Origin of the sequence: Paraburkholderia sp. RL18-085-BIA-A, assembly GCF_046027075.1 — a bacterium.
Lineage (GTDB): Bacteria > Pseudomonadota > Gammaproteobacteria > Burkholderiales > Burkholderiaceae > Paraburkholderia.
In genome coordinates this window covers 57,672-141,136 of the sequence record NZ_JARESU010000015.1, presented here as the reverse complement: position 1 = coordinate 141,136, position 83,465 = coordinate 57,672, and the positions used below count along the sequence as shown (strand labels likewise).

General features: G+C 64.9%; 79 protein-coding genes, 1 pseudogene and 1 riboswitch (1 of these 81 only partly in view). Of the genes and pseudogenes, 46 read left to right on the top strand and 34 right to left on the bottom strand.

Annotated elements, in window-relative coordinates:
• The first annotated feature begins 197 nt into the window (after nucleotides 1-197).
• The 5 genes from flhB to P0D89_RS13700 all read left to right on the top strand — a co-directional run bounded on the left by flhB (nucleotide 198) and on the right by P0D89_RS13700 (nucleotide 7,463).
• Nucleotides 198-1,418, top strand: coding sequence for a flagellar biosynthesis protein FlhB (gene flhB, locus P0D89_RS13720; RefSeq protein WP_408363680.1), 1,221 nt, complete (start codon nucleotides 198-200; stop codon nucleotides 1,416-1,418).
• Nucleotides 1,415-3,517, top strand: a complete 2,103-nt coding sequence (gene flhA / locus P0D89_RS13715; protein WP_408363682.1) for a flagellar biosynthesis protein FlhA — start codon at nucleotides 1,415-1,417, stop codon at nucleotides 3,515-3,517. Before flhB ends, flhA begins: the two co-directional genes overlap by 4 nt.
• Before the next feature lie 370 nt (nucleotides 3,518-3,887).
• On the top strand, nucleotides 3,888-5,837 hold the full coding sequence (gene flhF / locus P0D89_RS13710; protein ID WP_408363684.1) for a flagellar biosynthesis GTPase FlhF: 1,950 nt from the start codon (nucleotides 3,888-3,890) through the stop codon (nucleotides 5,835-5,837).
• Complete coding sequence (locus P0D89_RS13705) at nucleotides 5,830-6,699, top strand: MinD/ParA family ATP-binding protein (RefSeq protein ID WP_408363686.1); 870 nt, start codon at nucleotides 5,830-5,832, stop codon at nucleotides 6,697-6,699. Before flhF ends, P0D89_RS13705 begins: the two co-directional genes overlap by 8 nt.
• A 29-nt stretch (nucleotides 6,700-6,728) precedes the next feature.
• Nucleotides 6,729-7,463, top strand: coding sequence for an RNA polymerase sigma factor FliA (locus P0D89_RS13700; protein WP_149669952.1), 735 nt, complete (start codon nucleotides 6,729-6,731; stop codon nucleotides 7,461-7,463).
• Between the two features lie 48 nt (nucleotides 7,464-7,511).
• On the opposite strand, the gene P0D89_RS13695 is transcribed toward P0D89_RS13700, so the two are convergent.
• The 5 genes from P0D89_RS13695 to flgA all read right to left on the bottom strand — a co-directional run bounded on the left by P0D89_RS13695 (nucleotide 7,512) and on the right by flgA (nucleotide 10,949).
• Complete coding sequence (locus tag P0D89_RS13695; protein ID WP_408363689.1) at nucleotides 7,512-7,922, bottom strand: type II toxin-antitoxin system HicB family antitoxin; 411 nt, start codon at nucleotides 7,920-7,922, stop codon at nucleotides 7,512-7,514.
• Complete coding sequence (locus P0D89_RS13690; protein WP_408363691.1) at nucleotides 7,919-8,101, bottom strand: type II toxin-antitoxin system HicA family toxin; 183 nt, start codon at nucleotides 8,099-8,101, stop codon at nucleotides 7,919-7,921. The genes P0D89_RS13695 and P0D89_RS13690 overlap by 4 nt, the downstream gene beginning before the upstream one ends.
• 310 nt (nucleotides 8,102-8,411) lie before the next feature.
• Entirely contained in the window at nucleotides 8,412-8,858 is a 447-nt protein-coding gene (locus tag P0D89_RS13685; protein ID WP_408363693.1) for a flagella synthesis protein FlgN, read from the bottom strand.
• A 93-nt stretch (nucleotides 8,859-8,951) separates the two neighbouring features.
• Complete coding sequence (flgM, locus tag P0D89_RS13680; protein ID WP_408363695.1) at nucleotides 8,952-9,305, bottom strand: flagellar biosynthesis anti-sigma factor FlgM; 354 nt, start codon at nucleotides 9,303-9,305, stop codon at nucleotides 8,952-8,954.
• A gap of 174 nt (nucleotides 9,306-9,479) precedes the next feature.
• Nucleotides 9,480-10,949: a flagellar basal body P-ring formation chaperone FlgA gene (flgA, locus tag P0D89_RS13675; RefSeq protein WP_408363697.1), complete on the bottom strand. Its 1,470-nt coding sequence runs from the start codon at nucleotides 10,947-10,949 to the stop codon at nucleotides 9,480-9,482.
• A gap of 217 nt (nucleotides 10,950-11,166) precedes the next feature.
• Here flgA and flgB point away from each other — a divergent pair, with 217 nt between their 5' ends.
• The 10 genes from flgB to P0D89_RS13625 all read left to right on the top strand — a co-directional run bounded on the left by flgB (nucleotide 11,167) and on the right by P0D89_RS13625 (nucleotide 20,561).
• Nucleotides 11,167-11,664 (top strand): flagellar basal body rod protein FlgB, encoded by a 498-nt coding sequence (flgB, locus tag P0D89_RS13670; RefSeq protein WP_408363699.1) that lies wholly within the window; start codon nucleotides 11,167-11,169, stop codon nucleotides 11,662-11,664.
• A 117-nt stretch (nucleotides 11,665-11,781) separates the two neighbouring features.
• Nucleotides 11,782-12,207, top strand: a complete 426-nt coding sequence (gene flgC, locus P0D89_RS13665) for a flagellar basal body rod protein FlgC (RefSeq protein WP_408363701.1) — start codon at nucleotides 11,782-11,784, stop codon at nucleotides 12,205-12,207.
• Between the two features lie 10 nt (nucleotides 12,208-12,217).
• Nucleotides 12,218-12,931, top strand: coding sequence for a flagellar hook assembly protein FlgD (locus P0D89_RS13660; protein WP_408363703.1), 714 nt, complete (start codon nucleotides 12,218-12,220; stop codon nucleotides 12,929-12,931).
• Nucleotides 12,932-12,974: 43 nt separating this feature from the next.
• On the top strand, nucleotides 12,975-14,483 hold the full coding sequence (locus tag P0D89_RS13655) for a flagellar hook protein FlgE (RefSeq protein ID WP_408363705.1): 1,509 nt from the start codon (nucleotides 12,975-12,977) through the stop codon (nucleotides 14,481-14,483).
• A gap of 17 nt (nucleotides 14,484-14,500) precedes the next feature.
• Nucleotides 14,501-15,259, top strand: coding sequence for a flagellar basal-body rod protein FlgF (gene flgF, locus P0D89_RS13650; protein ID WP_408363707.1), 759 nt, complete (start codon nucleotides 14,501-14,503; stop codon nucleotides 15,257-15,259).
• 390 nt (nucleotides 15,260-15,649) lie between these two features.
• On the top strand, nucleotides 15,650-16,438 hold the full coding sequence (gene flgG, locus P0D89_RS13645; protein WP_408363709.1) for a flagellar basal-body rod protein FlgG: 789 nt from the start codon (nucleotides 15,650-15,652) through the stop codon (nucleotides 16,436-16,438).
• A 29-nt stretch (nucleotides 16,439-16,467) separates the two neighbouring features.
• Nucleotides 16,468-17,166 carry a flagellar basal body L-ring protein FlgH gene (gene flgH / locus P0D89_RS13640; protein WP_408363711.1) on the top strand — a complete coding sequence of 233 codons (699 nt, stop codon included), beginning with the start codon at nucleotides 16,468-16,470 and terminating at the stop codon, nucleotides 17,164-17,166.
• A 2-nt stretch (nucleotides 17,167-17,168) separates the two neighbouring features.
• Entirely contained in the window at nucleotides 17,169-18,389 is a 1,221-nt protein-coding gene (locus tag P0D89_RS13635; RefSeq protein WP_408363713.1) for a flagellar basal body P-ring protein FlgI, read from the top strand.
• A 12-nt stretch (nucleotides 18,390-18,401) separates the two neighbouring features.
• On the top strand, nucleotides 18,402-19,400 hold the full coding sequence (gene flgJ / locus P0D89_RS13630) for a flagellar assembly peptidoglycan hydrolase FlgJ (protein WP_408363715.1): 999 nt from the start codon (nucleotides 18,402-18,404) through the stop codon (nucleotides 19,398-19,400).
• A gap of 393 nt (nucleotides 19,401-19,793) precedes the next feature.
• Complete coding sequence (locus P0D89_RS13625) at nucleotides 19,794-20,561, top strand: flagellar regulator YcgR PilZN domain-containing protein (protein WP_494478167.1); 768 nt, start codon at nucleotides 19,794-19,796, stop codon at nucleotides 20,559-20,561.
• Between the two features lie 63 nt (nucleotides 20,562-20,624).
• On the opposite strand, the gene P0D89_RS13620 is transcribed toward P0D89_RS13625, so the two are convergent.
• Nucleotides 20,625-20,807, bottom strand: coding sequence for a hypothetical protein (locus P0D89_RS13620; RefSeq protein ID WP_408363719.1), 183 nt, complete (start codon nucleotides 20,805-20,807; stop codon nucleotides 20,625-20,627).
• A gap of 44 nt (nucleotides 20,808-20,851) precedes the next feature.
• On the opposite strand from P0D89_RS13620, the gene flgK reads away from it, so the two are divergent.
• Together flgK and flgL are read left to right on the top strand one after the other, a co-directional pair.
• The gene (gene flgK / locus P0D89_RS13615; RefSeq protein WP_408363721.1) at nucleotides 20,852-22,843 is read left to right on the top strand and encodes a flagellar hook-associated protein FlgK; all 1,992 of its coding nucleotides are present in this window, start codon (nucleotides 20,852-20,854) and stop codon (nucleotides 22,841-22,843) included.
• Nucleotides 22,844-22,854: 11 nt separating this feature from the next.
• Nucleotides 22,855-24,081 (top strand): flagellar hook-associated protein FlgL, encoded by a 1,227-nt coding sequence (gene flgL / locus P0D89_RS13610; protein WP_408363723.1) that lies wholly within the window; start codon nucleotides 22,855-22,857, stop codon nucleotides 24,079-24,081.
• Between the two features lie 124 nt (nucleotides 24,082-24,205).
• Here the strand turns inward: flgL and fliR are convergent, their stop codons facing one another.
• The 13 genes from fliR to fliF all read right to left on the bottom strand — a co-directional run bounded on the left by fliR (nucleotide 24,206) and on the right by fliF (nucleotide 36,472).
• Entirely contained in the window at nucleotides 24,206-24,988 is a 783-nt protein-coding gene (gene fliR / locus P0D89_RS13605) for a flagellar biosynthetic protein FliR (RefSeq protein ID WP_408363725.1), read from the bottom strand.
• 28 nt (nucleotides 24,989-25,016) lie between these two features.
• Nucleotides 25,017-25,286, bottom strand: coding sequence for a flagellar biosynthesis protein FliQ (gene fliQ, locus P0D89_RS13600; RefSeq protein ID WP_408363727.1), 270 nt, complete (start codon nucleotides 25,284-25,286; stop codon nucleotides 25,017-25,019).
• Nucleotides 25,287-25,331: 45 nt separating this feature from the next.
• The gene (fliP, locus tag P0D89_RS13595) at nucleotides 25,332-26,165 is read right to left on the bottom strand and encodes a flagellar type III secretion system pore protein FliP (protein ID WP_408363729.1); all 834 of its coding nucleotides are present in this window, start codon (nucleotides 26,163-26,165) and stop codon (nucleotides 25,332-25,334) included.
• Between the two features lie 14 nt (nucleotides 26,166-26,179).
• The gene (fliO, locus tag P0D89_RS13590; RefSeq protein WP_408363731.1) at nucleotides 26,180-26,776 is read right to left on the bottom strand and encodes a flagellar biosynthetic protein FliO; all 597 of its coding nucleotides are present in this window, start codon (nucleotides 26,774-26,776) and stop codon (nucleotides 26,180-26,182) included.
• Nucleotides 26,773-27,237, bottom strand: a complete 465-nt coding sequence (fliN, locus tag P0D89_RS13585) for a flagellar motor switch protein FliN (RefSeq protein ID WP_408363733.1) — start codon at nucleotides 27,235-27,237, stop codon at nucleotides 26,773-26,775. Before fliN ends, fliO begins: the two co-directional genes overlap by 4 nt.
• The gene (gene fliM / locus P0D89_RS13580) at nucleotides 27,230-28,228 is read right to left on the bottom strand and encodes a flagellar motor switch protein FliM (protein WP_408363735.1); all 999 of its coding nucleotides are present in this window, start codon (nucleotides 28,226-28,228) and stop codon (nucleotides 27,230-27,232) included. The genes fliN and fliM overlap by 8 nt, the downstream gene beginning before the upstream one ends.
• Nucleotides 28,229-28,281: 53 nt before the next feature.
• Complete coding sequence (fliL, locus tag P0D89_RS13575; protein WP_408363737.1) at nucleotides 28,282-28,782, bottom strand: flagellar basal body-associated protein FliL; 501 nt, start codon at nucleotides 28,780-28,782, stop codon at nucleotides 28,282-28,284.
• A 573-nt stretch (nucleotides 28,783-29,355) separates the two neighbouring features.
• Nucleotides 29,356-30,846: a flagellar hook-length control protein FliK gene (locus P0D89_RS13570; protein ID WP_408363739.1), complete on the bottom strand. Its 1,491-nt coding sequence runs from the start codon at nucleotides 30,844-30,846 to the stop codon at nucleotides 29,356-29,358.
• A gap of 61 nt (nucleotides 30,847-30,907) precedes the next feature.
• Nucleotides 30,908-31,357: a flagellar export protein FliJ gene (gene fliJ / locus P0D89_RS13565; protein ID WP_408363741.1), complete on the bottom strand. Its 450-nt coding sequence runs from the start codon at nucleotides 31,355-31,357 to the stop codon at nucleotides 30,908-30,910.
• 11 nt (nucleotides 31,358-31,368) lie between these two features.
• Complete coding sequence (gene fliI / locus P0D89_RS13560; protein ID WP_408363743.1) at nucleotides 31,369-33,033, bottom strand: flagellar protein export ATPase FliI; 1,665 nt, start codon at nucleotides 33,031-33,033, stop codon at nucleotides 31,369-31,371.
• Entirely contained in the window at nucleotides 33,027-33,713 is a 687-nt protein-coding gene (gene fliH / locus P0D89_RS13555; RefSeq protein WP_408363745.1) for a flagellar assembly protein FliH, read from the bottom strand. Before fliH ends, fliI begins: the two co-directional genes overlap by 7 nt.
• Nucleotides 33,700-34,695: a flagellar motor switch protein FliG gene (gene fliG, locus P0D89_RS13550; protein WP_408363747.1), complete on the bottom strand. Its 996-nt coding sequence runs from the start codon at nucleotides 34,693-34,695 to the stop codon at nucleotides 33,700-33,702. The genes fliH and fliG overlap by 14 nt, the downstream gene beginning before the upstream one ends.
• Complete coding sequence (gene fliF, locus P0D89_RS13545) at nucleotides 34,685-36,472, bottom strand: flagellar basal-body MS-ring/collar protein FliF (protein WP_408363749.1); 1,788 nt, start codon at nucleotides 36,470-36,472, stop codon at nucleotides 34,685-34,687. Before fliF ends, fliG begins: the two co-directional genes overlap by 11 nt.
• Nucleotides 36,473-36,722: 250 nt before the next feature.
• On the opposite strand from fliF, the gene fliE reads away from it, so the two are divergent.
• From fliE to P0D89_RS13520, 5 genes are all read left to right on the top strand, one after another.
• Complete coding sequence (gene fliE, locus P0D89_RS13540; protein ID WP_408363751.1) at nucleotides 36,723-37,061, top strand: flagellar hook-basal body complex protein FliE; 339 nt, start codon at nucleotides 36,723-36,725, stop codon at nucleotides 37,059-37,061.
• 325 nt (nucleotides 37,062-37,386) lie between these two features.
• The gene (gene fliS / locus P0D89_RS13535) at nucleotides 37,387-37,821 is read left to right on the top strand and encodes a flagellar export chaperone FliS (RefSeq protein ID WP_408363753.1); all 435 of its coding nucleotides are present in this window, start codon (nucleotides 37,387-37,389) and stop codon (nucleotides 37,819-37,821) included.
• Nucleotides 37,818-38,144 (top strand): flagellar protein FliT, encoded by a 327-nt coding sequence (locus tag P0D89_RS13530; protein ID WP_408363755.1) that lies wholly within the window; start codon nucleotides 37,818-37,820, stop codon nucleotides 38,142-38,144. Before fliS ends, P0D89_RS13530 begins: the two co-directional genes overlap by 4 nt.
• Nucleotides 38,145-38,266: 122 nt before the next feature.
• Nucleotides 38,267-39,739 (top strand): flagellar hook-length control protein FliK, encoded by a 1,473-nt coding sequence (fliK, locus tag P0D89_RS13525; protein WP_408376778.1) that lies wholly within the window; start codon nucleotides 38,267-38,269, stop codon nucleotides 39,737-39,739.
• Nucleotides 39,739-40,098, top strand: a complete 360-nt coding sequence (locus P0D89_RS13520; protein ID WP_408361116.1) for an EscU/YscU/HrcU family type III secretion system export apparatus switch protein — start codon at nucleotides 39,739-39,741, stop codon at nucleotides 40,096-40,098. Before fliK ends, P0D89_RS13520 begins: the two co-directional genes overlap by 1 nt.
• Nucleotides 40,099-40,140: 42 nt before the next feature.
• Here the strand turns inward: P0D89_RS13520 and P0D89_RS13515 are convergent, their stop codons facing one another.
• Together P0D89_RS13515 and P0D89_RS13510 are read right to left on the bottom strand one after the other, a co-directional pair.
• On the bottom strand, nucleotides 40,141-41,559 hold the full coding sequence (locus P0D89_RS13515; protein WP_408361114.1) for a coniferyl aldehyde dehydrogenase: 1,419 nt from the start codon (nucleotides 41,557-41,559) through the stop codon (nucleotides 40,141-40,143).
• 100 nt (nucleotides 41,560-41,659) lie between these two features.
• Nucleotides 41,660-43,354: an isovaleryl-CoA dehydrogenase gene (locus P0D89_RS13510; RefSeq protein WP_408361112.1), complete on the bottom strand. Its 1,695-nt coding sequence runs from the start codon at nucleotides 43,352-43,354 to the stop codon at nucleotides 41,660-41,662.
• A 318-nt stretch (nucleotides 43,355-43,672) separates the two neighbouring features.
• On the opposite strand from P0D89_RS13510, the gene P0D89_RS13505 reads away from it, so the two are divergent.
• Nucleotides 43,673-45,346, top strand: a complete 1,674-nt coding sequence (locus P0D89_RS13505) for a GMC family oxidoreductase (protein WP_408361110.1) — start codon at nucleotides 43,673-43,675, stop codon at nucleotides 45,344-45,346.
• Between the two features lie 30 nt (nucleotides 45,347-45,376).
• Here the strand turns inward: P0D89_RS13505 and P0D89_RS13500 are convergent, their stop codons facing one another.
• On the bottom strand, nucleotides 45,377-46,372 hold the full coding sequence (locus P0D89_RS13500; protein WP_408361108.1) for a LysR family transcriptional regulator: 996 nt from the start codon (nucleotides 46,370-46,372) through the stop codon (nucleotides 45,377-45,379).
• A 113-nt stretch (nucleotides 46,373-46,485) separates the two neighbouring features.
• Here P0D89_RS13500 and P0D89_RS13495 point away from each other — a divergent pair, with 113 nt between their 5' ends.
• The 6 genes from P0D89_RS13495 (at nucleotide 46,486) to metF (ending at nucleotide 51,639) form a co-directional block, all read left to right on the top strand.
• A complete protein-coding gene (locus P0D89_RS13495) occupies nucleotides 46,486-46,944 on the top strand; it encodes a CidA/LrgA family protein (protein ID WP_408361119.1) in 459 nt (152 codons plus the stop codon).
• Between the two features lie 41 nt (nucleotides 46,945-46,985).
• Nucleotides 46,986-47,708 carry an LrgB family protein gene (locus P0D89_RS13490; protein WP_408361106.1) on the top strand — a complete coding sequence of 241 codons (723 nt, stop codon included), beginning with the start codon at nucleotides 46,986-46,988 and terminating at the stop codon, nucleotides 47,706-47,708.
• Nucleotides 47,709-47,855: 147 nt separating this feature from the next.
• Complete coding sequence (locus P0D89_RS13485; RefSeq protein ID WP_408361104.1) at nucleotides 47,856-48,620, top strand: glycosyltransferase family 2 protein; 765 nt, start codon at nucleotides 47,856-47,858, stop codon at nucleotides 48,618-48,620.
• Nucleotides 48,621-48,712: 92 nt separating this feature from the next.
• Nucleotides 48,713-48,849: riboswitch (S-adenosyl-L-homocysteine riboswitch) on the top strand.
• Between the two features lie 33 nt (nucleotides 48,850-48,882).
• Nucleotides 48,883-50,304, top strand: coding sequence for an adenosylhomocysteinase (gene ahcY / locus P0D89_RS13480; protein ID WP_408361102.1), 1,422 nt, complete (start codon nucleotides 48,883-48,885; stop codon nucleotides 50,302-50,304).
• Between the two features lie 139 nt (nucleotides 50,305-50,443).
• Nucleotides 50,444-50,797, top strand: coding sequence for a phage holin family protein (locus P0D89_RS13475; protein WP_054040830.1), 354 nt, complete (start codon nucleotides 50,444-50,446; stop codon nucleotides 50,795-50,797).
• Nucleotides 50,798-50,808: 11 nt separating this feature from the next.
• Nucleotides 50,809-51,639, top strand: a complete 831-nt coding sequence (gene metF, locus P0D89_RS13470) for a methylenetetrahydrofolate reductase [NAD(P)H] (protein WP_408361100.1) — start codon at nucleotides 50,809-50,811, stop codon at nucleotides 51,637-51,639.
• 75 nt (nucleotides 51,640-51,714) lie between these two features.
• On the opposite strand, the gene P0D89_RS13465 is transcribed toward metF, so the two are convergent.
• Complete coding sequence (locus tag P0D89_RS13465; RefSeq protein WP_408361098.1) at nucleotides 51,715-52,347, bottom strand: class I SAM-dependent methyltransferase; 633 nt, start codon at nucleotides 52,345-52,347, stop codon at nucleotides 51,715-51,717.
• A 175-nt stretch (nucleotides 52,348-52,522) separates the two neighbouring features.
• On the opposite strand from P0D89_RS13465, the gene P0D89_RS13460 reads away from it, so the two are divergent.
• From P0D89_RS13460 to P0D89_RS13430, 7 genes are all read left to right on the top strand, one after another.
• Complete coding sequence (locus tag P0D89_RS13460; protein ID WP_408361095.1) at nucleotides 52,523-54,166, top strand: ABC transporter substrate-binding protein; 1,644 nt, start codon at nucleotides 52,523-52,525, stop codon at nucleotides 54,164-54,166.
• Between the two features lie 196 nt (nucleotides 54,167-54,362).
• Nucleotides 54,363-55,991: an ABC transporter substrate-binding protein gene (locus P0D89_RS13455; RefSeq protein ID WP_408361093.1), complete on the top strand. Its 1,629-nt coding sequence runs from the start codon at nucleotides 54,363-54,365 to the stop codon at nucleotides 55,989-55,991.
• 138 nt (nucleotides 55,992-56,129) lie between these two features.
• Complete coding sequence (locus tag P0D89_RS13450; protein ID WP_408361090.1) at nucleotides 56,130-57,140, top strand: ABC transporter permease subunit; 1,011 nt, start codon at nucleotides 56,130-56,132, stop codon at nucleotides 57,138-57,140.
• Nucleotides 57,141-57,147: 7 nt separating this feature from the next.
• Nucleotides 57,148-58,065 (top strand): ABC transporter permease subunit, encoded by a 918-nt coding sequence (locus P0D89_RS13445; protein WP_408361088.1) that lies wholly within the window; start codon nucleotides 57,148-57,150, stop codon nucleotides 58,063-58,065.
• 1 nt (nucleotide 58,066) lies between these two features.
• The gene (locus tag P0D89_RS13440) at nucleotides 58,067-59,074 is read left to right on the top strand and encodes an ABC transporter ATP-binding protein (protein ID WP_408361086.1); all 1,008 of its coding nucleotides are present in this window, start codon (nucleotides 58,067-58,069) and stop codon (nucleotides 59,072-59,074) included.
• Nucleotides 59,071-60,090 carry a peptide ABC transporter ATP-binding protein gene (locus tag P0D89_RS13435; protein WP_408361084.1) on the top strand — a complete coding sequence of 340 codons (1,020 nt, stop codon included), beginning with the start codon at nucleotides 59,071-59,073 and terminating at the stop codon, nucleotides 60,088-60,090. Before P0D89_RS13440 ends, P0D89_RS13435 begins: the two co-directional genes overlap by 4 nt.
• Nucleotides 60,083-61,234, top strand: a complete 1,152-nt coding sequence (locus P0D89_RS13430) for a TraB/GumN family protein (protein ID WP_408361082.1) — start codon at nucleotides 60,083-60,085, stop codon at nucleotides 61,232-61,234. Before P0D89_RS13435 ends, P0D89_RS13430 begins: the two co-directional genes overlap by 8 nt.
• Nucleotides 61,235-61,236: 2 nt before the next feature.
• Here P0D89_RS13430 and P0D89_RS13425 read toward each other — a convergent pair whose 3' ends face one another.
• The 6 genes from P0D89_RS13425 to pxpB form a co-directional block, all read right to left on the bottom strand.
• A complete protein-coding gene (locus P0D89_RS13425) occupies nucleotides 61,237-63,039 on the bottom strand; it encodes a tetratricopeptide repeat protein (protein WP_408361080.1) in 1,803 nt (600 codons plus the stop codon).
• A 214-nt stretch (nucleotides 63,040-63,253) separates the two neighbouring features.
• Nucleotides 63,254-64,210, bottom strand: coding sequence for a DUF979 domain-containing protein (locus P0D89_RS13420; RefSeq protein WP_408361078.1), 957 nt, complete (start codon nucleotides 64,208-64,210; stop codon nucleotides 63,254-63,256).
• Nucleotides 64,207-64,941, bottom strand: a complete 735-nt coding sequence (locus tag P0D89_RS13415; RefSeq protein WP_408361076.1) for a DUF969 domain-containing protein — start codon at nucleotides 64,939-64,941, stop codon at nucleotides 64,207-64,209. Before P0D89_RS13415 ends, P0D89_RS13420 begins: the two co-directional genes overlap by 4 nt.
• Nucleotides 64,942-65,251: 310 nt before the next feature.
• Nucleotides 65,252-66,004 (bottom strand): 5-oxoprolinase subunit PxpA, encoded by a 753-nt coding sequence (gene pxpA, locus P0D89_RS13410; protein WP_408237418.1) that lies wholly within the window; start codon nucleotides 66,002-66,004, stop codon nucleotides 65,252-65,254.
• 19 nt (nucleotides 66,005-66,023) lie between these two features.
• On the bottom strand, nucleotides 66,024-67,076 hold the full coding sequence (locus tag P0D89_RS13405; RefSeq protein WP_408361074.1) for a 5-oxoprolinase subunit C family protein: 1,053 nt from the start codon (nucleotides 67,074-67,076) through the stop codon (nucleotides 66,024-66,026).
• On the bottom strand, nucleotides 67,073-67,726 hold the full coding sequence (gene pxpB / locus P0D89_RS13400; protein WP_408361072.1) for a 5-oxoprolinase subunit PxpB: 654 nt from the start codon (nucleotides 67,724-67,726) through the stop codon (nucleotides 67,073-67,075). The genes P0D89_RS13405 and pxpB overlap by 4 nt, the downstream gene beginning before the upstream one ends.
• Nucleotides 67,727-67,941: 215 nt before the next feature.
• On the opposite strand from pxpB, the gene P0D89_RS13395 reads away from it, so the two are divergent.
• Nucleotides 67,942-68,454, top strand: a complete 513-nt coding sequence (locus P0D89_RS13395; protein WP_149669897.1) for a winged helix DNA-binding protein — start codon at nucleotides 67,942-67,944, stop codon at nucleotides 68,452-68,454.
• A gap of 59 nt (nucleotides 68,455-68,513) precedes the next feature.
• Here P0D89_RS13395 and P0D89_RS13390 read toward each other — a convergent pair whose 3' ends face one another.
• Nucleotides 68,514-69,056 carry a 5-formyltetrahydrofolate cyclo-ligase gene (locus P0D89_RS13390; RefSeq protein WP_408361070.1) on the bottom strand — a complete coding sequence of 181 codons (543 nt, stop codon included), beginning with the start codon at nucleotides 69,054-69,056 and terminating at the stop codon, nucleotides 68,514-68,516.
• A gap of 77 nt (nucleotides 69,057-69,133) precedes the next feature.
• On the opposite strand from P0D89_RS13390, the gene P0D89_RS13385 reads away from it, so the two are divergent.
• The 4 genes from P0D89_RS13385 to P0D89_RS13370 all read left to right on the top strand — a co-directional run bounded on the left by P0D89_RS13385 (nucleotide 69,134) and on the right by P0D89_RS13370 (nucleotide 74,063).
• Complete coding sequence (locus tag P0D89_RS13385) at nucleotides 69,134-71,101, top strand: lytic transglycosylase domain-containing protein (RefSeq protein ID WP_408361068.1); 1,968 nt, start codon at nucleotides 69,134-69,136, stop codon at nucleotides 71,099-71,101.
• An 82-nt stretch (nucleotides 71,102-71,183) separates the two neighbouring features.
• Entirely contained in the window at nucleotides 71,184-72,137 is a 954-nt protein-coding gene (locus tag P0D89_RS13380) for a complex I NDUFA9 subunit family protein (RefSeq protein WP_408376777.1), read from the top strand.
• A gap of 43 nt (nucleotides 72,138-72,180) precedes the next feature.
• A complete protein-coding gene (locus tag P0D89_RS13375; RefSeq protein ID WP_408361064.1) occupies nucleotides 72,181-72,834 on the top strand; it encodes a glutathione S-transferase family protein in 654 nt (217 codons plus the stop codon).
• Nucleotides 72,831-74,063, top strand: a complete 1,233-nt coding sequence (locus P0D89_RS13370) for a multifunctional CCA addition/repair protein (protein WP_408361063.1) — start codon at nucleotides 72,831-72,833, stop codon at nucleotides 74,061-74,063. The genes P0D89_RS13375 and P0D89_RS13370 overlap by 4 nt, the downstream gene beginning before the upstream one ends.
• A gap of 72 nt (nucleotides 74,064-74,135) precedes the next feature.
• Here the strand turns inward: P0D89_RS13370 and P0D89_RS13365 are convergent, their stop codons facing one another.
• Nucleotides 74,136-74,330, bottom strand: coding sequence for a DUF2905 domain-containing protein (locus tag P0D89_RS13365; protein WP_149669891.1), 195 nt, complete (start codon nucleotides 74,328-74,330; stop codon nucleotides 74,136-74,138).
• Between the two features lie 31 nt (nucleotides 74,331-74,361).
• Nucleotides 74,362-75,552: a class I SAM-dependent methyltransferase gene (locus tag P0D89_RS13360; protein WP_408361061.1), complete on the bottom strand. Its 1,191-nt coding sequence runs from the start codon at nucleotides 75,550-75,552 to the stop codon at nucleotides 74,362-74,364.
• Between the two features lie 13 nt (nucleotides 75,553-75,565).
• On the opposite strand from P0D89_RS13360, the gene P0D89_RS13355 reads away from it, so the two are divergent.
• From P0D89_RS13355 to glmS, 5 genes are all read left to right on the top strand, one after another.
• Nucleotides 75,566-76,384 carry an SDR family oxidoreductase gene (locus P0D89_RS13355; protein ID WP_408361059.1) on the top strand — a complete coding sequence of 273 codons (819 nt, stop codon included), beginning with the start codon at nucleotides 75,566-75,568 and terminating at the stop codon, nucleotides 76,382-76,384.
• A gap of 88 nt (nucleotides 76,385-76,472) precedes the next feature.
• A complete protein-coding gene (locus tag P0D89_RS13350) occupies nucleotides 76,473-76,868 on the top strand; it encodes a dihydroneopterin aldolase (protein ID WP_149669888.1) in 396 nt (131 codons plus the stop codon).
• A 3-nt stretch (nucleotides 76,869-76,871) separates the two neighbouring features.
• Nucleotides 76,872-77,891 (top strand): tRNA 2-thiocytidine(32) synthetase TtcA, encoded by a 1,020-nt coding sequence (gene ttcA, locus P0D89_RS13345; protein ID WP_408361057.1) that lies wholly within the window; start codon nucleotides 76,872-76,874, stop codon nucleotides 77,889-77,891.
• Nucleotides 77,892-78,018: 127 nt separating this feature from the next.
• Nucleotides 78,019-79,380, top strand: a complete 1,362-nt coding sequence (glmU, locus tag P0D89_RS13340; RefSeq protein WP_408361055.1) for a bifunctional UDP-N-acetylglucosamine diphosphorylase/glucosamine-1-phosphate N-acetyltransferase GlmU — start codon at nucleotides 78,019-78,021, stop codon at nucleotides 79,378-79,380.
• 60 nt (nucleotides 79,381-79,440) lie between these two features.
• On the top strand, nucleotides 79,441-81,258 hold the full coding sequence (gene glmS / locus P0D89_RS13335) for a glutamine--fructose-6-phosphate transaminase (isomerizing) (RefSeq protein ID WP_408361053.1): 1,818 nt from the start codon (nucleotides 79,441-79,443) through the stop codon (nucleotides 81,256-81,258).
• Nucleotides 81,259-81,465: 207 nt separating this feature from the next.
• Here the strand turns inward: glmS and alr are convergent.
• A pseudogene (alr, locus tag P0D89_RS13330) lies at nucleotides 81,466-82,461 on the bottom strand (alanine racemase); the annotation flags it as partial.
• 104 nt (nucleotides 82,462-82,565) lie between these two features.
• Nucleotides 82,566-83,465, bottom strand: partial view of a D-amino acid dehydrogenase gene (locus P0D89_RS13325; RefSeq protein WP_408361051.1) — the 3' portion only. It continues 393 nt past the right edge of the window; only the last 900 of its 1,293 coding nucleotides appear in the window; its start codon lies off the right edge, out of view — the gene reads right to left on this strand; it ends in the stop codon at nucleotides 82,566-82,568.

The following is an 83,465-nucleotide window of genomic DNA, read 5'->3' as shown; positions in this document are numbered from 1 at the left end:
GCCCTTCCCGGGGGGGGGCCCCGGGGCCCACCCCCCCCCCCGGGGCCCCGGGGCCAAACCCGGGGGGGCGCCTCGCGCTCATCCGTCGAAATACCCCCCTTTCTCCGCCCTTATCCGCCGATCGCCGCTTGCGTCGAGCGGGAATAATCGCTCTCACTGGAAAGAGGCGCCATGCCTCGCCCGACTGGAGAGCTTGTGTGGCAGAGGACAGCGACCTCGAAAAAACCGAATCAGCCACTCCCCGGCGCCTGCAGAAGGCGCGCGAGGAAGGGCAGATCGTGCGCTCGCGGGAACTGTCGACGTTCGCGCTGCTGGCGGCGGGTTTCTACGGCGCATGGGGGATGTCTAGCAGTATCGGCGAGCATTTGCAGAACATGCTGCGCGCGTCGCTCACGTTCGACCACGCCAGCAGCTTCCAGACCAGCCGCATGCTGATCGGTGCGGGCGCAGCTGGCCGCGAAGGCCTCTACGCGCTGCTGCCGGTGCTCGGCTTCACCGGCTTCGCCGCATTGCTCGCGCCGCTGGCGCTGGGCGGCTGGCAGCTGTCGGCGAAAGGGTTCGAGGCGAAGTTCAGCCGGCTCGATCCGATTGCAGGCTTTGGCCGGATGTTTTCGATCAATGGGCCGATCCAGCTCGGCATGTCGCTCGCGAAGACGCTGGTGGTGGGGATCATCGGCGGCACGTCGATCTGGAATCGCCGCGACGAAATTCTCGCGCTCGCCACCCAGCCGCTGAATCTCGCGCTCGCCAATTCCGTGCATCTGATCGCCGTGTGCTGCGGGATGACGGTGGCCGGCATGTTCGCGGTGGCGGCGCTGGATGTGCCGTACCAACTGTGGCAGTTCCAGAAGAAGCTGCGCATGACGAAGGAAGAAGTGAAGCGCGAGCATCGCGAAAGCGAAGGCGATCCGCACATCAAGGGCAAGATTCGCCAGCAGCAGCGCGCCATTGCGCGTCGCCGGATGATGTCGCAGGTGCCGAAGGCCGACGTGGTGGTGACCAACCCGACGCACTTCGCGGTCGCGCTGCAATACGCCGACGGCGAGATGCGCGCGCCGAAGGTGGTCGCCAAGGGCGTGAACCTGGTGGCCGCGCGGATTCGCGAACTGGCCGCCGAGCACAACGTGCCGCTGCTCGAAGCGCCGCCGCTCGCGCGGGCGCTGTATCACAACGTCGATCTGAACCGCGAGATTCCCGGCCCGCTGTATGGCGCGGTCGCCGAAGTGCTCGCGTGGGTGTACCAGTTGCGACGCTTCAAAACCGAAGGCGGCGTCGTGCCGGTCGCACCGACCGAACTCGACGTGCCGGCGGAACTCGACAAGGGCGGTGTATCGGACGATGAAGCCGATCAGGAAGCCGCCGATACGCTCAACCCCGACAATCCCGCTAACGACGACGCTCCAGGAGCCTCCGCATGAACGCTCGCGCCGGTTTCCTCGCCCGACGGCCGGATGCCTTGAGCAGCACCAATTTGCGCGCCCTCGCCGGGCCGGTGCTGATCTGCATGATTCTCGGCATGATGATTCTGCCGTTGCCGCCGTTCCTGCTGGACCTGCTGTTCACCTTCAACATCGCGCTTTCGGTGATGGTGCTGCTCGTCAGCATGTACACGATGAAGCCGCTCGACTTCGCCGCGTTCCCGAGCGTGCTGCTGTTCTCGACGCTGCTGCGGCTCTCGCTGAACGTGGCGTCCACGCGGGTCGTGCTGCTCGAAGGCCACACCGGTCCGGACGCGGCCGGCCAGGTGATCGAGTCGTTCGGCCACTTCCTCGTGGGCGGCAATTTCGCGGTCGGTATCGTCGTCTTCGTCATTTTGATGGTGATCAACTTTATGGTGATCACCAAGGGCGCGGGACGGATCGCGGAAGTGTCCGCGCGCTTCACGCTCGACGCGATGCCCGGCAAGCAGATGGCGATCGACGCCGATCTGAACGCCGGCCTCATCAACGAGGAGCAGGCGCGCAAGCGCCGCTCGGAAGTCTCGCAGGAAGCCGAGTTCTACGGCTCGATGGACGGCGCGAGCAAGTTCGTGCGCGGCGACGCGATCGCCGGTCTGCTGATCATGGTGATCAACATCGTCGGCGGGCTGATCGTCGGGATGGTTCAGCACAACATGGATTTCGCGGCGGCGGGCAAGAACTACACGCTGTTGACGATCGGCGACGGCCTCGTCGCGCAGATTCCGTCGCTGGTGATTTCGACCGCCGCCGGCGTGATCGTGTCGCGCGTCGCGACCAACGAGGACATCGGCACCCAGCTCACCGGCCAGCTGTTCACGAATCCGCGTGTGCTGGTGATCACGGGCTGCATTCTCGTGCTGATGGGCCTGATCCCTAACATGCCGCACTTCGCGTTTCTGTTGCTCGGCGGCGGTCTGATTCAACTCGGCCGCACGATGAAAAAGCGCGCCGAGGAACGCAGGACCAGCACGGCGCTCGTCGATATTGCGCCGGCCGCGATGACCCCGGTTGAGAACGCCGAGGCGAGCTGGGACGACGTGACGATGATCGACGCGCTCGGCCTCGAAGTCGGCTACCGGCTGATTCCGCTCGTCGACAAGAACTCGGACGGCGAACTGCTCAAGCGGATCAAGAGCATCCGCAAGAAGTTCGCGCAGGAAATCGGCTTCCTGCCGCCCGTCATTCATATCCGCGACAACCTCGAATTGCGGCCGAACGGCTATCGCATCGCGCTCAAGGGCGTCGAAGTGGGCGCAGGCGAAGCGTATCCGGGCCAATGGCTGGCGATCAATCCCGGCCAGGTCTCCGCCTCGCTGCCGGGCACGCCGACGCAAGACCCGGCGTTCGGGCTGCCGGCCATCTGGATCGACACGAATCTGCGCGAACAGGCGCAGGTGTATGGCTACACGGTGGTCGATTCGAGTACGGTGGTCGCGACCCATCTGAATCACCTGGTGGTGACGCACGCGTCGGAACTGCTCGGCCGCCGCGAAGTTCAGGCGCTGCTCGAACGGATGCAGAAAGACACGCCGTCGCTGGTCGACGATCTGGTGCCGAAGACGCTGCCGCTCACCACGTTGCAAAAGGTGCTGCAAAACCTGCTGGAAGAAGGCGTGCCGATCCGCGACCTGCGTACGATTCTCGAAGCGCTGTCCGAGCACACGCCGAAGATCACCGACGCCCACGATCTCACCGCCGCCGTGCGCCTCGCGCTGGGTCGCGCGATTACGCAGCAGTGGTTCCCCGGCACCGGCGACATGCAGGTGATGGGCCTCGACTCGAATCTGGAGCGGGTGTTGTCGCAGGCACTCGCGACCGGCCCGAACCCGGGACTGGAACCGGGCCTCGCGAACACGCTGCTGAACGAAACGCAGAAGGCAATGATGCGTCAGCAGAACCTCGGCCTCGCGCCGGTGCTGCTGGTGCAGCACGCATTGCGGCCGATGCTCGCGCGCTTCCTGCGCCGCAGCCTGCCGCAGTTGAAGGTGCTCTCGTATGCGGAAGTGCCCGACACGCGCAACGTCAAGGTAGTGAATCTGATCGGCGCGCACGGCTGACGCGCGGCATGGGCAGCTGCGGCTTAGAACTCGCAACCCACAACCGACAACCCACAACCCGCAGCCCGCCATTGCAGCTTTTACCGGCGCCCCTTTGGGCGCCGGTTTTCATTCCGACGCCTTACTTTGCATTGGCCCGCGCGGTCCGGCGCATCCGTTCGACGCCGCCGAAAGCGCCGCGCGGCCCCGCTCGGGGCCCCGTTGAAACCCGCGCGCGCGTTGCCTCGGCCGCCGTTCCATCGCGCGAATTGCCTACCTTTAACGGTCTTTATCCATCGATCGTCGCTCGACATCTTTCGCAATAATTGATCTCAATGGGAAGCGGTGTGTTGCCGGTCCGTCAGTCCGAATACCTCATTGGGGGTCCAGCTTGAACATTCGTAAATTTGTCGGTGCCACCAGTCGCGATGCTCTGCGTCTGGTTCGTGAAGCGCTTGGCCCGGATGCGGTCGTGTTGTCCAATCGCACGATGGACGACGGCAGCGTCGAGATCGTCGCACTGGCCGACAGCGATCTCGCAGCCCTCACGCCCAAGGCTCGCAATGGCGTAAGCGCTGCATTGGCCGCGCCGACGGGTTCGAACGCTGGACAGCAGCCCCTTGTCGCACCGCGTGCACTGCCGGCCATGCAGGCGAATCCGTACGCGAGCGGCATGCCCGATGTGTTCTCGTCGGTGTTCGGCGCGAGCCCGGAAGCGGGTGCCGAAACGATGTCAGCGAGCGCGCCAGTGAGCGTGCCTGTGAATGAAGCGCCGACGACCGCGCTGAAATCCGTGGCGTCGAAAGCGAAGCCCCAGGCGACGGCCTTGCGGGGCGCCGCAGTGAATGCCGCGCCGGCTGTCAGCCAACAAGCTCATCAACCGGTTGCGCAACAGATTCCCGCAGGGCCGACCGCCCGCGCAGCGGCGGCTCGTTTGTCGGAGGACATCCGTGCCGACCTCCTTAAAGCCGTCGGCGTGCCCGTCACGCCCGCCGATTCGAAGACCGATGCCGCCGCGCCGCGCACGATGGCCGAATCGAACCCGTGGCTGATCGACCACGCGCGCCGCATCGCCGCCGAACAGCAGCAAGAGCAAGGCGAATACAGCGCACGCCCCGACGCGATGACGCCGGCCGTCGCCGCCGCCAAGGGACTCGGCGCCGCCGTCGAAGTCGCGCGACCCGCCGCGCAACCGGCCGCCGCCGTGCCCGCGACCGACACACCTGAATGGGCCCGCGAAGCCGCGCAAGTCGCCGCGCGCCGCACGGCGCAGAAAAACGCGCCGGCTCAGCCCAGCAACGACGACACCCGCACGCCGGCCTCGGTTGCCGAAGCGATCAAGGCGCGCATGGAGCAGGTCGTCAACGACACCGTGATGAACGAATTGTCGTCGATGCGCGGGATGATGGAAGAACACTTCGCCGGCTTGCTGTGGGGCGAGCGTCAACGCCGCAATCCGGCGCGCGGCGCGCTCACCAAGCATCTGTTCGCCGCGGGCTTTTCCGCTCAGCTGGTGCAGATGATGATCGACAACCTGCCCGACGACATCGACACGATGGACGGCGGCATGGACTGGGTACGCTCGGTCCTCGAATCGAACCTGCCGGTGATGGAAGACGAAGACGCGCTGATGGAGCGCGGCGGTGTGTTTGCGCTGATGGGCCCGACGGGCGTCGGCAAGACGACCACCACCGCGAAGCTCGCCGCGCGCTGCGTGATGCGCTTTGGCGCCAGCAAGGTCGCGCTGCTCACCACCGACAGCTACCGGATCGGCGGCCACGAGCAACTGCGCATTTTTGGCAAGATTCTCGGCGTGTCGGTTCATGCGGTGAAAGACGGCGCCGACCTGCAACTCGCGCTCTCCGAACTGCGCAACAAGCACATCGTGCTGATCGACACGATCGGCATGAGCCAGCGCGACCGCCTCGTGTCCGACCAGATCGCGATGCTGTGCCGCGCCGGTCAGCCGGTGCAGCGCCTGCTGCTGCTCAACGCGACGAGTCACGGCGATACGCTCAACGAAGTCGTGCAGGCCTATCAGCGCGCGCCGGATCAGCAGCCGCTCGCCGGCTGCATCCTGACCAAGCTCGATGAAGCGACCAATCTGGGCGGCGTGCTCGATACGGTGATCCGCTACAAGCTGCCGGTGCACTACGTGTCGACCGGGCAGAAGGTGCCGGAGAACCTGTACGTCGGGACCAGGAAATTCTTGATCAAGAGCGCCTTCTGTATTCCGCGCGACAACTCGCCCTTCGTGCCGCACGACGACGACATCCCGGCCTTGCTGTCGGCACTTTCAGCACGTTCGACCGCCGAGCTGCACGAGGTTCGCTTTGGATAAGCTCGTTTCGGATCAGGCCGAAGGACTGCGGCGGATGCTCGCCCGCAGCGGCGCGCGCGTGATCGCCGTGACGGGCGGACCGGACGGCGTGGGATGCACGACAGTGGTGGTCAATCTCGCCGCCGCGCTCGCGCAGCAGGGCAAGGACGTGCTGGTGATCGACGAATGCGTGGGCGACAGATCGGTGAGCGCGATGCTCGGCGGCTTGCGCGGCGCAGGCAATTTCTCGGCCGTGATGCGCGGCGAGATGACGCTCGACGCCGCCGCCGCACGGCACCCGCTGGGTTTTTCGGTGCTGGCCGCGTCGCGCAACAACCGCGAAGGCCACACGGCCCAGCAGTTCAACGTGCTGCTCGGCGGTTCCACGGACATCGTGCTGATCGACGCGCAACTCGACGAGCAAGGCCACTTGTCGCCATTCGCCAGGCAGGCGCACGACGTGATGATCGTCACGCGCGTGTCGGCCCAGGCGATCACCGACGCGTATGCGTGCATGAAGCGTCTGCACTACGCACACGCTATCGCGCAGTTTCGCGTGCTGACAAATCACGTCCAAAGCCTGAACGACGCGCACACGACGTTTGGCAACCTGGCCGGCGTGGCCGGGCGCTACCTGACGGTGGCGCTGGAAGACGCCGGCTGCGTCGCCGCCGATGCGCGGATGGCGCGAGCCCTGGAGTTGTCGCGTTGTGTCGTCGATGCGTTCCCGTCGACACCGGCTGCGCGCGACTTGCGGCACCTCGCCGCCGAATTGCAGTACTGGCCGATGCGGCCAGCGATGTCGTCGCAAACGCCATGGATGGGGCCAGCGACTGTTACAGCGGCGCAGCACGCCGACCAACCGTCCGCGCAGCACGCCTGAGAGGCGGCATAAGGACAAGGGGAAGCACGATGTATAACGCCCAGGGAAAGATTTCCCAAGCCGAAGTTCTGACGAAGTACGCACCGCTTGTGCGTCGCCTCGGCTTGCAGCTCGTCGCCAAGATGCCGGCGAGCGTCGATCTCGACGATCTTATCCAGGCCGGCATGATCGGGTTGCTGGATGCCGCGGGCCGCTATAAGGAAGATCAGGGCGCGCAGTTCGAGACCTACGCCAGCCAGCGGATTCGCGGCGCGATGCTCGACGAGTTGCGCAGCAACGACTGGTTGCCGCGCAGCTTGCGGCGCACCTCGCGCGAAGTGGAAACGGCGGTGCACAAGGTGGAGCAGAACCTGGGCCGCTCGGCGAGCGAAACAGAGATTGCCGAGCACCTGCAAATGCCGCTCGACGAGTATCAGTCAATGCTGCAAGACCTGCACGGCAGCCAGTTGATCTACTACGAAGACTTCGACCGTTCCGCCGACGACGAGCCGTTTCTCGACCGCTACTGCGTGGACCATTCCGACCCGCTGTCGGCGCTGCTCGACGACAGCCTGCGCTCGGCGCTGGTGGAAGCGATCGACCGGCTGCCGGAACGCGAGAAGCTGCTGATGTCGCTGTATTACGAGCGCGGCATGAACCTGCGCGAAATCGGCGCGGTGATGGAAGTCAGCGAGTCGCGGGTGTGCCAGTTGCACAGCCAGGCCGTTGCGCGCCTGCGCACGCGGCTACGGGAAATGGCCTGGGCAAACGCCGAGGCGAACTGAAACGCCGCGCCGTGTTCGACACGGCGCGGCGCCATGCGCCCGCCTTCTTTACGCGCCGGCCATCTCATGTTCGGCGGCAAGCGCGAGAAATGCCGAGCGCGACATGCCACGCGCCTGCGCATACGCGTCGATCTCCTCTACCAGTACCTCGGGCAGCGAGATGTTGATGCGGATCGCCTTCTTCAACGCCGGAATGTTGCGCGTTGTCACGAAACCCCATGTGAACCCCGCGAAGTCTGGATTGAGCCGATGCTCGTCGAGCGAGCGCCGCTCGGGCAGCGGCATGCCTTCGTCGATCAGTGTCTCGAGATGCGCTTCGATGGCCTCTTTGGCGTTCGCATAGGCTTCTTCCAGCGTGTTGCCCGCGGAGTGGCAGCCCGGAATGTCGGGCACTACCACGCCGAACGCATGCTGCTGGTCTCCAGGCTCGATTGCGATCGGGTAAATCAGGTTCTTCATTTCAGGCCCGCCTGTTTGAGAATGCTGTTCAGGGTGCCGGGCGGCAGATCCTTTTTCGGATGCGGGATGGTCACGAGACCGGGCTTTACCGCGTGCCGGAAATGATGGTGGCTGCCCGATATCCGGACGAGCCGCCAGCCATCGGTTTGGATCAGTTTGGCGGCCTCGGCGCTGTTCATGTCGCACTCCTCTAACTATACACACGATTACACAACCTCGCTAGTGGGCAGAGCTTTTGCCGGTGAGCGCGCCGCAACTCCCCAGTCGCGGCGACGGCGCAAAGCTCGATAGGGGGCTGTCATTTCAACGCGGCGCGGCGTTGTGCGCCAGTTAGCCGGATGGCTAACGTTGAGGTCGTTGGAGCGAGGTGGGCGGGAATGAAACGAGGGAGTTGCGGCGGCAAAAACGCGAAAGGCCCGTCAAAGACGGGCCTTTTGTTCATGTCTCGTGGAAGCGGATCTGGCTGGCAATCAGTAATGAGTAGCGCTTTCAGAGCGCGGAATGAGCCGGAATCCGGCCATCAGGCCCGTAGAACCCGGCCTTGCGCGGCACGTTCACCTGCAGTGCGGCCAGCGCCCGCTGGTTGTAGTCCATGCGTACGCGGATCAGTTCGCCGTTGTTGGTGTTGGCGCGGCGGGCGCGCTCCGCTGCTTTTTGCAGCAGTGTCCATTGAGCGGCGACCCGCGCATCGGTGCTGGCCGCCAGCTCCATGCCGGACCAGCCGGCCGGAAAGCCCAGCTCGGCCAGTTGCGCGTCACGCGCGGTCTCGAGCCTGGCGAGCACGCCGATCAGCTCGGTTTTCTTCTCGACGATCGCGGGCAACTGCTCCAGCGGCGACAAGGCGGTCAGCGCCTTCGATTCGAGCGTCAGAATCGAGGCGAAAGCCTCGACCGTCGAATATTCTTCGATGAGGGTGGCAAGCAGGGCGTCTTTCATCTCAACAACTCGCTAGGCACAGCGGCTCGCGCGTGACTCGCAAGCCGGGTTTGTCGAAGGCCGCCGGCACTCCACCGCGCTTCGATGTGTCGATCAATTGCCGGTCGACGAGGTTTTGTTCTGCAACAGGTCGCGCGCCGTCTGCAAGACGCCGTCGGCGATCTTGCCCGAGTCCATTTGCAGCGTGCCGTCCTTGATGGCCTGCTTGATCGACGCGACGTGTGCCGTGTCGATGTCCGCCGAGCCGGACGCCGCCAGGCTCCGCAAGTGCTGCGACAGTCCCGACAGGCTCACGCTCGCGTCGCCCGAAGCGCTGGCGGCGGCCGGCGTGGCCGTGCTTGCGCTCGGCGCGCTGTTGGCCGCCGGGGTGGCGTCGCTTTGCTGCGAGCGTGACAGGGCGTCTTTCAACGTCGGCAGATTCGAATTGGTTGTGGAATCGACTTTCACGATTGGCTTCCTGAACGATTTGATCCTGATAACGGCAACCGTTGATCAAAACTTTAGCGCAATCGCCCCACATCGGACCTGGCTTTTCAGCGCAATCTGGCCCCATCGACACCACTTCCGCCCAAGCCGCCGCCACGGCCTCTTCCTGCCCGAGGACGCGGCCGGGCAGCCGGTTCACAGCTGAATCTCCACCGTCGCGCCATCCTTGACGATGCCCGAGATGATCTGACCGTTCGCGGTCTTCACTCGCACCTGCTGCCCCGGCGACGCGTTGTTCATCGCGCTGCCTTCGGACGAGATCGAGAATCCGTCACCGGCCGCCACGACCCGCACCGTCTGGCCGATCGCGATCGCCGACGCGCTCTTGAGCATGTCGCGGCGCAGCGGCATGCCGCCCGCGATCCGCGCGAGCGAGACCGAGCCGATCGCCTGCGACGGGTCGGTGACGATCGCCTGCGGCAAGCCGGTCAGATCGCCATCGCGCGCTACGAGGTCGGCGGCGGTGAGCACTTCGCCCGGCGCCATCGCGCGCGCGGCCAGATAGTAGGTGGCGTGCAACGAGACGCGTGCCTGCAGGTAAATGGTCCATGGCCGCTCGCCCGCGCAGCGCACGCCGACGGTCGTGCGGCCCCACAGGCGCGCGCCGGTCGGCATGAACGGTTCCAGCGCGGTGCAGGTGGTAAGGCCGCGCGGAAAGGCCTGCGCGACCGTGATGTCGATCTTGCCGGGCAAGCCGGCGGATTGCTGCTGCAGGAAGGCGAGGGCGGCGGCGTGAATCGCTTCGGGATCCTGCTGGCCGGGCAGCGGAGCAGGCTGCGCGACGACGGCGGCCTGCAGGTTCTTCTGGGCGACCGCGGGCGCCTGCTGGCGCACGGCCGGCGTCGCGGCGATCACGGGACGGCCCGGCAGCGCGGCGGCCGTCGCGACCGGCTTGCCATTCGCGCCGAATTGCGGCGGCTCGCCGCGCGACGCGAGGCTGTCGAAACCACTGCCTTGCGGCGCGCTGGCGGCGACCGGCTGCACGCCGGCGGGGCTCACCGGCGCAGGCGTCACTGCCACCGGCACGACCGCGCGCGTGGCCGGCGCGGCAGTCGCGCGCGCCCCATCCGCCGACACGCCGGCATTGCCCGGCGCGGGAATCGTGACGACGCCGTTGGCGTCCGGTTTGAAGCTGGTGCGGATCATCGCCGGTGCGGCGGCGGGCTCGTTCGCGCCCGCAATCACGATCGCACCGTTCGTCGCGGCGGCACGCGCAAACGGATCAGCGTCGCGTGGCGCGGGCCCGCGTCCGATCGACTGCGCGGTGGCGGCGGCCAGCGACGCGGCTGACGCCGCGCGCTGCGACGGCGTCTGCATTTGCTGTGCGATATCGGCGAGCGCGCCGGGGTTCTTTTCAGCCGGACCCGGAATCACGATCGGGCCGCCGGCTTCCTGCGCCTGGCTCGCGCCCGGCAGCAGCACGATGCCGCCCGCGACCCACAGCGCCACGCTCACCACCAGCCGCGTGAAAAGATGCGACGTGGTGCGCAGCGCGAGGCGCGGAGCCAGCCGCATCGCACGCGCCGGCCGACCGGCGCGCGAGCCCGTACGATGCGCCGCCGCGCGGTTCGCACGCTGCGGCAAATCGGAAGTGGGCTGGTCCATCACGGTTCTCCATGGAATGCATCGGTACGCCTTGCATTCTAGTGAGCGCTCCCATTGCGCAAACGTTGAATAGAAGCCCCCTTTCCCGGTTATTCGTCCGATTGCCACTTGCGTTCGGCCCATAAGATGCACCTCATGCAAAAAGGCCTTCCCGGTCGATGCAGCCCTCGAGCGAGGCAGTCACGGGAAGCCTCGGGAACCGTCTCGGGAGATTTCTATGCTGGACAAACTCGATTCCGAATTCGCGTTCGGCCGCCAGGCGCTGGATGTACGCGCTTATCGGCAGGAGCTGCTGTCGTCGAATATCGCCAATGCCGATACACCGGGCTACAAGGCGCGCGACGTCGATTTCGCGTCGTCGCTGGCCGGCGCGCTGAAGAAGACGGGTGGCAGCACCACCGGCCAGGGCGCATCGAACAGCTCGGCGCTGGCGATGACGCAGCCCGCCGGCGTGACGAGCGGCATGTCGATGACGTCGACCGAGCCGGGCCACATGGCCGGCAAGGCCACGCTCACCGCGACGGGCGGCACGCCCGACGACTACGGCAACCTGGCATACCGGATTCCGACGCAGCCCGCGCTCGACGGCAACACGGTGGATATCGACACCGAGCGGGTCCAGTTCGCCGACAACACCCTGCACTTCGAATCGGGCATGACGGTGTTGTCGAACCAGATCAAAGCGATGCTCGCGGCGATCACGTCGGGCTCGTAACAGGACATGCGGCGCACGCGCCAGCAGATGCAACGGCAGACGCGGCAGCACGCACGAACAAATCGCTACGGGACTTAACTGAAGCCGGCTCATACCGGCAGGAGAGGTCAGGAAACCATGCCATCCCTGATGAATATTTTTAGTGTTGCTGGCTCCGCGATGTCGGCGCAGTCGCAGCGGCTCAACGTGACGGCGTCGAATCTCGCCAACGCGGACAGTACCACTGGCCCGGACGGCCAGCCGTACAAGGCCAAGCAGGTCGTGTTCGCGGTTGACCCGCTCGGCGGCGCTCGCTCGGCGTCGGGCCAGCAGGTCGGCGGCGTGCAGGTCACCGGCGTGGTCGACGACCCTACGCCGATGAAGACGGCCTACGAGCCCGGCAATCCGGCGGCCAACGCGGACGGCTATGTGACGCTGCCCAACGTCGACCCGGTGCAGGAAATGGTCAACATGATTTCGGCTTCGCGTTCCTATCAGGCCAACGTCGAAACGCTGAACACGGCCAAAGCACTAATGCTGAAAACGCTCACGATCGGAACCTGAGGAGAGAGCCTTGACCACCAACACCACGATCGGCAGCAACGGCACGACCGTTTCGCAAACGCTGCTCGACACGATGAACGGCGCGAGCAGCAGCACGAGCTCGACCAGCTCGACGAGCGGCACGTCGGCCACCGACCTGCAGAACACGTTCCTGCAATTGCTCGTCGCGCAGTTGAAGAATCAGGACCCGACCAACCCGATGGACAGCTCGCAGATGACCTCGCAGCTCGCGCAGATCAGCACGGTGCAGGGCATCAGCCAGCTGAACACGTCGCTCAGCTCCCTGTCGACGCAGCTCGCCGCAGGCCAGCAGTCGCAGGCCGCGCTGCTGATCGGCTCGACCGTGCTCGCGCCGGGCAACTCGGTCGCGGTGGCGAGCGGCAAAGCCGGCGCGTTCGGCGTGCAGTTGACGAGCGCTGTGAGCGACCTGCAGGTCGTCGTGAAGAACTCGGCCGGCACGATCGTCAACACGATCGACCTCGGCAAGCAGTCTGCCGGCACGATTCCGGTGGGCTGGACGCCGACCGACACGGCGGGCAACACGCTGCCCGACGGCACCTACACGATCACCGCAACCGGCACGATCAACGGACAGGAGGCTACCGCCACCACGCTGACCGGCGCGACGGTGGAAAGCGTCGTCACGCAGAGCTCGGGCACAGCGGGCCTCGTCCTGTCGAATGGTTCGACGGTCGGGTTGACCAGCGTCGCCGCGATCCTCTGATTCAGATTAATTCAGTTACGACTTTCCAGACACGGAGAACGTCATGGGTTACCAACAAGGTTTGAGCGGCTTGTCGGCGTCGTCGACCGATCTCGACGTGATCGGCAACAACATCGCCAACGCCAACACCGTCGGCTTCAAGAGCGGCACCGCCGAATTCGCCGACATGTACGCCAATTCGGTGGCGACGGCAGTGAGCCAGCAGGTCGGCATCGGCACGAAGCTCTCCGAAGTTCAGCAGCAGTTCTCGCAAGGCACGATCACCACGACCGACCAGGCGCTGAACGTTGCAATCAACGGCAACGGCTTCTACCAGATGAACAACAACGGCACGCTGACCTATTCGCGCAACGGCGTGTTCCAGCTCGACAAGAACGGCTTCATCACCAACGCGCAGGGCCTGCAACTGATGGGCTACGCGGCGAGCAACGGTGGCGTGATCAACACCGCGCAAACCGTACCGCTGCAGGTGCCGACCGCGAACATCGCGCCGTCGCCGACCACCACGATCGCCGCCGGCCTGAACCTGAACGCGCAGGACAACCTCATGCTGGGCACGCCGACGGTGACGCCCGGCACCATCGCCGGTACGCAGAGCACGCCTACTGTGGCGACCACCAACGCCGCCTCAGGCACGAACGCCGACGGCTACACGATCACCTTCGACGGCGCGGGTGGTTACACGGTCAAGGACACCACGCTCAACACCACCACTACGGGCACCTACACCGCAGGAACGGCGATCCCGCTCGGCAACGGCCAGACCGTGACGTTCGCCTCCGGCACGCCGGCGGCCAACGACAGTTACACCATCACGCCGACGCCGGTCGCGTTCAACCAGAACAGCTCGTCGACGTACAACTACTCGACCAGCACGACGGTCTACGACTCGCTCGGCGGTTCGCAGCAGGTCAACATGTACTTCGCGAAGACGTCAGCCGGCACGTGGAACGTCTACGCGGGCACCTCGACCGGCACGGCGACGCTGGTCGGCCAGGCGAACTTCAACTCGTCGGGCACGCTGATCGGCACGACCAATGCGAACGGCACCACCACTGCCACGCCGTTCACGTTCAACGTCTCGATCCCGACCACCGACGGTTCGTCGACGCCGCAGAACATCACGCTGAACATCTCCGGCACCACGCAATTCGGCGGCAAGGACGGCGTGAACAGCCTGCAGCCCGACGGCTTCGCGGCGGGCACGCTGACCGGCTTCACGGTCGCGAGCGACGGCACGCTGACCGGCAACTATTCGAACGGCCAGACTTCGGCGCTCGGGCAGATCGTGCTGGCGAACTTCGCGAACCAGAACGGCCTCGTCGATCTCGGCAACAACGAGTATGGCGCGACTTCGGCCTCTGGCGTCGCGCAGATCTCCACGCCGGGCTCGACCAACCACGGCGTGCTGCAAGGCGGCGCGGTGGAAAACTCGAACGTCGATCTGACGAGCGAGCTGGTGAACCTGATCACCGCGCAACGCAACTATCAGGCGAACGCGCAGACGATCAAGACTCAGCAGACCGTCGACCAGACCCTGATCAACCTGTAAGCGACCGGGACCCCACCATGGATCGGCTGATCTACACCGCGATGTCGGGCAGCGCCCAGGCGCTCGAACAGCAGGCGATCGTCGCGAATAACCTCGCGAACGCATCGACCACCGGCTTTCGCGCGCAGTTGGAGACTTACCGTGCCGTGCCGATGTCGTTCGGCGACGGCAGCTCGATCAACGACAACACCACCCGCACCTTCGTGCTGTCGTCGACGCCGGGCGCCGACTACACGCCCGGGCCGATCCAGCAGACGGGCAACCCGCTCGACGTGGCGATCCAGGGTCCGGGCTGGCTGTCGGTGCAGGCCGCCGACGGCACCGAGGCTTATACGCGCGCCGGCAATCTGCATGTCGACGAGAACGGCCAACTGGTGAACGCCACCAATCAGGTGGTGCTCGGCAACGGCGGGCCGGTGTCGGTGCCGCCGGGCGCGGAGATCACGATCGGCAAGGACGGCACGGTGTCCGCATTGACGCCGGGCGATCCGCCGACCGCCGTGGTGACGGTCGATCAACTGAAGCTGGTGAATCCGGACCCGCAAGCCATGACGCGCGGCGACGACGGCCTGTTCCGCACCGCCGACGGCAACCCCGCCGACGCCGATCCGGCTGTCACGCTGGCGCCGGCGTCGCTGGAAGGCAGCAACGTGAATCCGGTCAGCGCGATGGTCTCGATGATCACCAACGCGCGCCAGTTCCAGATGCAGACCAAGCTGCTGGAAAACGCGGACAAGAACGATCAGTCGGCCAACCAGCTGCTCACCTTTAGCTAACGGGTTGCCGCGGGGGTGCCCCGACATGGCGACCGTCTTGTATGGGATTGGGGTAGGTGCTGAAGCGCTAACTTCGATCGACCGCTTTACATGGGACCGGAGTAAGCGCTGATGCGCCAACTCCAGTCGACCGCGTTGCATGGGACCGGAGTAAGCGCTGATGCGCCAACTCCAGTCGACCGCGTTGCATGGGATCGGAGTAAGCGCTAAAGCGCCAACTCCGATCGACCGCGTTGCATGGGACCGGAGTAAGCGCTGAAGCGCCAACTCCGGTCGACCGCGTTGCATGGGACCGGAGTAAGCGCTAAAGCGCCAACTCCGGTCGACCGCGTTGCATGGGACCGGAGTAAGCGCTAAAGCGCCAACTCCGGTCGACACAGGAGAAGAATTGTGAATCGCTCGCTCTACATCGCCGCTACCGGCATGAATGCGCAACAGGCGCAGATGGACGTGATCTCGAACAACCTCGCGAACGTCAGCACCAACGGCTTCAAGGGCTCGCGCGCGGTGTTCGAGGACCTGCTGTATCAGACCATCCGCCAGCCAGGCGCGAACTCGACGCAGCAAACCGAACTGCCGTCCGGCATCCAGCTCGGCACCGGCGTGCAACAGGTCGCGACCGAGCGTCTGTACACCCAGGGCAACCTGCAGCAAACCGGCAACTCGAAGGACATCGCGATCAACGGCGCGGGCTTCTTCCAGGTGCAGATGCCCGACGGCACGACCGCCTACACCCGCGACGGCTCGTTCCAGACCAACGCCCAAGGGCAGCTCGTCACGTCGAGCGGCTATCAGGTGATTCCGGCCATCACGATCCCGACCAACGCGACCTCGCTGACGATCGGCAGCGACGGCGTGGTGTCGATCACCGTCGCCGGCTCAACCAATACCCAGCAGCTCGGCTCGATGCAGGTCGCCACCTTCATCAACCCGGCCGGCCTGGATGCAAAGGGCGAGAACCTGTTCTCGGAGACGGCTTCGTCGGGCGCGCCGAACATTGCGCAGCCCGGTCTGAACGGCGCCGGCACGCTCAATCAAGGCTATGTGGAAGCGTCGAACGTGAACGTGGTGCAGGAACTGGTGAACATGATCCAGACACAGCGCGCGTACGAAATCAACAGCAAGGCCGTGACCACCTCCGACCAGATGCTGCAGACCCTCAGCCAGATGCAGGTTTGAGGGACTGGGAACTGAAGAAGGTAATCACGATGTCGTACTTCACTCGCACTCCGGTTCATTCGCGCACCGCTCAGGCGCTCGCTCAGCTTACGCTGCTCGCGGCCCTGGGTGGCTGTGGCCTCGTGCCCAAGCAGCCGATCACCCAGCAGCCGATGACGGCATTGCCGCCGATTCCGCCGCAAGCGCAGGCGCCGGGCTCGATCTACAACCCGGGCTACGCGGGCCGGCCACTGTTCGAAGACCAGCGGCCGCGCAATGTCGGCGACATCATCACGATCGTGATTGCCGAAAACATCAACGCGACCAAGTCGTCGGGCGCCAATGCCAATCGCAACGGCAGCACGAATTTCAGCGTGCCGACCGCGGGCTTTCTCGGCGGTCTGTTCGCCAAGACCAATCTGAGCGCGAACGGCGCGAACGTGTTTTCCGGCACCGGCGGCGCCAACGCGTCGAATACGTTCAACGGCACGATCACTGTCACCGTGACGGCCGTGCAGGCCAACGGCAACCTGGTCGTCAGCGGCGAAAAGCAGATGCTGATCAATCAGGGCAACGAATTCGTGCGCTTCTCCGGCGTGGTGAATCCGAACACGATTTCGAGCCTGAACGCTGTGTATTCCACCCAGGTGGGCGACGCGAAAATCGAGTATTCCGCCAAGGGCTATCTCGATGAGGCCGAGAACATGGGCTGGCTGCAACGCTTCTTCCTCAACGTGTCGCCGTGGTGATCATGCGTACCGTCTCCCCGCGCCGCGCGGCTGGCGCCGTCATCACCGCTGGTTTTGCGGCTGCATTCGCTACGGCCTCGCGCGCCGGCCGTGCGCTCGCGTTCATCGCGCTCGCCTGCGCGGCGCTGCCGGCCGCCACGCCCGCGCATGCCGAACGGCTGAAAGACCTCGCCCAGATCCAGGGCGTGCGCGACAACCCGCTGATCGGCTACGGCCTCGTGGTCGGCCTCGACGGTACGGGCGACCAGACCACCCAGACGCCGTTCACCACGCAGACGCTCGCCAACATGCTGGCGAACCTCGGTATCTCGATCAATAACCAGGCGGCGGGGTCGAGCAACTCGCAGTCGACGCTGTCGAACATCCAGTTGAAGAACGTCGCCGCGGTGATGGTGACGGCGGTGCTGCCGCCGTTCGCGCGTCCCGGCGAAGCGATCGACGTGACGGTCTCGTCGCTCGGCAATGCGAGGAGCCTGCGCGGCGGCACGCTGCTGCTCACGCCGCTCAAGGGCGCCGACGGCCAGGTGTACGCGCTCGGCCAGGGCAACCTGGCGGTCGGCGGCGCCGGCGCGAGCGCCAACGGCAGCAGGGTGCAGGTCAACACGCTGGCCGCCGGCCGCATCGCAAGCGGTGCAATCGTCGAACGCGCGGTGCCGACCTCGGTGTCGCAAGCGGGCACCATGCAGCTCGACCTGAACGACATGGACTACGACACCACGCAGCGCGTCGTCGCGGCGGTCAACAATGCGTTCGGCAGCGGCACCGCCACGGCGCTCGACGGCCGCACCATCCAGTTGCGCGCGCCGGCGGATCCGCAGCAGCAGGTCTCGTTCATGGCGCAATTGCAGAACCTCGACGTCAGGCCGGCGCAGGCCGCCGCGAAGGTGATCCTGAACGCGCGCACCGGCTCGATCGTGATGAATCAGATGGTCACGCTGCAGAACTGCGCGGTCGCGCACGGCAATCTGTCGGTGGTGATCAACACGCAGCCGGTCGTGAGCCAGCCCGGCGCGTTCTCGAACGGACGGACCGTGGTCGCGCAGCAATCGCAGATTCAGATGAAGCAGGACAACGGCGCGCTGAAGCTGGTGAACGCCGGCGCGAACCTCGCCGATGTGGTGAAGGCGCTCAACGCACTGGGCGCGACGCCGGCGGATCTGATGTCGATCCTGCAGGCCATGAAGGCGGCGGGCGCTTTGCGCGCCGACCTGGAAATCATCTAAGGAAGACGCCAGATGAATTCGGATACGACCAATACCGCAAACGACCTGACCCAGCGGTTCGCGCTCGACGTGCAGGGTTTCGCCGGTCTGAGCGCGCAAGCCAAGGCTTCGCCGCAAGCCGGCATGAAGATGGCCGCGCAGCAGTTCGACGCCGTGTTCACGCAGATGATGTTGAAGAGCATGCGGGACGCGACGCCGCAGGACGGCCCATTCGATTCGCACGACAGCGCCACCTTTACGTCGATGATGGATCAGCAGATGTCGCAGCAGTTGTCGAAGAAGGGCATCGGCGTGGCGGACGCGATGCTCAAGCAGCTGATGCGCAATCAGGGCATGCAGGTGAGCAATGGCGCGGGCGGCGCGGGTGGCGCGGGCGGCCTCGCCGGTATGGCGAACGCGCTGGGCGGCGGCAGCGGTGGCGATGAGGGCCAGACGGCCGCGCTCAACGCGCTCGCGAAAGCCTACGGTAACGCGCAGGCCAACGGCCAGCTGGCGATGGGCAAGGGCTACTCGGCGAACAGCGCCTTGACGCCGCCGCTGCGCGGCGACGGCAGCTCGCCGAAGGTCGACGCATTCGTCGACAAGCTGGCCGCGCCGGCCCAGGCCGCGAGCGCCGCGACCGGCATTCCGGCGCGTTTCATCATCGGCCAGGCCGCGCTCGAATCGGGCTGGGGCAAGAGCGAGATCAGGAAAGCGGACGGCTCGACCAGCCACAACGTGTTCGGCATCAAGGCGACCAAGGACTGGACCGGCAAGACCGTGTCGACCGTCACGACCGAGTATGTGAACGGCAGGCCGCAGCGCACGGTCGAGAAATTCCGTGCGTACGATTCGTATCAGGAAGCGATGACCGACTACGCTAGCCTGCTCAAGGGCAACCCGCGCTACGCGCAGGTGATCAATTCATCGCACGACGTGAACGGCTTTGCCAACGGCATGCAGCGCGCGGGTTATGCCACTGACCCGCACTATGCGCGCAAGCTGATGTCGATCATGCAGAAGATGGGCTGATCTGCCGTTAATACAGCAGTGAGTTGACAGCGGTAGTCAGGCAGCGGTGACGATGCAGCCGGACCAGGTTCGACGCAAGCTGATCGACCTGGTTCAAAACCATCCACGCGACCAGGCCAGGTGCATAACAGGACGGAAGGGGCCAGCCGCCCGCGGGCGGCTGGTCCACCCGCGACAGGGCGGATCGCGTTTTAACGTTTGCGGCAAATATTTCATTCCGAGCCCCTAAATTTTGGCTGGAAGCTGCCGCTAAAGAGTTAGACCCGATACCGGAAAGCGACGTAACGTCCGGTTGAATGCACGTGCCGCGGCTTCGACGAAGGCCTCGCGAAAGCCCCGCCAGAGCTAAGGCACGCGCCCGCAAGAACAAAGCATACCGGCAAGCCCATGGATATGAACCAGTCGAACGGCCACACCGACACACTCGGTCAGCCGCACGCCCCGCAAGACGAAAGCGCGCCCGATTTCGGCCGCCGCAATCCGCTGGAGATCGGCGTCCAGTTGCGCAATCTCGTCAATCGCGGCGATTTCCTCACCGTCGAATTTGCGGGCGGCCAGCTCGTGACGCGCCTGCTCGACGTCGACGTACGCGAGCGCACTTTCACTTTCGATTGGGGCGCGCTCGCCGAGCAGAACCAAGGCCTGCTGGCCGCGCCGCGCTGCCAGTTCCACGCCTCGCCGGACGGCGTGCGCGTCGAGTTCGCCACCAGGACGCCGCACGAGACCCGCTTCGAAGGAATGCCCGCGTTCGAGTCGGACTTCCCCGAGGTGCTGTTTTACGTCCAGCGCCGCGAGTATTTCCGCGTCAACGCGCCGATTCTCGATCCGTACGTGTGCAGCGGCCGGCTGCCCCAAGGCGACACGTTCCGCTTCGAAGTGCACGACCTGTCGCTCGGCGGCGTCGGCATGCGCACCACCGACGAACGCGTGGCCGAATTGCCGATGGGCACGCGTCTGATGGATTGCGAGTTGTCATTCGGCTCGCTCGGCCGGCTCTCGCTCGATCTGCAACTCGTGTCGCACCGCTCGACGTCGCTGCCCAACGGCACGCAGCGCTATCAGCTCGGCTTCCGTTTCATGACGCTGCCGGGCAGCGCTGAAAACACGCTGCAACGGCTGATCACGCAGCTCGAGATGAAGCGCCGGTCGCTGGTGCGTTGACTGGATGCTGGATGGGCGGGGCGCAAAATGTTGACTGCGCTTCGCCTCGCTTGACGATCATGGTCAGGCCGCCGGCTCATGGCGGTTCGCCCGCATGACGGACAGGCCCGCGCGGGCCACCTGATACAGCAAGGCGAGCACAGAACGCGTGCGCAGCGAGCCTGCGCGGCTCGCCTCGCAAACGTCGCACATGCATGGAATGGCCCTCAATTTTTCTTGCCGCGGGCCGATAAACAGGATGTTCAAGTAACGTGGCGGCATGACTGCGGTGTCGCCCTTCAGGATGACGCATGTCCAGCAATCTCTTAAACATCGGTCTCAGCGGACTCAATGCAGCCCAGTGGGGTTTGACGACCACGGGCGAGAACATCAGCAACGTGTCGACGCCCGGCTATTCGATCGAGACGCCTGTCTATTCGGAAACCGGCGGCACCTACACGGGTTCCGGCTATCTGCCGATGGGCGTGTCCACGACCACCGTGCAGCGCCAGTACAGCCAGTATCTGGCGACCCAGCTGAACAACGCCCAATCGTCGAGTAGCGCGCTGTCCGCCTACAACGCGATGATCTCGCAGCTGAACAACCTGGTCGGCAGCCCGACGTCGGGGATCGCGAGCGCCATCACCGGTTATTTCACGGGCCTGCAGAACGTCGCCAACGACGCGTCCAGTGTCTCGACGCGCCAGACCGCGATCAGCGACGCGCAGACCCTCGCGAACCAGATCAACGCGGCCGGCGAGCAGTACGACCAGTTGCGCGCGAGCGTCAACACGCAATTGAGCGATGCGGTCACGAACATCAACACCTATACCGCGCAGATTGCGTCGCTGAACACGCAGATCACCGCGGCCTCCGCCCAGGGCCAGACGCCGAACCAGCTGCTCGACCAGCGCGACCAGGCCGTCGCGAACCTGTCGCAACTTGTCGGCGTGTCGGTGGTGCAGAACAACGGCGGCTACAGCGTGTTCATGGCCAACGGCCAGCCGCTCGTGTCCGCCGGCAACAGTTTCAATCTCGGCACGGCGACCTCGTCCACCGATCCGACCGAGCTGTCGGTCCAGTATCTCGGCCAGGCCGGCGCGAAGCCGACCCCGACGCCACAAACCCTGTCCGACACCAGCGTGTCCGGCGGCACGCTCGGCGGCCTGCTGCAATTCCGTTCGCAGACGCTCGACCCGGCGGAAGCGCAACTCGGCGCCATCGCTACCAGCTTCGCCGCGCAGGTGAACGCGCAGAACGAACTCGGCATCACGCTGAACGGCACCGCGGGCGGCGCGCTGTTCACGGTCGGCTCGCCGACCGTGTACGCGAACGCGCAGAACACCGGCAACGCATCGCTGAGCGCGACGTTTTCCGACGCAACGCAACCGACCACCGGCGACTATACGCTGTCGTACAACGGCACCGCGTACACGCTGACCGACAATTCGACCGGCAGCATCGTGGGCTCGGCCACGAGCCTCACCAACCCGATCGGCGGCCTGCAATTCTCGGCCACCGGCACGATGAAACCGGGCGACTCGTTTTCGGTCGAGCCGACGCGCGGCGCGCTGAACGGCTTCGCGCTGACCACCACGTCGCCGTCGGCGATCGCGGCCGCGTCGCCGGTGCTGGCTTCGGCCAGCGCATCGAATACCGGCAGCGGGACGATCACGCAGGGTACCGTGGCGGCCGGCTATAGCGCGCCGACCACGGCGTCGACGATCACCTATACCGCCGGCACGGGCCTCACCGGTTTCCCGCTGAATTCGGTGGTCACGGTGGCCGGCACGCCGCCGACCTCGATCACGATCACCTCGGCGACCACCGCCGTGCCGTACTCGCCCGGCTCGGGCGCGACGCTGACGATCAACAACCCGACCAACTCGACCAGCGCCGGCAGCATGAATGGCGTGACGGTCACGATCAGCGGCACGCCGTCGGACGGCGACTCGTTCTCGATCGGACCCAACACCGGCGCGACCAACGACGGGCGCAACGCGCAACTGCTGTCGAATCTGACCACCGCGCAGGTGCTGTCGGGCGGCACGTCGACGTTGACGACCGCGTACGCGACCTACGTGAACCAGATCGGCAACCAGGCGACCCAGGTCCAGACGTCGAGCACCGCGCAAAGCGCGCTCGTCACGCAGATCACGTCCGCGCAGCAGTCCGTTTCCGGCGTCAATCTCAATGAGGAAGCAGCGAACCTGCTTCAGTATCAGCAGCTCTATCAGGCCAACAGCAAGGTCATCCAGACCGCGCAGACCCTGTTCCAGACGTTGCTCGGCATCTTCCAGTAAGGCGTTGAACCATGCGTATCTCCAGCTCGCAGTACTTCAGCATGAACGTCGAGACAATGAGCAATCAGCAGGCTCAGTTGTCGCAGATCTACCAGGAAATTTCGAGCGGCGTCAGCCTCAGCACCGCCGCCGACAACCCGCTCGGTGCGGCCCAGGCCGTGCAGTTGAGTTCCACGGCGACGGCGCTGTCGCAGTACACCAGCAACCAGGGCGCCGCGCTGTCGTCGCTGCAGGCCGAGGATTCGACCCTCAGCGGCGTGCTCAGCACACTGCAAAGCGTGAACACGCAAGCGCTCAGAGCGAGCGACGGCAGCTTGAACGATGCCGACCGCAGCGCCATTGCGACTCAGCTGACGAGCTTGCGCGACCAGTTGCTGACCTATGCCAATGCAACTGACAGCTCGGGCAATTCGCTGTTCTCGGGGTTCCAGAACGCCACCCAGTCGTTCACCACCAACGCAAGCGGCGCTGTCGTCTATTCGGGCGACACCGGCACGCGCACCGTGCAGGTCACCGACAGCAACCAGGTGGCGACGGGCGACAACGGCATCGCCGTGTTCATGAGTGTCGGCGCGATCAATGCGCAGCCGGTCGCCACCGGCAGCTCGGGCAACCAGGGCACGGGCGTGATCGGTGCGGTGACGGTCAACGATCCGACCAACGCGGCGAACGCGGATTCGTATCAGATCCAGTTCAGCGGCAGCGGCTCGTCGCTGACGTATCAGATCAACGACACCACCACCGGCGTCGCCGGCACGCCGCAAGCCTATACGGCAGGCGCCAACATCACGATTGCCGGCCAGACCGTAGCGATCACCGGCACGCCGTCCGCCAACGACACCTTCACGGTCCAGCCGGCCAAACAGGCGGGCACGGACGTGTTCGCCAACCTGAACGCGATGATCTCCGCGTTGCAACAACCGGTGGCGGGTAACGCGGCGGCGGCGGCGAACTTGCAGAACGCCATGAACACCGGCCTCACGCAACTGGCCAACACGATGAGCAACGTGACGGCGGTGCAGGCGTCGGTCGGCGGACGCGAACAGGAAGTGAAGGCGCTGCAAACCGTGACGGAGACCAACTCGCTGCAAACTCAGAGCAACCTGTCGGATCTGACCTCGACCGACATGGTGACGACGATCAGCAAATACACGATGCAGCAGGCGGCATTGCAGGCTTCGCAGCAGGCCTTCGTGCAGGTGCAGAACATGTCGCTGTTCCAGTACATCAACAACTGATGGATTGACGCGGCCCGAATAAAAAAAACGGCGCAATTGAACTCCACCCCAAGAGTTGGACACCCGTCCAACGATTTGGGGTGTTTTTTTATGAGCAAGTACAGCGCGCAAGTGTGGAAGTGCTTTAGCGAAGCTCCGCCGCGACCCGTCCCATCTCGTCGATGCCGCTGTCGAACAGCCGCATGAAGAAGGGAATCATGTTCGGCAGCATCAGCTGTACCAGCAGCAGGCCGACCAGCATCGTGAGCGGAAAGCCGATCTGGAACACGCCGATCTGCGGCGCCGCGCGATTGAGAATGCCGAGCGCGAGGTTGGCGATCAGCAACGCCACCACCACCGGCAGCGACAGCAGCAAGCCCGCCGAGAAGATCGAGCCGCCCCAGTTGGCGAGCGTCTGCCAGCCGTGCGGCGCGATCAGGTTGGCCGACACCGGCACCGACTCGAACGTCGTCACCAGAGCGGCCAGCATCTGCAGATGGCCGTCGACCGCGAGAAACACCAGCGTCGCGATCGTCGTCATGTAGCGCGAGATCACCACGCCCGAACCGGTCGCCTGCGAGTCGAAGAAGGTCGCGAAGCCGAGGCCCATGCCCAGGCCGATGAAGTAGCCGGTCGCGTCGATCGCCTGGAAGACGATCTGCATCGTCACGCCGAGCGCGATGCCGATCAGGAACTGGTTGACCAGAATCCACACCCCGGCGGCGGAGAACACCGTGACTTGCGGCAACGCGCCGATGGTCGGCGCGACGATGATCGTGGCGAACGCGGCGAGGCCGATCTTCACGCGCGTGGGCATCGACGCGTTGCTGAACACCGGCGCGGTGGCGATCAGCGCGGCGATGCGCGCAAACGGCCACAGGAACGCGGTCAGCCAGACATTCAGTTGAGCGTAGGTGACCGTGAACATGGCGGCAGAAGAAGCGGCGGCGCGCCGCTCAGTTGACCAGCGTCGGAATGCTGGTGAGCGTGTGACGCAGGTAGTCGAGCATCGTCGTCAGCATCCATGGGCCGGCGATCACGAGCGTGACCGCGATGGCCAGCAGCTTCGGAATGAAGGAGAGCGTCGATTCGTTGATCTGCGTGGCCGCCTGGAACAGACTCACCACCAGACCGATGACCAGCGCGACGAGCAGGAGCGGCGCGGACAGCAGCAGGCCGATGTACATCGCCTGGTGGGCCAGCGTCATGACTGATTCGGGTGTCATGGTGAGGGTGCCGGAAACGTCGAGGGTTGAAGAATCAAACGCGGGTTAAACGAAACTCTGCGCAAGCGAGCCGAGCAGCAACTGCCAGCCGTCGACCAGCACGAACAGCATCAGCTTGAACGGCAGCGAGATGGTGGCGGGCGACACCATCATCATGCCCATCGACATCAGCACGCTCGCCACCACCATGTCGATGATGAGAAACGGGATGAAGATCGTGAAGCCGATCGTGAAGCCGGTCTTCAATTCGCTGGTCACGAACGACGGCACCAGCAGCGACAGCGGCACGTCCTCCGGACCTTGCATCGGCGCGGCGTGCGAGATGCGGGCGAACAGCGCGAGATCGCTTTCGCGGGTCTGGCGCAACATGAAGGTCTTGAACGGCGCGACGCCGCGCGAGACCGCCTGGTCCATCGTGATCGTGCCGTCGGAGAACGGCTTGTAACCTTCGTTATAGGCCTTGTCGAGCACCGGCGACATCACGAAAAGCGTGAGAAACAGCGCGAGGCCGACCAGCACCTGATTCGGCGGCGTGGTGGTCGTGCCGAGCGCCTGGCGCAACAGCGACAACACGATGATGATGCGCGTGAAGCTCGTCATCATGAGCACCATCGCCGGCAGGAACGACAGCATCGTGAGCAGCAGCATCGTCTGCACGCTCAGCGAGTAGGTCGTGCCGCCGTTCGGGCCCGGACTCGTGTTGAACGCGGGCAGGCCTGCGGTCTGCGCGAAGGAGAGCGTGGGCAGCGCGAGCATCAGCGCCGGCAGCACGAGCGGCGCGTAGCGGCGCAGCACGGCGAGCACGGCTTGTGAAGGGGGCTGCGAAGCGGCTTCTGAAGCGGCCGCGGCGTTACGCGCCGGCCCAAGGCTGACTTGCATGGAACTGAACTGCATTACCGATCCCCGCCGCCTGGCGCGTTGAAACGTTTGCCTACCTCGCCTTTCAACGCGTCGCGAAAGCGTTGGCCGAAGGTACCCGGTAACGGCGCGCGAGCGCCTTGATTTTGTGCAGACGTGCCGGCGAGCGCATCGGGCGCGGCGGAGCCGGCCGGCATCGTATGCAGCAAGCGCACGTTGCCGGGCGCCGCGCCGAGTACGAGCCACGTGTCGCCGATCTCGACGACCGCGACCCGCTCCTTGCCGCCGAGCGACGCCCCGCCGATGGTCTTCACGAGGCCGCCGCGATTGCCCGGCTGCAGACCGAAGCGGCGTGCGAGCCATGCGCAGCCGAACACGAGACCGATCACGACCAGCAAACCCACGATTGTCTGCAATACCGCGCCGACGCCGAGCGCCGGCACGGCCGCACCTGCGCCGACACCCGACGCGATGCTCGCGGCGTGGTTGACCGCGTTCATGTCGGCGGCGTGCGCGGAGCAGGGCACAACGAGCGGCGCGCACAGCGCCGCCGTGGCGGCCGCCAATTGGGCGGCCCGAAGCAGGGCATCGCGCGAAGCGTGGAGCACGGCGCGACGGGCAATGCGTTTCATCGATTCAACTTCCGGATGCGTTCGGACGGCGTGATGATGTCGGTCAGACGGATACCGAACTTATCGTTCACGACCACCACTTCACCTTGCGCGATCAGGCAGCCGTTCACCAGCACATCCATCGGCTCGCCGGCGAGGCCGTCCAGCTCCACCACCGAACCCTGCGCGAGTTGCAGCAGATTGCGGATCGCGATCTTGGTGCGGCCAAGTTCGACGGTCATCTGGACAGGAATGTCCAGGATCATGTCGATGTCGTTGCGCGTCGAGGTCGGCTCGACCTTCGACAGCGGTTGGAACACACCGGCCGTCGTCGCGCTGACTTCCGTGTTGTCGTTCTGCTCGGCGAGCGCACTGGCCCAGTCGGCCATTGCGTCATCGTCCTCCGAGCTCACCGCGCCGGTGGCCAGTTGCGGCTCGCCGGCGACCAGTTCGGCCTCGGGCTTTGTGTTCAGGTCACTCATATCCACCTTCCTTCATCGTGTCGGCTGCGCTGATCATCTTCTGGACCCGCAACGCGTACTGACCATTGAAAATTCCATAGCCGCATTCCATCACCGGCACGCCGTCGACTTTCGCCGTGATGCGCTCGGGGATGTTGATCGGCAGAACATCGCCTTTGCGCATGTTCAGGATCTGCTCGAACGTGACCGGCACCTGCGCGAGGTCGGCGGTCAGTTCCACTTCCGCTGCCTGTACCTGCTGCGACAGCACGCGAACCCAGCGGCGGTCGATGTCCATCGCCTCGCCCTGGATCGGTGACGACAGCACGTCGCGGATCGGCTCGATCATCGAATACGGCATGCAGATGTGCAGCGTGCCGCCGGTCGTGCCGAACTCGATCGAGAACTGCGTGACGATGACGATCTCGTTGGGCGTCGCGACGTTGGCGAACTGCGTGTGCATTTCCGAGCGCACGTATTCGAACTGCAGCGGGCGCACGCTTTTCCACGACGTCGCGTAGTGCTCGAAGGTCAGATTGAGCAGCTTCATGATGATGCGCTGCTCGGTCTGCGTGAAGTCGCGCCCTTCGACGCGGGTATGGAAGCGGCCGTCGCCGCCGAACAGGTTGTCGACCACGAAGAACACGAGGTTCGGATCGAACACGAACAGCGACGTGCCGCGCAACGGCTTTACGTGGACCAGATTCAGGTTGGTCGGGATCGGCAGGTTGCGGGTGAATTCGCTGTACTTCTGCACCTTCACCGGACCGACGGAGATTTCCGCCGAACGCCGCATGAAGTTGAAAATGCCGACGCGCAACAGACGCGCGAAGCGGTCGTTGATGATTTCGAGGCCGGGCATCCGGCCGCGGACGATGCGTTCCTGCGTCGCGATGTTGTACGGGCGTACGCCCGAACGGTCGCTTTGCTCGGCTTCAGTGTCGGATTCGCCGGTGACGCCCTTGAGCAGGGCATCGACCTCCTCCTGGGACATGAACTCTTCGTGGCCCATTCCTTATTCCTCGTGCGTCCCGTGGCGGTTGATGATGGCAGTGCTAGACAACGTCACTGCACGACGAATTCGGTGAACAGCACGTCCTGCACGCTGATCGGCGCGGCGCCCTTGTCGCTCGGCTGCTCGATCAGCGTCTTGAGTTCGTTGGCGAGCGCGCGCTTGCCTTCGAGCGGCGCGAGTTCGTCCGGATGCTTGTTCGACAGCGCGAGCAGGATGTGGCTGCGCACTTCCGGCATGTGGTCGGTGAGTTCCTGCTGGGTGCGGGCGTCGCCGAGCTTGAGCGTGAGGCCGATGCGCAGGAAGTGCTGCTGGCCGTCGTCCGATTGCAGGTTGACCGTCATCGATTCGAGCGGGAAGAACAGCGGCGCCGCGGATGGCGGCGGCGCGGCTTCGGCCGAAGCCGCGGCGGGTGCGCGTTTGGACATGAAGAACCACACCCCCGCGCCGGCTGCGCCCGCGGCGATGATCGCGATGAGGGCGATCAGGATGATGCGCTTCAAGGGGCCCGGCGAGGCGGGCGCGGCTTGCTGAGGTGCGGTCGTGGTTGCCATGAGGTTTGCTTTGCTTGCCTTTAGTGCTGGTGATGGTGATTGTTGTTGATTTGTCTGTCAGGCGATGGGTCGAAAAGAAGGGTTATTGCAGGCTATCTCTGGTTTTTGGGGTTCTTGGGCGGGGGCTTTGGGCTTGGTGACGTTGTTCACTGTTTGCGAGGGACGTTGGCCTCTCCTTGCTTTCACGTCGGTCTGCCAGCGTTGCCCCTGTGGGGGCGGCACCTACTTTCTTTGCGGCCGCGCCCCGAAGGAAGTCCCCTTGGGGGACAAAGAAAGTAGGCAAAGAAAGCGGCTTCACACCGCTAATTCTTAAGCGTGTCCCCTGGCTTGGAGGGGGGAGTGGTGAATCTGGAATCTGGGTTCCCGCACACTCCGCGTCAGTGACAAGGCAGTCATTCTTCCGGCAGCGCTGCGCGCGCCGTCGCGGTGCTTCATCAAACCGTCGGCTTACTCACGCTGCTCGACATGAGAAGGCGTTTTGACTGATTTCAGGTCAAGTTCATGCGCTCTGCTCGCGGGCGAATGCAGCGCCGCAGGCAAACCGTCAGGCGAAGGCATTGCCCGCGCCATCCGTCACGCGAACGTGTCCACCAGTCCGACCTTCCGCTGCACGGCGACGTTGGCGACCGTGTCGACCGAGTCGGATGCGCCGCCGCCGGCGAACGAGCCGCCGTTGCCGCCAGACTTGCCGTTCGAGCGGCCCGAGTCGGCGTTCTGCTGGCCGTTGCTCTGGCGGGCGAAGCCGTCGCTCACGCTGGCGCTGCCCAGCCCGATGCCGTTCGATTCCATCGCCTCGCGCAGCTTCGGCAACGCGGCTTCGACGGCCTCACGTACCGACTGATGCTGCGAAACGAACAACGCATGTGCATGGTTATCGGCAACCTGCAAGACGACCTGTAGCGGGCCGAGATCCTTCGGATTCAGCGTCAGTTCGGCACTCTGCGAGTGCGCGTTCGACAGGAACACCACCTTCTGGCTCAGCGCGTCCTCCCAGTCGGTCGTGCCGACCTGCGGCGTCAACGCGTTCGCCACCTCCGCCGCGCTGGCATTGCCGGTGCTTTGCACGGCCCCCGTCGTGCTCGCGGCGTTCGCGGCGGCTTGCGTGGCGGCCAGTGCCGCGTTCGCCGCGTCGGCTGCGCTCTTGAAGGAAGCCACGCTGTCGGCCTGCCCGTTGCTGGCCGCGGTCGCCGTCAGCGCGTCGAGCGCCGATTTCGCCGCCGCCGGGTCGGTTAGTGTCGTCGGCGCGGCAGTCGATGCCGTCGCGGCAGCCTTGCTTGCGCCCGATCCCTTGCCGTCGCCGAGCAGGCCGCTCGCCGCCGACTTGCCGTCCGCCGCGCCGTTCAGCGCCATCCCTTTGGCCGCCGTGGCGGCGGACGCTGCCGCGCCGCTCGCCAACGTCTGCGCCGGCACCGCGCCCTGGCCGCTCGCAAGCGCGGCGAGCGCCGCCTGCAGCGCGTCTTGCAGAGACTTCGGGTCGATGGCCGCGATTTTCTTCGACGACGTGCTGCCGGTCGTCGCCGTTGCCGATGTGCCGGCCAGCGCGGTCGCGGCATCGGTCAAGGTCGTGGCGGGGTCGGCGGTGGTGGTCGTCGTTGCGCCGTTCGGATCGTTCTGAGCTTGCGCTTGAGCCAGTGCTTGCGCTTGTGCAGCGGCGGCCGCCGCCGCAGTGCCCGCGTCGGTCGGCGCTGCCGCTTTGCCGGACTTCGCCGAACTCGCGCCGGTCTTGCCCGTCGAGGCCTGCTGCGTCTGCCCCGTTGCCGCAGCGGACGCCGCCGTGCTCGTCGAACTGCTGCTGTTCGCGGTGCTGCTTGCATCGGCGTTCGCGCTGTTCGACGCGCTCTGGGCCGGCGGCGCGTCATGCACGCTCGACGAAGACGCCGATGCCGATGCCGAGGCCGCCTGCTGCTGACTCGCGCTCTGCGCGGCTGCGCTGTTTTGCTGGTCGATGCTCTGCTGCAAGGTCTGCGAGAACGGGTTGGCGCTCGCCGCGGCGGCCATCGCCGCGCTGGTCGAGGTGCTGCTGGCGGAGCCGAGCAGCGAGCCGATCTGTGAAAGAAGCGACATAAGGAATCCTGTCAATCCGTCAAACTGGTTGGTCGGTCAGACGTGGCGGCGCTCGCGCCGCTCAAACGCCTTCGGCGCGCATGCGCAGAATTCGCGCGGCGTGTTCGTCGGCGTCGCGCTGATCGCGCCGCGCGACGGTTTTCGCTTCGGCCGCTTCGCCGCGCGCCTGCAGCACTTCGTACGAGCCGAGCTTCTGCTTCTGGCGCTGCCAGTCAGGCTTGGCGGCCTCGACGCGCGCGGTGGCCGTCACCAGCAGATTGCGCTGCTGGTCGATGGCCGCGTCGAGCGTGTCGATGAACGCCTGAAAGTTGCGCATGTTGCCGGCGGCCATGCCGCTCTGCGCGGTCGCCGTAAAGCGCGAATGGTATTCGTCGCGGTATTGCACGAGCGAGTCGAGCTGCGTCTGCACGTCGCTGCGCTCGCGCTGCGCGCGGCCCAGACGTTGCGCGGCGGCGTCCACATCGTCCTTGGCAAGGCCGATAAGCGTCTTGATCGGAAAGTGTTTCGCCATCGTCAGCCTCCTTAGGCAAACAGCGCGTTCAGCATATCGACACTCGGTTCAAAGTTTGCGCATTCGCGAAAACCTTGCTGCAAAAATGCTTCCATTCGCGGATACAGCGCGATCGCGCGGTCGAGCACCGCATCGCGTCCGCTCGAATACGCGCCGACGTTGATCAGATCGCGGTTGCGCTGATAGCGCGACAGCATCTGCTTGAACATACGCGTTCTGTTGAGATGGTTCTCGTCGATCAGCGCGGTCATTGCCCGGCTAATCGACGCTTCGATATCGATCGCCGGATAGTGGCCGGCTTCGGCGAGCGAGCGCGACAGCACGATGTGGCCGTCGAGAATCGCCCGCGCGGAGTCGGCGATCGGGTCCTGCTGGTCGTCGCCTTCGGTCAGCACGGTGTAGAACGCGGTGATCGAACCGCCGCCCGCCGGGCCGTTGCCGGTCCGTTCGACGAGCGCCGGCAGCTTGGCGAACACCGAAGGCGGATAGCCCTTGGTGGCGGGTGGCTCGCCCACGGCCAGCGCGATTTCGCGCTGCGCCATCGCGTAGCGGGTCAGCGAATCCATCAGCAGCAGCACGTGCTTGCCCTGATCGCGGAAATATTCGGCGAGCGACGTGGAATACGACGCGGCCTGCATCCGCAAGAGCGGCGACACGTCGGCAGGAGCGGCGATCACCACCGAGCGCGCGAGACCTTCTTCGCCGAGAATCTGCTCGATGAATTCCTTCACTTCGCGGCCGCGTTCGCCGATCAGGCCGATCACGATCACTTCGGCGCTGGTGTAGCGCGCCATCGTGCCGAGCAGCACCGATTTACCGACGCCGGAACCGGCGAACAGCCCCATGCGCTGACCACGGCCGACGGTCAGCAGCGCGTTGATCGCGCGCACGCCGACGTCGAGCACCTTGTGAATCGGCTCGCGATTGAGCGGATTGATGACCGGCGAGGACAGCGGCGCGTCGGCCTGCGCGCCGAGCGGCCCGAGTCCGTCCAGCGGACGACCGGACGCGTCCAGCACGCGGCCGAGCAATTCCCAACCGACCGGCAGACGCTTCGCGCCCGCCAGCGGGTCGGCGATCGGCGCGCTTTCGAGCGGGAAGACGCGCGCGCCGGGCAGCAGGCCGATCACTTCGGTGGTTGGCATCAGAAACAGTTTGTCGCCGGAGAAGCCGACGACTTCGGCTTCGGCCATCGGCAGCGAACTGCCGGGCGGCAGTTCGATCATCACTTCGGCGCCCACCGACAGGCGCAGGCCGACGGCTTCGAGCACGAGGCCGGCGGCGCGCGTCAAACGTCCGCATGCGCGCAGGGGCCTCGCGATGGCGTTGCGCGCGCGCAATGCGTCGAGCCGGCCGCGCCACGCCTGCATGTGCGGATTGCTGTCGAGCGCGGGGTCGTAGGGAGCGTGAGCAATGGCAGCGGAAGCGGCGGCTGCACTAGCAGAATCGCGGCTCGCGGCGGCGCCCGTCGCCGGATGGGCATGAGCGGGATCGCGCAGCGCGGCTTCGATGGCGGCGACCGCGGCTGCTGCGGGCGTCACCGCAGATGTCGCTTCAGGCGTCACCGCATCGGGCACATCCGCGAGCGCCTCGGCGCCGAACGACGCCAGCGCCAGTTCGCGTTCGAGCGGCGTCAGATCGCTGGTGCGGATTTCTTCGAGCGTCGGCTTCACCACGTGCTCACTTTGCCGAGTGCGGCCGCGACGCGCTCCCAGCGCGTGTCGATACCCGCGTCCACTTCGCCGCTGCCGGCTTGCGCGCGGCAGCCGCCCCGTTCCACCGACGCATCCGTGCGCACGGTCCAGCCACGCGTTTGCAGCTCTTCCATCAGATAGGCTTCGACGACCGGCAGATCGGCGGGACTCACGATCAACGCGGGCGCGCCGACCAGCGCGGGCTCGGCGGCGAGCACCTCGCGCGCGGCGGCGATCAGCGCGGTCGGGTCGTGCTGCACGTGCTGGCGCACCACCTGTTGCGCGATGTCCAGCGCCAGCGCGACCAGCGTTTCGGAGATCGCACCCTGCGCGCCGTCGAGCGCGCTCTTGAAGGTGGCCGCCAGCGCGGCGAGCCGCGCTGCTTCTTCGCGCGCTTCGCTTTGGCCCTGCTCGAAACCCTGCGCATGGCCCTGGTCGTAACCGGCCTGATAACCGAGCGCCTGACCGGCCACGTGGCCGGACGCGATGCCCTGCGCGTGCGCGGCGTCGCGCAGACGTTCGAGTTCGGCTTCGAACGCGCCTTCGTCGACTTCGGGTTCGGGCGGCGGCGCGGGCGGCGCCGGATCGAACGAGGCCATCTCCCAGCGCTGGTAGGCCGAGAGGCTTTCCTTCGCCGTGGAGTTCTGATCAGACATACGCATCTTCCGCCTTGCCGCCTAGAACGATCTGCCCGCTCTCGGCGAGATTGCGCACGATCTGCAGGATGCGGCGCTGCTGCGTTTCGACTTCGGACACGCGCACCGGGCCGCGTGCGTCGAGGTCTTCGGCAAGCAGTTCGGCCGCGCGCTGCGACATGTTCGACAGGAACTTCTGGCGCAGCGCGGGCGGCGCGCCCTTCAGCGAGATGATCAACGCTTCGGATTCGACTTCCTTCAGCAGCAACTGGATCGCGCGGTCTTCCAGATCGAGCAGGTTCTCGAACACGAACATCTGGTCGATGATCTTCTGCGCGAGTTCCGCGTCGTACTGGCGAACGTTCTCGATCACGCCTTCTTCATGGTTGCTCGACATGAAGTTGAGAATCTCGGCCGCCGTGCGGATGCCGCCCATCGGGCTGCGCTTCAGGTTGTCGCTGCCGGACAGCAGGCCCGTCAACACGTCGTCGAGTTCGCGCAGCGCGGCCGGCTGGATGCCGTCGAGCGTGGCGATCCGCAGCAGCACGTCGTTGCGCAGCCGCTCGGTGAAGCACGCGACGATTTCCGACGCCTGATCGCGGTCCAGGTGAACCAGAATGGTCGCGATGATCTGCGGATGCTCGTTCTTGATCAGCTCGGCAACCGCCGCGGAATCCATCCACTTCAGGCCTTCGATACCGCTGGTGTCGCTGCCCTGCAGAATCCGGTCGATGATCGCGCCGGCCTTGTCGTCGCCGAGCGCCTTGGTCAGCACCGAACGGATGTACTCGTTCGAATCCAGCGACATGCCGGTGTGCTGCTCCGCCTCGCGCACGAACTCCTGCAGGACTTCGTCGACCTGCTCGCGGGTCACGTTCTTCAGCGCGGCCATCGCGACGCCGATCTTCTGGACTTCGCGCGGCCCGAGGAACCTGAACACCTGAGCGGCTTCTTCCTCGCCGATCGACATCAGCAGCAGCGCGCTCTTCACTACGCCTTCAGCGCTCATCGGACACCCAATTTTTCACGACGGTTGCAACGATCTTCGGATCCTGACGCGCGATACTGCGCGCGAATTCCAGGTTCCGCTCATATTTGTGCTTCGAGTTTTCCAGCGCGAGCGTCTCGCTGTCGGTCTCGATTTCGACCACGGCGCCGTCGCGCTCGGCGGCCGGGATGCCGTCCAGCAGCACCGGCTCGTCCGGCGATGTCAGCGCGGCGACAGCCGGCTCCGGCGGCGGGAAAGCGCGGCGCAGCGCCGGCTTCACCATCACGAAGTAGAGGAACAGGGCAACCGCGCCGATGCCGAGGTAGGTCGCGATCTGCTTGGCGAGCGCCAGCATTTCCGGCGTGCGCCACCACGGCAGGTTCGCGTTCGGATCGAGCTCGGTAGTGAACGCGCTGTTGACCACGTTGACCGAGTCGCCGCGCGCCGAGTCGAAGCCCATCGCGTCCTTCACCAGCTGGGTGACCTGCGCGAGCTTGTCGGCGGTGACCGGCACCATGCTCACTTGACCTTTCGCGTCGACCACCTTCATGTAGTTCACCACCACCGCCACCGACAGACGCCGAATGCCGCCCATCGGCCGGTCGACGTGACTCACGGTCTTGTCGAGTTCGTAGTTGGTGGTCGAATCCTTGCGGTCGCTGACCGGCGTGGTGGTGACACCGCTCGCGCCGTTGCCCGCCGTGATCGGCGCGGAGGCCGGTTGCGGCGGCTGGTTCGACAGCGCGCCGGGCACGCCCGAAGCGCCGCCTTGCGACATTTCCGTGGCGCTGCTCGACTGCTGGCTGCGGATCGCCGCCTGTTGCGGATTGCCGTTCGGGCCGTAGTTTTCCGAGGTCTGTTCGCTGTGCGAGAAGTCGACGTCGGCGCTGACCTGCGAGTGCGCGTTGCCCGCACCGAACAGCGGCGCGAGGATCGCGTTGATGCGCTGTTGTGTGTTGCGTTCGATCTGCTGGCGGTACTTCAGTTGCGACGCATCCAGCCCGTTGCCGGTGGTCGGCTGGGTCAGCAGATTGCCGTCCTGATCGAGGATCGTCACGCCGTGCACCGGCATTTCCGGCACCGCCGACGACACCATGTGCGTGATCGCGACCACCTGGCCTTCGTCGAGCACGCGGCCCGGATAGAGGTTGACCAGCACGGCCGCCGACGGCGCTTCCTTGTCGCGCACGAACACCGTGGGCTTGGGAATCGCCAGATGCACGCGCGCCGACTTCACCGCCGAAATCGACCCGATCGTGCGCTCCAGTTCGCCTTCCAGCGCGCGCTGATAGTTGACCTGCTCGTCGAACTGGCTGATGCCGAACTTCTGGTTGTCCATCAGCTCGAAGCCGACCGAGCCGCTCTTGGGCAAGCCTTGCGACGCGAGGCGCAGACGCATCTCGTGAACCTGCTCGGACGGCACCAGGATCGCGCCGCCGCTGTCGGACAACTTGTAGGGGATGTTGGCCTGCTGAAGCGCGGCGATGATCGAGCCGCCGTCGCGGTCGGACAGATTGCTGTAGAGCACCTTGTAGTCCGGCGAGCGCGACCACAGGACCAGGCCCGCCACGATCGCCACCAGCAGCGCGACCGCGAAGATCAGCGGCGCGCGCGGGTTGCCGCGCATCTGCGTGAGCCCCGACAGCCGCTGGGTGAAGTTGCCGCCCATGCCGCCGAGCCCGCCGAGGTCGGCAGCGCCGCCCGCCTGGCCGCTGCCGGCTGCGCCGGCGCCGGCCTGCGCGCCGGTCAGCCCCATGCGGGCATCGGGGTTGATCAATGAGTTGGCTGACGAATCCATGCGTCGGGTATCTCCGGGATGCCTTTGCGTTCTGCCGCCTGCCGCCGCACCGAGGTCGGCGGGCGTACGGACAGAGACTTTCACCGTTGAAATTATCCGCAGCGCAGCTCAACCCGATTGCTTGAATAGAGCCGGGTTTCCCCCCTACTTTCGGGGCTTTCCCGATGAGCGCGCTTGCTATGCTTTCGCTCAGATCGGTACGGCCGCCGTGCGGCTGTGCCACACCGGTCGCTCATTTAACGGAGAGAACATGACCATGCCCGTGAACGCGCTCTCGTCGGCGCTGCAACAGATGCAGTCGATGGCGGCGCAGGCGGCCGGCGGCACCAGCCAGGCGGCGTCCGAAGGGTCCGGCGCGGCGACGGCCGGCGGCTTCGCGTCGGCGCTGAAGGCGTCGCTCGACAAGATCAGCGGCGACCAGAAAACGGCGATCGGCGAATCGCAGGCGTTCGAGTTGGGGTCGTCGAACGTGTCGCTGAACGACGTCATGGTCGACATGCAGAAGGCCAACGTCGGCTTCCAGTTCGGCTTGCAGGTGCGCAACAAGCTGGTCGCCGCCTACAACGAAATCTCGCAGATGGCGGTCTGAACGCGCATCGGACGGTGCGAGACGCCGTCCGTTGCCTGCGTTGCACGAACCCGCACGTGTGAGCGCGCCGCCGCGGTTACGACCGTCCGCGCCTTCGCGGCGCAGCGGCCCGGTGCTGCCGGCATGGCTCGCCAGCAAAAGCTGACGAGCGCCTGCCGCCACAGCACTGACCCGTGCGCGATGCGCCCCTTAATCCTCCTTACATCGGCCTAAAGCTTTGTCGATGCATATCCGATAACCCGGATATAGGGCAGCTTGGGGCGGCAACATCTCCCACGGCCCCTGCCACGACCAAACCGCAGTCTGTATGAGAGGAGGAGCGCCGATGTTTTCCCCAGGGCACGCTGGAGCCAATGCGTACGCACGCGTCGGTGTCGAGACGAGTGTGATGGGCGCGAGTCCGCATCGTCTGATCGTGTTGCTGTATCAGGGCGCAAGGCAAGCCATCGCGCAGGCTCGGATGCATTTGCAGGGCGGCAACGTGGCCGATCGCGGCATGGCGGTCAGCAAGGCCATTCGCATTATCGAAAGCGGGCTGCAGCAGTCGCTGAACCTTGAAGTGGGCGGCGAGATTGCGGAGCGGTTGAACGCGCTGTACAGCTACATGACGCGTCGGCTGTTCGAAGCCAATATAAAACAGAGCGAGACGATGCTGGTCGAAGTCGACGGCCTGCTGGCTACGCTCGAAGAGGCCTGGATCGGGATTGCCCCGGAGATCGCGCGGATGGCAGCCCAGCCGGCCGCGGAAAGCATGAGATGACATCGAACGCAGAATATTTTGCCCGCTACGAGGCGGTTGCCGCGATTTCCTGCCGCATGCTGGTGGCTGCCCGGCGCGCCCTGTGGAGCGATCTGGTCCACCTGCAGGAGGAATACCGGCACCAGGTGGAAGCGTTGAGGGACGCCGACTTCGGCGTGAAGCTCGACGAGGCCGAGCGTCTGCGCAAATACGCGCTGATCCGCCAGATTCTCGCGGACGACGCCGCCATTCGCGATCTGGCGAATCCGGGCATGGCCAATCTGTCAGCGCTGTTCGCCGGGCGGCCGACGCGCGTGCTCAAGGAACTGTACGGCGCACGTTGAGTGTGCCGCCACGAGCGACACTCGTGCCGCCTGCGCCAGGTGCGCCGCATCCGGGGCGGGGCGCCTGACTGGATTGATTTGAGATTTGAGCGCGCCGCCGCCAATGTGACCAAGGAATCGGCATGAACGGAATCGACACGGCCATCGCTTCGCTGCTCGCGAGCCGGGTCGACAGTCTGCTCAACATCGCACCCGGGAGCGCGGCCACGTCGCAGACCGGCGCGGCGGGCGTCGATACCGCACCGACCACCGCGCCCCCCGCCGCCGCGCCACCGCCACCGCCTTCCGCGCAAACCGCGCTGTCCGCCGTCGCGCTGACGCTCAACGCGATCGCCCGCTCGGGCGGCGAGGCGACGCCCGCCGTACTCGGGCAAACGCCGATCTGGCCGGCTGCGCCGGCGCTCGATATCGAATTCGGCGGCTTGCCGCTGTTCGATACGCCGGCTGCTGCCGCTGCCGCTACCGCAAACGCCGGTCCGGCTGCCGCCGGAACGACGGCCACGGCCAATGTGGCGGCTGCCCAGGTGCCGATCGCGGCGCTCGCGGCCGCGCTCGAACAGACGGTCGGCGACAGCGGTCTCTTCTACGAAGCTCATCTCGCGCAATGGCTGGCCGGCCAGCGCTCGCCGGCGGACCTTGCCGGCGAGGCGCAAAACCGGCTGGTGGCCGCCACGCAATTGCCGCTCGACTGGGCGAGCGAAGAGGGCGACGCCACCTTGCCGAACGGCGCCGCGCGACAGGGCGTGGGAGCATCGCCCGGTGGCGCCGCGCAGAACGGCGCGCCCGGCGGCACGCCGGACAGCAACACCGCCGCTCGCGCAATGCCGTCGATTCTGACCGCGCAAGCGGCGCGCTTCGTGGCCGGCGAAGTGCTGGCCAGTTCACTGTCCGACCTGAACGGCCAGCCCGCGCATGCGGGCCTGCACAGCGCAGCGGCGCAAACGGCCGACGCGGGCTCGTCGCAGAGTGCGCAATCCATGGCGGCGGCGGTACATCCCGCGACCGTTGCGCTGGTGCGTCAGCAACTGGATCTGCTCGCGACCGGACAGTTTCGCTGGAGCGGCGAAGCTTGGCCGGGTGCGCGGCTCGACTGGACCATCGAACAGGACGGCGACGAATGGGACCGCAGCGGCGGCGGCGTCGGGAGCGAAGACGACCAGCCGTGGCGCACGCGTCTGACGCTGTCGTTGCCGACGCTCGGCACCGTCGACGCCGAACTGACGCTGACCGGCATGCGCCTCGTGGCGCGCGTGCAGGCGAGTCCTGGCGGCGCGGCGCGGCTCGCGATGCAGGGCGAGAGCTTCCGGCAGCGGCTCGCGGCGGCGGGCATCGAACTGAACGGCTTGACGATCCGCGAGATCGGCGGCGGCGCGCCGGCCACGGTGGCGGCCGCGGCGGGAGCTCAGGCGGCGGCTTCGGCGTATGCGCGCTCGGCTTCGGCGGCGAGCGCGTCGACCTCCTCGACATCCTCGGCTGCGGCGCCCTCGGCAAGCGCGGCGGCTAACGGCGCCACCGGCGCCACGGCGGCTCGCCGCGCCGCGCGCGGCAGCCGCGCGCCCGGCGGCCAGCGCGACGACTTCGACTGGGATATCTGATGAGCCGCCAGCATCGCCGCAGCGCGGCCGCACTCGTTTACGACACGCAGAGCAACGACCCCGCGCCGCGCGTGGTCGCCAAAGGCTACGGGCTGCTGGCCGAGATGATCGTGCAACGGGCCAGGGAAGCCGGCCTGTACGTCCACGAGGCGCCCGAAATGGTGTCGCTACTGATGCAGGTGGACCTCGACGCGCGAATTCCGCCGCAGCTTTATCAGGCGGTCGCGGAATTGCTCGCGTGGCTGCATCGGTTGGAAAGCGGCGGCGAGGAAGAGCCGGTGCATGGCGCCGACACCGTCGCCCAGGACGTGACCGATGTAGTCGCCACCGATGTGGCAGGCGGCCCGGCCGCGCCCTGAGCGTGACCAGGCGGCGCAGCGTCCACCCGTTGTCCGATCCCGTCAGACACGCATCATCAACTTCAGCAACGCGTTGACCCGCTTGCCATACGGCGGCGAGATCCAGCTGCGCGCGTTCAGCCGCGCCTGCGTCAGCACCGGCTTCATCTTCGAGAAAGTCACGAAGCCTTCGTAGCCGTGATAAGCCCCCATCCCGCTCGCGCCGACTCCGCCAAACGGCAGGCTTTCGCACGCCAGATGCATCAGCGTTTCGTTGACCGCCATGCCGCCGGCAATCGTTTCGTGCGTCACGCGTTCGATCGTGCGCGCGTCGTCCGCGTACAGATACAGCGCGAGCGGACGGGGCCGCGCGTTGATCCATGCGATCGCGTCGTCGAGCGTGTCGTACGGAATGATCGGTAGTAGCGGCCCGAAGATTTCCTCCTGCATCAGCGCGCATTCGTCCGGCGCGTGGGTAACCGCGATCAGCGGAAAGCGGCGGCTCGTGGCATCGGGCACGGCGTCGGTGAGCGCGTGCAGTTGCGCGCCGGCGGAGCGGGCTTCGTCGGCGAGACGCTCAAGCCGCGCGAAGTGGCGCGCCGAAATGATCGACGTGTAGTCCGGGTTGTGCGCGAAGCCGGGGTACATCTTCGCCATCCGCGCGCGCGCCCGTTCGATGAACGCCTGCTCTTTGCCGCGCGGCACCAGCACGTAGTCCGGCGCGACGCAGGTTTGCCCCGCGTTGAGGGTCTTGCCGGCGACGAGGTTGTCGACCGCGTGGTGAAAGCGAGCGTGCGCGCCGATGATTGCCGGCGACTTGCCGCCGAGTTCGAGCGTGACCGGCGTCAGATGCTCGGCGGCCGCGCGCATCACTTCGTGGCCGACCTTCGTCGAGCCGGTAAACAGCAAGTGGTCGAACGGCTGCGCGCTGAACGCGGCGGCGAACGCCGCGTCGCCGTTGACCACCGCAATGTGATCGCGCGCGAAGGTCTGGCTGATCAGTTGCTCGAACAGCGCCGACGTACGCGGCGTCACCTCGGACATCTTGATGATCGCGCGATTGCCGGCCGTCAACGCGCTGACGAGCGGCCCGGCGGCGAGCAGCACCGGATAATTCCACGGCACGATGATGCCGATCACGCCGAGCGGCTGCGGCACGACTTTCGCACGCGCTGGCCGCAGCCATTTGTTGGTGCTGCGGCGCTGCGCTTTCATCCAGCGCTTACCGTGCTTGAGTGCGGCGTCGATCTCTTCCTTCACGAGCAGGAATTCGGCGAGCAGCACTTCCTGTTTCGCGCGATTGCCGAAGTCCGCGCTCATCGCGTCGGCGAGGGCGTCGCGATTGTCGAGCATGAGTTTGCGCAACGCTCGCAGATGCGTGGCGCGCGTGTCCCACGACGGATACGGCGCGCGCAGATAAGCATGGCGTTGATCTCGCAGCAACGCTTCGAGCGCGGCGACCTCTGGCAAAGCGTTCTTCATGGATGTCCACTCACTGATGGATAACGGTGCGTGTTGGGTCGCGCTTATTTGATTCGTGGGTTTAATTTCTTCAGCTGCTGCTTTGGCGTTTGCCCGTACCTCACGCGGGAAATGCCCGCTCCATGATCGCCACGTGATCGAACATGGCCGGCAGCGTGCCGTACACGCGGCCGCTTTCGCCGCAGCCGTCGGCGAGACGGGTGGCAATGAACGCATCGGCGACAGCGGCGGGCGCGTGCCTGACGAGCAGCGTGGCCTGCGCGATCAGCACGATCTGCTGCGCGATACGCCGCGCCGAAGCTTCGCGCTGCTCGGCCGGTCCGTTGAGCGTGGCTGCCAGCTTGCCGAGCGCGGCGCTCAACGCCGGATGCGCGTGGGCGTCCGCTTGCCACCCGGCGAACAACGCCTGCGCCGCTTCCGGCTCGCGCTCCATCGCGCGCAGCACGTCGAGGCACATCACGTTGCCGGAGCCTTCCCAGATCGAGTTGACGGGCGCTTCGCGATAGAAGCGCGCCATCGGACCAGTTTCGACGTAGCCGTTGCCGCCCCAGACTTCCATCGCCTCGCCGGTGAATTCCAGCGTGCGCTTGCAGACCCAGTACTTCGCCGCCGGCGTGACGATGCGCCGCCACGCGCGTTCGACGGAAGGGGTGGGTGAGGTGGACGAAGCGTCGGCGGATTCCTCGAAAGCGTGCGCGAGGCGCATGAACAGCACCGTCGCGGCTTCCGATTCCAACGCCAGATCGGCCAGCACGTTGCGCATCAGCGGCTGATCGGCCAACTGCCGCCCGAACGCGCTGCGATGGCGCGCATGATGGATCGCCTGCACCAGCGCCGCGCGCATCAATGCCGCGCTGCCGATCACGCAATCGAGCCGCGTGTAGTTCGCCATTTCGATGATGGTCGGCACGCCGCGCCCTTCGTCGCCGATCATGATGCCGAACGCGTCGAGAAACTCGACTTCGCTGCTCGCGTTCGAGCGGTTGCCGAGCTTGTCTTTCAGACGCTGGATCTGCACGGCGTTCTTGCTGCCGTCGGGTGCGAAGCGCGGCACGTAGAAGCACGACAGACTCGCGTGATCGTCGGTACGCGCCAGCACGAGGTGCGCATCACATTGCGGCGCGGAGAAAAACCACTTGTGGCCGACGAGCCGGTAGGCGCCGTCGCGGCCGCCGGCGGCGAGCGCATGCGCGTGGGTCTGATTGCTGCGCACGTCCGAGCCGCCTTGCTTCTCGGTCATGCCCATGCCGATCATCGCGGAACGCTTGTGCGCGAGCGGCAGGTCGCGCGGATCGTGCTCGCGGGCGTACAGCTTGTCGCGCAGCGTATCGAACAGTGTCGGCTCGCGCTGCAGCACGGGAATGCTGGCGAAGGTCATCGTCAGCGGACACAGCGACCCGGATTCGATTTGCGCATGCAGAAAATAACCGGCGCAGCGCGCGACCATCGCGCCGCGTTGCGGATTGGAAAACGGCAGCGCGTGCAGACCCTCGCGGCGCAATAGCGCGAGCAGCGAATGCCACGCGGGATGAAACTCCAGCGCGTCGATGCGCTCGCCTCGCGGACTATGTGTGAACAGCTCAGGGGTATGACGGTTGGCGAGTTCGGCGAGCGCGAGCGTGTCGGGTGTGGTGAGCGCCGCGCCGTGCCGCAACAGCGCATCGCGATGCCAGCCGGCGCCGTCGCGTTCGAGCGCCGCGGACAACGCGGTGTCAGTGGCAAACAGGTTGTAGTCCGCCAGCGGCGGGACCTGATTGGTCACGTCGTGAGTCTGGCCGAAATGATGCCGTTCCATTTGCTGTCTCCGTTCACCGCGCGCTCGCCGGTGCTGATCGACGGGATGCCGCAGGGTGCTGTTCAATCGCCGCGTGTCGTGCCGCACGCTGGGAGGATGGCGCGCGCCGCGCCCTGTTTGAATGCCGCGCGCGGCCGGCGGGTGGCCACTTGCGTGTCTTTCATCATAGGGTCGCGACCGCGCTTGCGTTTAGAGGATTCGCCCTGGCACGAAGCCGCCGCGGCCCCGCAGCGCTCCCTACAATGCCGGGGAAACACACGCAGACCAGTGTGTACGAGACAGGGTTCGCGAGCAACACGGCCCACCAGGAGGGAGCGCATGCAATACGACTACATCATCGTCGGTGCGGGCTCGGGCGGTTGCGCGCTGGCGGGCCGTCTCGCTGATAGCTGTCCTGACGCGTCGATCGCGCTGATCGAAGCCGGTCCGCACACCGACCGCAATCTGCTCGTGAACATGCCGGTCGGCGTGGCGGTCGTGGTGCCGAACAAGCTCAAGACCAATTATGGCTATCTGACGACGCCGCAGCCGGGGCTCGCCGGCCGGCAAGGCTATCAGCCGCGCGGGCGCGGCTTCGGCGGATCGAGCGCGATCAACGCGATGGTCTACACGCGCGGCCATCCGCTCGATTACGACGAGTGGGCGCAGCTCGGTTGCGAAGGGTGGTCGTGGGCCGAGGTGTTGCCGTATTTCCGCCGCGCCGAAGGCAACGAGCGCGGCGCCGATGCGTGGCACGGCGATGCCGGCCCGCTCACCGTGTCCGATCTGCGTTACCAGAATCCGTTTTCGAAGCGCTTCGTGCAGGCGGCGCTCGAAGCCGGCTACAAGCCGAATCGCGATTTCAACGGCGCGGATCAGGAAGGGGTCGGCTTCTACCAGGTGACACAGCGCGATGGACGCCGGTGCAGCGTCGCGCGCGCTTATATCTACGACCGCGCGCGTCCTAATCTACACATGATCGCCGACGCAACCGTGCTGCGCGTGTGCTTCGACGGCAAGCGCGCGAGCGGTGTCGAGTTCGTGCGTGGCGGCCGCACCGAAACGCTCGAAGCGCGCGCCGAGGTGGTGTTGGCGGCGGGCGCGTTCAATTCACCGCAACTGCTGATGTGCTCGGGCATCGGGCCGGCCGCGCATTTGCAGTCTTTCGGCATCGGCGTGCTGCACGATGCGCCGGAGGTCGGCCAGAACCTGATCGATCATGTCGATTTCACGATCAACAAGCGCGTGTCGTCGATCGAGCCGACCGGGTTTTCGTTGCGCGGCATCGCGCGGATGCTGCCGCAATTCGTCGACTTCATGCGTCACGGGCGCAGCATGCTGTCGAGCAATGTCGCCGAGGCGGGCGGGTTTCTCAAGAGCCGGCCCACGCTCGAACGCCCCGATCTGCAACTGCATTTCTGCGCGGCGCTCGTCGACGACCACAACCGTCACATGCACTGGGGCCACGGCTATTCGCTGCATGTGTGCGTGCTGCGGCCGCACAGCCGTGGCGCGGTGATGCTCGCGAGTGCCGATGCTCGCACCGCGCCGTTGATCGATCCGCGTTTTTTCAGCGATACGCGCGATCTCGATCTGCTGATCGACGGTGTGAAGATGGTGCGGCACATTCTGGATGCGCCGTCGCTTGCGCTGCACGGCGGCACCGAGTTGTACACGCATGCGGGACAGTCGGATGCGGAGCTGCGCCGGACTATCGCCGAGCATGCGGACACGATCTACCACCCGGTTGCCACGTGCCGGATGGGCGGCGACGCGCGTTCGGTGGTCGATCCGCAATTGCGGGTGCGCGGCGTGACGGGGCTGCGGATCGTCGACGCGTCGGTGATGCCGACGTTGATTGGCGGCAATACCAATGCGCCGTCGGTGATGATCGGCGAGCGTGCGGCTGACTGGATCGCCGCTAGCCGGCGCGATGCACCAATGACGTTGAATACTGCGCCGGCGGATGTGGCCAGCGGCGGGGCGGCGGCCCGAACGGCATCGGCGGTGTAGGGCTGCGGGGAAACGCCGGTCGCAAGGGCATCATTGGCCGGACGGCGGCGGCGTTGGCGTTGGCGCCGACGCGGTTTGCTCCGCGCCAGCGGTCGTGATTCCACTTATCCCAATGCCCGGCCCCAGCATGAAATCGTCGCCGGCCTGGCCGGGCAGCGCATCGCGCGCGACCTGGAGCCACGCGCGCGCGGCATGCGACAGATAACCATTGCGCCGCCAGCCGATCGCCATTTCCCACGGAATCTCCGGCTCCACGACCGGCAGACAGGTGAACTGCGCCGGGTCGAGCCGTCGGCAATACGGCGCCGGCAGCAGCGCGATGCCGACGCCGGCCAGCACCAGCGCCGCCATGAAATCCCAATGCCCGCTTCGCCCGACGATGGTCGGCGCAAAGCCCGCCGCGCGGCACGCGTTCAACACCACGTCGTTGAGCGCGAGACTCTCGCCATAGAACACGAACGGTTCATTGGCGAGTTCGGCGAGCGGCACCTCGTGCAAGTGATCCCAACGGGAGCCGGTGCGCGCGACGAGCCATAACAGTTGGCGCGTGATCGGCAGCACCTCGATATTTTCCGGATCGACCGGTTGCAACACGCCGCCCAGTTCCAGCTCACCGTTGATCAGCGCCGTTTCGATCGCGCGCGAACCCTGCTCGAACAGCTTCAGCTCGATCTTCGGATAGCGCTGGCGGAACGCGGCGATGGCCGGCGTGAACAGCGAGCCGCCCATCGGCGGAATGCCGATGGTCAGCTCGCCGCGGCCCAGCTTGTCGAGATCGTTCAGTTCGGCCTGCAATTGCGCGTGCGCGGCCAGCACCTCCTGACCGCGCTGGTAGACGATGCGTCCGGCGTCCGTCAACACCATCTGACGCCCGTCGCGCAGCAGTAGCGGCGAGCCGATTTCGTCCTCCAGCGACTTGACCATCTTGCTGATGGTTGGCTGCGTGACGAACATCAGCGCGGCGGCGGCGGTGAAGCTTTGTTGACGAACCACCTCGACGAAATACCGCAGCGCACGTAGTTCCACGATCTCGGGCTCCAAAATTCCAAATTGGAATGATTTGGATGATTGTAAGTCATTATATTTATGCTGCGGTGCAACCTATACTGACTTTCATCCGAAGTCACCCAGGGATTGTCATTACGACGCCAGTTTTCGCACGTTTCGCCCAGGCCGGCCGCACACGCGGCGCGCTGCGCTTCGCGCGGATCGCGGCGCAGAGCGCGGCGTTGGCGGGTCTGTGGGTCGTCGCCGATTTCGCCGTGCGCACGCTGCATCTGCCGGTGCCGGGTGGCGTGGTCGGTTTGGTGCTGCTGCTCGCGCTGCTGTTCTGCGGCGGCGTCGCGCCGCGCTGGATCAAGGCCGGTGCCGACTGGCTGCTGTCCGACATGCTGCTGTTCTTCATTCCGGCCGCGGTGGCCGCGGTGCAATACGGCGGGCTGTTCCGAGAGGACGGCTGGCGCCTCGGGCTGGTGGTGGTCGGCGGCACGCTGATGGTGATGGTGGCGGTGGCCGTCGCCGTCGAGCAGGCGGCGCGCCTCGAACGGCGCCTCGCATTGCGCCGCGTGATGGTCGCGCGGCACGCGGCGCGCGCCTGATTCTTCCACGCTGATCGATCATTTCCGCCCGAGGTTCGTCGATGAGCACGCTCTACTCGTCCCTGTTCGCCGACGATGCGTCGCGTCTGATCGCAGCCGGCTGTTTCGTGCTGACGGTGGCGCTGTATTTTGCGTCGAAGGCGTTGTACGCGCGCTTCAAATCGCCGTGGCTGACGCCGCTGCTGGCCGTGCCGGCTGTACTCGCAACCGTCGTCGTGCTCGCGCACATTCCTTACCCGGTCTACTTTCAGGACACGCGCTGGCTGATGTGGTTGCTCGGGCCCGCGACGATCGCGTTCGCCGTGCCCATCTACGAATACCGCGAATTGCTGAAACGCCACTGGATTTCGCTGACCGTCGGCGTGACGGTGGGGATCGTCGTGGGGGTCGGCGGGTCGCTGATGCTCGCAAAGCTGCTGCATCTGTCGCCGGAATTGCAGCGCAGCCTGATGACGCGCTCGGTGTCGACGCCGTTCGCGCTCGCCGTTTCCGACCGGATTCACGCGCCGAAAGATCTCACCGCGCTGTTCGTGATCGCCACCGGCGTCTGCGGGATGCTGTTCGGTGAACTCGTGCTGGGACTCGTGCCGCTGCGCACGCGGCTCGCGCGCGGTGCTCTGTTCGGCGCGGCGGCGCACGGCGTGGGTAGCGCGAAAGCGCGCGAACTCGGCAGCGAAGAGGGCGTGGTCGCCAGTCTGACCATGATGATCGCCGGCGTGGTGATGGTGCTGCTGGCGCCGATGCTGGGGCTGTTGCCGATTTGAGCTTGGGTGCGGCGGGTGCCCGCTAATCTGCCGAGCAGTCGAGCCGTTATCACCCCGCCACGCCGCGCCTGCATTTCAGGATAGACGTTGGCGAAAGGCAGATAAGATCGACGGCCTTTCGTCGTTCGGCCGTACGCGCCTCGATCCATGACGCCCATTTCGATCCTCATCCCCTGCTACAACGGCGCGGCGACGCTCGCGCGTGCGCTGCAAAGCTGCCTGATCCAGCCGGACGCGGCGCAGATCGTCGTGATCGACGACGGTTCCACCGATGCATCCGCCGACATCGTCGCCTATTACGGCCGCCGCGACCCGCGCGTGGGCCTGCTGCGCATGCCGTACAACGGCGGCGCGGCACGCGCACGCAATTGGGGCGCGCTGCACGCGTCGCAGGATCTGCTCGCCTTCCTCGACGCCGACGACGAGTATCTGCCCGGCGCGCTGGCCGCCGCCAGCGCGTATCTCGCGCAAAACCCGACGGAAGTGTCAGTGCGGCTCGACGTCGAGTACACCGATTTTCCTGCCGAACTGACCGTTCACCCGGACTTCGCCACACATGCGGCGACGCTCAGCAATACGGTGCCGAGCAGCCTGATCATCCGCCGGTCGGTCTACGCGGCGCTCGGTGGCTTTCCAATGGATGACGCGTTTCGACGCCTTGGCGGCGAAGACGGCGCGTTCTCGTGGGCACTGCGCGAGATCTTCGGCAACCGGCGTCTGGACGATGTGAAGCGCGTGCGCATGCATTACCACGCGGGCATCCATGCCGAGCGTTACTTGCGCGTCGCGCTCGGGCTGCAGGTACCCAGCCCCGCCGACGTGGCGGACGCGTTTCGCTTCTCGAGACAGTTCCTCGACACCGCTCGTGCGCATGTCAGGCAATTGCGCGCGGCCAGCGTGATTGACGGCTGACGCCGGGCGCGCCCGCTTCAACCCGCCGCTCCGAAAATCCGCACCGCGCCCCCACGCCCCGAAGCCATCTCGATTTGCTACAATCGCCGTTCGTCTTCGAGGAGCGTTGCGACGGGTACCGCGAATCAGCATATTCGCCGGCCGCCCGCCAGGCTCGAAGGCTTCAATCGGAGGGCTCGGATGCGCATCGCGCTGTCCCATCCACCGCATCGAACCGCGCTCACGTCAAATTTCTAGTCAATTTCTTAGAAAGGAGGGCGTGATGAACGCCGCAGTTATCGACTCGCAAGCTTCCAAAGACTTTATCGTTGCCGACATGTCGCTCGCCGACTGGGGCCGCAAGGAACTCACGATTGCCGAGACGGAAATGCCCGGCCTCATGCAAACGCGTGAAGAGTACAAGGCGCAGCAGCCGCTGAAGGGCGCGCGCATCGCCGGTTCGCTGCACATGACGATCCAGACCGGCGTGCTGATCGAGACGCTCACCGCGCTCGGCGCCGATGTCCGCTGGGCTTCGTGCAACATCTTCTCCACCCAGGATCACGCTGCCGCTGCGATCGCCAAGGCCGGCACGCCGGTGTTCGCGTTCAAGGGCGAATCGCTCGACGAATACTGGGAGTTCTCGCACCGCATCTTCGAATGGCCGAACGGCGAGTTCGCCAACATGATCCTCGACGACGGCGGCGACGCCACGTTGCTGCTGATCCTCGGCTCCAAGGCCGAGAAGGACCGTTCGGTGATCTCGAAGCCGACCAACGAGGAAGAAGTCGCGCTGTACAGGTCGATCGCCAAGCACCTCGACGCGGACCCGACCTGGTACTCCACGCGTCTTTCGCACATCCAGGGCGTGACTGAAGAGACGACGACCGGCGTGCACCGTCTGTATCAGATGGAAAAGGAAGGCCGCCTGCCGTTCCCGGCGATCAACGTGAACGACTCGGTCACCAAGTCGAAGTTCGACAATCTGTACGGCTGCCGTGAGTCGCTGGTCGACGGCATCAAGCGCGCGACCGACGTGATGATCGCGGGCAAGATCGCGGTAGTCGCAGGTTACGGCGACGTGGGCAAGGGCTGCGCGCAATCGCTGCGTGGTCTGGGCGCCACCGTGTGGGTCACCGAAATCGATCCGATCTGCGCACTGCAGGCGGCGATGGAAGGCTACCGCGTCGTGACGATGGACTACGCCGCGGACAAGGCCGACATCTTCGTGACGGCCACCGGCAACTACCACGTGATCGGCCACGACCACATGAAGGCGATGCGCCACAACGCGATCGTCTGCAACATCGGTCACTTCGATTCGGAAATCGATATCGCATCGACCCGCCAGTACCAATGGGACAACATCAAGCCGCAAGTCGACCACATCATTTTCCCGGACGGCAAGCGCGTGATCCTGCTGGCTGAAGGCCGCCTCGTGAACCTGGGCTGCGCGACCGGCCACCCGTCGTTCGTGATGTCGAACTCGTTCACGAACCAGACGCTCGCGCAGATCGAACTGTTCACGCAAGGCAAGAAGTACGAGAACAAGGTGTACGTGCTGCCGAAGCATCTGGACGAGAAGGTTGCCCGCCTGCATCTGGCGCGCATCGGCGCGAACCTGACCGTGCTGTCGGACGAGCAGGCCGGCTACATCGGCGTCGACAAGAACGGTCCGTTCAAGCCGAACCACTACCGCTATTAAGCACGCGGGCGGTTTGAACGCATGACGGTCTGAAAACAGGGCGGCGCGCAATGCGCCGCTTTGTTCGCCATGCCCGCTTTTCTCGCGCTTTTTGCCGCGCATTTTCCCGTTACCGGACATCCGGCCAAAGGAGCTCTACATGACCGTGCTGTTGACCTGGCTGATCAATGCGCTTGCGCTCCTGATCATCACCTATCTCGTTCCGTCGATCCATATCCGCAGCTTCGGCACCGCACTGATCGTCGCGGTGGTGCTCGGATTGATCAACACGATCCTGCGCCCGGTGCTGATCCTGTTGACGCTGCCCGTCACGATCGTCACGCTCGGACTCTTCATCCTGGTGGTCAACGCGCTGTGCTTCTGGCTGTGCGCGTCGCTGCTGAAGGGCTTCGAAGTGTCGGGTTTCTGGTCGGCGTTCTTCGGCTCGATTCTGTACAGCATCGTTTCGTGGCTGCTGTCCGCACTCATTTTCGGCAACCGCAGTCTCGGTTGACCCACTGAATCATGAACCCGATCGAACTTTCATTCGAATTCTTCCCGCCGAAAACGCAGGAAGGCGTCGACAAGCTGCGCGCCACCCGTGCGCAACTCGCGACGCTCAAACCCAAGTTCGTGTCCGTCACGTTCGGCGCCGGCGGCTCGACGCAACAGGGCACGCTCGATACCGTCGTCGACATGGCGAAAGAAGGGCTCGAGGCGGCGCCGCACGTGTCGTGCATCGGCTCGTCGAAAGAGAGCCTGCGCGCAATCCTGAACGAGTATCGCGCGCATGGCATTCGGCACATCGTCGCGCTGCGCGGCGATCTGCCGTCCGGCATGGGCGCAGTCGGCGAACTGCGCTACGCGTCGGAACTGGTGAGCTTCATCCGCGCCGAGTTCGGCGACTGGTTCTGGATCGAGGTGGCCGGCTATCCGGAATACCACCCGCAGTCGCGCTCGCCGCGTCACGATCTGGAAAACTTCGCCAACAAGGTGAAGGCCGGCGCCAATTCGGCGATCACGCAGTACTTCTTCAACGCCGACGCCTATTTCCGTTTCGTCGACGACGCGCGCAAGCTCGGCGTCGAGGTGCCAATCGTGCCGGGCATCATGCCGATCACGAACTTCTCGCAACTGATGCGTTTCTCCGAAATGTGCGGCGCCGAAGTGCCGCGCTGGATCGCGCGCCGGCTGGAGAGCTTCGGCGACGACCGCGAGTCGATTCGCGCGTTCGGGCTGGATGTGGTGACGGACCTGTGCCAGCGGCTGATCGACGCGAGGGTGCCGGGCTTGCATTTCTACACGCTGAACGGCGCCGCGGCGACCAAGGCGATTTGCGAACGGCTGGGCGCTTGATTGCGCTAAAGCGCCAGGGCTAAAAAGCTCGGCCCGGCCTATAAAAAACCCGCGCGGTTGCAACGGCCGCGCGGCCTAGTCCGACAACTTCCGCACGTAAAGCTGATATAGCGGCGCGGAAAGCACTTCCAGCTTGCGGAAGTTCAAATTGACGAACGCATCGATGGCCGGCTTCGGGCATCGCAGCGGGTCTTTCCCCGACGGCAACTGTTCGGCCCACAAATAGTCATCGAACGCGATGATCCCGCCCGCCTTCAACAGTTTGAAACCGAGCACAGCATCGGCCAGCACATCCGCGGCCTGGTGCGAGCCGTCCACATAGACGAAGTCGAAATAGCCCTTCTTGCCCGCGGCGATCAAACGCGCGAGACATTCGTCCGAGTATCCCTTGTGCACGGTGAGTTGCGCGCGCCCCGGATATTTTCCCGCAGCCAGCGTGACGTTGTGGTGAAAGCGCGATTCGACCGCGCTCATGTCGGTCTGCGCGACACCGCCCGCCTGATGTTCGATGCCGCCTTCCCACGTGTCGATGCAATGCAGCTCGATCGGCTGGCGGGGCGCCAGCGTGTCGATCAGATAGCAGGCGCTCGCGCCTTCATACGAGCCGATTTCGACAATCCTGGCCGGCGCGTGGTGCGTCATCAACTGATCCCACACGCCTTTCGCCAGCGCGTCGAACCAGTTGTTGGTGAATTGGTACGAAGTCATCGTGAAAATTAAGGGTCTGCCTAAATCATCCATTATGGGGCGCCGGTTATTTCAAAAAAGATTGCCGCCGACGCCCCGCATCGCGCCCGATAGCGTGGTAAGTCCCTGTTGAAGCTCATTTTTGTGCTGTCTATGATCGAAACGCAGCTGACCCGGCTGCTGTGCGGAGGACGATATGACAGTAACAACAAGGCTGTTTGCGGTTCCCCAGTTCTTGCTGCCCGCGCTCGCCGCTCTCGCGGTCGCAGCGAGCGGCATGACGCCGGTTGCGGCACAGGCTGCCACGCTGCCCGACAAAACCCTCGTGTTCTGCTCCGAAGGCAGTCCGGCGGGCTTCGATACGGCGCAATACACAACGAGCGTCGAATTCAGCGCCGGCTCGTACACGGTCTACAACCGGTTGATCGAGTTCGCGCACGGCAGCACCGATATCGAACCCGGCCTCGCCGAAAAATGGGAAGTCTCGCCCGACGGCCTGACCTATACGTTCTATCTGCGCCACGGCGTGAAATTCCAGACCACGTCGTTCTTCAAGCCGACGCGCGAATTCAATGCGGACGACGTCGTCTTCACTTACCAGCGGATGCTCGATCCCGAGCAGCCGTTCCGCAAGGCGTACGCGGTGCCGTTCCCGTATTTCAACGATCTCGGCCTCGCCAAGAACATCGCGAAGATCGAAAAGATCGATCCGTACACGGTGCGCTTTACGCTCAAGGAGGTCGATGCACCGTTCCTGCAGCAGATCGCCATGCCGTTCGCGTCGATCCTGTCGGCGGAATATGGCGATCAATTGTTGAAGGCGGGTAAAGCGTCGGATATCAATCAATATCCGGTCGGCACTGGCCCGTTCATTTTCCGCAGTTATACGAAAGACGACACGATCCGCTTCGACGGCAATCCCGATTACTGGAAACCGGGCGTGGTCAAGGTGGGCAAGCTGATCTTCGCGATTACCGTCGATCCGGCCGTGCGCCTGCAAAAGCTGAAACGCGGCGAATGTCAGGTGATGTCGTACCCGCGTCCCGCCGACGTTCCGACGGTCAAAGCCGACTCGTCGCTCGCGATGCCGAGCCAGGTGGGTTTCAATCTCGGCTATATCGCGTACAACACCACGAAGAAGCCGCTCGACAACGTACTGGTGCGCCGCGCGCTCGATATGTCGATCAACAAGAAAGCGATTATCGAATCGGTCTACCAGGGCGCCGGGCAGACCGCGACCGACCCGATGCCGCCGACGCAATGGGGCTACGACAAGAACCTGAAAGACGCTCCATACGACACCGACAAGGCGAAAGCGCTGCTGAAGCAGGCGGGCTATCCCGACGGTTTCGAGCTGTCGCTGTGGGCGATGCCGGTTCAACGGCCGTATAACCCGAATGCGCGCCTGATGGCGGAAATGCTGCAGGCCGATTGGGCGAAGATCGGTGTCAAGGTGAAGATCGGCACGTACGAGTGGGGCGAGTACATTCGCCGCGCTCATTCAGGCGAGCATGAAGCGATGCTGATCGGCTGGACCGGTGATTACGGCGATCCGGACAACTGGCTCGGCGTCTTGCTGGGCTGCGACGCGGTGAACGGCAGTAACTTTTCCAAATGGTGCTACAAGCCTTACGACGATCTGATCAAAAAAGGCCGCGGCACCACCGATATGACCGAGCGCACCAAGGCTTATACGGAAGCCCAGGAAATCTTCAAGGACCAGGTGCCGTTCACGCCGATCGCCCATTCCACGGTGTATCAGCCGATCAGCAAGAACGTCGTGGGTTTCAAGATCGACCCGTTCGGCCCGACGCAATTCATGAACGTCGGCCTCAAATAAGCGCGGCGGGCCGCTTTTTTGCTGCGCCAACCCGTTACAGCCGCACCCTCCGGCGCGCGCCGGCGGTGCGGCTGTCCTTATGCCCGAATAGTTTCCGATCGTCAACAGAGGGAATTTCCTCCGCTTGTTGCCGCGAGCCAAGCTCAAGTAATATCGCGCTACGCTGGCGGGAGCCAGTCCTGAACCTGGAGGAAACATGAAGCAAAACAATCTGTTGCGCGCCGCGCGTGTTACGACGCTCGTCGCAGCTGCAGCGGCATCGCTGGTGGGCGCGAACCACGCGCGCGCCGAGATCCCGAACAAGACCCTCGTCTACTGCTCAGAAGGCAGTCCTGCGGGTTTCGATCCGGCCCAATATACGACGGGTGTCGACTTCACGGCCAACACGTTCACCGTTTACAACCGTCTCGTCGAATTCGAGCGCGGCGGCACCAAGGTCGAGCCAGGTCTGGCGGAAAAGTGGGATGTCTCGCCGGACGGCAAGACCTATACGTTCCATCTGCGCCACGGCGTCAAATTCCAGACCACGCCGTTCTTCAAGCCGACGCGTGAATTCAACGCCGACGACGTCGTGTTCACGTTCCAGCGCATGCTGGACACCAACCAGCCGTTCCGCAAGGCCTACCCGGTGCAGTTCCCGTACTTCACCGACATGGGTCTCGACAAGCTGATCACCGGCGTCGAAAAGGTCGACCCGTACACGGTCAAGTTCACGCTGAAGGAAGTCAACGCGCCGTTCATCCAGAATCTGGCGATGGAATACGCGTCGATCCTGTCGGCCGAATACGCGGACAAGCTGCTGAAAGCCGGCAAGGCGGCCGATATCAACCAGTTCCCGGTCGGCACGGGCCCGTTCATTTTCCGCAGCTATACGAAGGACGCGACGATCCGCTTCGACGGCAATCCTGAATACTGGAAGCCGAACGCGGTGAAGATCTCCAAGCTGATCTTCTCGATCACGCCGGATGCCGGCGTGCGCGTGCAGAAGATCAAGCGCGACGAATGTCAGGTGATGAGCTATCCGCGTCCGGCCGACATCGCGCCGCTGAAGGCCGAGGCGACCATCGACATGCCGTCGCAACCGGGCTTCAACCTGGGCTACCTCGCGTACAACGTGACGCACAAGCCGGTCGACAAGCTCGAAGTGCGTCAGGCGCTCGACATGGCGATCAACAAGAAGGCGATCATCGAGTCGGTGTACCAGGGCGCGGGCCAGCTGGCCACCAATCCGATGCCGCCGACCCAATGGTCGTTCTACAAGGACCTGAAGGCCGCGCCTTACGATCCGGAGAAGGCCAAGGCATTGCTCGCGAAGGCCGGCTACGCGAACGGCTTCGACCTCACGTTGTGGGCGATGCCCGTGCAGCGCGCGTATAACCCGAACGCACGCCTGATGGCGGAAATGATCCAGGCCGACTGGGCCAAGATCGGCGTGAAGGCGAAGATCGTCACATACGAATGGGGCGAGTACATCAAGCGCGCGCACGCGGGCGAGGACGACACGATGCTGATCGGCTGGACCGGCGACAACGGCGATCCGGACAACTGGCTCGGCACGCTGCTCGGCTGCGAAGCGGTGAACGGCAACAACTTCTCGAAGTGGTGCTACAAGCCGTTCGAAGACCTGATCCAGAAGGGCCGCGCGACGTCCGACGTGGCCGCTCGCACTACGGCATATGTCGAAGCGCAGAAGATCTTCGCGCAGCAACTGCCGTTCTCGCCGATCGCCCACTCGACTGTTTACCAGCCGGTCAGCAAGAAGGTGGTCGACATGCGCATCGAACCGCTCGGCTACGCGCGCTTCGACGGCGTAAGCATCAAGTAATCCGGCAAGCCAGCCGTAAAACTCGCGCAGTACGCTTTTCGCACGGTTAGAAAACTGGTCGAAATGGTCCGGCGACCGGGGTCACAAGCCCTTGTCGCCGGTTGCGTTTTTTCTTCACCAAGACCATAGGGACGAACCATGTTCCGCTTTGTTTTGCGCCGCATCGGCATGGTGATACCGACTTTCATCGGCATTACGATCCTCGCGTTCGCGCTGATTCACCTGATACCGGGCGACCCCATCGAAGTGATGATGGGCGAGCGCGGCGTCGATCCGGCAATGCACGCCGCCGCCATGCACCGCCTCGGGCTCGACGAGCCCTTGCCGATGCAGTACGTCCACTACATCGGACGCGCGCTGCACGGCGATCTCGGCACCTCGATCATCACCAACACCAGCGTGATGGGCGAATTCCTCGCACGCTTTCCCGCCACCGTCGAACTGTCGATCTGCGCGATGATGTTCGCGCTGATCGTCGGTCTGCCGGCGGGCGTGTTCGCGGCGCTCAGGCGCGGCACGGTGGTCGATCACGGTGTGATGGGCACGGCGCTCACCGGCTACTCGATGCCGATCTTCTGGTGGGGCTTGATCCTCATCATGGTGTTCTCGGTCAAGCTCGGCTGGACGCCGGTGTCGGGCCGCATCGCGGTCGAATACGACATTCCGCACGTGACCGGCTTCATGCTGATCGACGCGATGATGTCCACCGACGAAGGCGCGTTCAAGTCCGCGCTGAGCCATCTGATCCTGCCGGCCATCGTGCTCGGCACGATTCCGCTGGCGGTCGTCGCGCGGATGACGCGTTCGTCGATGCTCGAAGTGCTGCGTGAGGACTACATCCGCACCGCGCGCGCGAAGGGCTTGTCGCCGGGGCGCGTGATCGTCGTGCACGCATTGCGCAACGCGCTGATTCCTGTGGTGACGGTGATCGGCTTGCAGGTCGGCACGCTGCTCGCGGGCGCGGTGCTGACCGAGACGCTGTTCTCGTGGCCGGGCATCGGCAAATGGCTGATCGACGCGATCGGCCGGCGCGACTATCCGGTCGTGCAGGGCGGTATCCTGATGATCGCTACTTTGGTGATCGTCGTGAACCTCGTCGTCGATCTGTTGTACGGCGTGTTGAACCCACGCATCCGCCATACGAGGTAACACGACCATGGCAGACATTCAAAATACAGTCCCACAAGCGGTCACGCCCCCCAGCGGCCGCGCCATCGCCGCCCGTGAATTCTGGGCGAACTTCTCGCGCAACCGCGGCGCGGTCGCCGCCGGCATCATCGTGCTGGTGTTGATGTTCATCGCGATCTTCGCGCCGTTGATCGCGCCGCACAGCCCGATCGAGCAGTACCGCGATTCCGTGAAGATTCCGCCCGCCTGGCTCGACGGCGGCAACTGGAAGTTCATTCTCGGCACCGACGAAGCGGGCCGCGACATTCTCTCGCGGTTGATGTACGGCGCGCGGCTGTCGTTCTGGATCGGCTTCGTGTCGGTCGTGCTCGCGCTGATTCCGGGCATCGTGCTCGGGTTGATCGCGGCATTCTTCGAGAAGTGGGCCGACACGCCGATCATGCGCATCATGGACGTGCTGCTCGCGTTGCCGTCGCTGCTGCTCGCGGTCGCGGTGGTCGCGATCATCGGCCCCGGTCTCGTCAACACGATGCTGGCCATCGCGATCGTCGCGCTGCCCGGCTATGTGCGTTTGACGCGCGCGTCGGCGCAAGGCGAGTTGCAGAAGGAATACGTGACCGCCTCGCGCGTGGCGGGCGCCGGCACATTGCGCCTGATGTTCTCGCAAGTGCTGCCGAACTGCACCGCACCGCTGATCGTGCAAGCCACGCTGGGTTTCTCGTCGGCGATTCTCGACGCCGCCGCGCTCGGCTTTCTCGGCCTCGGCGTGCAACCGCCGTCGGCGGAGTGGGGCGCGATGCTGGCCTCGGCGCGCGATTACATCGACAGCGCCTGGTGGATCGTCACCATGCCGGGTCTGTCCATCCTGATCTCGGTGCTCGCGATCAATCTGCTCGGCGACGGGCTGCGCGACGCGCTCGACCCCAAACTGAAACGGATGGCCTGACATGAGCAATAACCTACTGACCATCCGCAATCTGGCAGTGAACTTCGCCGGCTTGCCCGCTGTGGATCGAATCAATCTGGACGTCGCGCCGGGCGAAGTGGTCGGCGTGGTCGGCGAATCGGGCTCGGGCAAGAGCGTCACGATGATGGCGCTGATGGGCCTGATCGACGCGCCCGGCAAAGTCACGGCCGACGAGATCACCTTCAACGGCAAGAGCCTGCTGAAAGCATCGGCGAAAGAGCGTCGCAAGATCATCGGCAAAGAGATCGCGATGGTGTTCCAGGACGCGCTCACCAGTCTGAATCCGAGCTACACGGTCGGCTATCAGATCAAGGAAGTGCTGAAGCTGCACGAAGGCCTGCGCGGCAGCGCGCTCGACAAGCGCGCGCTTGAACTGCTCGACCAGGTCGGCATTCCCGACGCGAAGAACCGCATCGGCTCGTTTCCGCATCAGATGTCGGGCGGCATGAACCAGCGCGTGATGATCGCAATGGCGATTGCCTGCAACCCGAAGCTGCTGATCGCCGACGAGCCGACCACCGCGCTCGACGTGACGATCCAGGCGCAGATCATGGAACTGCTGATCAAGCTGCAGAAGGAACGCGGGATGGCGCTCGTGCTGATCTCGCACGATCTCGCGGTGGTGTCCGAGGTCGCGCAGCGCGTCGCGGTCATGTACGCTGGCGAAGTAATCGAGACCAACAAGGTGCCGGACATCTTCGCCGCGCCCCATCATCCGTACACGGAAGCGTTGCTGGCGGCGATTCCCGAGCATAACGTGGGCGCGGTGCGGCTCGCCGCACTGCCGGGCATGGTGCCGGGGCGCGACGACCGGCCCCGTGGGTGTCTGTTCGCACCGCGCTGCAAGTACGTGGTCGACGATTGCCTGAAGGCGCGGCCCGCACTCGCGCCGATGCAAGGTCACGCGGAAGTGGCGCGCGTGCGCTGCATCAAACCCCTGAACCTGAGCGGCGACGCCAACGTTCACACCCACGGAGGCGCACGATGAACGCAGTCCACGAAACGCGGCGCCATCCGCACCATGCGGGCGATCACGTGCTGGTCGCCGATAATCTCGCGCGTTACTACACGGTCAAGCGCGGCATGTTCGCGTCCGGCACCGTGAAGGCGCTCAACGGCGTGTCGTTCTCGCTGGAGCGCGGCAAGACGCTGGCGGTGGTCGGCGAATCCGGCTGCGGCAAGTCCACGCTCGCGCGTCAGTTGACGATGATCGAAACGCCCAGCGCGGGCCGGTTGCTGATCGACGGTGAAGACGTGGCCGGTGCCGATCACGCGAGGATCGCAGCGCTACGGCGGCGCGTGCAGATGGTGTTCCAGAACCCGTTCGCCTCGCTGAATCCGCGCAAAACCGTCGAGCAGACGCTCGGCGAGCCGCTCGCGATCAACACGCAACTCAATGCCGTCGAACGCACCGAACGGATCGCGCAGATGATGCGCACCGTCGGCCTGCGTCCCGAGCACGCGAAGCGCTATCCGCATATGTTCTCCGGCGGCCAGCGTCAGCGTGTGGCGATTGCGCGCGCGATGATCCTTGACCCGCAGATCGTGGTCGCCGACGAACCCGTGTCGGCGCTCGACGTGTCGATCCAGGCGCAGATTCTGAATCTCTTCATGGATCTGCAGGAAGAGTTCAGGACGAGCTACGTGTTCATCTCGCACAACCTGTCGGTGGTCGAACATATTGCCGACGATGTGATGGTGATGTACTTCGGCGGCGTGGCGGAGCTTGGCGACAAGAAGCGGATTTTCTCGAAGCCGAGGCATCCGTACACGCGCGCGCTGATGTCGGCGACGCCTTCGATCTTCGAAGCGGATCGCACCATCAAGATCAAGCTGCAAGGTGAAATGCCGTCGCCTTTGAATCCGCCTTCGGGTTGCACGTTTCATCAGCGCTGCCCGTATGCGATCGACCGCTGCCGCAGTGAAGAACCGAAGCTGCGTGAAGTGGATGGCCGTCAGGTGTCGTGTCACCGCGCCGAGGAGGTGGGGGACATGGATGCCTGATGTGGCGGCGGCGCGTCGTCTTGCGCGCCGCTTGCGTGATGGCGGCCGCGGTGCGGCTTTCGCGCGGCGCTGGAGAGCGCGTGCACTGAATGGTGCCGCGCTGTTCGGCGTGTGCTGTGTGCTTTATCTGGGCACAGGACCGCTCGGCGTCGCGCGCGCGGCGGGCGCGGCGGCCAATGCACCGGCCCAGGCGGGGCGCCCGGTGGTGCCGGTGCCCGGCGCACCGGCGCCGCCACGCGCAAGCCTGCCGGGCTTCAATCCACCACCCGCGCCACCTGGCACTACCGCGAGCGGCCCGGTGCGCGCGCAACCAGCGCGCATGCCGTTCTATGTCGCGACACGCGGCACCACCACCATCTACGTGCTGGGCACGCTGCATGTCGGCGATCCCGCCGACTATCCCGCCGCGCAGCCGTTTCGCGCTCAAATCCTCGCTGCTCTCGCCGCGTCGCCGACGCTGGCGCTCGAACTTTCCCCCGACGAACTGCTGGTCTCGCAAGACGACGTGTCGAAGTACGGCGTGTGCCGGCGCGACTGTCTGCCCGGTTTGCTGCCCGAGCCGTTGTGGCACAAGCTGGCCATGCGTCTGCGAGGCAACCCCGCCGCGCTCGATGCAATCAAGAAGATGCGGCCGTGGCTCGCGTCGCTGGTGGTCGAAACCTACGATTCGCTGAGCGCCGGTCTTCAGACCGAGTACGGCACGGAAGCGCAATTGCAGAACGTGTATCTGAAGACGCGCGGCAAGATCGTCGGTCTTGAAACGTTGCCGCAACAGATGCACGCGTTCACGGGACTGTCGCTCGCGCAGCAGCGCGAAATGCTGGCGCAGGACCTGGTGCAGACAGCCGCGCAGAACGTCGCCGACGTGCGTGCGCTGCATCGCCTTTGGCGGGTCGGCGATGCTGATGCGATCGCCGCATGGCAGGCTGCGAAGTCCGAAAATCTGGCGCGCGACAAGCGCGTGTCGGATGCGATCGACAACAGGATCGTCTACGAGCGCAACCGACGCTTCGTGGCGCGGATGCTGCAGATCGCCGCGCCGAACAAGCCGCTGTTCGTCGCGATAGGGGCGTTGCATCTGGGTGGGCCGAAAGGCGTGCTGCAGCTTTTGCGGCAGCGTGGGTTCGTGGTCGAGGCGGGGTGAGGTTACTGCGCCTGTAGAGCCTCGGCCACCTGCGCCACCACCGTCCGCCAGTCTCCCGCCGTCGTTTGGCGGAACAGCCTCATCCCCGGATACCACGGCGAGTCGCTGCGCTCTTGCAGCCAGCGCCAGTCGGAATTGGCCGGCAGCAGCAGCCACACCGGCTTGCCCAACGCACCCGCCAGATGCGCGACGCCAGTGTCCACGGCGATCATCAGATCGAGCTGCATGATCAGCGCGGCGGTTTCTTCGAAGCTGGTCAGATAAGCGGTGAAATCGCGCGCCCGGAACGCTTGTGGCGCGTCGGCCAGTTGCGCATGCGCCGGGCCTTTCTGCAGCGCGTACCACGCGACGTTCTTCAACTCGCTCAATGCGCTCAGGTCGGTGAGCGTCATCGACCGGTAGCGGTCGTTGCCGAACGCGGGGCTACCGGCCCATACCAGGCCCACTCTGCGCTTCGTTTTGTCGACCGGGCTCACCCGTTTGCGCCAGGTCTTGAGCTTCGTCTTGTCGGCGAACAGGTACGGCAGTTCGGCCGGAATGGTGGACAGCTCGGTGCCGACACAGGAGGGCACGCTCATCATTGGCACCCAGAAATCATAGTCACGGGCGGGCTTGCCGCTAAACGCGCGATTCACGCCCGGTATGCGTTCGACCAGCGGCAGCAGCGGCTCGCGCACGCACAGGTCGACCGTCGCGCCGCGCGCTTGCAACACGCGCGCGAAGCGCAGGAACTGGAAGTGGTCGCCGAAACCCTGCTCGCCGACCACCAACAGACGACGCCCGTCGAGCGGCTCGCCACGCCATTCGGCGACGCCCGGCACCGCGAGCGCGTCGTAGTCCTGCTTGCGCCAGCGCAGCGCGAACTGGGCCCAGCCCTGCTTGTAATCGCCGCGCTTGAGCAGCAGCCACGCGAGATTCTGATGCGCGTCCGCGTAGTGAGGATCGAGCGCGAGCGCCTCGCGATAGAAGCCTTCCTCTTCGTCGAGTCGCCCTTGGGCGGCGAGTGACCCGCCCAGGCACACCAGGTGAGTCGGCGTCGGCTTGAGCGCGACCGCGCGCCGGTAATGCGCTTCGGCGCCCGCATAGTCGCCTAGCCGGCCGATCAGGCTGCCCAGATTGACGTGCGCCTCCACATAATCCGGGCGCAGCGCGAGCGCCCGCTCAAAACTGGCGATAGCCGAGTTGTAATGGCCATGCTCGCGATGCGCATTGCCCGAGTTGAAGTGCGCTTCCGCCGAGTTCGCATCGAGCGCGAGCAGATCGCGATAACACGCCAGCGCTTCGTCGAAACGGCCGAGTTTGCTCAGCACCGTGCCCATGTTCAGATGCGCGTCGGCCATCGTGGGGTGCGCCGCGAGCGCGAGCCGGTATTGTTCGAGGGCCTCGTTCAGCGAGCCTTGCGCCTGCAGCGCGACGCCGAAGTTGTTGCGCGCGTCGGCGAAATCCGGCTTAAGCTGCAGCGCCTGGTCGTAGCAGATCATCGCTTCGTCGAGATGGCCGAGCGCGGCGGCCACGAGACCACGGTTGCTCCAGCAGGCGGCGTCGTGGCGGTCGAGTTTGAGCGCGCGGCTCATCAGACTCGCGGCGTCGTCGTGCTGGCCGCGCTGATAGTGCAACACGCCGAAGTAATGCAGCGCGCCCGTGTGCGTGGGATCGAGTGCGAGGGCTTGACGGTAGAGGGGTTCGGCGGCGTCGAGCTGGCCAGACTGGTGCGCGGCGAGGGCCGCGTCGATCAGCGAGCTTACCCGGGCGGCGGCGGGCGGCAGCGCGGCGCGGTTGGCCGCGCTGCGGGATGAATGTTCCATGGACACCTGCTGGGAAGCGCGAGCAACGCGCACTGCACGCGCTGGCGCGGGTGGATGGGGGAGCATCGGCGCGATTCTACGGGCCGCCCCATTCCGCGACGATCGGACGCTTCCTAATTCGCCCACGCGCGATGCGCGATGGATTTACGGCACCGCTGCATCGCAGCGGCAAGCTGCGATGCATCGGAAGAGACCGCCAGGAGAAGCAGGCGTCCTACAGGAACATCAGGAAATTCAACAGGAAGATGTTGATCACCAGCAAGGTCAGCGCAGTCGGAATCTGCACCTTGATCACCGCATTCTTGTCCGGCAGTTCCAGCAGCGCGGCCGGCACCATGTTGAAGTTCGCGGCCATCGGCGTCATCAGCGTGCCGCAGTAGCCGGAGAACATGCCAATCGCGACCATCACCGCCGGGTTGCCGTGAAACACGCCCACCAGGATCGGCACGCCGACGCCGCCCGTCATCACCGGGAACGCGGCGAAGCCATTGCCCATCACCATCGTGAAGAGCGCCATGCCGATGCAGTACACGGCCACCGCGACGAAGCGGTAGTCCAGGCTGATGTAGGACGTGGTGACGTGCGCCACCGCCTTGCCGACGCCCGCGTCGGAAAACACGAGGCCCAGCATGCCGAGCATCTGCGGCAGCACCGCGGCCCACGACAGCGCATCGACTAGCCGGCGCGCCTCCTTCATCGACTGGCCGACGGTGTCGCGCGTCATCACGCAGGCCACCGCGAGCGCGATCACGCAGCCGATGCCGAAGCCGATCAGCGTGACGTTGGCTTTCTCGATCAGCGGCATGCCGCCGAACACCAGATGGCTGGCCGACAGCGTGATGATCACGGTGATGACCGGAATCGTCAGCGCGGGCACGAACAGCTTGTTGCCGAGACGCGCGGCGCTCGCCTTGCGCGCTTCGAGCGACAGGGTTTTCGCCTTGGCCGCCGTGACGCCGCCGAAGCCCGCCATCAGCGCCATCACGATCACCGCGACGCCGACCACTGCCGGCGGCAGTTTGTCGCCGATCAGGAAGATCAGCGCGTAGAGAATCCAGAAGCCGCCTGCGGTGAAACGGCGCGGATGCGCTTTGTCCGTGACGATCATGCCGCCGACGATCAGCAGCACCACGCCCAGCAGCCAGAACAGATAGGTGATGGTGAACGTCATGCTTTGTCTCCCGCGGCGGAGCGTGCCGGCGACGCGGCGGCGTTGCCGCGCAGTTCGCGTTCGAGCCGGCGGTCGAGCAGATACAGCCGGAAGCCGTGCACGATGAACGCGCAGATCGCGGTCGGAATGCCCCACACCGCCACGTGAATCGGCTCGACGATGATGCCGGCTTCCTTCAGGAAGGTCGTCATCAGCACGATCGCGCCGAACGCGACGAAGATGTCCTCGCCGAAGAACAGGCCCACGTTGTCGGTCGCGGCGGCGAACGCGCGCAATTTGAAGCGCACCTCGTCGCTGATCTTGCCGAAGCGGGTTTCGGCCGCGCCTTCGGTCATCGGCGCGATCAGCGGACGCACCATCTGCGGATGGCCGCCGAGTCCGGTCAGGCCGACCGCGGCGGTCAGTTCGCGCACCAGCAGATAAACGATCAGGAGACGCCCTGAAGTGGCCGCCTTGATGCCGCCGATCCACGCTTGCGCGCGCTCGCGCAGCCCATGCCGTTCGAGCAGGCCGATCACGGCGAGCGGCAGCAGAATGATGAGCGGGATGTTGCGCGTCTTGATGAAGCCGGTGCCGATCTCAGCGAGGATCTTTTCAGGCGGGAACTGCGCGGCCAGACCGGTGACGATCGCGGCGACCGCCACGATCAGCATCGGATTGAACCGCAATAAAAAGCCGACGATGATGACCGCTACGCCAATGAGCGGCCATAGACTGACTGTTGTCTGCATCAGGATCTCCAAACAGGGTTTCAACCTCGCCGCGGGTGGCGGCTGACGTGGGCCGGCGCGTGGTATTCCCTACGCCGTCTTGTTGCCACGGCTCTTGATGGCCGCGTTGCTTCGCACTGCACCTGCACCTGCACCTGCACTGCACCTGCATTTGTGGTCGCGACTGTTTTTTTGCTGTGACTGCCTTGCCGCCGCTACCGCAATACGTCCAATACGTGCCGCACCTGGCAAACGCCCCGCTCGAAAGCGGGGCGTTTGAGGTGTCGCAAGAGTCGATTCGCGCTGTCTGGCTCGCCGCCGAAGCTCGCGCTCAGACGCGTGCGGCGTTGGCCGCGTGAACTTCGATGCCGGCGGCCTCCAGCGCGCCGCGAATGCGCCGCGCGAACGCCAGCGCATGCGGACCGTCGCCGTGCAGGCAGATGGTTTGCGCGTTCAGCGGCACCCATTGGCCGTCGACGGCCTGCACGCGCTGCTCGCGAATCATCGCGAGCGTGCGCTCCAGCACTTCGTTTTCATCGTCGAGCAGCGCGCCGGGCTCCTTGCGGGGCACGAGCGACCCATCGGCGCGATAGCCGCGGTCGGCGAACACTTCTTCGATCGCGATCAGGCCCGCGTTGCGTGCCGCCGTCACGAGTCCGCTGTTTGCGAGCGCGAACACGGCGACCGACGGATCGAAATCGTGCACCGCCGACACGATCGCGTCGGCGATCCGCGCGTCGCGCGCGGCCTGGTTGTACAGCGCGCCGTGCGGCTTGACGTGTGCGATGCGCCCACCCTCGGCCTGGGCGATCGCCGACAGCGCGCCGAGCTGATACAGCACGCCCGCGTAAATCTCGCCGGCCGGCAGATCCATTTCCTTGCGGCCGAAATTCTCCGGATCGTTGAAGCTCGGATGCGCGCCGATCGACACGCCTTTCTGCACCGCCCAGCGCACGCATTCACGCATCGCGTTCGGACCGCCCGCGTGCCAGCCGCAGGCGATATTCGCCGAACTGACGAGGTCGAGCAGCGCCTCGTCGGAGCCGCAACCTTCGCCGAGATCGGCGTTTAAATCAATTTCCATGGTGTTCCCCTACTGATTGTCACAGTGCCGCGATCGCCAGCCGGCGTACGCAGCGTTCTTCATGCATCGCGATCGCGGCGTCGATCTGCCGCAAATACGTGCGCTCTTCCAGCAAAGCCTGGCGCGCCTCGAACGGCGTCGTCGGGATGAAGCGCAGGGAGGCGTTCAGCCGCACCTGGGCGAGTTTCCACAGATCGGCCTGGATCACAGCGCCGATCTTCGGATAGCCGCCGGTGCTTTGCGCGTCGCTCATCAGCACGATCGGCTGGCCGTTCGGCGGCACCTGAATCGTGCCGGGCAGCACCGCGTGCGAAAGCAGGTCGGTTTTCTGCGTGCGCTTCAGTTCGGCGCCAGCAAGCCGGTAACCCATCCGGTTGCTGTTCGGTGTGACGAGCCATTCATCGGACCAGAACGCTTCGTGCGCAGCGTCGGTGAAGCTGTCGTATTCCGGGCCGCGCAGCACGCGGATCGGCACGGCCCACGGCACCCCTGACGGATGACGGCCGCGCCTCAGCGGCTCGTGAACCAGCACGAACTTGCACCAGCTGGGCGCCTTCACGCCGAACTCCGGCGCCTCGGGCGCGAAACCGATGTGGCCGCGCTGCTGCGGCGCGCCGACCGGCAGGCGGTCGCCGTCGCGCAGCGCGCGCCCGCCAAGTCCGCCGAAATGGCCGGCGAGATCGGTGCTGCGCGAGCCGAGCACCGGCAGCACGTCGATGCCGCCCGCCACGCAGACGTAGCCGCGCATGCCGCGTTTCGCCGCGTTCAGCACCAGCTCCTGGCCGGCCTGCACGGGCAGGCTCCACCACGAATAGACCGGCTTGCCGTCGAGCGTCGCGCCGAATTCCGTGCCGGTGATGGCCACCCGCGTCGCGCGCAGAAACCGCAGCACGGTCGGGCCGATGGTGATTTCGAGACCGGCCGCGTCAGGACGGTTGCCGACCAGCCGGTTGCCGACTTCGAGCGACAGACGGTCGAGCGCGCCCCCCATCGCGACACCCAGATGCCGGTGGCCGTGACGGCCGAGATCCTGAATCGTGGTCAACAGACCTGCGCGAATCACGTCGATCATGCGTGCATCCCCGCGATGGTGAAGCGCACCCGGTCGCCCGGCTGCAGCAGCGTGGGCGGCCGGCGCGCCGGGTCGAAGAGCGGCAGCTCGGTGCGGCCGATCAGCTGCCAGCCGCCGGGCGAAGTGGCCGGATAAATGCCGGTCTGTTCGCCTCCGATGCCGACCGACCCCGCCGGCACTTCGAGCCGGGGCGACGCGCGGCGCGGCGTGTGCAACGCGGCTTCGAGGCCGCCCATGTAGGCGAAGCCCGGCTGGAAGCCGAGGAAGAAGACTATGTACTCGCCATCCGCGTGACGCTGCACGACCTCGCGCACAGTGAGGCCCGTGTGATCGGCGACCACTTGCAGATCGGGGCCGAACTCGCCGCCGTACTGCACCGGAATCTGCACTTCACGGCCCGGGGCGCTCGCCTTGCTCGCGGCGTTCCAGGCCACCAGCAAATGCTCGGCGAGCGCGTCGCGGTCGGCTTCTAGCGGATCGAATATGAGCGTCAGATTGTTCATGCCCGGCACGACTTCCAGCACGTGCGGCCAGTCGCGCGCGGCCTCGGCGGCCGCCCAGACGCGCTGCTGGCACTCCAGCGTGGCAGGCGGCGGCGCTTCGCAAACAAGCGCGGCATCGCCGAGCGGAAAGATTCTTGGTTGGCTCATTTGGCTGATGGCTTAACCGCCCAGGTCGAGTCAGAGGATTCGGGCACGGCGGATCCCGAGACGCGCTTCCAGCATCGGGCGACGACGCTTGAAGCGTACATTATCAATAAAATATCAACAATTTCCCAATAAGCGTTTTTGCCAGGCTCCCCGGCGCCGGGCGCTCGTCGTACACTCCCGACACCTTCTCATCCTGACTCCCGAGACTCTTCGTTATGTCGCGCCATCCCACCAAGATCGTCTCATCGGAACACCTCGTGTCCGAGACCAGCGCGGAACTGTCCGAACTCGAATACGCGCTGATCATGGCGGGCAACGCCTTCAACCGGTGGATGGTGCGCTGCATGTCGGCAGCGGGCGACAAGGACATGACCGCAATCGAAGTGTCGCTGCTGCACCACGTCAGCCATCGCGAGCGCCGCAAGAAGCTGGCCGACATCTGCTTCGTGCTGAACATCGAAGACACGCACGTCGCCACCTACGCGTTGAAGAAGCTCGTAGCTAGAGGGTATGTAAAAAGCGAAAAGACCGGCAAGGAAGTGTTCTTCTCGGCGACCGACGCGGGCCGCGAGTTGTGTCTGAAATATCGCGAGGTGCGCGAGAGCTGTCTGATTTCGACGCTGAAGGAAAGCGGGCTGACCAACCAGCAGATCGGCGAGGCCGCCCAGTTGATGCGCAACGCGTCCGGTCTGTACGACACGGCCGCGCGGGCGGCGGCGTCCCTGTAGCGCGGGTTAAGGCAATCATGGCGGGTTAAGACGAAGTCGAAGCCACGGCGCACGCCGGCTCAACTCAACGGCGCGGGATAAGTCCCCGCCTCGGTGACGATCAGATCGAGCGGAATGTCGTGGGCTTCGCGTTGCAGCGCTTGCGTGCGGCACGCTTCATATGCGATGCCCACCGTGAACGGCTTCTTCGAACCCGGCCATGCCGCCAGCGTGCGATCGTAGTAGCCGCCGCCATAGCCGAGCCGGTAACCCTCGATGTCGAACCCCACGCAAGGGACGAACAGCAGTTCGGGAAGCACCCTTTGTCCGGTGGTCGGCTCGGCGATCTTGTGATGACCGATTTTCATCGGTGTATCGGGCGTCCATGCGTGGAATTCGAGCGGCACGCCACGTTCTTTAACAATTGGCAAACTTGCTTCACGCCGCGCGCCGGCGGCCAGCCAGACCGAGATCGCGGGGCGCGCATCGAATTCGCCCGCGAGCGGCCAGTAGAACCCCACACTGTCCACCCCGTAGCACTTCAACGCATCGAGCAGGCGACGCCCGAGCGCGGCATTGTGCTCCGGCGTGGAAGCCGCTTGCAGCCTTGCTTCCAATAGCATTCGGCGCAGCGCCTTTTTCGCTGGCGGGACGGGGTTGCATGCTATGCTTTGGTCCAATTCGCGCTCCAGAAACAACGATGTCAAAACGCCTTTATCGAGTATATCGCGCGGCCGGACTGGCGCTTGCCGCAGCGGCACTCGTCGCGTGCAGCACGGCCTCCGCCGTCAAACCCATTCCCCTTTCGCCGCTCACGAACGACGACCAGATATTCGTCCAGTTGCGCGAGGCCGCCCGCAATAACGACGCGGCACGCGCGGCGCAGTTGGCGAGCATGATCCCGAACTATCCGGCGCCTTCCTATCTGGAGTACTTCCAGCTCAAGCCGCAGTTGTTCGATTCGACCGGCCATGCGCGCGTCGACGCGCCGGATGCGCCGGTGCTGGCGTTCCTGCAGAAGTACGACGGCCAGGCGATCGCCGACCGTCTGCGCAACGACTACCTCACGGTGCTCGGCACGCGTCACGACTGGCGCAACTTCGATCAGCAATACGCGCGCTTCGTGCTGAACGACGACACCCAGGTGAAGTGCTACGCACTCGAATCGCGTGCGTCGCGCGGCGAAAACGTCGCGGACGCGGCGCGCGCGCTGCTGGTCGATCCGAAGTGGTACGGCGACGGCTGTGTCGATCTGATCGTCACGCTGGGCGCAAGCCGCCAGTTCAGCGCCGACGACATCTGGCAGCAGATCCGTCTCGCGTACGAGCAGAACTACACCAACACGGGCAGCAAGCTGCTCGACGCGCTCGGCGACCAGACGCCTGATCCGGTGCTGTTCAGCCAGGCTGCAAACACGCCGCCGTTGCTGCTCGCGCGCGGCGTCGGTCCGGATGCGCAGTCGCATCAACTCGCGCTGCTCGCGATCACGCGGATGGCGCGCAACGATCCGGCAATGGCCGCGGCCACTTTCGCTTCGGTCGCGCCGTCGCTGAACTCGCCCGAGCGCGCGATCGGCTGGGGCACGATTGCCTATCAGGCCGCCGCCAAGCAGATGCCGACCGCGGTGGACTGGTACCGGCTGTCGGCGAACGCGCCGCTCTCGAATCCCGCGTATGAATGGCGCACCCGCACCGCGCTGCTCGCCGGCGACTGGAACATGGTGCGCTGGTCGATCGAACAGATGCCGGAGACATTGCGCAAGCAGCCGTCGTGGGTGTACTGGCATGCGCGCGCGCTGAAGGAGGCGGGCGACACGACCACGGCCCACCAGGAATTCGAATCGATCTCGCCGGGCTACAACTTCTACGGCCAACTGGCCGCCGAAGAACTTGGCCAGAAGATCACGGTGCCGCCGAAAACCACGGTGACCGACGCCGAAGTTCAGCAAGCAGGCAACACGCCGGGCTTCGATCTGGCGCAGCGTTTCTATGCGCTCAATCTGCGGCTCGAAGGCAATCGCGAATGGAACTGGCCGTTGCGCACGATGAGCGATCGCCAACTGCTCGCGGCCGCCGAATACGCGCGCCGTATCCAGCTCTATGACCGCACCGTCAACACGGCGGACCGCACGAAGAGCGAACACGACTTCTCGCTGCGATATCTGTCGCCGTTCCGCGAGATCGTCGAGCGCGACGCGCAGTCGAGCGGGTTGGACGTGGAATGGGCGTACGGGCTGATTCGCCAGGAGTCGCGCTTCATCATCAACGCGCGCTCGGAAGTCGGCGCAGGCGGCTTGATGCAATTGATGCCGGGCACCGCACAACTGGTCGCGAAAAAGATCGGCCTCGGCCCGCTTTCGCGCGACCAGATGAACGACATCAACACCAACATCCTGCTCGGCACGAACTACCTGTCGATGATCTACAATCAGTTCGACGGGTCCGCCGTGCTGGCCACAGCCGGGTATAACGCAGGCCCGGGCCGTCCGCGCAACTGGCGGCAGTCGTTGCAGCATCCGGTTGAAGGCGCGATCTTCGCCGAGGCGATTCCGTTTCAGGAAACGCGCGACTACGTCAAGAATGTGCTGTCCAACACGGTCTACTACGCGGCGTTGTTCGAAGGCCGTCCGCAATCGCTGAAGGCGCGTCTGGGTTACATCGCACCGTAAAGCGCCGTGCCGCCGCGGCCTCGCTTCGAGGTTGCGGCGCGCCACGCCAGCCGTTGCCGCGGCTTCCACCAGGGAGTCGAAAATGCGACATAAAGCCATTGCGATCATCGGCGGTTCCGGGTTCATCGGCAGCCACCTCGTCAACGCGCTCGTCGACATGGGCAAAGACGTGCGCATCGCCACAAGGCGGCGCTATAACGCCCGCCATCTCACCATCCTGCCGATCGACGTGATCGAAACCGACGTGTTCGATCCGGTCCAGCTCGCGCGCTTCGTCGAAGGCGCCGATTGCGTGATCAATCTCGTCGCCATCCTGAACAGCAAACGCGGCACGCCGTATGGTCCGGAGTTCGCGCGCACGCACGTCGAATTGCCGACCCGGATCGTGGCGGCGTGTGAAGGCAAGGGCGTGCATCGGCTCATTCACATCAGCGCGCTCGGCGCCAATCCGAACGGGCCCAGCATGTACTCGCGCTCGAAGGGCGACGGCGAAAAGGCGGTGCATGCGGCAAACGTCGGGTGGACGATTTTCCGGCCTTCGGTGGTGTTTGGTCCCGAAGATCAATTCCTCAACAAGTTCGCGTTCCTGCAACGGATGTTTCCGGTGCTTCCGCTCGCGATGCCGGATGCGAAATTCCAGCCGGTGTATGTCGACGATGTTGCGAAGGCGATCGTCAACGTGCTCGATCTCGATGCCGCGAGCGGCCGGACCTACGAACTGGGCGGCCCGACTGTCTACACGCTCGAAGACCTCGTCACGTATTGCGGCGACGTAATTGGCAAGCATGCGCGCATCATCCGCTTGCCGGAAGCGCTGGCGCGGCTGCAGGCGCTGACCTTCGAAATGGCACCCGGCGAACCGGTGATCTCGCGCGACAATCTGGATTCGATGAAAGTCGACAACGTGCTGAGCGGCCCGCTCGCACCTGAGCTCGGGATCGAGCCGGTCGCCATCGAAACAATCGCACCGGTCTATCTGACCGGCGCGTCGACGCGTTCGCGCTTCGACACGTTCCGCGCGAGCGCGGGCCGCTGAACCAGGCCGCTGAACCTCTTTCCCCACTCCGTTGATAACAGGCATGAAACTGCTTATTGGTGACAAGAACTATTCGTCGTGGTCGATGCGGCCGTGGCTGCTGCTGAAGCATTTCGGCATCCCTTTCGAAGAGGTGTTGATCCACCTGGGCGAACCGGGCACGACCGCGGCTATCCTCGTTCACGCGCCGCAGGGGCCGGGCAAGGTCCCGTGTCTGATCGACGACGCGGGGCAGGCCACCTGGGATTCGCTGGCGATCGCCGAGACGCTGGCCGAGCGCTTCCCGCAGCACGCGCTGTGGCCGCGCGACGCGGCGGCGCGCGCTCGTGCACGTAGTGTGAGCGCGGAGATGCATGCGGGCTTCGGCGAGTTGCGCTCGAACATGTGGATGAACATTCGCGCGTCGTTCCCTGGCAAGAACGCGACCCCGGGCGCGCTGGCCGACATCGCGCGGATCGAGACCATCTGGCGCGACTGCCTGGACGCGCATGGCGGCCCATTTTTGTTCGGCGAGTTCAGCATTGCAGACGCGATGTACGCGCCGGTCGCGATGCGCTTCAACACGTGGCAGCCGACGTTGTCCGCCACCTCATCGGCCTACGTCGAGCGGATCACCGCGTTGCCCGCGGCGCAGGCATGGATCGACGCCGCGCGCAGCGACACCTACGCGATTCCGTACCAAGACGTATGCCCATGAATATCTACGCGGTAGGGGGCGCGATCCGCGACGAGTTGTTGGGCGTGCCGGTGCAGGACCGCGATTACGTGGTGGTCGGCGCGACGCCCGAGCAGATGGTGGTGCAGGGCTACCGTCCGGTGGGCAAGGATTTTCCGGTGTTCCTGCATCCTCAGACACACGAGGAATACGCGCTCGCGCGCACCGAGCGCAAGACGGCGGCGGGCTATCACGGCTTCCAGTTCTTCTATGCGCCGGACGTCACGCTCGAAGAAGATCTTGCGCGCCGTGATCTGACGATCAACGCGATGGCGCGCGAGGTCCGCCCGGATGGTGAGTTGACCGGTCCGATCATCGACCCGTTCAATGGTCAAGCCGATTTGCAGGCGCGGCTGTTCCGGCATGTCAGCGATGCGTTTCTCGAAGACCCTGTACGGATTTTGCGCATCGCGCGCTTCGCCGCGCGCTTTGTCGACTTCACGGTCGCGCCGGAGACGCTCACGCTGATGCGCCAGATGGTCGCCGACGGCGAGGTGGATGCGCTGGTGGCCGAACGCGTGTGGCAGGAAGTGTCGCGCGGCTTGATGGAGAAGAAGCCGTCGCGCATGTTCGAGGTGCTTCGCGAGTGCGGTGCGTTAGCCCGGATTCTGCCGGAGATCGACGCGCTGTTCGGCGTGCCGCAGCGGGCCGACTATCACCCCGAGGTCGACACCGGCGTGCACGTGATGATGGTCATCGATCACGCCGCGCAGCAGGGCTATGCGTTACCGGTTCGGTTTGCCGCACTGGCGCACGACCTCGGCAAGGCGACCACGCCCGAGCACGTATTGCCTCGGCATATCGGCCATGAGGGGCGCAGTGTCGATCTGCTGAAGCCGCTCTGCGAGCGGCTGCGCGTGCCCAACGACTGTCGTGACCTCGCGCTGCTGGTAGCGCGCGAGCACGGCAACATTCATCGCGTGATGGAGATGGGGGCTGCGGCGCTGGTGAGGTTGATCGAGCGTTGCGACGCGATCCGCAAACCGGCGCGTTTCGCCGAAGCGTTGCAGGCTTGCGAGGCCGATGCGCGTGGGCGGCTTGGGTTCGAGATGCGCGACTATCCGCAAGCCGAGCGGCTCAGAGTAGCGCTCGTCGCGGCCCGCGGCGTGGATGCTGGCGCGGTGGCGAAGCGGCTGGCCGATGCGCCTGCCGGCATCAAGGACGCCGTGCATCAGGAGCGCGTTCGCGCGGTGGAAGTGGCGCTGGGGTAGAGCGCTTTTCCCGGGCTAGCCTTTGACGCGGCGCATGCCGCCGTGATCAAAGGCAAACCGACCACAAAGAACTTACAACACCCGCGCCAGAAGCGACAGCAGCATCGACAACACCAGCGTCGACATAAAAGGAAACGGGTACTCGCGGCCGAACAGGCGCAAGGTCACGTCGCCAGGCAGGCGGCCAATGCCGAGCTTCCTGAGCCACGGCCAGCAGCTCGACAGCACTGCCACCGCCACGAACGTAGTCAACAGCCAGCGAATCATCGCGAGTTCCAAACGCCCAATAAGGCAAAAATCACAACGTATGCGAGCGGTCGCCGCTGGAAAACGCTTGCAGCGTGTCTTCCAGTCCGCGCGAAAAAGCGATCACCTTGAACAATTCGCCCATCTCCGCTTCGGACAACAACTTTTGCACCGCATTTGCCGCAGGCAGAAACCTCGTCGTGTCGGCCGGATCGATTTCCGACAGTTCCTCGGTAATCCCCGCATTCAGCAAAAACCGCGCTTGCGACGTGAAGCCCAGCAAGTCGGCACCCGTCTCGACGCCGGCCTCGGCGATTCCGGTGAATTCCACGTGCGCGGTGATGTCCTGCAAGCCCGGATAGACGAACGGATCGCCGTGCGCGCGATGACGGTAATGGCACATCAGCGTACCTTGCGCGCGCTGCGCATGGTAGTACTCGTGACGCGGAAAACCATAGTCGATCAGAAATGCCGCGCCGCGCGTGAGCATCGTGCAAATGGTGCGCGTGAACGCGCTGGCGGCTTCGTGCGTTTCGGTCACGTAGTCGCCGCCGCCAATGTCGATGTCCGCCAGCAGCGCGAGGTCCGCCGAAGCGGACACCGGCCGGTCGTCGAACGCGAACGCGCCGTCGCGCCACACCACGCCGCGCTCGTGCCAGACGCCGCCGCTCGACGCGAATAGCCGCACCGGCATCGCATCCAGCACCTCATTGCCGATCACCACACCCTCGAAGTGCTCCGGCAACGCGTCCAGCCAGCGCACTTTCGCGAGCGGCGCGGGCGCCGTGGCCGCAATCGTCTCGCGTTGACGTTCGCGCAATTCGCCGGACAGATCCACGATCGAGTAGCTGTCGAATCCGGCGCCCAACGCGTCGAGCGCGTTGAGCAAGCCGGCGGCCAGCTTGCCCGTGCCCGCGCCGAACTCCATCACGTCGCGCGTGCCGCTTGCCTGCAAGGCTTCGGCGAGCGGGCGCGCCAGCGTCGCGGCGAATAGCGGCGACAATTCCGGCGCGGTGACGAAGTCACTGCCGTCGTCGCCGCGCAGCCCGAATTTGCGCGCGCCACCGCTGTAATAGCCGAGTCCCGGCGCGTACAGCGCGCGCTCCATGTAGCGGTCGAACGGCAGCCAGCCGCCGGCGCTGTCGAGTTCCGCGCGGATTCGCGCGACCAGCGCTTCGGACTGCGCAAGCGCGCTTGGGCCGGGAGCAGGTAAACTGTCGGGTTGGTGAGCTTTCGGATTCATCCGCACATTGTAAATGACCGCCTCTCTGGACACTGCCGCTGCCCGCGCGCCTGAAACGCCGCGCGTCGTGCTGATTACCGGCGCCGCTCGCCGCATCGGGCGCGCGCTCGCGCTCGGCTTTGCGTCGCGCGGCTGGGATGTGGCTGTCCACTACGGCGCGTCGCGCGAAGAGGCCGACGAAGTGGTCGCGCTAATCGCCGCGCTGGGCCGCCGGGCGGTCGCGCTGCACGCGGAATTGGGCGACGAGGCGCAGGTCGAGCTGCTGTTGCCGGCCTGCACCGCCGCGCTGGGCCGGCCGGTGTGCATCGTCAACAACGCGTCGCGCTTCGAGGAAGACACCGCGCGCAATGTCGGCTACGAGCTGCTGCTGAAGCTGACCGCGATGAATCTCGGCGCCCCGCTGGTGCTTGCGCGCATGCTGTTCGACGCGACCCCGGAGGCCGCGCGCACCGACGAGAGCCAGCGCGGCGTGGTGATCAACGTGCTGGATCAGAAGCTGTACAACATGAATCCGGATTACCTGTCCTACACGCTCTCGAAGGCGGCGCTGCAAACCGCCACCGTCGCGCTGGCGCAGGCGCTGGCGCCGAAAGTGCGCGTGGTGGGGCTCGCGCCCGGTCTGACGATGCAATCCGGCGATCAGACCGAAGACGGTTTTGCCGCCGCTCACCGTATTACGCCCCTGGGCCGTGCGTCGCGGCCCGAGGACATTGTCGCCGCCGCGCTGTATCTCGCGGATGCAGCCGGCGTCACCGGAACGACGCTGGTGGTCGACGGCGGGCAGCATCTCGTGCCGCTGCCGCGCGACGTAATGTTTTTGACGGGCGCCTGAAGCGCGCGCGGCCTGCCTGCACGGGCGGCCGCCGCGCAGTGAAGCGCCCCTTTGCGTGCCCCGCACGCTTTCTTCGACTGGAACGAACATGTTTGCCGCTCTTTCGCACCCCCGGCTGGCCGATTGCCGCCGGCTCTTTCTGCGCAACTACGAAGTGCACATCAACATCGGTGTGCACGATTTCGAAAAGCGCGGCGAACAGCGCGTCGTGATCAACGTCGAACTGTTCGTGCCGCTCGCGCTGTCCACGCCGGTTCAGGACAAGCTGAACGAAGTCGTCGACTACGACTTCATGCGCTCCACCATTTCGCGGCGCGTCGAGCAAGGCCATATCCACTTGCAGGAAACGCTGTGCGACGACCTCGTCAGGACCATGCTCGAGCATCCGCAGGTGCGGGCCGCGCGCGTGTCGACCGAGAAGCCGGACGTGTATCCCGACTGCGACGCGGTGGGCGTCGAAGTCTTCCGAATCAAAGAGGATTGACCCATGAACGCTCCGGAAATCCTGAACGACAGCGCGGCCGTCCAGACTGCTACCGCCATCGACGCCACGCAGGCCGGCGTGCCCGCCGCGAAGGCCAAGTCGCCGCTCACGCGCCGCGAGCAGAAGGAAGCGTACGAGAACAACAAGCTGTTCAAGCGCCTCGCGCGCCAGGTCGGTGAGGCGATCGGCGACTTCAACATGATCGAGGAAGGCGACAAGGTGATGGTCTGTCTGTCGGGCGGCAAGGACAGCTACGCGATGCTCGAGATCCTGATGCGGTTGCGCGAACGCGCACCGATCAACTTCGACATCGTCGCGGTGAATCTCGACCAGAAGCAGCCGGGCTTTCCCGAGCACGTGTTGCCCGAGTATCTGAAGCAGCTCGACATTCCGTTTCACATCGAGAACCAGGACACCTACAGCATCGTCAAGCGGCTGGTGCCGGAAGGCAAGACCACCTGCTCGCTGTGCTCGCGGCTGCGGCGCGGCATTCTGTACCGCGTCGCTGGCGAACTCGGCGCGACCAAGATCGCCCTCGGCCATCATCGCGACGACATTCTGCAAACGCTGCTGCTGAACATGTTCTACGGCGGCAAGCTGAAGGGCATGCCGCCCAAGCTGCAATCGGACGACGGCAAGAACATCGTGATCCGCCCGCTCGCGTACGTGAAGGAAACCGATCTGGAAAAGTACGCGGAGCTGCGCGAATTCCCGATCATTCCGTGCAATCTGTGCGGTAGCCAACCGAACCTGAAACGCGCGGAAATGAAGGCGCTGATCCGCGACTGGGAGAAGCGTTTTCCGGGCCGCATCGAGAACATGTTCAATGCGCTGTCAAACATCGTGCCGTCGCATTTGATGGATCACAAGCTGTTCCCGTTCGCGGGCCTGCGCGCGAACGGCGAGGCCGATCCGCAGGGCGATATCGCGTTCGACGAGGAGCCGTGTTCGACCGGCAACGACGACGGCGCACCGCTCAACGCAGCGAAGCCGATCTCGATCGTACAGTTCGACGATCTGTGACGGAAACGCCCGGAAAACGGGCGTTTCCGGGCTATTTCACTGGCGAGAAGTGCGCGCCAGCGCGCCTTTTTCACCATGTGGTGCGTGATAGAATCGTCGGCCACAAACTGACTAATTTGCCGACGCCATGAACATCGTGATTTTGGCGGCAGGCACCGGCAAGCGCATGCGGTCCGCGCTTCCCAAGGTGCTCCATCCTCTGGCCGGCCGGCCATTGCTTGCTCATGTCATCGACACGGCTCGCTCGCTCAAGCCTGCGCGTCTGGTCGTCGTGATCGGTCATGGCGCCGAAGCGGTGCGCGAGGCGGTCGCGGCGCTGGACATTCAATTCGCCGTGCAGGAGCAGCAGCTTGGCACGGGCCACGCAGTGCAGCAGGCCCTGCCGCTGCTCGATCCGTCCGCGCCCACGCTGGTGCTATACGGCGACGTGCCGCTCACGCGCGCCAGCACGCTGCACGCGCTGACCGGGCGCGCTGGGCAGGGCGGCTATGGTGTGCTTACCGTTACGCTCGACGACCCGACCGGTTACGGGCGCATCGTGCGCGATCAGCACGGCAAGGTGCTGCGCATCGTCGAACAGAAAGACGCGAACGCCGAGCAATTGCTGATTGCCGAGATCAACACCGGCATCATCGTCGCGCCGACCGAGCGACTCGCCGGCTGGCTCGCGGCATTGAAAAACGACAATGCGCAAGGCGAGTTCTATCTGACCGACGCGGTCGAGATGGCGATCGAAGCCGGGCTCGAAGTCGTCACCACGCAGCCGGACGACGAGTGGGAAACGCTCGGCGTGAACAGCAAGCAGCAGCTTGCCGAACTCGAACGGATTCATCAGCGCAACGTCGCCGATTCGTTGCTAGTTGCGGGCGTAACGCTGGCCGATCCGGCGCGCGTCGACGTGCGCGGCACGCTCGAATGCGGCCGCGACGTGTCGATCGACGTGAACTGCGTGTTCGAAGGCCGCGTGACGCTGGCCGACAACGTCACGATCGGCCCGAACTGCGTGATCCGCAATGCGAGCCTTGGCGCCGGCACGCGCGTCGATGCGTTCACACATATCGAGGGCGCCGAGGTCGGCGCGAACGTCGTGCTTGGACCGTATGCACGCCTGCGGCCAGGCGCGTCGCTGCAGGACGAGTCGCATGTCGGTAACTTCGTCGAGGTGAAGAACGCGGTGCTGGGCCACGGCTCGAAAGCGAACCACCTCACGTACATCGGCGATGCGGATATCGGCGCGCGCGTGAATATCGGCGCGGGCACCATTACCTGCAACTACGACGGCGCGAACAAATTCCGCACGATCATCGAGGACGACGTGTTCGTCGGCTCGGATACGCAACTGGTTGCGCCGGTCCGGGTGAAGCGCGGCGCGACGATCGCGGCGGGCACCACGGTCTGGAAGGACGTCGAAGCCAACGCCCTGGTTTTGAACGACAAGACGCAAACCAGCAAGGCGGGCTATGTACGCCCGACCAAGAAGAAGGGCTGATGGACACGACGCGCGCGCGCAGCGCGCTCCTTGAAACCCAGCACTGAAAAGGAATAAGCCATGTGTGGCATTGTCGGCGCGGTTGCGCAACGTAATATTGTTTCCGTCCTGATTGAAGGACTGCGGCGCCTCGAGTACCGTGGCTACGATTCATGCGGCGTCGCCGTGCTGGGCCAGAACGGGCCGACCCGCGCGCGCAGCGTGGCGCGTGTCGCCGATCTCGACGCTCAGGTGCACGAGGGCCGTCTCGAAGGCGGCACGGGTATCGCGCATACACGCTGGGCGACGCATGGCGCGCCTGTCACGGACAACGCGCATCCAATCTTCTCGAAAGACGCGGTCGCGTTGGTACACAACGGGATCATCGAGAATTATGAGTCGCTGCGCGAAATGCTGCGCGGCAAGGGCTACGAGTTCGTCTCGCAAACTGACACAGAGGTTATCGCGCACCTGATCCACAGCGTGTATCGCGGCGATCTGTTCGCCGCCGTGCGTGAAGCCATCACACAACTGCACGGCGCGTATGCGATCGCAGTGCTGCACAAGGATCAGCCGAACACGGTGGTCGGTGCGCGCCAGGGCTCGCCGCTAGTGGTCGGGCTCGGCGACGGCGAGAACTTCCTCGCGTCGGACGCGCTCGCGCTCGCGGGCAGCACTGAACGTTTCATCTTCCTCGAAGAAGGCGACGTGTGCGAACTGTCGCTCGACGGCGTGCGTATTGCCGATCGCGACGGCAACGATGCGCAACGCGAGGTGCGTCAGGTGGCGGCCTATGGCGGCGCGGTCGAACTCGGCCCGTATCGTCACTTCATGCAGAAGGAAATCTTCGAGCAGCCGCGCGCGATCACCGACACGATCCCGCAAGCGGATTCGTTCGACACGTCGATTTTCGGCGAGGGTGCGGGCGACGTGTTCGCGCAGATCGACAGCCTGTTGATCCTCGCGTGCGGCACGAGCTATTACTCGGGGCTGACCGCGAAGTATTGGCTCGAATCGATCGCGAAGATTCCGACCCAGGTAGAGATTGCCAGCGAGTATCGCTACCGTGAGTCGGTGCCGAATCCGAAGTCGCTGGTGGTGGTGATCTCGCAGTCGGGCGAGACGGCGGACACGCTCGCGGCGCTCAAGCATGCGCAGTCGCTCGGACACAAGCACACGCTGGCGGTGTGCAACGTCGGCACGAGTGCGATGGTGCGTCAAACGGAGTTGTCGTTCCTGACACACGCGGGCCGCGAGATCGGCGTGGCGTCGACCAAGGCGTTCACGACGCAACTGGTCGCCCTGTTCGTGCTGGCGGCTACGCTTGCCAAGCTGCGCGGGCATCTGAACGAGGAGCAGGAATCCGGCTACCTGAAGCAACTGCGCCATTTGCCCGCTGCGTTGAATAGCGTGCTGGCGCTGGAGCCGCAGATCATCGCGTGGTCGGAAGAGTTTTCGCGCAAGGAGCATGCGCTGTTCCTCGGGCGCGGCATGCATTATCCGATCGCGCTCGAAGGCGCGCTGAAGCTCAAGGAAATTTCGTATATCCACGCCGAGGCTTATCCGGCCGGCGAACTGAAGCACGGGCCGCTCGCGCTTGTGACGGAAGCGATGCCGGTGGTGACGGTCGCGCCGAACGACGCGTTGCTGGAGAAGCTGAAGTCGAATATTCAGGAAGTGCGTGCGCGCGGCGGTCAACTGTATGTGTTCGCCGATGCGGATACGAAGATCGTCAACGATGAAGGGCTGCACGTGATCCGGATGCCGGAGCACTATGGGTTGCTGTCGCCGATTCTGCACGTCGTGCCGCTGCAATTGCTGGCATATCACACGGCGTGTGCGCGAGGCACGGATGTGGATAAGCCGCGGAATCTGGCGAAATCGGTGACGGTGGAGTGAAGGGGGAGGTGGTTGGCTTTTGCGGACCCGGGGTCCGCGAAAAGGTACTCTTTTCCTGAACAGGTTTCTTTGCGAACCGTGACACACTCGAGCGGAGCGCAGTCGCTTACGAGTTGCTTCTCAAGCAGCCATCGCATCAGTAACCGTCACTGGAACCCTGCGCGCTAACGCACACATCAGTTCATATCCAATCGTGCCGGACGAGGAGGCGACATCGTCTATCTTGACCTGTTCGCCCCAGAGCTCGACTTTCGAGCCAATCCTGGCGAGAGGACACGGAGTCAGGTCCACCGTAAGCATGTCCATGGACACCCGGCCAACGGTCCGAGTTAATACTCCATCCACTGCAACAGGGTGCCGCTCGGAGCGTGCCGCGGGTAACCATCGGCGTATCCACATGCAACAACTCCGATACGGGTTTCGCGCTCGGCTTTGTAAGTCCGGGCGTATCCAACTGTCTCGCCGGCTCGCATCGTCTGCGTCCCGGTAATCTCGCTGCTCAGCGTCATCGAAGGGCGTAGCGACACATCTGCAACGGCACTGGCACGACCCGATGGAGAACCGCCATAGAGAACAATTCCGGGTCTTACCCAATCGCGATGCGCGCGCTTGTGCCACAAAGCAGCTGCGGAGTTCGATAGGCTTCGTCGCCCGGGGATGTCCCGCGTTGCTTCATCGAATCGGGCCAGCTGCCAGTCCACTTCTTCCTCATCTGCATTGGCAAAGTGACTCATGAGCGAAATGGCACCGACTCCCGGTGAGGCTGATGCGCGTTTCCACGCCTCACGGAAGTTTTCCGGTGCAAATCCAAGGCGGTTCATGCCCGAATTCATTTTCAGATAAATATCAATCGGACGTCTCGGCATTGCCGAGACAATCAGTTCGCGTTGCTCGTCACAATGCACGGCCACGGTCAAGTCGAATTCTTCTGCTGTTTGTACGTCACTGTGATTGAAGATTCCCTCAAGCAGAAGAACTGGTTTCTTCCACCCCAACTGGCGAACCCGCACCGCCTCGTCGAGGTCAAGCAACGCGATGCCGTCTGCCGCTTCGAGGGGCAGGATAAACGCGTTCAATTCCGTGGCCATACGCGTTCGCTTTAACGACGGCCCAGACCTGCGATTCCGAGGCTCTCCGTCTGACGACATCGAGGTTGTGTCGTACAGCGTTGGGGCGGAGGAACGCTTTAATCGGGCGCGGCACGGCCTTTCTCTCGAGACAATATTTGAAATTGAACTTTTGCGCAGCAAAACGCGCGTCAAGATAGGCATGTCACGCGCGGGACGATTGCTATGGCACTACGTCGCCTAGTTGAGGTTAAAGTCGGCTGGAGCCTGAGGTTCCTTCGCGTAGCGAAAAACGTTCAGGTCATCGTGCTGGATAGCAGGCTCCTTTCCGGATACCAGGTCCGCGAGAAGCTGGGCCGAGCCACATGACATGGTCCAGCCAAGCGTGCCATGACCTGTATTCAGATAAAGGTTGGGCAGTGCGGTGCTACCAACAATCGGAGTTCCGTCAGGCGTCATGGGACGCAGTCCGGTCCAGAAGGTGGCGTTCGATGTATCGCCGCCCCCCGGGAAAAGGTCGTTCACACACATTTCCAACGTCTCGCGACGAGCTTCGCGAAGACGTTTATCAAAGCCGACGATTTCAGCCATTCCTCCAACACGGATGCGCTTATCGAACCTTGTGATAGCGATTTTGTAGGTTTCGTCAAGGACGGTTGAAACCGGAGCACGTCTCTCATCGATGATTGGCGCAGTGATTGAGTAGCCTTTGAGTGGATAGACGGGAATCTTAACGATTCCAGACAGGAAGCTCGTCGAATATGACCCAAACGCCACTACGAAGGCATCGGCATGAATGAGCTTGGCACCATGTCGCACGCCGGTAACCTTGCCACCCTCGACAACAAGACCTTCGACTTGAGTGTTGTACCGGAACGTGACGCCAGCTTGCTGAGCCAGAGCCGCAAGCCGAGTCGTGAATAACTGACAATCACCGGTCTCGTCGCCGGGCAAGCGCAATCCACCCGTCAACTTATGTGAAGTGGCGGCGAGTGCGGGCTCAATCCGGGCGAGCTCGTCTCTGCTCAGCAACTCGTACGGAACGTTGGCCTCTTTAAGTACGGCGATATCCTTGGCCGCGCCATCAAATTGCTGCTGGGTGCGAAAAACTTGCAGAGTGCCGCCCGCGCGCCCTTCGTA

What these genes read in the sequence shown, in the direction of transcription:
- flgF (WP_408363707.1), top strand. Translation starts at nt 14,501, where the DNA reads ATGGATCGGCTGATCTACACCGCGATGTCGGGCAGCGCCCAGGCGCTC.
- P0D89_RS13355 (WP_408361059.1), top strand. Translation starts at nt 75,566, where the DNA reads ATGACCGCCTCTCTGGACACTGCCGCTGCCCGCGCGCCTGAAACGCCG.
- P0D89_RS13375 (WP_408361064.1), top strand. Translation starts at nt 72,181, where the DNA reads ATGAAACTGCTTATTGGTGACAAGAACTATTCGTCGTGGTCGATGCGG.
- P0D89_RS13685 (WP_408363693.1), bottom strand. Translation starts at nt 8,858, where the DNA reads ATGAAAGACGCCCTGCTTGCCACCCTCATCGAAGAATATTCGACGGTC.
- P0D89_RS13485 (WP_408361104.1), top strand. Translation starts at nt 47,856, where the DNA reads ATGACGCCCATTTCGATCCTCATCCCCTGCTACAACGGCGCGGCGACG.
- fliN (WP_408363733.1), bottom strand. Translation starts at nt 27,237, where the DNA reads ATGAGTGACCTGAACACAAAGCCCGAGGCCGAACTGGTCGCCGGCGAG.
- P0D89_RS13455 (WP_408361093.1), top strand. Translation starts at nt 54,363, where the DNA reads ATGAAGCAAAACAATCTGTTGCGCGCCGCGCGTGTTACGACGCTCGTC.
- flgC (WP_408363701.1), top strand. Translation starts at nt 11,782, where the DNA reads ATGCCATCCCTGATGAATATTTTTAGTGTTGCTGGCTCCGCGATGTCG.
- P0D89_RS13690 (WP_408363691.1), bottom strand. Translation starts at nt 8,101, where the DNA reads ATGAACAGCGCCGAGGCCGCCAAACTGATCCAAACCGATGGCTGGCGG.
- P0D89_RS13515 (WP_408361114.1), bottom strand. Translation starts at nt 41,559, where the DNA reads ATGAAGAACGCTTTGCCAGAGGTCGCCGCGCTCGAAGCGTTGCTGCGA.
- P0D89_RS13570 (WP_408363739.1), bottom strand. Translation starts at nt 30,846, where the DNA reads ATGTCGCTTCTTTCACAGATCGGCTCGCTGCTCGGCTCCGCCAGCAGC.
- P0D89_RS13450 (WP_408361090.1), top strand. Translation starts at nt 56,130, where the DNA reads ATGTTCCGCTTTGTTTTGCGCCGCATCGGCATGGTGATACCGACTTTC.
- P0D89_RS13465 (WP_408361098.1), bottom strand. Translation starts at nt 52,347, where the DNA reads ATGACTTCGTACCAATTCACCAACAACTGGTTCGACGCGCTGGCGAAA.
- glmS (WP_408361053.1), top strand. Translation starts at nt 79,441, where the DNA reads ATGTGTGGCATTGTCGGCGCGGTTGCGCAACGTAATATTGTTTCCGTC.
- fliE (WP_408363751.1), top strand. Translation starts at nt 36,723, where the DNA reads ATGACCATGCCCGTGAACGCGCTCTCGTCGGCGCTGCAACAGATGCAG.
- flgB (WP_408363699.1), top strand. Translation starts at nt 11,167, where the DNA reads ATGCTGGACAAACTCGATTCCGAATTCGCGTTCGGCCGCCAGGCGCTG.
- P0D89_RS13435 (WP_408361084.1), top strand. Translation starts at nt 59,071, where the DNA reads ATGAACGCAGTCCACGAAACGCGGCGCCATCCGCACCATGCGGGCGAT.
- P0D89_RS13430 (WP_408361082.1), top strand. Translation starts at nt 60,083, where the DNA reads ATGCCTGATGTGGCGGCGGCGCGTCGTCTTGCGCGCCGCTTGCGTGAT.
- P0D89_RS13505 (WP_408361110.1), top strand. Translation starts at nt 43,673, where the DNA reads ATGCAATACGACTACATCATCGTCGGTGCGGGCTCGGGCGGTTGCGCG.
- flgJ (WP_408363715.1), top strand. Translation starts at nt 18,402, where the DNA reads ATGAATTCGGATACGACCAATACCGCAAACGACCTGACCCAGCGGTTC.
- P0D89_RS13420 (WP_408361078.1), bottom strand. Translation starts at nt 64,210, where the DNA reads ATGACGTTCACCATCACCTATCTGTTCTGGCTGCTGGGCGTGGTGCTG.
- P0D89_RS13490 (WP_408361106.1), top strand. Translation starts at nt 46,986, where the DNA reads ATGAGCACGCTCTACTCGTCCCTGTTCGCCGACGATGCGTCGCGTCTG.
- flgA (WP_408363697.1), bottom strand. Translation starts at nt 10,949, where the DNA reads ATGGACCAGCCCACTTCCGATTTGCCGCAGCGTGCGAACCGCGCGGCG.
- P0D89_RS13350 (WP_149669888.1), top strand. Translation starts at nt 76,473, where the DNA reads ATGTTTGCCGCTCTTTCGCACCCCCGGCTGGCCGATTGCCGCCGGCTC.
- P0D89_RS13360 (WP_408361061.1), bottom strand. Translation starts at nt 75,552, where the DNA reads ATGAATCCGAAAGCTCACCAACCCGACAGTTTACCTGCTCCCGGCCCA.
- flgH (WP_408363711.1), top strand. Translation starts at nt 16,468, where the DNA reads ATGTCGTACTTCACTCGCACTCCGGTTCATTCGCGCACCGCTCAGGCG.
- P0D89_RS13625 (WP_494478167.1), top strand. Translation starts at nt 19,794, where the DNA reads ATGAACCAGTCGAACGGCCACACCGACACACTCGGTCAGCCGCACGCC.
- fliQ (WP_408363727.1), bottom strand. Translation starts at nt 25,286, where the DNA reads ATGACACCCGAATCAGTCATGACGCTGGCCCACCAGGCGATGTACATC.
- P0D89_RS13405 (WP_408361074.1), bottom strand. Translation starts at nt 67,076, where the DNA reads ATGATCGACGTGATTCGCGCAGGTCTGTTGACCACGATTCAGGATCTC.
- P0D89_RS13385 (WP_408361068.1), top strand. Translation starts at nt 69,134, where the DNA reads ATGTCAAAACGCCTTTATCGAGTATATCGCGCGGCCGGACTGGCGCTT.
- P0D89_RS13655 (WP_408363705.1), top strand. Translation starts at nt 12,975, where the DNA reads ATGGGTTACCAACAAGGTTTGAGCGGCTTGTCGGCGTCGTCGACCGAT.
- fliR (WP_408363725.1), bottom strand. Translation starts at nt 24,988, where the DNA reads ATGTTCACGGTCACCTACGCTCAACTGAATGTCTGGCTGACCGCGTTC.
- P0D89_RS13380 (WP_408376777.1), top strand. Translation starts at nt 71,184, where the DNA reads ATGCGACATAAAGCCATTGCGATCATCGGCGGTTCCGGGTTCATCGGC.
- P0D89_RS13370 (WP_408361063.1), top strand. Translation starts at nt 72,831, where the DNA reads ATGAATATCTACGCGGTAGGGGGCGCGATCCGCGACGAGTTGTTGGGC.
- metF (WP_408361100.1), top strand. Translation starts at nt 50,809, where the DNA reads ATGAACCCGATCGAACTTTCATTCGAATTCTTCCCGCCGAAAACGCAG.
- P0D89_RS13530 (WP_408363755.1), top strand. Translation starts at nt 37,818, where the DNA reads ATGACATCGAACGCAGAATATTTTGCCCGCTACGAGGCGGTTGCCGCG.
- P0D89_RS13395 (WP_149669897.1), top strand. Translation starts at nt 67,942, where the DNA reads ATGTCGCGCCATCCCACCAAGATCGTCTCATCGGAACACCTCGTGTCC.
- ttcA (WP_408361057.1), top strand. Translation starts at nt 76,872, where the DNA reads ATGAACGCTCCGGAAATCCTGAACGACAGCGCGGCCGTCCAGACTGCT.
- fliM (WP_408363735.1), bottom strand. Translation starts at nt 28,228, where the DNA reads ATGGGCCACGAAGAGTTCATGTCCCAGGAGGAGGTCGATGCCCTGCTC.
- P0D89_RS13510 (WP_408361112.1), bottom strand. Translation starts at nt 43,354, where the DNA reads ATGGAACGGCATCATTTCGGCCAGACTCACGACGTGACCAATCAGGTC.
- fliO (WP_408363731.1), bottom strand. Translation starts at nt 26,776, where the DNA reads ATGAAACGCATTGCCCGTCGCGCCGTGCTCCACGCTTCGCGCGATGCC.
- P0D89_RS13425 (WP_408361080.1), bottom strand. Translation starts at nt 63,039, where the DNA reads ATGGAACATTCATCCCGCAGCGCGGCCAACCGCGCCGCGCTGCCGCCC.
- P0D89_RS13475 (WP_054040830.1), top strand. Translation starts at nt 50,444, where the DNA reads ATGACCGTGCTGTTGACCTGGCTGATCAATGCGCTTGCGCTCCTGATC.
- fliK (WP_408376778.1), top strand. Translation starts at nt 38,267, where the DNA reads ATGAACGGAATCGACACGGCCATCGCTTCGCTGCTCGCGAGCCGGGTC.
- P0D89_RS13700 (WP_149669952.1), top strand. Translation starts at nt 6,729, where the DNA reads ATGTATAACGCCCAGGGAAAGATTTCCCAAGCCGAAGTTCTGACGAAG.
- P0D89_RS13445 (WP_408361088.1), top strand. Translation starts at nt 57,148, where the DNA reads ATGGCAGACATTCAAAATACAGTCCCACAAGCGGTCACGCCCCCCAGC.
- P0D89_RS13460 (WP_408361095.1), top strand. Translation starts at nt 52,523, where the DNA reads ATGACAGTAACAACAAGGCTGTTTGCGGTTCCCCAGTTCTTGCTGCCC.
- ahcY (WP_408361102.1), top strand. Translation starts at nt 48,883, where the DNA reads ATGAACGCCGCAGTTATCGACTCGCAAGCTTCCAAAGACTTTATCGTT.
- pxpA (WP_408237418.1), bottom strand. Translation starts at nt 66,004, where the DNA reads ATGGAAATTGATTTAAACGCCGATCTCGGCGAAGGTTGCGGCTCCGAC.
- fliJ (WP_408363741.1), bottom strand. Translation starts at nt 31,357, where the DNA reads ATGGCGAAACACTTTCCGATCAAGACGCTTATCGGCCTTGCCAAGGAC.
- glmU (WP_408361055.1), top strand. Translation starts at nt 78,019, where the DNA reads ATGAACATCGTGATTTTGGCGGCAGGCACCGGCAAGCGCATGCGGTCC.
- P0D89_RS13415 (WP_408361076.1), bottom strand. Translation starts at nt 64,941, where the DNA reads ATGCAGACAACAGTCAGTCTATGGCCGCTCATTGGCGTAGCGGTCATC.
- P0D89_RS13390 (WP_408361070.1), bottom strand. Translation starts at nt 69,056, where the DNA reads ATGCTATTGGAAGCAAGGCTGCAAGCGGCTTCCACGCCGGAGCACAAT.
- fliF (WP_408363749.1), bottom strand. Translation starts at nt 36,472, where the DNA reads ATGGATTCGTCAGCCAACTCATTGATCAACCCCGATGCCCGCATGGGG.
- pxpB (WP_408361072.1), bottom strand. Translation starts at nt 67,726, where the DNA reads ATGAGCCAACCAAGAATCTTTCCGCTCGGCGATGCCGCGCTTGTTTGC.
- fliH (WP_408363745.1), bottom strand. Translation starts at nt 33,713, where the DNA reads ATGCGTATGTCTGATCAGAACTCCACGGCGAAGGAAAGCCTCTCGGCC.
- fliS (WP_408363753.1), top strand. Translation starts at nt 37,387, where the DNA reads ATGTTTTCCCCAGGGCACGCTGGAGCCAATGCGTACGCACGCGTCGGT.
- flgL (WP_408363723.1), top strand. Translation starts at nt 22,855, where the DNA reads ATGCGTATCTCCAGCTCGCAGTACTTCAGCATGAACGTCGAGACAATG.
- fliP (WP_408363729.1), bottom strand. Translation starts at nt 26,165, where the DNA reads ATGCAAGTCAGCCTTGGGCCGGCGCGTAACGCCGCGGCCGCTTCAGAA.
- flgK (WP_408363721.1), top strand. Translation starts at nt 20,852, where the DNA reads ATGTCCAGCAATCTCTTAAACATCGGTCTCAGCGGACTCAATGCAGCC.
- P0D89_RS13365 (WP_149669891.1), bottom strand. Translation starts at nt 74,330, where the DNA reads ATGATTCGCTGGCTGTTGACTACGTTCGTGGCGGTGGCAGTGCTGTCG.
- P0D89_RS13520 (WP_408361116.1), top strand. Translation starts at nt 39,739, where the DNA reads ATGAGCCGCCAGCATCGCCGCAGCGCGGCCGCACTCGTTTACGACACG.
- fliL (WP_408363737.1), bottom strand. Translation starts at nt 28,782, where the DNA reads ATGGCAACCACGACCGCACCTCAGCAAGCCGCGCCCGCCTCGCCGGGC.
- P0D89_RS13695 (WP_408363689.1), bottom strand. Translation starts at nt 7,922, where the DNA reads ATGAAGAACCTGATTTACCCGATCGCAATCGAGCCTGGAGACCAGCAG.
- P0D89_RS13635 (WP_408363713.1), top strand. Translation starts at nt 17,169, where the DNA reads ATGCGTACCGTCTCCCCGCGCCGCGCGGCTGGCGCCGTCATCACCGCT.
- P0D89_RS13440 (WP_408361086.1), top strand. Translation starts at nt 58,067, where the DNA reads ATGAGCAATAACCTACTGACCATCCGCAATCTGGCAGTGAACTTCGCC.
- fliG (WP_408363747.1), bottom strand. Translation starts at nt 34,695, where the DNA reads ATGAGCGCTGAAGGCGTAGTGAAGAGCGCGCTGCTGCTGATGTCGATC.
- flhA (WP_408363682.1), top strand. Translation starts at nt 1,415, where the DNA reads ATGAACGCTCGCGCCGGTTTCCTCGCCCGACGGCCGGATGCCTTGAGC.